Source organism: Rhodococcus sp. HNM0563 (assembly GCF_012726195.1).
Lineage (GTDB): Bacteria > Actinomycetota > Actinomycetes > Mycobacteriales > Mycobacteriaceae > Rhodococcus.
Window position 1 is genome coordinate 115343 of record NZ_JAASAF010000006.1, and the last position, 115343, is coordinate 230685.

Below are 115343 nucleotides of genomic sequence, written 5' to 3' on the forward strand. Positions count from 1 at the left end.
TACCTCTGATCGTCATGCACGACGGCAAGTCGTCACGTTCGAACATCACCTGCAAGTACAAGTGCGGCGACGCGTGCTCGCACAACGTGCCCAACACCTCCGGCGGCGCCTATTTCGGAGACCTCGTGCGTCACGCGGTGTCTCGGCGTGGAGTGCTGCGTGGCGGCGCGATGGCCGTACTCGCCGTGGGCGCCGGAGGCGCGCTCGTCGCATGCTCCGACGATTCCGCTGCCGCGCCCGCCGAGGGCGGCGCCCAGGGTGCCGCCGATCTCGGCCCCAGCCCCGCCGGCACCGACTTCGTCGCCGTCGCTCCCAACACCGACGATGCGGTCACCGTGCCCGAGGGCTACGAGCAGGAAGTCGTGATCCGCTGGGGCGACAAGGTCCTCCCGGACGCCCCCGACTTCGATATCGACAACCAGACTGCAGTAGCGCAGGAGAAACAGTTCGGATTCAACAACGATTTTGCGGGCCTGCTGCCCGTCGACGGTGTCCCGAACACGTACCTGCTCGTCGTCAACCACGAATACAGCACCGAACCGTTCATGTTCGCCGGGTACGACGAGGAGAACCCGACCGAGGAGCAGGTCCGCATCGGCATCGCGAACCACGGGATGTCGGTCGTCCAGGTCAAGGGCGAGTCCGGATCCGGGCGTCTCACACCGGAGTTCGGAGAGTACAACCGGCGCATCACCGGCACCACCGAGTTCCTGGTCACAGGCCCGGCAGCGGGCAGCGACCTGCTGAAGACCACCGCCGACCCCACCGGTACGCGGGTGGCCGGAACATTCAACAACTGTGCGGGCGGCGTCACCCCGTGGGGGACCGTGCTTTCCGGCGAAGAGAACTTCAACCAGTACTTCGCGAACGCCGAGACGGTCACCGACGCTGCCGGCGCCGAACGCCTCGCCCGGTACGGCCTCGAAGGTGGTGCATCCGACCGCAAATGGGAGCGCTTCGACCGCCGCTTCGATGTTGCAGCAGAACCCAACGAGGTCAACCGGTTCGGCTGGGTTGTCGAAATCGATCCCTTCGACGCCACGTCGACGCCCGTCAAGCACACAGCGCTCGGCCGCTTCAAGCACGAAGCAGCCAACATCCACGTCACCGGTGACGGAACGGTCGTCGCGTACAGCGGCGACGACGAGCGCTTCGACTACATGTACAAGTTCGTCTCGTCCCGCAAGATGCAGGATGGAAACTCCCGCGCCGCGACGGCTCACAACATGACACTGCTCGACGCGGGCACGCTGTACGTCGCGGTGCTCGAGGGCGACAACCCGGATGCCGTCGACGGCTCGGGAGATCTACCCGAGAGCGGAGCATTCACAGGTACCGGAACGTGGATTCCCCTGCTGCGCGCCAACGAGGACGGTACGAGCGAATCCCTCGTCGACGGGATGAGTGCCGAAGAAGTCGCGGTGTTCACCCGCTTGGCGGGCGACAGGGTCGGTGCCACCAAGATGGACCGGCCCGAGGACTTCGAGGCCAACCCCGTCACCGGCAAGGTCTACGTCGCGCTGACCAACAACACCAAGCGCGGTGTCGACGGTGGCGCTGCCGCCGACGAAGCCAACCCGCGCAACAACAACAAGAACGGACAGGTCCTCGAGATCGACGACGACCACGCCGGTACGTCGTTCACGTGGAACCTCCTGTTGGTGTGCGGTGACCCGGCCGCCGCCGACACCTACTTCGGCGGATTCGACAAGTCCCAGGTCAGTCCGATTTCGTGTCCCGACAACCTCGCGTTCGATCCACACGGCAACCTGTGGATCTCCACCGACGGAAACGCGCTCGGTTCCAACGACGGCCTGTTCGCCGTGGTCCTCGATGGGCCGCGCCGCGGTGAGACGAAGCAGTTCCTCACTGTGCCGGTCGGCGCCGAGACATGCGGGCCGATCATTCAGGACGGCCGCGTCGTCGTGTGCGTCCAGCATCCGGGCGAGACCGACGACGCATCGTGGGACAGCCCGGGGTCGCACTGGCCCGACGGCGGTGACTCGCAGCCGCGCCCGTCGGTGGTCGCGGCATGGAAGAGTGGGGGCGGCCGGATCGGCATCTGACCACCTATCACCCCTATGACCGAATGTCACCTTCGTACATTCCAACTTGCCGAAGGTGACATTCGGCCATCTCGCGGCGAAGCCGCTAACCCAACCAATCCAGAACCGCTGCGGCAGTCCAGGATTGCTGCATGCTTCCCAGAGGCTCGCCGGTGAACGGCTCGTAGTACTCGGCGAACGAGCCGCCGGCGGCCTGCCGCAGCCCTTCTGCTCGCAGGGTGTTCGCGCGCTCGATCCAGCCGCGGCGCGCGAACACCCACGAGAACAACCACGTCATGACGGGCCACACCGGGCCCCGCCAGTACTCCCGCGACCGGAAGTCCAGCGACACCGGCGACGTGGACGGTGGCACCGCGTAACGCAGGTCGGGGTGGCCGCAGAACTTCGGGCCTTCGAAGGTGCGCAGCAACGACCGCTCGACGGGCCGATCCAGCCCTCCGCTGAGCAGCGGCGCGAACATCGCGAGGGTGTCTGTGGCCACCCACTTCCCGGTTCTGAGGTCGAAGTCCTTCGCTGCGCCCGTCCGCGCATCGGCCGAGTCGACGATGCCGCGGCGGAACCGGTCGGCCCACTCGCGCAGTTCCCGTACGTCGGCGTGGGGGCGCGACTCTTCCTCGCCGATCTCGGCGAGTACCTCGCACGACAACGCGAACACAGCACTGACGAAGACGTCCTCCACTGCGAAACCCATTGTCTCGGCAAGCACGTCGTCCTCGTACCGCGCAGCCTTCATCTCCTCGAGTAGGTACAGGTAGCGGGCGTACTCCACATCACTGGGGCGCTCTCCCGGATCGGCGACATGAGCGAGGTCCTCGCGACGGAATTCGGGGACGGCATCGACGACGACGTTCGCGTAGGCGGCGTCCCACCGGGGCGAATTGTCCATACCGGACTCCCATCCGTGGAAGATCGCAATACGCCCGTTGCCGGCGATGTCCCGGGCCTCCGCGAGCCAGCGATGCCAGCGCATCAGATCGGGCCAGCGTCGATCGAGGAACGCATCGGCGACCGCGCGGGTGCTGCGACCGTGCCGGCGAGCGTGGTCGAGGATGCGCTGGACAGCGATCGCGTGTACCGGCGGCTGAGTGATCCCGGAGGTCTGTACCCCTTTCGGTGCGTGGGCCGCGAGCCGGTTGCATTCCCACCGCGACGGCCCGGGAAAGTATCCGTCGACACCGCCCGCGAACACGATGTGCGGGATCATCCCGTTCGACCATTGCGCAGACAGCAGAGTGTCGAGCTCGACCACGGCGCGCTCCACACTCAGCGGAGCCAGTCCGATCGACACGAACGCCGCGTCCCAGCTCCACATGTGCGGGTACAGCTTGGGCGCAGCGCTGGTCATGGTGCCCAGGTCGTTGCCGCGAAGTAGATATGCAGCGCGTGCGGCGAGCTGGGTGGGGGTGAATCCGCGGTCCGGCATCGTCCCATTCTCCGGCTTTCGGTCGAATACGCACCTCGGGCGTCTCGTACTAGGCTCGTCACATGGGCAGACGCAGGGCTGGCCGGGCCAAGCCGACTGTGTCGAGCCATGTACCGGTCGCAGGGTTGTACGACACCGATACGGGTACGTGTGAGCTGATCAAGGACCCGTACCGCGATTCGGGATGGATTCTCGAGGTCAACGGCGTGCCGAGTTCCCACATCGACCCGGACGATCCGACGCTTCTCGAGTTCGAGTACATGCGCTGGATCACGATGCTGGTGCACAGTCACTTCTCACGCGACACGCGGTTGCGTGTCCTGCACCTCGGCGGCGGTGCGTGCACCATGGCGCGGTACCTCGCCGCGACGTATCCCGAGGCCCGGCAGGTCGTCGTCGAGATCGACGGGCGTCTCGCCGAGCTGGTGCGCGAGTGGTTCGATCTACCTCGCGCACCGCTGCTTCGGATCCGGGTGGGCGAGGCCCGGTCAGTTCTCACCTCACTCACCGACGCAACGCGGGATGTCATCGTCCGCGATGTATTCGCGATCGACCGGACACCGGTGGCGCTGACGACCGTCGAGTTCACGCGACAGGCGAGACGCGTCCTGGCGCCCGGTGGTCTCTACGTCGTGAACTGCGGCGATACCCGCGACCTGACCACCGCCCGACGCGAGGCCGCGACCATCGGCTCGGTGTTCGAGCACACCGTGATGATCGCGGATCCGGCAATGTTCAAAGGCCGGCGCTACGGCAATCTCATCATCGCGGGCAGCGACCGGCCGCTCGGAGAGTCCGACGCCCTGATTCGCGACCTGCTCGGTGGTGCCGTGCCCGCACAGATCAAACACACGGAGCAAACACGCATGTTCGCGGCCGGCTCGAAGGTCCTCGACGACAGCGAGGCACCCCGGCGGCCCGGGCCGGGAACACCCCGGCCCTCCTAGTTGTTGAAGCCTGCATGACTTCGACACATTCGCCCGTACTGCAGGTTTTCGAACTGGGTTCGCCTTGGCAGACGATCGACCCGTTCCTGTTCGTCGCCCACCACGTCGATGCGTATCCCGCGGGCAATGCGGATCTCGGACCGGATGCATCGCTCGACGGGCGGCCGCTCGGGCAGGATTTCGGCAACCCTTCGGGGTGGAACATGTATCACGGCACCACCGTCCCCGGTTTCCCCGGCCATCCGCACCGCGGGTTCGAAACAGTCACGTTCGTGCGCTCGGGTTTCATCGACCACTCCGACTCCGTCGGTGCATCCGCCCGATTCGGCGGCGGCGACACCCAATGGCTCACCGCAGGACACGGCGTCGTGCACAGCGAGATGTTTCCGCTGTTGAATCAAGAGGACGAGAATCCGCTCGAGCTGTTCCAGATCTGGCTCAATCTGCCCGCCGAGTCGAAGACCGCCGACCCGCACTTCGCGATGCTGTGGAACGAGGACACACCGACGGTGACATTCACCGACGACACCGATCGGACCGTCGCCGTCCGAGTCCTTGCAGGAAAGCTGGACGACGCGACCGCTCCGGCGCCCCCGCCGCACTCGTGGGCGTCACGCCCCGACACCGACGTGGCGATCTGGAACATCGACCTGTCTACCGGCGCACAGTGGGCTCTGCCCCCTGCTGCCGGATCAGAAACTCAGCGTGTTCTCTACGTCTACAACGGTTCTCCGGTGACGATCGGAGACCGGCAAGTGAATTCAGGGCACGGTGTCGTCGTCGACGCCTCCGTACCCATCACGCTCCGCTGTGGCGACGACACCACCCAAATCCTGATGCTGCAGGGACGCCCGATCGGCGAGCCCGTCGCACAGTACGGTCCGTTCGTACTCAACGACGAGGCCGGCATCCAGCAGGCGTTCGACGACTACCGCCGCACCGGATTCGGTGGCTGGCCCTGGGAGAGCAACGATCCCGTTCATCCGGCGGACGCCGGACGTTTCGCGCGGTATCCCGACCGACGGGTCGAACGCCCCTGACCGTTTCGCGGGTGCATCTCAGCGTGCCGACGACACGCCGTCCACGCCGTGTCTCGCCAGCAATGCCTTCGTCGATCGGCGGTACGACGAGGGTCGCGCCGGCAGAATCCACTGCGAGAATCTGATCAGGGGACTCACGTTGGCGTCGATCTCGTCGAGGATCTCATCGACGTGCCTCAGCGAGAACGGGATGATGTTGGTGCCGCGGGCGGGTTTACCCTCGGTACGTTCGACCATCCAGTCCAGGCGCGCCCGAACAAACTCGCGGCGTTGCTCGAGCGGCGGCAGCACGGCACCACCGAGCATGTGGTTCGCGGTCCAGAGCGCGGCGGCCTCTGCGGCGAGCGGACTGAACAGCGACGACCCGTAGCCGACGAAATACAGATGGGACACATCCAGGGGCAGGATCTGACGGTAGAGCTGGAAATTGCCGTCCTCATCGAGGAGGCTCCGCTGGACCTCGTCGTCCAGGAACGGTACCCGCTGCTCGTATCCTGTTGCGCACACAATGACGTCGGCCGACACTATGCTGCCGTCGGACAGTTCTGCGACTGCGCGACTGTCCTTCTCATGCAGGGCGGTAATGACGGTGCCGCGACGCACCTCGATCATGCCGGACTCCACCTTGTCGTAGAATCCCTCGGTCACCAGACTCACCGCGTGGCGCACGAGACGCTCGAAGGGCCCCTCGGGCAGCAAGCCGACCCGATCGAGCGGCAGCTGCCGCCGCACGATCTGCTGGATAGTTCCCAACATTCCGTTGCGCAGGAACTTGCCGGGGCCGGTGAGGAACCGTGCGAATCCGCGTTGTTCGATGTGCTCGAACAAGCCCTCGCTGAGCCGTGTCAGGAGAATGTACTTGTAATTGAGTATATTTCCGAGTTTGCGCGGCATCTTCCAGGTCACCTCGCGGGCAACGACCGTCATCGTCGCGGTGACCTCGCTCAGAGCCTCTGCGACATCGCACGCGGACTTTCCGTAACCGACCACCAGTACGTGCTTGCCTGCCGCGTCGGCAAGATCATGGAAGTCCGATGCCGGACACAGTCGACCGCCTGCGTTCTCGAATTCGTCGACGCCCGGATATGCCGGCACGAACGGGTCGCAGAAGATGCCGTTGGCGATCACAAGGTCGTCGTACCAGCGGTCCTCGACCTCTCCGGTGTCGATGTCACGGGTCGAGACCGACCAACGTCCGGTGTTCTCATCCTGGCACGCGGAGGTCACTTCGGTACCGAGCTTCAGGTGCCGGTCCACTCCGAAGTGCTCGGCGTAGCCGGCCAGATAGCTCTGCACCTGGGCACCCGACGGCCATTCCGGATAGGACCGCGGCATCGGAAAATCCGAGAATGCGTAGGTGCCCTTGTTGTTCTGGGTCATCACACCCGGATAACGACGGGTCTCGCTCCACACTCCGCCCACATCGGGAGTCCGGTCGTACACGACGACGTCGAAGCCGAACTGCTTCAGCACCTTTGCGGTGCACAGTCCAGAGATACCGGCGCCGATGATCGCGACCTTCTTCGAGCCCGGGCCGCGGCTCTCCCGAATCGACGCCCCTGACTCGTTCACTGGACTGTCTCCGGTACCCGGGCTTCACCGAGGAAACTGTCGACCAACTGCTGGAATCGGGCCGCATGCTCGATCTGTGTCCAGTGCCCGCACTTGCCGAACACATGCAGCTGGCAGTTCGGGATGACGTCGAACAGGTGCTGTGAGGCCTCGAGCGGCACGACACGATCTTCTCGGCCGTGCAGGATCAGCACCTCGTGTTCGATCTTCGCAAGATCCTCGTCCGCCACGATCTGCGCATCGAGCCAACGCTGCCGCGGCTCCGGGAACACCTGCTCGAAGGCTTCCTGAGCACCCGGCCTGATGGTGGCGCGGTAGCGCAGTTCGGCCAGTTCATCGGTGACGAGCGACCTGTCGTACGCCATGATGTCCATGATGGTCTTCATGTTCTCCACCGAAGGCGTGTATCCCCACAGTGCGTCGAGTTCGGGGGTAAAATCGATCTTGACGCCGCCCGAGCCCATGAGCACAATGCGGTCGAGCCGCTCAGGGAATCGGGTTGCGAGGTGAAGCGCGAGCCCACCGCCGAACGAGTTCCCGACGACATGCACCTTCTCTATGCCCAATTCGTCGAGCACAGCGAGGATCTGGTCGATCCAGGTATCGAAGATCTCGAATCGGACAGGGTCGGGTAGCGTGGTGTATCCGAATCCCACCAGGTCCGGCGCGATCACCCGGAAGTTCTCCGCCAGAACAGGAATCAACCCACGCCAGTTCGCCCACGCGGACACACCGGCGCCCGAACCATGCAGCAGCAGCACGGGGGATCCCGGTCCGCTGCCCACATCGTGGTAGTTGGTTTCGAACCCTGCTGTGCGGAGGGTTTTCCCGATTTCAGGATTGGTTGCGTGTGTCATGTTGGATTCCTAGCTCTGGAAGACCGAGGCGACCGACAACAGGAGGTCGTCCTGGGGGTGCTCGGGCGAAGGGTATGCGCGTTTGCTGTGCGACAATCCGGTCTGCACGAGCGTTTCGCACATCTTGTAGGCGACCACTCCGGGGTTGAGAACGGGTACATCGAGCACCGACGACAGATGCGCGTGACTCTGGTGCATGGTGGTGGATCCGAGCACGATGACATCGGCCCCGTCCTCATCCACGGCCGCACGCGCCTGACGCTCGAGTTCGGCGAACACGAACTCCTCCTTCCCTGCGAGGAGTTCGGCCGTATCGGGGCGGACTCCGATGTCCCGCACCGATGCGAGGCGTCCGCTGATCCCGTTCTCCCGAGCCGCCTTGTGATACAACTCGTGCCACTGGGGCCACATAGTGACGACCGAGAAGCGTTTCCCCAGCAGGCATGCGAGCAACATGGTTGCCTGACTCGGCGCGACCACCGGAATCGTCAATCGTGAACGGAGCGCAGCGAGTGCGGAGTCGCTCATCGAATTGACACAGACGCCCACATAACCTTCCTCCTCCGCCCGACACCCCGCATCGAGCACAAAGGCGTCGGCCAGGGTGGTCTCGTAGGCGCTGTCGAGCGTCGCGCCGCCGGCCTTGGCCGAGACGAACACGTTCTCGAAGGTCGGGTGGACGAAATCGCCACCGAGTTGAGCAGCAAAGGCATCCAATGCTTCCGGAGGTACGGGGACGGGGACGATGTTGAGTACACGGTTCACAGCTCGAGGTCCTCTCTGGTGCGGGTGAGGGTGTCGACGACGGCATAGGCTATCGCCTTGGTCGCCATCATCACGTCGCTCACCGAGGCGACGCCCATCCCTCCCAATCCGTCTTTCAGCTCGTCGGGGGTTGTGGCCGGTGGCCATGGGTATCCGATACGCGCGCAGGGAATTCCGAGACGTCGGATGAGGGTGCCGTCGGTCTGCCCACCGAGGAGCGGTGTCGTGGAGTACGGACGGCCCTCGACTTCCTCCCATCCACGCCGGCACGACTGGATGATCCAATTGTTCGGATCGGTCATGCCACCGGGTAGCGAGCCGTACATTTCCCAATCCAGATCGAGATCGGGATGGCGTTTGCACATGCCGTCGATCATCTGCGCGAACTGGTGTCGAACATCGCCCGGGGTCACGCGGGGGTTGACCCGGACGTCGAGACAGATCTCCGTGGTCGCGGACGGGAAGGCGGGTTTGTCCGGGCTTCCCGACCGAACGGCCGAGATCCAACCCTCAGGGATGGTCGAACCGGAGGTGTTGCGCGCGGTGTACTCGGGGAGCCACTCCTCGATCGCTTGGATCACCGTCGCCGCCGGCACGATCGAAGATCGGAATCCTTCTGTGCCCCTTGAAATTCCAGCGTATCCGAAGGTGCCACGTACCGACACCTTGAACCAGCACATACCCGGCTCTTCCGGATATACCGCCCACCACGGCTTGAGTACGACGGCATGGTCCGGTGCCATCCCGTGGGTGAGCAGGTGGAAGACACCGCTGCTCATTCCGACGTTGTCGCGTTTGCTCATCGTCACAGGCATTCCGCCACCTGCGAATCCGATTGCGAGATCGCCGATCAGCGGTATCTCGGCGTCGACGACAGCGTGCATGACCTCGGTGAGCCCGGCCACCATGCATTTCGGGTTCGAGGCACCCAGGCCGACGACGAGATCTCCGTGCACACTCGCCTCGGGAAGCATGTCGGGCCGCAGGTCTTTTCCGACCCAGGGAACATCCGATTCCGGGTCGATGTGCGTGTCGATGGGGGCGTAGAGCAACAGCCTGCTTCCACCACCAGATCCGCGCAACTCTCCGATCGCGTTGCCGGTGTTCTCGGAGATCGGCTGGTATCGGGCATCGATACCGACCCGATCACGCAGGTGGGTCGCCATGAACTCGGACGCGGCGCGTTCCTGGCCGGTAGGGCTGTGAATGCCGATCAGGTCGACTAGCAGGTCCCGGAATCGATCCGCGTCGAGCCGGGCGCATACGGCCTCGTACAGCTCACGGCGATGACCGTCGAGCAGGAGCACTTCGGTCGGCGAGCTATCGGTCATCTTTGTCTCCTTCCTGGACGCCGAGCTTCGCCGTCAGACCGGCACGATCCGTCAGACAGGTCGCTATGCGTACGAGTGACTGGTCGGCGTGTGGCGGTGCCACCAGTTGGATTCCGAGCGGCATACCGTGTTCTCCTCGTCCGGCCGGAAGGCCCACGGCGGGGCATCCGCTTACGCTTGCGAACTTGTTGAACACAGGATCCCCTGTCCCGGAGCCGATCTCGGGTGCTTCGCCGGACGCAGCGAGCGTCACCAACAGGTCCACATCGTCGAACGCGCGATCAGTGACGCTGCGCGATCGCCTGAGTACTGTCCTGGCGTGCTGGATCGAGCTTGCAGGCGCTTCCCGTCCGGACTCCAGGAAGCTCGTCAGTTGGGCGCTGGGGCTTCCCTCAGGCCGTCCGCGGAGGCGTCCAGCGAGCGCGGCGGATGCCTCGGCCGCCATGAGCAGGGTGTGTGCATCGTCGAGATCGGCGAGGTCGGCCGGGACGTGCACATCGATCGTGTCGGATACGAACCCTGCAAGGCCGGCGACGAACTCTTCCAACAGGGCAGCAGCCGCCGGGGTCGCACGGTCGGCCCACGGAGGCCTCAGCACCCCGACACGCAACGTGTTCAGTGCGGGAAGCACGGTTGTCACAGGTGGGAAGTCTCCTGCGGTGGAGAGCGATTCGTCGATCGCGCCGAGCCAGGCCGGATGCCGCGCGAAGGCTCCGACCGTGTCGAAGGTCAGTGCGACGGGGAGTACACCGTCGAACGGCCAGCGCCCGTATGTCGGCTTGAGAGTGAACACACCGCAGAAGGAACCCGGCCGCAGCACTGATCCCGCGGTCTGGGTTCCCAGCGCCAAGGGAACCTGTCCGTCGGCCACCGCGGCGGCGGATCCACTCGAGGAACCGCCGGGCGTGTGATCGGTGTTGTGCGGATTGCGGGTCTCGGCAGGCCGGTAGGTGGCGAACTCGGTGGTGGTGGTCTTACCCATGATTACCGCACCGTCCCGCCGCAGCCGCCGAACCACCTCGGCGTCCGCGGCCGGCCGGTGGCCTTCCCACAGGTCGGATCCGTAGGCGGTGGGCTGGTCTCCGGTTTCGATTATGTCCTTGAGACCGAAGGGAATTCCATGCAGAGGCGAACGGCGTCGCTCCGAGTCACGGGCCGCCGCCTGGGCCAGCGCGAGCTCGGGGTCGAGGTACGCCCAAGCCTTGATCGTATCGTCGCGCTCGTCGATCCTCGCCAGACAATGTTCGACCGCGTCGACACTGCGGCTCTCGTCGGCGAGGATATCTGCCATGGGGGACGTGGACGTCGCAGCGCCGCGCATCGAGGTCACCCGGCCTTCTGGGGTTCATGCCCCCACCGCGAGGGCGATCGGAAGGTCTTGACCTCCCACTCGTCCTGATCGATGATCTCCCCGCCGTAGCCGATCTCGATCGCGAATCCCGACGGAGTGCGCATGTAAAAGGACGTCACGCCGTCGTTCGTGTGACGACCGAAAGTCATCTGGAGATCGATACCTGCTGCAGTGACGATGTCGTATGCGCGGCCCACATCGTCCAGCGACGCCGTCTCGATCATCAGGTGATTGAAATCGCCGCCTGTGAAGGAGAAGCATTCGTTCATCAAGGCGAGGCTGTGATGTCGCGGATTGCAGCGCAGGAACGTCGCGTCGGCACCATCCCACACGATGTAGTCGGTGAGCGCGAAGCCGAGGACTCGGGTGTAGAAGTCGACGGCGGCCGGGTAGTCCCGGCACATCAGTACCACATGCCCGAGCCCGAGGCCGCCGGTGACGAATCCACTGATCACATCGCCGTGGGCGAGCGGAGTGTGATCGATGGTGGGTCCGAAGCAGATCTCGTTGGGGAAACCCTCGGAATCGACGAAACGGAAGGCCTCGACGGCAAGCCGTTCTTCCGCGGGCCCGGCCGGAACCCACTCGATCTCGATACCCTCGGCCGCGACCCGGTCTGCGAGAGTCCGCAGCATGTCGGGGTTGTCGACCTCCCAGGTGATCGACCGGATACGGTCCCGCTCCGCGGGATACAGCGCGATGCGGTGGTGGTGGTCGTCGATTCGGATCAGCAACGGATCCTGGTCGGTTTCGCGGGGGCGGGCGTGCAGCCCCAGCAGATCCACCAGCACGTGACGCCAGGCATCGAGGTCGGCGACCTCGACACTCAAGGCGCCCAGACGGGAAACGCTCATTCGCTTGCCTTTGTTCGGAAGTTGAGAGTCAGCTGGGTAGGAATTGTTCGGCGTGGATCCGCTCGGCGGGCATCCCGAGTTCGAGCAGCCGCTCCTCCGCGGCTTTCAACATGGCGGGCGGACCGCACAGGTAGGCGGAGGTCAGAGGATCGTCGACGTCCTCCACGCTCAGGGCGCTGACCGGATTACCCTCCAGCACCCCGGCGACCGCGGTCGGCTCATCGACAACCACGCGCACATCCAGCGTGCGCATGAACTCCGTACGGGCCTCCAACTCATCGAGATAGAACAGGTCGGCCTCACGGCTACAACCGAAAACCAGTCGGATCGGATGCTCGCCGCGTGCGGTCTGCAGGTTCTCGAGCATCGACAGCATCGGCGCCAGTCCTGTGCCGCCAGCGATCATCAGTGCCGGACCCAGATCGTCAGAGAGACCGAATCTGCCGGTGGGGCCCTCGATCTCGATCCGGTCTCCTACCGTCGCATGGTTGCGGAGATAGTCCGACATGGCACCTGTGGGGAGCACCCGGATTATGAAGGTGAGTTTCTTACGGTCTCGTTCGCCGGAGGCCATCGAGTAGGAGCGCCACTCGTCGGTTCCGGGTACCTTCATGCGTACGTACTGTCCCGCTCGAAATGCGAAGCGCACCGACTTGGGCAGTTTGAGTTGCAGTTCCACCGCGGTGTCACCGATCCAGGTGACCACCCCGACCTTCGCGGTCGTCGTGATCACGGGGTATTCGTCGAGCATCGATGCCGGGTAGTCGAGATCGATCTCCGAGTCACCGAATACGTGTGATTGACAAAGCAATCGCTCACCGGACTCGATCTCGTCCTGCTTGATCGAGTACACACGACCCTCCGGCATCACAACGTCACCTCGGGTGACCCGTCCCACGCAGGTTCCACAGGTACCGACCGTGCATTGGCTGACCAGCCGGACGCCGGCATCGTTTGCGGCCTCGAGCACGGTTTTACCTGCCGGCACCGTTACCGTCTTGGTTCCGTCCGTGAAGTTGAGACTGACATTGCTTTGTGCGGCCATTGCACGCTCCGCAAGTACATCGGTCGGGGCGATCGACACGGTCCTAGTCCTCGTCCTCGTAGGGCGACTCGAAGAAGCCGCGCGGGTGGCGGGACGCCATCTTGCGCCAGGCGACGATGGAATAGTCCATATCGCAGAGCATTTCGTTGTTCCACCCGTCGAATCGGGTGTAATGCTCCTCGGTGGCTTCGCGTGCGAAGACGTCACTGTTGTTGAAGCCCTCGAGTGCGAGCGGGAGCATGAAGTTGTCGTACTTGAAGTTGAATTCTGCGATGTCCTCGTCCGTGCTCGCACGGGTGGCGATGATCTCCCAGTATTCGTGGTGGTGATCGTCGATCGGGACGTAGAACTCGTACTGCACGTGATCGGTGATCGGCCAGTGCTCGACCATCAGCACACCCGGAACCCACAGTGACGTGCGGAAATAGTGCGGGACCGTACCGCGGGCCTTCATGTTGACCTTGGGGTTGTCCAGTACCGGCTCGTAGAGGTCGGGACGGTCGTAGCGGTTCATCACGCCTTTGGGACCGTCGGGAATATCGATCTCTTCGGTTGCGGTGTCGGTCAGGGCGTTGACGCCGAGCGGAAGTGCCCGATCCAGCGCCACCAGGATCTGGTTGTCCCAGTGCACGAGCAGATGGCCGGGGTCGAGGCCGTTCTCCGCGGCAAGTCGCCAGTTACCCACCAGTTTGCGGTGGATGCCACGGATGACGATTCCCTCGTCGAGCAGGTGCGGAACAGGGGAATCGTTGGGGTCGTTGGTGACCGGAGCTGGTAGATCGGCGCTGAGCGGAGGCGGAGTGCCGTAATCCTCGTCTCCGACGAACACGTAGATGATCCCGTTGACCTCCTCGACGGGGTAGGTGCGGATGCCCGCCTTCCCGATCAGAGAATCGTTGGGGTTACCCACAATCGTGGTGAGGGTGCCGTCCTCGAGTCCATAAGTGAACCCGTGATACCAGCAGGTGATGGTGCCTTCCGACAAGCACATCGGCTTGGCCGAGAGCTTGACGCCCCGGTGAATGCAGCGGTCGGACACCGCATAGGACTTGCCTGCGGAACGACGTATGGCGATGTCATGCCCACCGATGGTGACACCTTTGGCGGTGCCGTCTTCGAGTTCGTGGGTCAGCAAGGCGGGGTACCAGTGATTGGCGTAGCCCCAGTCGGCCTTGACGTACGGCGCGTACTGGCGAGTGGCTCCGGCGGACGAGCCGCTGTGAGAGGTAGCAGTCATCGAAGTGACCTCCGGATGATGTGGTCGCAATGGGGTTTTCCGTCCGCATCGATGTGCGGAGCGGAGTCGAAGGGCCCGGGCTGATGAGCCCATCGACTCGGAGTCTGAACACTTTGGAGTGTTGCAGACCACAATATCCAGGTTTCATGGAAAGTCAATCAATTTTTTATTGAATATCGGACAACGGCCCGGCGGGGACCTCCGGTAGCATCTGCCTTCAGCACGCCACGCACACAGCGCAGCCCCTCGACGATCAGCCAGCGGAAGAGACGATGAGCAGCACCGAACCCCGGCCATCCGGCAAACCCGAACCACTGGCACCGGGGCGGCGCTGGCACCTCGCCGAAACCGCATACGAGGAAGGGCTGACCGCCTTCGAGTTCGCGCTTCTGCAGGTGGAGGGCGGATTCCAACGGTTCGCGGTCCAGGCAATCCGAGTCGCCGCCGACATCGATCTGGCGTTCAACGAGGTCGTTGCCCTCCACGTCGTTCGCATGCAGGAACGGTCGAAGGACACGGCGACGATCGCCCAGTTGACCAATCGAGACGATCTGCCGAATCTGCAGTACAACCTCCGGAAACTTGTGAGTCTCGGGCTGCTGGAGCGCACCAAATCAGGAACGTCGTCGGTCTTCACCGTGACTCCGACCGGCCGGGAGATCTCGGATCGGTACGCCCAGCTACGCAGGCAAACCCTCGGGGCCAACCTCGAAGAACTCAACGACATCGTCACGAAGATGCAGCACGCGGTTCGCTCGATGCAGATCCTCACCGGCCTGTACGAAGCGGCGAGCCGCGACCTTGCAACGATCAACACGGCCGCATTCTTCGATCCCCTCCCCAGCGAAGCCGACACCGAGCCCCCCACGAAACCGACCGGTCGAGTCCGCTCACGAACCAAGCGCGCACAGTCCTGACCGCCCGTGTGACCATCACACCGACACCGGTCGGTAACGAACGTCCCCTCGCTTCGAAAGCAGCGTTGATGCAATCTATTTCGATGTCGATGGTTGACGGGATGTGCAGGCCCTCATAAGCTGGGCCGGCCCACAGGTAGCACCCCGCTCCGATTGTGTACGGCCACCCCCTCTGCCTCCCGAAAGGGATCCCATGTCAGCTCTCGCACCACTGCCACTACTGACCGCGCTCCAAGACACCGGCCGCGGAGACGACGGCCGCGACGCAGTCCGCGTCGGCAACCGCACTCTCACCCGGACCGAACTGATCGACGCAGCAACGGCCGTGGCCGACAGGATCGCCGGCGCGTCCAGCGCGGCGATCGACGCCACCGCGAGCATCGAGACCGTCATCGCAGTCACCGGGTGCCTCATCGCCGGTGTCCCAGCCGTTCCCGTGCCTCCGGACTCCGGTCCGGCCGAACGCGGTCACATCCTGAAGGACTCCGCCGCACAGATCTGGCTCGGATCCGCGCGCGAGGATGTTGCACTTCCCACCGTCCCGGTCGATGCACAGGCCAGGTCGTCCGCGACATATCACGAGCCCGACCCGGCCACCACTGCGATGATCATGTACACCTCCGGCACCACCGGCGCCCCGAAGGGTGTCGTGCTCTCGCGCTCCGCGATTGCAGCCGGATTGGATGGGCTGGCCGAGGCGTGGCAATGGACTTCGAAGGACACTCTCGTACACGGACTTCCCCTGTTCCACGTGCACGGTCTCATCCTCGGTGCCGTGGGAGCCCTGCGGCAGGGCTCACCGCTCGTGCACACCGTCCGACCCACTCCCGACGCATATGCCGCCGCTTCGGGTTCGCTGTACTTCGGTGTTCCCACCGTGTGGTCGCGGATATGCGCGAACCCCGCGGCTGCCCGGGCACTCGCATCCGCACGGCTCCTCGTCTCCGGCAGTGCCCCGCTCCCGGTACCCTTGTTCGAACGCATCGTCGAGCTCACCGGCCACGCGCCGATCGAGCGATACGGGATGAGCGAAACCCTCATCACTGTCAGCACCCGGTCCGACGGCGAACGCAGGCCCGGATGGGTGGGCGGGGCCATCGCCGGGGTACGGACGCGCCTGGTCGATCAGGCGGGCGAGCCGATCCCCCACGACGGGGAGACCGTGGGCCGACTCGAAGTCACGGGCGACACCTTGTTCGACGGGTATCTCGGAAACCCTGCCAAGACCGCAGAGTCCATGACCGAGGACGGCTGGTTCAAGACCGGTGACATCGCCGTGATCGACGAGCACGGATTCCACCGGATCGTCGGACGCGAATCGGTCGACATGATCAAGTCCGGTGGATACCGGATCGGGGCAGGAGAAGTGGAGCAGGCTCTACTGAACCATCCCGATGTTCGCGAAGCCGCAGTGATCGGTGTTCCCGATGACGATCTGGGTCAGCGGATCGTCGCTTACGTGGTGGGCGACTGCCACGACAACGGTGCGTTGCCCGATTTCGTCGCGAACACCCTCTCGATCCACAAACGTCCACGCGAGATCCGGTTCGTCGACACCCTCCCGCGCAACGCGATGGGTAAGGTCCAGAAGAAGATCCTGATCGACGAGCACTCGGCGCAGCGATGAGTACCGAGCGTGCAGAAATACGTACGGACCTCCAGCGCGACATCGCTGTACTCACCATCGATCACCCGCGCCGCCACAATTCGCTCACCGGTGAGATGATCGACGAGTTCATCTCTGTACTGGGCGAACTCGCGGACGATCCCACCGTGTCGGTGGTCGTGCTCACCGGCGCGGGAGCCCACTTCTGTGCCGGTATGGACATTCGTGAACTCAGTTCGGCACGCGCAGAAGGTATCCGCATGGAGGAGCGGGTCACCGACGCGGAGGAAGCACTCGCGGACTTCCCCAAACCCACCATCGCGGCCATCCGCGGATACTGCATCGGTGGAGGAGCACAGCTCGCTTTGGCATGCGATTTGCGGGTCGCGGCGAGGAGTTCCGAGTTCGCTTTTACCCCAGCAAAACTCGGTGTGATCTATCCGGCGCGGACGATCCGTCGAATGGTGCGCATCCTGGGCCCGGCCACGACGAAGCGCCTGGTGATCACGGGCAACCACATAGACAGTTCCCTTGCCGAACGACTCGGTGTCGTCACGGAGGTCGTCCCGGAAGATACACTCGTCTCCCATATCACGGCCTTGACGGACTCCATCGTCGCGCGCTCCTCGATCACACAGCGCGCCGCCAAGGAGATGATCGACGCTGCCGCCTGTGGACAACTGAACGAGGAGGTGGAGCGCCGGTGGATCGACACCCACAACCCAGATCTCGAGATCGGACTCGAGGCATTCCTCTCCGGCCGGTCGCCCCAGTTCCGCCGACCGCACGGTGGTGACCTCGACGAATGGAACTCGGTCTTGTGAGCTGACTCAGGCGAAGTCCATCGACTCGTCGATCCGGCCGAATCGCATCGCGGGGAGATCGAGCAGATAGTTCTGTCGCATCAACCACGGGCTACGTGAACCCTGTTTCGGCAGAATACTTTCCGAACGGGTGACGTAGCCCGACGTCAAACCGAGCAGCGGCCGAGGCGAGGCGTCGTGATGCGATTCGGGGCGCGCAACGCGATACCCGCCCGCCCGCATGTGATTGAGCAGACGGCACACGTACAGCGATGCGAGGTCAGCGCGCAGCGTCCACGACGCGTTCGTGTAACCCAGACACAGCGCGAGATTGGGTACGCCGCTGAGCATCATCCCGCGATAGGTGTAGTGGTCGGCGAGATCCACCTTCTGGTCGTCGATCGTGAAGTCGAGACCGCCGGCCGGGACGAGGCGCAGCCCGGTCGCGGTCACGAGAATGTCGGCATCGAGATGGTCGCCCGACCTCAGCTGCACACCCTTCTCGGTGACCGTGTCGATGTCGTCTGTCACGATGTCCGCAGCACCCGAGTTGAGGGCCTTGAACAGATCGGCATCGGGTACAAGGCACATGCGCTGATCCCACGGCCGGTAACTCGGGGTGAAGTGCGGTTCCACCGCCGAACCGTCGCGCAGATGACGCTGCGCAAGCCGGCGCAGCACCGGTTTCGCCACTCCGGGAAGACGCTGGCACAGTTGGTAGAAACCGAGATTGGTCGCCGTGTTCTTCGCGCGAATGATCCGATGGGATATCTTGTCGGGCAGGTATTTCCGAATGCGTCTCGCGATCGGATCGCGCGACGGCAACGACATCACGTACGACGGCGAGCGCTGCAGCATTGTCACGTGCTCGGCTCTGTCCGCGAGCGACGGCACAAGCGTCATCGCGGTGGCGCCGCTGCCGATCACCACGACCCTCTTGCCCTCGTAGTCGAGATCATCAGGCCAGAACTGGGGATGCACGAGGGTTCCGGCGAAATCACCGAGGCCGCGAATGTCGGGCAGATAGCCGGATTCGTAGCTGTAGTACCCACTGCACAAATACAGGAAAGCGCAGCTCAGTTCGATCTCCGTACCCGCCGACTCCACTCGAACCGTCCAGCGCGCGGCGGCGGTCGACCATGACGCCGAGACGACGCGATGCCCGAATCGGATCTTGTCGTCGATGCCGTACTCGGCGGCGGTGTCGCGCACGTACTGCAGAATGCTCGCGCCGTCGGCGATCGACTTCTCTCCGCGCCACGGACGGAACGGGAATCCGAGCGTGTACATATCGCTGTCGGACCGAATCCCCGGGTACCGAAACAGATCCCAGGTGCCACCGATACTCTCGCGCGCCTCGAGGATCGCGTAGGTGCGGTCGGGACACTGCGTCTGCAGCCGGTATCCGGCACCGATGCCGGACAGCCCTGCGCCGACGACAAGCACATCGAGATGTTCCACGCCGCTCCTACCGCCTCGTCCACGTCAACAGATCATCCATCGGCCACGCATTGATCACGACGTCGGGTTCGACACCACGCTCGGCCGCTCGTTCGCAGCCGAAACCGAGCCAATCGAGCTGCCCAGGAGCGTGCGCATCGGTGTCGATCGAGAATAGGCACCCGATATCCAGGGCAAGATCGATCAGCCTCGACGGTGGATCACGACGCTCGGGGCGCGAATTGATCTCCACCGCCGTGTCGTAGTCACGGCACGCCGTGAACACCGCTTCCGCGTCGAACGTCGACTCCGGGCGCTGCCCGCGACCACCCGTGACGAGCCGGCCGGTGCAGTGCCCGAGGACATCCACATTCGGATTCTGCACGGCCCGCAGCATCCGCTTGGTCATCGTCGCCCGGTCGTCTCGCAGCTTCGAGTGCACGCTCGCGACGACGATGTCGAGCTCGGCGAGGAGTCCTTCATCCTGGTCCAGCGACCCGTCGTCGAGGATATCCACCTCGATGCCCGTGAGGATCCTGGTGCCCTCGGCGCTCTCGTTCAGTTTCGCGACGACGGCCAGCTGTGTGTGCAGTCGTTCGGCACTGAGCCCGTTCGCGACCGTCAGACGCGGGGAGTGGTCGGTCAGGGCCATGTACTCGTGGCCGATCATCGTCGTTGCGGTCCGCTGCATCTCGTCGATGGGGCTACCGCCGTCGGACCAGTCGGAATGCGTATGCAGATCGCCCTTCAACGCGTCGTGGAGTTCTCGCCCGCCGACGCCGATCGGTTCGGCGTCGGCGCGCACACTTCGCAGGTATTCGGGTACGCCGTCGAACGCCTCCCGAATCACGGTGGCCGTCTTCGGACCGATGCCGGCGAGTTCGGTCCAATCGTCGGCGCGGCGATGTTTCTGCCGTGCGACGTCGGACAGTCCCGCAACCACGTCGGCCGCGTTCCGATATGCCTGCACACGGTAGGTCGACGCGTGCTGACGCTCGAGCCAGAACGCGACCTCGCGAAGAGCGGCCACCGGGTCCATCACCCCATTGTGGACGTGTCCGCGCAGGTTGCGCTCCGTAATGTGGGTTGCATGTCGAGACGTCGCACAGTGCTGCTTTCCGGATGCGTCGCGACCGTGTCGGCATTGCTGTGGGTGTCGTCGCAGGTCGCGTCCTCTGCTCGCGGCAGGATGTACAGCCTCGCCGACGCACCACCGGCCGCCGTGGTCATCGTGCCCGGCGCGCGGGTACGAGACGGAAAACCTGGCGGATTCCTGCGCGGACGTCTCGATGTCGCGGTGTCGCTCGTCCGGGACGGACGCGCTCGGGCAGTTCTTGTCTCCGGTGACGCCGCGGGACGCTCCGGCGACGAGATCACCGCAATGATCGACTACCTCACCTCACGCGGCGTGGATCGCGACCGCATCGTCGCCGACCCGTACGGCCTCGACACCTTCGACACTGCGCAGCGGGCCGTGCGCACATTCGGGGTACGAGAGGCGAACATCGCTTCGCAACGGTTCCATGTGGCGCGCGCTGTCGCATTGTGCCTGCGCGCAGGCATCGACGCGACCGGCGTCGTAGCGGACGGGCAGGTGCGGTACCGGTCGCAGGTGCGTAGTCACCTGCGTGAATGGGTTCTGTCGCGCCCGAAGGCGTTCCTGGAGCTCCGCTTTCCCCGCGATCCGGCGATATCGACACCTCCCGACGACACACTCGCCGAGATTCTCGCTGCCCACTGAAGTCGCCCGTCCTAGTGTGATCGGATGCGACCTTCAGCTCTCATCACCGGAGCGAGCCGCGGCCTCGGCGCCGCGATCGCCCGCGAACTCGCTCCCACCCACGACCTCCTCCTCGGCGGCCGCAGGCCCGATTCACTCACCGCGATCACCGACGAACTCCCCGGCGCCACTCCGTGGCCCGTCGACCTGCTCGATCACGACGCACTGACTGCTGCGACGGCCGGGATCGAGCGGCTCGACGTCCTCGTCCACAATGCGGGCGCGGCCGAACTCGGAACCATCGCCGACAGTTCGGTCGAACAGTGGCGACACATGATGGACGCGAACCTTCTCTCCGTGGTTGCACTGACTCGACTGCTGCTCCCGGCATTGCGGTCCGCACACGGGCATGTCGTACTGATCAATTCGGGAGCCGGTATCCGTGCGAACCCCGGGTGGGGCGCCTATGCCGCGAGCAAGTTCGCGCTGCGTGCCTTCGGTGACGCGCTTCGTCTCGAAGAACCTGCGTTGCGGGTGACGTCGGTGCACCCAGGTCGCATCGACACCGACATGCAACGTGCCATCGTCGCGAGCGAGGGGAACGACTACGAGCCTTCGCGGTTTCTGAAGGCATCGACGGTGGCGCGTGCCGTCCGAAACGCCATCGATACTCCCGCCGATGCGCATCCGGCCGAAATCATACTGCGGCCGTGGTCGCCGCCCGAGTCCTGAGCACGCACTGTCCTGGTCACATACTCAGAACGGTAGGGGAATGACCACCGGAGGTGCGCCCGGAACATTGATCCGGATCTGCGGCGGCGGCGGTGGAGCTGGCGCGGGTGCGGGTGCGGGTGGCGGCGGGATCTGCGGCGCAGGTTCGGGTGCCGGGGGCGGGGGAGGTGGCGGCTCGGGCGCCGGAGGCGGCGGTGGCGGTGGCGCTTGCGGCGAAGGTGCTGCCTCTGCCTGAGGTCTCGGCACCGGGACCGGTGCAGGGGCCGGGTTCTGCTCGACGGCATCGGGGGTCTGCGGAGACTCCGGTGTCTCGGAAGGGGCCGGTGGCGGCGCACTCGGAGCGAGCGGGCCCGCACCGATCGGCACCGCAAGCAGGTCACCGGTCGTGATGTCGACGACCTTCAACTCATTCACCGCATCCGCTGCCGCCTGGACGACGAGCAGTCGTTCGGGATCGAACCCCGTCCACTGGGTGCCTTCGATGTCGGTGTCACTTGCTAGTACGGGTGGAGAAAGTGGGTTTCCGCGTGCGCATCGCACGCGCGGCATTCCGTGGTCGTCGACGAGCACGACGGTCCCCGTTTCCAAAACCGCTTGGACGGGGCGTGCCGTGCCGTCCATGTAGTCGTAGCGGGTGACGCGGGTATCCGCGCGGAGCAGCACCGGGGTCAGGGCGCTCGTGTACTCGAGGATGTCGTCGGCGCCGACCTTGGCCTTCCAGGCGGCAGCCTTGGCCGAATCGCTGGTAAGGGTCGCGACCAGTTCGTTCCGGTCGCACAGTTCCCGGTCGAGGCTTCCCCCGTAGAGCGCGACACGGTCACCTGCGACCGCGGGCGTTCCGTCCTGCGACACCGGATCTCCGGACTCTGCGAGCGCGTCGTCCGGCGGTGGCGGGACCGCCACAGGAACCTGGGCCGGAAGCAGAAGTCCGGTCCAGGGGTAGTCGCTCTGCGCGGTCGCGATGTCGAGTCGCACGGGATCCGGAGAGCCGGAACCGCCGGACGAACACGCACCTGCCACGAGCGCGGTCAGGGCGAGCACCAGTCCGCATCCGCGTACTGCGGTGTCGGGGGCCACGTTCGTCAGCCTAGGTCGACGAGACCGGCCGCGCCGGGTTATTCGGTTCGTTCGCGCAGATACAAGTTCGCAAGGAAACCGAGCAACAGGTCGTCCACCTCGCGGCGGCGCTCCATTTGCACGAAATGTCCGGCACCGTCGAGCAGATGGATCCCGCGAAGGTCTGGCACGGTCTGCCGCATGCGGTCGAGCGCGCGCGGTCCCGACATCGCGATCACGGGATCCGATGCCCCGGCGACGAACAATGTCGGCACCGTGAGGTGCGCACCGTCGTATTGTGCGGATGCTTCCCAGTTCGCGTCGTAGGCGCGGTACCACGAGAGTCCACCGCCGAATCCGCTACGGGAGAACTCGCTCGCGTAATACTCGAGTTCCGCTGCGCTGAGCCAGTCCCATGGAAGTTCCGGCGCGGCGGGCAGCACGTCGAGGTATCCGCGCCCCTCCGAGGGATGGTCCCAGACGTCGAGGTACCGATATCCACCCGAGAGCGCGAAGAACAGTCGCTGAAGAAACTCTGCAGCGCGCGGATCCAGTTCGGCTTCGGCGACCCCATGCTGCTGGAAGTAGTGCAGGTGCAGAAAGTGCTTGCGCGCCATCGCCGCGTACAACTCCGTGGGGCGCGAAGGCAGGCGATCCGGCGCGTACGGCACCGAGAGCAGAACGAGCCCGGCTACCCGCCCCGGGTGCCGCAGTGCTGTCGTCCACGCGGCGGGCGCACCGAAGTCGTGTCCGACGAACACGGCTCGTTCGATGCCGAGTGCGTCGAGGAGCCTCGTCAACCGATCCGCGACCGCGACGTTGGTGTAGTCCCCGACGGACTCCGGACGGTCGGTGCCTCCGTAACCCGGCATGTCGGGAGCAACCGCGCGGTAGCCCGCCGCGGAAAGTGTCTCCACCTGATGCCGGTAGCTGTAGCCGAGGCCGGGGAATCCGTGGCACAGCACGACCGTGGGTCCTCTGCCCTCGTCGTGGATGTTCCACGTGAAACCATCGATTTCGACCGAGCGGACAGGCATCAGGTCGCCGGCACCGTCTGCATGTCGTCCTGGCTCCAATACGCCCTCATGCCGGTGATCTTCGCGTCGTCGTCGAAGGTCATGACGTCAACGACCTCCATCACCATGTCCTGCTCGCCCAGGTGCGTGACCAGGCGGAAAAGGAAAGCGGCATTGTTCTCGGCGATCTTGAGGGTGAGCACTTCACCGGTTTGGTCCAGCGGTTCGATCACGCCGTAGAACTCGCGGATCTCCGTTTCCGTGGTGCGGGCGGGAGTGCCGACGGGATCTTCGACGGTCGCACCCGGTGCGTAGAGCGCGAGGACATCGTCGACGGTGCCCTTCGCCACTGCGCGGACGTAGTTCTCGACGGTGTCGCGGATTGCTTCACGAGTCGGTGCCATGATGCCCCTTCAATGTTAGAACGTGTTCTATTTTGCAGAGTAGTGCACGATCGCATACTCGGCCAGGGGCCGAACATGCAATCCTGTGCGCAACATTCATTCCCACCGACAGGAATGCCATCGATGAGCGCAGACACCGCCTTTACCCTCACCGGGCACACGACCACGCTCGCCGCACGACGCTGGGAACCTGAGTCACGCCGCTACATCGCGCTGCTGTGCCACGGGTACGGAGAACACTCGGGCCGATACCACTACGTCGCGACGCGCTTGATTGCCGACGGCGCCGCCGTGTACGCGGTCGACCACATCGGGCACGGCCTCAGCGACGGCGAACGGGTACTCGTCGAGAACTTCGAGGACGTCGTCCATGACCTCCGACTTCTCGATCTCACCGCACGACGCGAACATCCAGACCTCCCCGTCGTTCTCATCGGCCATTCGATGGGCGGGATGATCGCCGCGCGCTACACCCAACTCCACGGCGACGAACTCGCCGCGGTCGTCCTCTCCGGCCCGGTGCTCGGCACGTGGGCAGTCGTCGACACACTTCTCGCCGCAGACGAGATCCCCGACGCTCCTGTCGATCCGTCGACCCTGTCGCGCGACCCGGAGGTGGGTCGCGCCTATGTCGACGATCCGCTCGTGTGGCACGGCCCGTTCAAACGACTCACTCTCGAAGCGCTGAAGGACTGTCTCGGCACCATCACTGCGGCAGGTGCCGTCGACACCGTGCCGGTGCTCTGGCTGCACGGCAGCGACGACGCACTGGTCCCGGTGGACGGCACCGCCACCGGCTGGGCGACATTCGCCGGCCGCGGTTCGTCATCGAAGCAGTACCCCGGGGCACGACACGAAATCTTCAACGAGACGAACCGCGACGAGGTGCTCGACGACGTCCTGGATTTCGTGCACGAGCAGCTTCGATAGTGCGCTATCCGACCGAACCGTATGGCCGGGTGATGATTTCGAGATAGTGACCTGACGGATCGAGAAAGTAGGTTCCGCGTCCGCCGTCGTTGTGGTTGATCCCGTGCGCGGATTGCTGGGGATCGGCCCAGTGTTCGAGCTTCTGTTCGAGGATGCGCCCGTAGATCCGGTCGAAATCCTCCTCCGACACCAGGAACGCGTAGTGCTGGGGCGAGAACTCGACGTGAGGCGGCGGCTCGGCGAAGTCGAGGGTGACGCCGTTGGCGAGCTGGACGGCCAGGAATCGCCCGGCCGGGACCGGATCGGGGAGACCGAACAGAGTCGTCAGGAAATACGCCGAGTGCTGTTTGTCCTTGGCAGCGATAATTGTGTGATCGAGAGAGATGGTCAAGAGGAATCCCTTGGGGTTCGACGCCTCCATGCCTGACGCAGTCCGTCATCGACACGCGACGCTGTTTCCAGAATTACCATCTCCGGGTGGGAGTTGTCGATACCGATCGTCGCGCCCGTTCCGCACTGCTCAAGCTCCGGCGATCTTACCGATCTGCCTTTCCGCCAGGTCGACGACCAGCTGATCGCCGACGGGCCCGGTCGCGTTGATCTGGAAGTAGACACCGTCGACGGTTCCCGCGACGACGGTGGTGGACTCTGCTGCCCCGCCCTGGTCCGCCTCCGCGCGAGCCGCCGTGAGACTGTCGGCACCTTCCACATCCAGTTCCAGTGGGGAGACCCGGTAGGTGACGGACGCTTCGGCGTCACCGGATGAGCTCGTCCGGGTGAAACTTGCGCACTCGTCGAGGTTCTCGGCCACCCGGCTCCCGCTGTCACCGGTGGTGACCATGACGGTGAGAGAACTGTCGGTTCCCTGGCTGCCGTCGGACGCGTATTCCGAAACAGCCGTGCCTGCACGATCCCGGTTCAGTCTCAGCACGGTGTCCACCGCGGTGGGCACGAGCGCGCCGCACGATTCGGGATCGGTGACCGTGCTGCCGGCGATCTCCTCGAACATCGCGATCACCTCGTCGTTGCTCACCTCACCCATATCCGAATCGAGCGTGTCGGCCACATCCGTGTGGATGTACCCCGCCGGGGCATCGCCGTCGGAGAGAACCACCTCCGACGGAACGACTGCAGTCGCTGGAGTGGACACCGCGTCGGTCCCGGTACTGCTGGAATCGGTGCCGCAGGAGGTCAGGACACACATGGCGAGACATACGAAACCGGCGACCAGGGGCTTGTTCACAGCGCGAAAGTTACTTTCTCCTAAGGGGAACCGAGATACCCGGCTGTACAACTCCATCAGCCAAGCTACCAAACACAGAAAACATCCCTCGCTACTCCGATCGGAAACCAGAACATACATTCGTACGTTACTCGATAATCGAACATTCGTTCTGAAGCATCCGAGTCTCCTGCGCCAGACTCTCTGGCAGGGTCCCGGAGATTTCGATCAAGGCACGGTCAGGAGGCGCGGACGGCGAGGTGTCGGCGGACGACGATCCCGGTTGAAGTGAAGGCGCGGGTCGTGCTGGCGGCGTTGGCCGAGGAGATGTCCGGCGCGTCGGCACGGGGTGTCGGATTCGACAGCACCATCCGCCCTCACCAGGCGATCGCGAACCGGGTACCGCGCGACGCATATCGGGGACGGAGGGGATGAGTGAATCGGGTTGGAGTGTACGGCTATTCGTGCGGAGGCTCGCCGGTGACGACGTGGTCGGCGTGGTTCATGCCTTCCCTCACGAGGCGGGTGAGGTGGCCGTCGCGGATACTGTAGATGATGCGGCGGCCCTCTCGTCGCGTGTCGACGTGTCCGGTGAAGCGGAGTTTGGCCAGGTGCTGGCTGACCGCCGTGCGGGAGGCGCCGCAGGCTTCGGTCAGCGCCGTCACGTCCGCTTCGCCGTGGGTGAGGATCCACAGGATGTGCAGGCGGGTCGGGTCGGCGAGCATGCGGAAGGTGTTGGTGGCGGCATCGAGGCGCGGCTGATCGGGTGCGACGGGATGGAGGAGGCTGGCAGGTGCGGATGCCGGTGCGGTGCCGGTGGACGTGCGATCCGCGGCCATCGTCGGTCACCTCCCGGTTGCCACCATCTCGGTATCAGCGGACCTGATGCTTTTCGGCCAGGCCCGGACAGCGGTTGTGGTAGCGAGTGTAGCGAGTGCGGCCAGAATCGCTGCCGCGGCGACCTGACCGACCGCGGCACCCACCCAGCCCGCAATCGGATAGGTGAGCAGGAAACACGCGTGTGACAGCGAGAACTGGGCCGTGAACACGTAAGCCCGGTTCTCGGCGGTCGATTCGGCTCGCAGCAACCGCGAAGACGGGGTGTTGATCATCGACGTCCCGGCGCCGAGCGCGACCCAGAGCGCCGCGAACGCCGCCCACCCGACCGCGGCGGAAGGGCCGGCCGCGAGGACGGCGGTGACCACGGCGAGACCGATCGGGAGGACGGTGGCGCCGGTCAGCATCACCGCGCGGTCGTTGTTGTGGGTGAGCAGGCGGGGGATGAGGAGTGCGACGAGCATCGACCCGCCCCCATAGCATCCGAGTGCGAGCGCGACGCCGGGGTCGGCGCCGCCGAGGAGATCTCGAACGTAGACGACGGTGTTGACGAGCACGAGTGCGGTTGCTGCCGCGACCGCGAGGTTCATCGCCAGCAGACCGCGCAGGACCGGCCGGCCCAGCATCACTCGCGCGCCGCTGGTGATGCGCCGCACAAGTGGGACGGACCGGTCGGCAGGCATCAGCTTCGGCAGCTGCGTCGAGGCGACCAGCGCGGCAGAGGCGACGAATCCGGCGACGGTCCCGACGAACAGCAGGTTGTATGAGATCACCATCAGCAGCGCCGCCGCCAGCACCGGACTCAGCAGCGCCTCGAGGTCGTACGCGAGACGCGAGAGGGACAGGCCACGGGTGTAGTCGTCCTCGTCCTCGAGGACCGAGGGGATCATCGACTGGAAGGTCGGGGTGAACGTCGCCGATGCTGCCTGCAACAGGAAGATCAGCACGTAGATCTGCCACTCCTGCCCGACGAACGGCAGGAGCAGGGCGATCACTGCGCGCACCGCGTCCGCGGACACGAGGAGAACCTTCCGTGGCACCCGGTCGGTGACCGCGGTGATCACCGGCGCCACCGCCACGTAGGCGACCATCTTGATCGCCAGCGCCGTCCCGAGCACCGCACCAGCCCGGGCGCCGGCGAGGTCGTAGGCCAGTAGGCCGAGCGCAACCGTCAGCAGGCCGGTGCCCACCAATGCCACCACCTGCGCAATGAACAAGCGCCTGAAGGTGGGGTTGTGCAGGATGTCGAGCATTGGCTGAGCCTTCTGAATCGCGTGGGGTTCATCGCCACCATATCAATATGAGTGCGCACTCGCGCACATGATGACGGATCAGCGACAGGAGCGACAATGACGTCATGGCGGTTCTCGCTCGGTTCCCGACCGACTCAGTGTGGGCTTGGGCAGGCGTGCGAGACCACCCCGCCACGCCACGGTGCCCTACCAGGACAAACCGCCAGACCCTGTCAGGTTCTCGACGCAAGGCACAAGCATGGTGGGGACCTCTGGAAACTCGGCCGCAGTTCATTCCGCCCGCGAGTGCGGGCTTGTTCTGCACACCGATACCCGGGAACCACCCCGATCCGGTCGCATATTTCCACCCCAGAACACAAGCCAGCCACCGTCACCAGGGCACCGATGTGCCCCGGCGACGGTGGCTGCGCTGTCCCTGCGCCCTACTTGACGATGTTGACCATCTTCCCGGGCACCACGATCACCTTGCGCGGCGCAGCGCCGGCGAGCAACTCAACGATCTTCGCATCGGCCAGCGCCGCAGCCTCGATCGCATCCGGCGTCGCATCGGCCGGGACGGTGATACGGCTGCGGACCTTGCCGTTGACCTGGAGCGGGTACTCCACGGTGTCCTCGACCAGCCACTTCTCATCAGCGGTCGGGAAAGGCCCGTGCGCAAGCGGTTCGGAGTGGCCGAGCCGCGACCACAGCTCCTCGGCAAGGTGCGGAGCGACCGGAGCCGTCATCAGTACCAGCGGCTCGACCGCGGTGCGCGGCGCACCCGACGGGTACTGCTTGGTCAGGTGATTCGTGTACTCGATCAGCTTCGCGATCGCGGTGTTGTCGCGCAGATGAGCGTAATCGTCGGTCACACCGGCGACGGCCCTGTTCAGTGCGCGCAGGGTGTCCTCGCCCGGCTCGTCCTCAGTGACGCGGACAGCGCCGGTCTCCTCGTCGACCACCAGACGCCACGCGCGTTGCAGGAACCGCGACGCACCCACGACATCCTTCGTCGCCCACGGACGCGACTGGTCGAGGGGGCCCATCGACATCTCGTACACGCGCAGGGTGTCGGCACCGTAATCGTTGCAGATCTCGTCGGGCGCAACGGAATTCTTGAGCGACTTGCCCATCTTTCCGTATTCGCGGGCGACTTCCTGCTCACCTTCGGGACCAGTCCAGAAGAACTTGCCGTCACGCTCGACCACCTCGTCGGCGGGAACGTACACGCCACGCGCATCCGTGTAGGCGTAGGCCTGGATGTAGCCCTGGTTGAACAGGCGGCGGTACGGCTCGGACGACGTGACGTAGCCGAGGTCGAAGAGCACCTTGTGCCAGAAGCGCGCGTAGAGCAGGTGCAGCACCGCATGCTCGACACCGCCCACGTACAGATCGACGCCACCCGGATCGTTCGGACCGTGCAGTTCGGGACGCGGACCCGTCCAGTACGCCTCGTTCTCCTTGGCACAGAATTCTTCCGAATTCGTCGGGTCGATGTACCGCAGCTGGTACCACGAACTGCCCGCCCACTGCGGCATCACGTTGGTGTCGCGGGTATAGCGCTGCAGCCCGTCGCCCAGATCGAGTTCGACGTTCACCCAGTCGGTGGCCTTCGCGAGCGGAGGCGACGGCTCGGAGTCGGCGTCGTCCGGATCGAACGATACCGGAGCGTAGTCCTCGACCTCCGGAAGTTCCACGGGCAGCATCGAATCGGGCAATGCATGAGCTTCACCCTGATCGTCGTACACGATCGGGAAAGGCTCGCCCCAATAGCGCTGCCGGGCGAAGAGCCAGTCGCGCAGCTTGTACTGCACAGTGCCGGTTCCGGTGCCGTCTTCCTCGAGCTTCGCGATGATGGTTTTCTTCGCGTCGGCGATGCTCAATCCGTCGAGCAACCCGGAGTTCACGAGTGCGCCCTCGCCGGTGTAGGCCTCGGCTCCGATGTCGCCTCCCGAGATGACCTCCCGGATGGGCAGTCCGAATGCGGTCGCGAATTCCCAGTCGCGCTGGTCGTGACCAGGAACCGCCATGATCGCGCCGGTGCCGTAGCCGGTGAGTACGTAGTCGGCGATGAAGATCGGGAGCTTCTCGCCATTGACGGGGTTCACGGCGTACGCGCCGAGGAACACACCGGTCTTCTCCTTCGACTCCTGCCGCTCCAGATCGGATTTCGCGGCGATCGCGGCGCGGTAGGCGGCAACGGCGTCGGCCGGGGAGGCAGCGCCACCCGTCCACCGCACGTCGACGCCGGCCGGCCACGCCGATCCGACGATCGCGTCGACGAGTTCATGCTCGGGAGCAAGGGTGACGTAGCTGGCGCCGAAGAGCGTGTCGGGTCGGGTTGTGAAGACCTCGACCACGGAGTCCGTACCGTCGACCGCGAACGCCACCTGGGCGCCGTGCGAGCGGCCGATCCAGTTGCGCTGCATGGACTTGACCTTGTCGGGCCAGTCCAGGTGCTCGAGGTCGTCGATGAGGCGGTCGGAGTATGCGGTGATTCGCATCATCCACTGGCGCAAGTTCTTCCGGAAGACGGGGAAGTTACCGCGCTCCGAACGACCGTCGGCCGTGACCTCTTCGTTGGCCAGGACGGTACCCAGTCCGGGGCACCAGTTGACGAGCGAATTCGACTGGTAGACGAGACGGTACGAGTCGAGGACCGCGCCACGCTCACCCGACGACAACGATGCCCAGTCACGTCCGTCGTCGAGGGTGCGCGTGCCATCGGCGAATTCGTCCTCGAGCTCGCTGATCCGACGCGCCTTTCCGGCTGCGGCGTCGTACCACGCGTTGTAGATCGTCAAGAAGATCCACTGGGTCCAGTGGTAGAAGTCGACGTCGGTGGTCGCGACCGAGCGTCGGTCGTCGTGACCGAGACCCAGACGGCCGAGCTGCCGCTTCATGTTGACGATGTTGGCGTCGGTCGTGGTGCGGGGGTGGGTGCCCGTCTGCACCGCGTACTGCTCGGCGGGCAGGCCGAAAGCGTCGTAGCCGAGCGTGTGCAGCACGTTGCGTCCCTGCATCCGGTGGAACCGGGCGTAGACGTCGGTCGCGATGTAGCCGAGGGGGTGCCCGACGTGCAGGCCCGAGCCCGATGGGTACGGGAACATGTCCTGCACGAACAACTTGTCGGCGGGCACGTCACCGGCGAGATCACCCACCGGGTTCGGTGCGTGGAAGGTGCCGCGCTCGCGCCACAGCTCCTGCCAGCGCTGCTCGATCTGCCCCGCGAGTTCGGCGGTGTACCGGTGCTGGGGGGTGGCGTCGGACGACGGTGGAGAGGACTGAGGGGGACGGGTCACGGTGATCGCTATCTACTCGGCCGGCGTTTGTGGGCTGCAACCAGGGTAGAACGTGCCCCGACCCGAGGAGTGGGGCGGCCACACGCGGCGGTATCCTGGTCCGGTGCTGATCGTCGCCATTCTGCTTTTTCTTATCGCCCTCGCCATCGGCGCGGTCGGTGTCGCGGCGCTGACCGGCAAGCTTCCGCGCAACCGCTGGGCGGGTGTGCGCACGCCGGAGTCCCTCCGCGATGAAGAAACCTTCGCCATGGCCAACAAGGTCGCTGCGCCCAGCATGGTCGGCGCAGGTGCGTTGTGCGTCTTCGGTGGTGTCGCGGCGCTTACCCTGCCCACGATCGGCGGTGTGATCGCGGTCGTCGTCACGGTTGTCGCAGCGCTGCTCACGGCGGGTGCCGGTGGTTCGATCGCGGCCCGGGTCGCGGAGGCGACGAAGCCCGCGGACGAAGGTTGCGGAACGTCGTGTGGTGCGTGCAGCCTGCGCGGAATGTGCGAGCCGACCACCTGATCTTCACTCCTGCGGCTGTCCATACCATGTGGCCATGACCAGTCGCCGCATCATCGACCCCGCCGGCGCCGTGTTCGGGCTGGCGATCCCACTGCTGTGTGCTCTCGCCGTTCTGATTCTCACCGCCGCATGGGAGCCGAGGCTGCCCGCTGAGGTCGCATCCCATTGGTCGGGCTCGACTCCCGACTCGTTCACCGCTCCGATGACCGGCGCGTGGACGATGGCGCTGCTGATCGCACTGGTCGGGGGCGGATGCTGCGCGATCGCGGTACTCGCCCAGGCACAGCTGATGATGCGGCGGTACATGCTGGTGATCGGGCTTGCGGTGACCTTCCTGATGGCGACGCTGTACGTCGCGACTCTGGCCGCACAGCTGGATGTGTCCGACCCGTCGGACACGCCGTTCCCCGCGTGGTCACTCGGACTGGGCATATGTATCGGTGTCGTGGTCGGATGGCTCGGCGCGAGCCTGCTCCGCGATTACCGGGAGCGGCCGATCGCGACGACAAAGCCCGACCCGTCGCTGCCGCGCGGCCCCGTCGAGTTGCCCATCGTCGATCAGGTCGGTACCGGCAGGCTCACCACCGTCGTGCTCGCACTTCTGGTACTGGTCCCCGTGATCATCGTGTGCCTGGTGATAGGGAGCTGGTGGCCCATGGCCATCGCGATCCCGGCGGGCTTCCTGGTCCTGAGCCTGCTCCGGTTCACGGTGCGCGTCGACGAGCGCGGTGTCTCGGTGCGCAACCTCGGCTCCTCCGCGCTCGACTACGACCTCGACGAGATCATCGGCGCGAAGGTCATCGAGACACGCCCGTTCCAGGACTGGGGCGGATGGGGGATGCGGATCAAGCGACCCCACCGGTACGGGCTTGTCACGAACACCGGCCCCGCGCTGGTGATCACCACCGAATCGGGTCACGAACTCACGATTACGACCGACCGTGCCGAGGAGATGGCGGGCGCGATCAACACCCTCGCCGACCGGCGGAACACCGTGTGATCTGTCAGTTCCGCTCGATCTCGATGGGGTGGGTTGCCAGGAGCGCCATCGGGAGCGGCTGGCGGCGCAGCACACTGGCCCACATGTCGGTGCCGGCCGGGGCCAGGATGTCGCGGGGGTGGGCGGAAACGACCATCCAGTCGTCGTTGTTGAGCTCACCGTCGAGCTGACCGGCACTCCACCCTGCATATCCTGCGAAGATCCGTACTCCCTCGATGTGTGGGGCGAGGGTTTGGGGGTCGGTGTCGAGGTCGACCAGCACGACCCGGCCCGCGAGCCTGCGGACACCCTTGATGCCGTCGACCGAAGCGCCCTGCCGCGCGACGCCGAGGCACAGCGCGGAGTTTCGGTGGACCGGCCCGCCGACGTACAGGGCACCCGGCGAGGCCGACAGGGGAGCCCAGTGGGGGAGCATCGCGCCCACGGCGGTGTCGCTGATTCGATTGAGTACGACACCGAAACTGCCCGAGGCGTTGTGCTCGATGACGTAGATCACGGTGCGCCGGAACGTGGCTTCGGTAAGCGCGGTGCCTGCGATGAGCAGATTCCCCGCACGGACCTTGGGGGTCGACGGTGCGGTGCGGTCCTCGGGGTCGTCCTGGTGCTGCGCCACGTCGTCATTGTCTCACCGCGGCTGTGCGTTTGTGGTTACGAATCCTGCAGTGTCGGCCAGAACCCCGAGATGGTGTTCGAACAGCGCCGACACGTCGGTGAAGGTGTCGCGGCCGTATTGACCGAAGACCTCGAAGCCGACCGCGCCGAACAGTCCGGTCCACACCAGGATCCCGCGGGCGAGAACCGTGTCGGGTAGCTCTGCGTCGAACTCACTCCTGATCCGCGAGAGATCCGACGAGAGCGAGTCGGGGACCGGAACGGTCTCGATCGCCCGCAACCCGCCCACGGCATACGCGTCCGCCAGAATCCCGACGAGACGGACCACGACCCGGATTCCGGGCTGTGTCGTGCGTTCGGCAGGCGCCTGGTAGCCGGGGACCGGGCTTCCGAACAGCAGCGCGTATCGCGCCGGTTCGCGCAGGCCCCATTCGCGCACGGCACGGCCGAGCGCGCGGAACCGGTCGTGCGGGTCGTCCACCCCGGTTACTGCGGCGTCGACCGTGTCGCCGAGTTCGTCGTACGCATCGACCACCAGAAGAGTGAGCAGTTCGTCGCGACTCGCAACATAGCGGTACACCGCGGACGAGACCACGCCGAGATCACGTGCGACGGCTCGCAATGAGAGTGCGGCGGCGCCTTCTGTCGCCAGGTGGTCTCGACCGATACGGAGGATGTCGGCCATCGTGCGGGCGCGCGCCCGTGCGCGGGGGGTGGTCATGTTCCCAGCCTGACCACAACAGCGAGCACTGTCAACAAATGTGAGCACTGCTCTTGACATGGGACCACTCGCGGTGCAGTCTGAGTTCAGAAACAGAGAGCAGTGCTCACATTTGTTGGACAAGGTCTCGAGAAAAGGACGGACACCATGTCGAAACTCCACGTAGTCGCCGGCGCCGGGCCTGTAGGCGCCACTGTCGCGGAACGACTCGCAGCGCAGGGCCACCGAGTCCGCGTCCTCACCCGCTCGGGAAGCGGACCGGAGGGCCCCGGAATCGAACGCCTGCGCATCGACGTCAACGACCCCCGCGCTCTCGACCAGGCACTGATCGGCCCCGACGGCGACAGCGCCGTTGCCTTCTACATGTGCATCCACGGCTCGGCCTACTCCGCGGAAGTCTGGGAAAAGGAACTCCCCAGCGCCGAGCAGGTCGTGCTCGACGCTGCCGGCCGCATCGGCGCGGTCGTCGTGTTCCCCGAGAGCCTCTACTCCTACAGCTCACCGCATGAGGTCATGACCGAGAACTCGCCCCGCAAGGCGACCCGCGGCAAACTCGGTGTGCGCACTCGACTGCTCGCAGCCCGTGACGCACATTCCACACCGACCGTAAGCGTTGTGGCATCGGACTTCTTCGGCCCCCACGTCCTCGAAGCCCATGCAGGTGAACGCATGGTCCCCACCGTCCTCGCCGGAAAGACCTCCCGGGTCCTCGGATCAGCGGACACACCGCACTCGTTCACCTATGTGCCCGATCTCGCAGCCGCGATGATCGCCGCCGCGGGCAACGAGGAAGTGTGGAACCGCGTCCTGCACGCTCCCACGGCGCCCGCGGTGACACAACGCGAGATGGCCACTGCTTTCGCGGCCGCCGCGGGAATGCCCGCACCGAAGGTAGGGACCGTCCCCGCATGGGTACTCCACGCAGGCGGGCTCATGAACCGCGATCTTCGCGAACTCGCGGAAACCGTCTACATGTTCACCGATCCGTTCGTGATGGACTCGAGCCGCACCGAGGCAGATCTCGGGTTGGCGCCCACACCGCTCACCGAAGCAGCGGCAGCAACCGTGCGCTGGTGGCAGGACCGCGACCGGTAGACCGCACCGACGGCGGATAGTCTCGAAACTTGTGCAGGACTCGAAGCGGCAGGCGTGGCAGTCGACGGTTTCCGCTCTCCGCGGATCACCGGGACTCCCGCGCCTGACGCTCGTGCGCTTCGCGAGCCAGTTCGGCGACGGCATGTTCCAGGCCGCACTCGGCGGAGCGATCCTGTTCAATCCCGAACGGCACGCAGACCCCGTGGCGATCGCTGCGGGGTTCACGGTTCTGCTGCTTCCGTACTCCGTGATCGGCCCCTTCGCAGGCGCGCTTCTCGATCGCTGGGACCGCCGTTCGGTTCTGCTGTGGGCCAATGTGCTGCGCGGAGTCTTCATTCTCGCTGCCGCCACCGTGCTCATCACCGGCGGAGCGCAGACACCATTGATGGTGCTCGCCCTCGCCGCCGTAGGGGTGAGCCGCTTCGTTCTCGCGGGGGTGTCGGCATCCCTTCCCCATGTGGTGAACCAATCCTGGCTCGTCCCTGTCAATTCCGTTCTCGCCACGGCAGGCTCGGCCGTATCGGCTGCCGGCGCCGGCGCCGCTGTCACCACGATCGCGCTCGTCGGTGCAGGCGACCTCGGTTCCGGTATCGCTGTCGCACTGGGGGCGTCCGGTTCGGTGATCGGCGCGGTCGCCGCGGGCGGCTTCGCACGTCACGCACTGGGACCGGACGGCGCGCGGCCCCGGGCGGTGGTGCACACCATCGTCTCCGGTCTGCGAACCGGAGCAACAGCGGTCTGGGAAGCTCCCGGTGTCGCCGCCGCCATGATCGGAATCGGCGCGCACCGCATCGTCTTCGGTATCGACACGCTGATCATGGTGCTCGTGCTCCGCAACACCGAACAGGAGACGTCACTGCCCGGCGGGCTTGCAGGATTCGGTGTGGCGGTCGCCGCCACCGCAGTCGGCATGCTCGTGGCCGCGATCGTCGCACCGTTCCTCATCCCACGACTCGGCCGGCCGCGCACGGTCACCCTCGGGTTGATCGTCGCGGCGGTGGTTCAGCTCTTGTTCGTCACAGCGGTGGCCCAGGGACCTCTGCTCATCGCGGCCTTCCTTCTCGGACTCGCAGGACAGACGATCAAGCTCACCGGTGACGCCGCAATGCAGATGGACATCGACGATGCCCGCCGTGGCCAGGTATTCGCGTTGCAGGACACCGTGTTCAACATCGCGTTCCTCGCAGCACTCGCAATCGCTGCATTCGTCATCGCGCCGGACGGCCGTTCACCCGCACTTGCTGTCGCCGGTGCGGCGATCTACGTGCTCGGTGTGATCGGGGTGCTTGCGATCAGGCGCTATCGGATCGACAGCGGGAGTTGATCACACAACGCGGTGGATCCGGATCTCAGTGGCCTTGACCACGAACCACACGGTTACTCCGGGTTCGAGTGTCAGGTCGACGGCCGCGGCCGTCGTGATTTCGGCCGACAATCCGCTCGACGCACGCACCAGCACCGTCGCACCCCTCGCCTCGATTTCACCGACCGTGACACGCAGCGTATTCCGCGGGCTTCCATGCGGTGGTTCGGTGTAGACGGCCACCGCGGACGGTGGAAACACTGCTGCCGCCGCAGCGCCGGAGGGGCAGTCGTCGTCGACGAGGCCGTGCACGAGGCCCACTTCCGTGGCAAGACCGTCGGCTTCGAGGGCCCCGCCCAGCAGGTTCGTTCCAGCGATGCGCGCGGCAAATGCACTGCGCGGGCGCGTCAGGACCCGTTGCACAGTGTCGTCTTCGACGATCCGCCCACCGTCGACGACTACCACCCGATCCGCCAGTGCCAGGACATCGAGGGGATCATGGGTCACGATCAGCGCTGTACGACGGTCTTCACGCAGCACCCTGCGCAACAGCGAGCGCACGGCAGGGGCCGTTGCGACATCGAGTGCAGCCATCGGCTCGTCGAGTAGGAGCAGTTCCGGATCTGCCGCCAATGCCCTCGCGACCGCGATACGCTGAGACTGCCCACCTGAAAGCTGATGCGGTGTGCGATCAGCGAATTCGACGGCGTCGACATCCTTCAACCAGCGCATGGCGACCTCGCGTGCAGCACTGCGCCCCCGGCCCGCACTGCGGGGTGCGAACGCCACGTTGTCGAGTGCGGTCAAGTGCGGAAACAGCAGTGCCTGCTGGGCGAGCAGAGCGACCGAACGTTTATGAGGTGGCACCGCTGCACGCGCCTCTGTATCGGTGAGAACGCGATCGCCCAATTCCACTCGGCCCCGGTCCGGTCGGATCAATCCGGCGATCACCCCGAGAAGCGTGGATTTGCCGGCTCCGTTCGGCCCGAGCACCGCGACAGTGCTGCCCGCGTCCACGTCGAGCTCGACCTCGAAATCGCGCTCGTCGACACTCGCGTGCACGCGCAGCCGGCTCATTCCGGTCCTCCCTTCGAGTGTCGCGAGTGCACGGCGACGACGATCACGAGTGCAACGACGATGAGCAGCAGCGACAGGGCCACCGCTGCGTCCGGATCTGTCTCACGTCGCAGATAGATCTCGAGTGGCAGCGTCCGGGTAGTGCCCTGGAGACTGCCCGCGAAGGTGAGGGTCGCGCCGAATTCTCCGAGTGCACGGGCGAATGCGAGCACCGCACCCGATGCGAGCCCCGGTAGCACGAGCGGAAGTGTGACGCGACGGAAGACGGTGGTGGGCCTCGCACCGAGTGTGGCAGCGACGTTTTCGTACCTGTTGCCCGCTGTGCGCAGAGCACCTTCGAGGCTCATCACGAGGAACGGTAGTGCCACGAACGTCTGCGCCACTACCACTGCGGTGGTGGAGAAGGCGATGCTGATCCCGAACACTTCGAGTTGCTCACCGATCAGCCCCCGTCGCCCGTAGGTGTAGAGAAGCGCGATACCCCCGACGACGGGGGGCAGGACCAGCGGCAGCAATACCAGCGCGCGGAGCACCCGCAGACCGGGAATACTGCTGCGCGCCAATACAAGCGCCATGGGTATTCCCAGGATCATGCACAGCACAGTGCTCGACGTTGCGGTCACGAGACTGAGTTCGAGCGCCTCGAGTGACGCCTCCGATGTGATCAGCTCTGGGTAGTTCGCCCAGTCGACCGTGAGGAGCATCGCGGCCAGCGGCACCGCGATGAAGAGCAATCCCACCGCGGCAGGCGCGTACATCCACGAAGGTATCCCCGTGGACGCGCGCGGGGGGCTCACGGTGCGCCGAATCCTGCGTTTCCGAGAACGGCACGCCCTTGTTCACCGGTGACGAAGTCGACGAATTCCGCTGCCAATTCGGCATTGTCGGCTGCCGCGAGCTCGGCAATCGGATAGGTGTTGACGGCTCCGGACGACTCCGGGAACGCAACCGCGGTCACCGATTCGCCTGCGCCGGTCGCATCGGTGACGTACACGAGACCCGCGTCCGCCTGACCGGAAGTGACCTTACCGAGGACATCGGTCACCGAGGATTCCTCCGAAACCGGAGTGAGAGTCACTCCCGAGGCCTCCTCGACCCGCTCGGTCGCGGCCCCGCACGGCACCTGCGGTGCACACACGACGACCGAGAGCCCTTCCCGGGAGAGATCGGCGAACGAGGCAATGTTCTCCGGGTTTCCCGGCTCGGTGACGATGGTCAGGACGTTGGTCGCGAACTCTACGGGCTCACCCGCAACCAGTCCGGCGTCGACGGCATCACCCATGGTCTTCGTGTCGGCCGATGCAAACACGTCGGCAGGTGCGCCCTCTTCGAGCTGCGTGACGAGAGACGACGATCCGGCGAAGGAGAACTCCACGGTCACCCCGGGGTTTGCGTCTTCGAAGAGATCGCCGAGCTCGGTGAATGTCGACTGCAGTGATGCTGCTGCAAACACCGTCAGGGTCTCGGACTCCTCTTTGCCGGCATCACTGTTCGCACAGGACGTCAGGACGAGAGCGGCGGCGATTCCCGCCGACGCTGCGACGACAGCGCGGATCTTCATCAGTTCTCCCCGGGGGTTTCGACGATGACGTTGGTGGATTTGACGACGGCGACCGAGATGCTGCCCGGTACGAGACCGAGTTCTTCCACGGCCTCGGTACTCATGAGCGAGACGATCCGGTGCGGGCCGCATTGCATCTCCACCTGCGACATCACCGTGTCGGACACGACGCGCGTGACGAGTCCGACCAGCCGGTTGCGCGCGGAGCTTCCGACACCCAGCAGGTCGGGTGCCTCGGTGGCCTGTGCCCGGGCAAAGGCTGCGAGTTCACCACCTTCGACGACCTTGCGTCCCGAGTCGTCCTTGGTCGCCGAGAGCAGACCTTGATCGACCCAGCGACGCACGGTGTCGTCGCTGACTCCAAGGAGAGCCGCGGCGTCTCTTATCCGCACATTCGTCATGAACTGGACGATACTTCCGCGTTTGCGTATGAACAAGCGCGGATTACTTTACAACGCGTGGCCGCAGCCGCGGCCGCTATTCGGGGCTCGGGTCGGGGATCTCGTCCGGCTTGTATGCGGGAAGACGCGAAGCCGGGAGGATAGCGATAACGCTGATCCCCGCGAGGATCAGCAATCCGGTCTTCAGGGCCCTCAGTCTGGCATCGGTGTTGATCTGCACGGCCGCATCGACCACCTCCGGCGAGGCACTCGTCTCGCTGAGCACTTCGCGAAGCTGGTCGTTGCTCACGAAGTTGATGTCGTCGAGGTCGATCTCCGCAACGATGGACTCCGGGATCTCGACATCGTTGGCCACCGACTGAGCGACGTTCAGTCCGAGAAGCGTCACGAGCATCGCCCCCGCCACTGCGGTCCCGACAGCGGAGGCGAGATTCTGGGTCGTGCCTCGAACCGATCCCACATCCCCGGCCAGCTCTTTCGGCGCCGAGGTCACGAGCACGTTGAACACCAATGTGACCAACGCGCCCTGGCCCATGCCGAAGACGATCAGACCCACGATCGTCGGCAGGGTTTCCCAGTCGTTCGTCACGACGAAGGCAAGCCATACCAGCGCAACCGTGGTCAGGACGAACGAGAACATCCCGATGGCCCTTGGGCTGAACCGCTTGTAGAAGCGGATGATCAAGGTGGCCGTGACGAACACCGTCAGATTGAACGGCATCATTGCCAGTGAGGTGTCGAACGGCGAGCGTCCCTGAACGATCTGGATGTACAGCGGAACAGTGAAGTTCAACGCAGCTTCGAGCGCGACAACCACGAACATTGCGTAGAGGGCCGCTCGCTCACGCGACGAGCCGAGCACCGACAGACTGACCAGCGGGACCTTGCCGACCCGCACCCTGCGCCTGGTCCACAACAAGAATGCCTGGCCGAGAACGACACCGAGGACGATGAGGATCGGCGCCGGCGACAATCCGACGACATCGAACGGCGCTCCCTCACGGGCAATGAGCAGGCCCCAACCGTTGAGATTGTTGAATCCCAAGGTCAATACCACGATCGCGACACCGATCAGAGTCGCAGCGACGACATCGATCTCGACCGACGAGTTACCCCGATCCGAGCGGAGAGTGAAACTGAAGACGAACACCGCGACCGCAATGGCCAGCACGATCGCGAACACCGGCCGCCACCCCACGGTCGCGCCGAGCGCGCCGCCGATCAGGAACGCGCTCATCCCGGAGAACGCGCGGGCCGAGCCGAGTGAGCCGATGGCGGTCGCCTGCTGGGTGCCGTGATAGTTCTCCGCGATCAACGCGACGAGCGCAGGCACGATGATGGCTGCAGAAACCCCCGCGAGCGTCTGCGCGGCAATGACGAACTCCACCGTCGGCGCGAGGATCATCATCAACGACGAACCGCCGAATACGACAACCACGATGCGGAACACCAGGACCCACCCGAAACGCTGACCGAGTTTCGCGCCGAGCATCACCAGCGCGGCCACGCCGATCCCGTACATGACGATGGCGGTGCTCACCGCGGTCGGCGGCGCGCCGAATTCGTCGACCATGCCTCCGATCGACACAGGTAGCGCAGCGACGTTGAACGACATCAGGATCTGGCCGAGGAACAAACCGATCATCGGCAGCCACGAGTTGCGCTCTTCGACGCTCACGGTGTCCTGTCCGGTACTCATCACAAGAGCCCCTTCCGTGGAGAATGTGCGGCGGAAGCAAAGATGTTCAATCCCAGTACCCTCGACAGATAGCCGGTAGCCCGCTGCCCTCGAACACTGTTGCCCGCGGAGTCCAGGCGCGGTGAGAACACCCCGATTCCGCACTTGCCGGGCGCAATCGACACGATGCCGCCCGCGACGCCGGACTTGGCAGGCAATCCGATCTCGAAAAGCCACTCGCCGGAACGCTCGTACAGGCCCGTTGCAGACAGAACCGCGAGCGTGTCACGACACACGCCGGGCGGCACCACTCGTCTACCGGTAAGAGGATTGACGCCCCCGTCCGCGAGGGTTGCGCCCATGACAGCGAGGTCGCGAGCATCAACGTTCAATGAACACTGCTTCGTGTACACATCGACCACCTCGTCGGGATCGAGCTCGACACGTCCGTAGCTCGCGAGCAACTGCGCAATGGCGCGGTTGCGCTGATTCGACTCGGCTTCGGACCTGTAGACGACCTCGTCCAGTTCCAATCGGCGCCCCGCGAACTCGGACAACCCCGTCAGGACGGCTTCCCATCGTTCATCCGCGCAAGCACCGGGCACGAGCGCTGTCGTTGCTATGGCCCCCGCATTGACCATGGGGTTCATCGGGTGCCCGTCGTTGAGCTCGATCGCGATAACCGAGTTGAAGGCGGCCCCGGAGTTGTTCACCCCGACGCGTTCGCGAACGAGCTCGTGACCGAGCTCCTGGCATACCAGGGCGTAGACGAATGCCTTGGAAATCGACTGGATCGAGAACTCGATACGCGTATCGCCCGACGAATGAACAACACCGTCCGTGCCCACCACGCACACACCGAATCGATCCGGGTCCGCCTCGGCAAGCGCCGGAATGTAGTCGGCCACCGCACCGTCTCGGAGGGTCCGGTAGCGTCGATGGGCAGCCTCGACGAGCGAGTCCACTTCGTTCCATTCGGGTAGCAACCCCGTGGAAACTTCCTGTGAGACGTCCGAGAGCCCGAGCTCCACTGCAATCCCTCCCCGGACCACCGTGTGTGACAAGCATTCTGTGGCACAAACAATCCTGGGTGGACTGTAGACGGAACGTACGCCGCTCGCGGGAAGCGCGCCGATCTTGGTCAGGAAATGGGGATTCGTTCAGTACACGTCGCGCACATAACGCTTCTGCGCGATGAGCCCGTCGATATACGCAGTCGCCTGGTCCTGGTCGAGCCGGCCGTGGGCCTGCACCACGTCACGCAGAGCGGTGTCCACGTCTTTCGCCATCCGGGCGGCATCACCACAGACGTAGAAGTGGGCACCGTCCTCCAGCCAGCGCCACAGACGCGCACCGTGTTCACGCATGCGGTCCTGCACGTAGATCTTCTGTCGCTGATCACGGGAGAAGGCGAGGTCGAGCCCGGTGAGGAATCCGTCCGAATGCATTGCCTCGATCTCATCGCGGTACAGGTAATCGGTCTCGATTCGCTGGTCGCCGAAGAACAGCCAGTTACGTCCCGTGTGGCCGGACTCTCGACGGTCGTGGAGAAAGGCACGAAACGGCGCGATCCCCGTCCCCGGACCCACCATGATCATCGGTGTATCCGGCGACGACGGCGGTCGGAAGTGGTTGCTGCGCTGCACGAAAATCGGGATGTCCGCGCCCTTGCTGTGGTCGGCGAGGAAACTGGAGCACACCCCTGCGCGGCCACGACCCGCGTTGTCGTACCGCACCACCGACACGGTCAACTGCACTTCACGAGAATTCACCTTGGGGCTCGACGAGATCGAATACATGCGGGGCTGGAGACGTTCGAGTAACGGCAACCATTCGTCCAGGGGTGCTTTGAAAGGATATTCGGCGATGATGTCCATCGCCTGCTTGCCCCACAGCCAACGCTGCAGTTCGAGCTTGTTGCCGGGGCGGAGAAGTTTCGCGAGTTCGGCGCTTCCGGTCTGGTGTTGCACGAACTTCAGCAGGTCCGGTGTCACCCGGGTGATATCGAGGTGCCGTGTCGCGGCCTCGCGCAGCGGGATCGTCGGGAGTCCCGGGATCTCGGTGGGTGCCTCCGCGTCGAGAACGGTGACCTGAAGCCATTCGTCCACGGTGTCCGGACGATTGGTGGGTACCACACCGAGTGCATCGCCCGCGCTGTATTCGAACGCAGGATCGAACAGTTCGAATCCGAATTGACGCACTTCCTTCGACGAACCCGCACCACTGAGGCAGGTATTGCGAGTGAGCCGCGTGATCAGCGGCGACTTCCGCGAGTAGGACGGTGCTGCCGGTACCGGTGCGACAGCAGGCCCTGCACGTCCCGGAGCGCCATCGAAGTGCAGCTCGATCTCGCTGAGCCACTGCGCCGACCGCTCCTCGAAGTCGGGCTCGCAGTCGACGCGGGAAACGAGAGCGGTTGCGCCGAGCTCGGCCAGCCGCTCGTCGAGCTTTCTGCCGAATCCGCAGAAGTCGTCGAAACTCGAATCGCCGTACGCAAGAATCGCATACCGCATTCCCGCGAGATCGGGAGCGTCGTCGCGGGTCAACGCCGCGAAGAAGGTGCTGCCGTTGTCGGGAGCGTCGCCGTCGCCGAACGTGCTCGCGACGACAAGCAGATTCGGGACATCGATCAGGCCTGCAACACCCAAATCGTTCAACGACATCGACCGCACTGCGCAGCCTGCAACTCGGAGCCGTGTGGCGCACGTTCCGGCGAACTCCTCGGCGTTGCCGGTCTGCGACGCCCACGCGACGACGACGGGTGTCCCTTCGCTTTCGCAGCCAGGATCGGTGGACTCGGGCCCTCGCGACCAGGCTCCTGCCAGCAGACCCTCGATCCATGTGCGCGTCGACGCAGAGAACGGCGCCGACGCAGGAAGCACCGGGACACCGCCGAAATCACTCGAACGAATTCCTGCGAGCATGCCGGACAGGTAGATTCGTTCGATCTCATCGAGCGGGGGCGCCTCGATATCGAGACCGATCGCCGACGCGAGGAGACCCGCCGGGTCGTCGACGACGTGTTCCGGTGGGTCGACCTTCGCCAACGCGACAGCGCACACCTTGAATTCGGGCTGGTGAGATACGGGATCGGTTGCGTCGTTGGTCACGGCGTTGATCGCGAGGTCCTCGCCGAACTTGTCGTTCCAATGGAACGGTGCGAAGCAGTTGCCCGGGCCCACACGGTCGGTGACCACCGCGGGAAGCACCGCACGGCCACGACGCGAGGTGATCTCGACGCGATCGCCGGCGGTGATAGCCAGTCGCTGCGCGTCGTACGGGTTGACCTCGACGAACGGACCGGGCTCCAGCTTGTTGAGCTTGGCGACCCGGCCGGTCTTCGTCAGGGTGTGCCATTGATGCTGGACCCGTCCGGTATTGAGGATCAGTGGGTAATCGTCGTCGGGCAGTTCGGCGGCCGGGGCGTACGGACGCGGAAAGAAGCGGGCCCGGCCGTCCGGGGTGGCAAACACGTATCGGGGTGCGGTGCCGTCCTCGCGGACGAGCTGCGGCCGGACGGTGCCGTCGTTGAGATAACGGATGGGATTACGCGCGGCTCCTCCGGGCGGGCACGGCCACTGCACCGGCGTCCGGCGCAACCGATCGTAGGTCACTCCGCGCAGGTCGTATCCGGTGTCCGGGTTCGCGAACCCGACGATCTCCTCGAAGATCTCGTCGGCACTCGAGTAGTCGAAGGCACTGCCGAATCCCATCGCGGTGGCGACCCGGGCAATGATCTCCCAGTCGGGAACAGCGTCGCCGATCGGATCGACGGCCTGACCGACGAGATTGAGTGTTCGGTCAGAACCTATTGTCACGTAGTCCGATTCGGACCACAGCGCTCCGGGAAGCAGGACATCTGCGTGATCGGCGGTTTCCGTCTCGGCGAAACTGTCCTGCAGAATCACGAGTTCCGCTTTCTCGAGACCCTCGAGAACGGTCTTGCGGTTGGCGACGGTCGCTACGGGGTTGGTACAGATGATCCAGCAGGCCTTGATCCCCCCGGCAGCCATCTTCTCGAACATGTCGATCGTGCCGGTCCCCACCTCGGTCCGCAACGTGCCGCGGGGGAGGCCCCACCGTTCTTCGACGAACACACGATCCGCCTCCGAGAGCACACTGCGCTGACCGGGCAGACCCGGTCCCATGTAACCCATTTCGCGTCCGCCCATGGCATTGGGCTGGCCGGTAAGGGAGAACGGGCCGCTGCCGGTCCGGCAGATCGCACCGGTCGCGAGATGGAGATTGCATATCGCGTTGGTGTTCCACGTGCCGTGGATGCTCTGGTTGAGCCCCATGGTCCAGCAGCTCATCCAATTGCCTGCCTCACCGATCCACTGCGCCGCGGTCCGGATGTCGCCTTCGTCGATTCCCGTGATCCGGGCGACTGCCTCCGGCGGATAGTCGGCGAGGAATTCTTCCATCGCGACCCAGCCATCGGTGTGATCGTCGATGAATCTCCGATCCACGTGACCGTTTTCGACGATGAGGTGCAGCAGACCGTTGAGTAGGGCGAGATCGGTGCCGGGGGAGATCCGCAGGAACAGGTCGGCCTTGTCGGCAGTCGCTGTGCGGCGAGGGTCGACGACGATCAACTTCGCCCCGGCCTTGACACGATCCATCATCCGCAGAAACAGGATCGGATGGCAATCGGCCATGTTGGAGCCGATCACGAAGAACACGTCGGCGTGGTCGAAATCCTCGTACGAGCCGGGTGGTCCGTCCGATCCCAGCGACTGCTTGTAACCGGTGCCTGCACCTGCCATGCACAATCGCGAGTTCGATTCGATCCCGTTGGTGCCGATGAAGCCCTTCGCCAGTTTGTTGGCCAGGTACTGCGACTCGAGAGACATCTGCCCCGACACGTAGATCGCGACGGCGTCGGGACCGTGTTCGTCGATGATGGCGTTCAAGCGACGCGCGGTGTCCGAAATCGCGGTCTCCAACGCAACCGGGACGTGATCGGCACCGCGTTCCGGGCGTACACGTGCGGTCTCGAGTCGGCCACCTCCTGCGAGCATCGCGGCGCTCGTCGCGCCTTTCGTGCACAGCCGGCCCCGGTTGGTGGGGTGTTCCTTGTCTCCGTATGCGTCGAGCACACGGCGAGTCCCGGTGCTCGGGTCGACGCCGACCTCGAGGACCATCCCGCATCCCACACCGCAATACGAGCAGGCAGTTCTCACCAAGGCGCTCGTATCCTGCATTCCCAGCTCCTGCCCGGACCGTCTCGTGAATGGCCCGGTGTCCATGCTGCGGACACGGTGTTGCGGGAGGATCAAACGCGGTGAGCACACTGTGACATCTGGCTCACGAGTGCGTACAACCCGTGTGAGGAGCCGGAAACACTCACGCCTTCGGTTGCTGATCCCACCACTTCAGGAGCTCGGCCTCGGCCTCGTCCCGATCGAGCGGCCCGCGATCGAGGCGCAGGTTCTTGAGGAACTTCCACGCCTTACCGACCTGGGGTCCTGCGGGGATCCCGAGCAGTTCCATGATCGCGTTGCCGTCGAGATCCGGACGGACCCGTGCCAGGTCCTCCTGCTCCGCGATCACGGCGATGCGATGCTCGAGATCGTCGTAGGTGGCCTGCAACGATGCGGCACGGCGCTTGTTGCGGGTGGTGCAGTCGGCGCGCACGAGTTTGTGCAGCTTCGGGAGAAGGTGCCCGGCATCGTGCACGTAGCGACGCACCGCCGAGTCCGTCCACTGTCCCTTGCCGTATCCGTGGAACCGCAGGTGCAAGAACACGAGCTGACCCACGTCCTCGACCATCTGCTTGGAATACTTCAGGGCTCGCATCCTTTTGCGGACGAGTTTCGCGCCGACCACTTCGTGGTGGTGGAAGCTCACACCGCCACCCGGCTCATTGCGTTTGGTGCCCGGCTTGCCGATGTCATGCAGGAGCGCTGCCCAGCGCAGCACCAGATCCGGGTCACCGTCTTCGAGGTCGATCGCCTGCTTCAGAACGGTGAGTGAATGCCAGTACACGTCCTTGTGCTGGTGATGCTCGTCGATCTCGAGTTTCATCGCCGGGATCTCGGGAAGCACACGCTGCGCAAGTCCCGTTTCGACCATCACATCGATGCCCTCGAGGGGGTAGGTACCGAGAATGAGTTTGTCGAGTTCGGCCTGGACGCGTTCGGCGCTGATCCGCAGGATCTCGTCGGCCATCTCGACGATCGCCGTGTGCACCCGCTCGGTGAGGGTGAATCCGAGCTGCGACACGAAACGCGCGCCGCGCAGCATCCGCAGTGGATCGTCGTGGAAGGAGTCCTCCGGTCGCGCCGGCGTGTCGAGCACTCCCGCGACCAGCGCATCCATCCCGCCGAGTGGGTCGACGAACTCGCCGGCACCGTCGCTGCCGATCCGGACTGCCATCGCGTTGACGGTGAAGTCACGGCGCACCAGATCGTCCTCGAGCCGGGTGCCGTACTCGACGATCGGATGGCGGGTCACGCGGTCGTACGCATCGCTGCGGAACGTGGTGATCTCGATCTGTTCGGGGCCCTTCGACGCGCTCACCGTTCCGAAGTCGATTCCGGTGTCCCACTGATGGTCGGCCCAACCGCGAAGAAGTTCCTGTACGAGTTCGGGGCGGGCGTCGGTGGTGAAGTCGAGGTCGGTGCCCAATCTCCCCAGCACGGCGTCGCGAACACTGCCTCCCACCAGGTACAGCTCGTGCCCCGCCTCGGCGAAACGTGCCCCGAGAGGAGCCAGGACATCCGAGAGTGCCCGCAGCGTCGAGTCGGCGCTTGCGAGCAGTCGGGCGCGGCGATCGGCGTCCGCGGTGGGAGAGTTCACGCCTCCGGACTTTACCGAGCTGCCCGTGCTCCCGGTCGGACAGGCACCGACGTGTGGCCGAACCGGGCCCGAGGTTGAAACAGCACGGTGGCCGTTACAACTACTATCGATCAGGTGTCGCCCGCAGAACGTGCCAACCGCAACCGCCGCAATCCGCGGCGGCGCGGCTCGGGCGGCAAATCACCTGTGCGCGGAGGTGTGGCGAACCCGGCTTCGACGCCGCACTCGCGGATGCGCACCGTACGGGAGACATCCGCCGGTGGTCTCGTCGTCGACGGACTCGGCGGCCCACCCGATCAATTGTGTGCCGCGCTGATCGGTCGCACCGACCGCCGTGGCCGCCTGCTGTGGTCGCTGCCGAAGGGCCACATCGAGAAGGGTGAGACAGCGGAAGAGACCGCGATGCGCGAAGTCCACGAGGAGACCGGCGTGCGCAGCAAGGTCCTCACCGAACTCGGCAGCATCGACTACTGGTTCGTGACGGAAGGACGACGAGTCCACAAGACCGTCCATCACTATCTCCTCCGTTATCTCGGGGGTGAGCTCTCCGACGCCGACATCGAGGTCACCGAGGTGGCCTGGGTGCCACTGACGGAATTGCGGACGCGGCTCGCGTACGCGGACGAGCGGAAACTCGCCGATGTCGCCGATCAGCTCATCGCCGACATCGACCCTGCCTGGCTGAAGGACGCCGACGATCCGGGGGCCGCGCTCGGATGACGGTGGTGTTCTCCCGGGCCAGCGCCGCGGTCCTCGCTGCGATGGCGCTGGCCCTCGTAGCTCTGGTCGGGCCGGTCCCCGGCTCCGCAGTCGCCCAGACGACCGACGAACCACAGTTCCTCCGCCTCGACATCGACCAGGTCACCCCGTCGGCGGTGTCCCTGACCAGCGGTCCGGTCGTGTCGGTGACCGGCACTGTCACCAACATCGGCGATCGCGATGTCGAAGACGTCTGGGTGCGCCTGCAGCGTGCACAGGCCGTCGCGGATTCAGCGACCCTACGCAGCGCATTGACCCTTGATCAGGCCGGATACGACACGGTCGGGGAGTTCGAGGTGGTCAGCGATCGTATCGGGCAGGGAGACACCGAGGAATTCACTCTCGAACTGCCGCTTCGCTCCGATCTCGTCCCCTCCCTCGACATCGCCGAGCCGGGTGTGTACCCGCTGCTCGTCAACGTCAACGGTGTCCCCGAATACGGTGGCCAGGCGCGCCTCGACGACGCCCGGTTCCTGCTTCCGGTCCTGGGGGTGCCCGCCGCGGACGAGGTCGGTACCGGTACCGATGAGAGCACCGACACGAGCGGCGCCACCTCGCTCGGGGAAACGTCCGCCGAAGCCAGGGAGAAGGCATTCCCCGCGGTAGCACCCGAGGGGTCGACGCCCGTCCCGACCACCGTGCTCTGGCCACTCGCCGATCGACCCCGGATAGCAGCGGGAGTACCCGGATCGGCAACCGATCCGGTCCGTCTCGTCGACGACGATCTTGCAACCTCGCTGGCCGAAGGCGGCCGTCTCGACGGGTTGCTCCGTGTCGCGGAAGAGGTCGTGCAGAACGAGCAGCAGGTCGGCGACGCAATGTGCCTCGCGATCGACCCGGACCTGCTGGTCACGGTCGCGAACATGACACGCGACTATCTGGTGGTTGCCGATCCCGCCGACCCGATCGGCGACGCAGAGCCCGGCACGGGCACCGACGCGGCGATCTCATGGCTGGAGCGGTTGCGGGCGCTGTCGGCGCGGATGTGCACGACCGCCGTGCCGTACGCCCAGACAGATCTCACGGCGCTCGCCGAGACCGGCGAGCCGTCACTGATCGAATCCGCGCTCACCTCGCCCACCGAGATCATCGACACGACCCTGGGTATCTCTTCCGTGAGTTCGGTGGTCTGGCCCGACTCCGGCGTACTCACCGAGAAAGCGGGCACGATGATCGCGGCGAACGGTCCGGTGACCGCGTTGCTCGCCGACGATGCCGTGCAGAACACCGATGCCGGCGCTGCGGGTGTCCGCATCAGCGGCGTGGACGGACTCACAGCGAGTCTGTTCGACAGTGCCGCGGGTGCTGCACTCGCTGCCATGGGCGACGATCCGCAGACACCCTCGTACGTGCCCGAATCGTCGCGCTACACACTCACCGACGATTCGACGACTGCCCGACTCCAGGACGCGCTCGGCGCCATCGCCTGGCCTGCCCTGAATTCGTCGTCGGAGTCGGCATCGTCGGCCGGACCGGATTCGCTGGTGCTCGCGCCGCCGCAGGTGTGGTCCGTATCCGCCGACGATGCTGCCCGGGCCCTGTCCATGGTGTCGACCCTGATGAAATCAGGGCTCGCAACGGCGCAGCCGTTCCAGTCGATGCTCTCTGCCGCCGCTGCGACCGGCAGCGACCCGGTCGCGTCACTGCTGACGTATCCGGAACAGGCGATCACCGACGGTGCGCCTGCGCCGGTGGTTCACGAGGCCTCCGCACAGATGCCGCGTCTCGACGGGCTCGAGGACGCCTTCGTCGAAGACCCGCAGGCCCAGCTCACCCCGAGTGCGTTCACCGCGCCGCTGCGGAACGACATGCTGCGCTCGATGACGCTGGCCGGGCGGCGCGGCACCGATCCGGATGCGGCCGCTGCAGTTGCCGAGCAGCGAGCGACGGAGGTGCGCGAGGCCGTCGATCGGATGTTCGACTCGGTCACGGTGCTCGCGCCGGGCGGCGTCTTCACTCTCACGTCGGAGCAGAGCCCGCTGCTGCTCGTGGCCCGTAACGATCTCCCCGTGGGCATCAACGTCCGGTTGCACGTCGACGTGCCCGCAGCAATGGACATCACCGACATCGGCCCCACCCAGCTTCCGCCGAGAGGGAGTCGCACCCTCACGGTGCCTGCCGAGATCAGCGACTCGAGAAAGATCGAGGTCGAGTTCGCGCTCACGACCGAGTCCGGTCTGTCACTCGGCAGCCCCACGCAGGTCACGGTACGTTCCAATGCGTACGGCCAGATCCTCGCCATCGTCACAGGCTGTGCGGGAGCACTCCTGTTGTTCCTGGCGGGGCGGAGACTTCTGCACAGGTTCCGGGGGGAGCCGGATCCGGCCGATGAACGATTGGGAGAGAAATGACCGGGAACCCCACCCGTACCGGTGCCGGGGAGCATCAGGGGCCGACGAGTTCCCCGGATGTCACGGGTCCGACGACGTCTCCCGACCTCACCGGGGCGCCTCGATCCGGCAGGGCGCAGAGCCTGCTCGCCGCGACCGGGTCGATCGCGATCGCCACCCTGATCAGTCGCATCACGGGCTTCCTCAAGCAACTCCTCATTCTCACGTTGCTCGGCGCCGGGGTCGCGAGCTCGTTCACGGTCGCTCACCAGATCCCGAACATGATCTCCGAGCTCGTGCTCGGGGCCGTGCTCACCTCGATCGTGGTGCCGGTTCTCGTCCGCGCCGAACGGGAGGACCCCGACGGCGGTGAGGCCTTCATCCGGCGGTTGTTCACTGCCGCGCTGGTGCTCCTCGGCACCGCGACGGTGCTTGCCGTCGCAGCGGCCCCGCTCCTGACGACGCACGTCTTCCTCGACGATTCGGGGGAGGTCTCGACGTCGCTGACCACGGCGCTGTCGTATCTACTGTTGCCCGCGATCGTGTTCTACGGCATGTCGGGCCTGTTCACAGGCATCCTCAACACCCGGCAAGTGTTCAAGCCCGGCGCGTGGGCACCGGTGCTGAACAACATCGTCGTGCTGTCCGTGCTCGTTCTCTACTACCTGATGCCCGGCGAGATCACTCTCGACCCGGTACGAATGAGCGATCCGAAACTGCTGGTCCTCGGGATCGGGGTGCTGCTCGGTGTCGTCACTCAGGCCATGAGTCTGGTCCCCGCGTTGCGCAGGGAAGGCATCAACCTCAAGCCCCTGTGGGGGCTCGACGACCGGCTCCGCCAGTTCGGTGGCATGGCCGCGGCGATCATCATGTACGTACTGATCAGCCAGGCCGGCATGGTCTTCGCGACACGGGTGTCGTCGGGCGCCGACGAAGCAGGCCCCGCCATCTACAACAATGCGTGGCTGCTCCTGCAGTTGCCCTACGGCGTGCTGGGCGTCACCGTGCTCACCGCGATCATGCCGAGACTGAGCCGAAACGCCGCCGACGGCGACACACCCGCCGTCGTCGACGATCTCTCCGTCGCGACACGCCTGACGATGATCTCGCTCATCCCCATCGTCACCTTCCTCACGATCGCCGGACCCCAGATCGGCGAAGCACTGTACGGCTACGGAAACTTCGGTAGCGGCAATGCCGAGCTGCTCGGTCGCGCAGTGAGCTGGTCTGCGTTCACGCTCATCCCGTATTCGCTCGTGCTGATCCACCTCCGCGTGTTCTATGCGAGAGAGCAGGCGTGGACACCCACGTGGATCATTCTGGGCATCACCGCTGTCAAGATCGGGTTGTCGGCGCTGGCACCGGTCATCGCGAGCGACGGCAGTCAGGTCGTCGTCTTCCTCGGGGTCGCAACGGGTATTGCCTTCACGGTCGGCGCGTTCATCGGTGGATTCCTGCTGCATCGCACACTCGGCAACCTGCAGATGGCGAATGTCGGGCGGACTGTTTGGCACGTGGTGTTCGCGTCGGCTGCCGCTGCCGCTGTGGTGTTGCTCGCCGACACGCTGCTCCAGCTCGACGCACTGAGTGAGCGGTTCGGCGGTGTCGGTTCCTTTGTGCGGGTCGGCATCACCGGGGTCCTTATGGTCCTGGTCGCCCTCGTAGGCATGTGGTTGCTGAAGGTTCCGGAGATCCTCTCGATCGAAGCCATGATCCGGCGCAAGGTGGGTGCGCGGCGCGGCGACGCACCGGACGACACGCCGGGATCTGCCGACGCTCTTCCGACGTCACCGCCGCCGACCGGGCCACTCCCCGCCCCTCGCCGCTACGACTACCCCGAAACCGATGTGGAGCGCACCGTCGTGCTCCCACGTATCGACTACGGGGAGTACGGAGTCGGGCCGTACGACGCGATCACAGAGGTCATTCCCGCGGTTCGGGACTTGCCCCGTCCCGTCGATCGCCGGGCGCAACTCCCGTACCCTGGTCAACAGATTCGACCCGGGCGGCGTGAACCTCGATACTTCGTGGCTCCCGGCGATCCCCGCCTCCGTACGGATAGCGGACGAGTCGACAACGAAGGAGTAAGGGTGAGCGACGACCACGCTGCCGGCAAGTCCGCGCTCGATTCAGCGAACCGGAACAACACCGGCTCCGCTGCCGAAGGCTCGAAGGCCGCCGCCGGTTCGACGGGCGCCGCAAACCGTACCTCCGCGTCCGGGGCCCGGAACCCGGATGCCGGACGGCCGCGCGATCCCCACACCGACACGGGTGTCATCCCGATCGGTTCGCCGCAGCTGCCGCCGGTTCGGGTGTCGGGCAGCGCACCTCGTCGCACGATGCGCGGACCCGAGCTCATCGCGGGCGCATCGGTCGCGGGAGGACGCTATCGGCTGCTTGCTCCACACGGGGGAGCACGGGGACTGCGATTCTGGCAGGCGCTCGACGTCAAGCTCGACCGCGAAGTGGCTCTGACCTTCGTCGACGCCGACCAGCGCGCCGCCGATGCGAGCGGCCCCGATTCTCCTCAGGCCGTGCTGTCCCGCTCGCTCCGGCTCGGACGCATCAACTCGCCGGGTCTCGCACGAGTGCTCGACGTCGTCCGTGGCAGCTCGGGGGGCATCGTTGTCGCCGAGTGGACCCCGGGTCGGTCGCTGAAGGAAATGTCGACCACCGAGCCGTCACCGATCGGCGCGGCTCGTGCCGTGCGCGCGCTTGCCGCGGCAGCCGAGGCCACCCACCGCGGTGGCAGCGCATTGTCGATCGATCACCCCGACCGGATCCGCATCAGTGTCGCGGGCGACGCGGTTCTCGCGTTCCCGGCCACGTTCTCCGACGCCGACGCGATCTCCGACGTCCACGGCCTCGGCGCGACCCTGTACGGGCTGATCACCGGCCGGTGGCCGATCGACGAACCCGGTAACCCGGGTGCCCCCAAGGCAGCTCCGGCACGCGGTGGCGGCACGGTCGGCGGGATGCCGATCGCCGAGCGCGGTCCCGACGGTGTTCCCGTCGAACCTCGCGCGATCCGTCCGGATGTCCCCTTCGAGATCTCCGCGGTCGCGGTGCGTGCGCTGTCCACCGACGGTGGTATTCGGACGGCCGCGACGGTGCAGCACATCCTCGACCAGGCGTCGGTGGTCGACCAGAAGACCGACATGATCCCCGCGCTGCGGCTCGGGCAGCGAACCGCAGCCGCCGAGAGCCATGCCCTCGCCGACCCGGAAGCGCTCGCGCAGAAGAAGAAGCACTCCGAGCGGATGCTCATGGCGCTCGTCGGACTCGGCATCGTCACCGTGATCATCCTCGCGTTGATCGGCTGGTGGATCACCAATCTTCTTGCCGGCGATTCCAACGATGCCCCGTTGACCAGCCAGGAATTCGGGCTCACCCCGACGTCCGAGGCTCCGGTGGCCGCGGGCGCGGGTGAAGGCACAGAATCCGCGGCGCCGGTTGCTCCGGTGGCCGCCGGGCCGGTCGCCGCGACGTCGGTGGCGGTGTTCTCTCCGCAGGGCACCCCTGATTCTCCGGCGACCGCATCGCAGGCCATCGACGGCGATCCGAGTACCAAGTGGAGCACCGACGCCTACTTCGATCCGTTCCCGTCGCTCAAGAACGGTGTGGGCCTGCTGGTCACGCTTGCCGACACTTCCACGCTGTCGTCGGTGACCGTCACGACGGATTCGCCGGGAACGGTGCTCGAAGTGCGCAGTGCACCGTCGGCTCAGACGTCTCTTGATCAGACCCAGGTGATCGGTTCTGCCACACTCGATTCGGGCGAGACCGAGATTCCGGTCGAGGCCGACGGCGGCACATCGCATGTGTTGTTGTGGATCACCGATCTGAGCACGAGCAGCGGCGGTCACAAGAGCACGATCTCCGAGGTCACCTTCACCGCGGCGAAGTAGGCCCCGCACAGCGGGAATCATCCGGCAAATCGGATACCATCCGCGCGTGCGAATTTTCGGGGGGATCGCAAAAGTCGCTGTGCCCGACATCGGAGAGATGTCGGATGCAGAGTTGTTGTCGGCTCATGTCGGAGGGGACAGGGCCGCGTTCGAGGCGTTGATATCACGGCACCGCGACCGTCTGTGGCAGGTCGCCAAGCGCACGAGTTACTCGGACGAGGACGCAGCCGATGCAATGCAGGATGCGATGCTCTCGGCGCACCGGATGGCCGCCACGTACCGCAATGATGCCGCCGTGCGAAGCTGGCTGCACTCCATCGTCGTCAACGCGTGCCTGGACCGCATTCGCCGCAATCGGGTACGTCCGAGCGCGGCACGCTATCCCGATGGTGTCGAGCAGATCCGCGATGAGCACGATCGGATTTCCGATCTCGAGACCACCCTCGACGTGCGAGCCGCGTTGTTCGCGCTCCCACCCGAGCAACGCGCCGCGGTGGTGGCCGTGGACGTCGAAGGCTATTCGGTGAGAGAGGCAGCTCGCAGGCTCGGTGTCCCCGAGGGCACGATCAAGAGCCGATGCGCACGCGGCCGAAAGAAACTTGCCTTCGTTCTCGACGACCTTCGATTCAGAGGGAACCGATCGTGAACCGCGTACGTCCTACTCTGGTGAGGGCACCCGAGCCGCCGAGGAGGAATGCGTATGAACGAGGACGAGTTTCCACGTCCGCCGTACTCCGACGACCTACTCGCTGATCTCCACGCCGGGGCATTGGACGACGAACTGGCCGATCGGCTGTGGCCGCTGGTACGGCAGGATCACCACGCCATGGCCGTGATCGACCGGCTCGATGCCGTGCAGGCACGACTACGCGCGTGGGGTGATGAACCCGCTGCCGAACCCATACCGCACGATGTCGCACTGCGTCTCGACGCGACGCTGCACAGCCTCGGACGGCATCACGGAGAGAGGCGGCTCGACCGACGGGCCCTCGCGGTGGCGGGTATCGGTGCCGCGGCGGTCCTCGCGGTCGTGTTCGCTCTCGTCTTCCGCGGAATCGGTGCTGCCGAGGACGCCGTTGGGCCACCGCTCGCATCCGGTACCTCACCGTCGCAGGATGATTCCCCTCTCGGGGAGAACGCACTGACCCCGGCGTCCTTGAGAGAGATCGTCGGCTCCACCGGCCTCGGGCCGCTGTCCGAGAGGAATCGCCTGGGAGACTGTCTGTCGGCGAACGGATTCCATCCGGGCAGCCGGATTCTCGGTTCGCGCGAGATCCGGGTGGGCAATTCCGATGCCATCGCAATTCTGCTCGGCGGACCGCAGTCACCGCAGATCACGGCACTCGTGGTGGGCACGGGGTGCGGAGCCACCGATCCCGCGACGATCCAGGTCGAAGTTCTGGGGTGATTCCGATAGGTCAGCCTTCGGCCGCGGGCAGCAGCAACTCGAGGATCCTCGCTCGTAATTCCGGGGTGTCGTCTTCAGCGGCGATGAGCCCTGCAAAGAGCGCCGAGCCCGCCGCCATGACCAGGATCGCGCGGGCATCGATCTCGGAGTCGTGACCCGTCTCGCCGGCGAACAGGGCCGTACTCGGCCCACTGAATGTGCGCCACAGCGCGTTCCGGAGGTCGTCGTGATCACGTAGTGCGGCAAGTAGCCCGGGCAGGGCAGCACGCACATCGGGCCGGGAGAAGAGTTCCACACTGCCGGTGACGACCCATTCGATCCAGCCCCGGCGATCGATCCCCGTGTACGGCTCGAGATCAGGTGCTGCTCCGAGCAGCGCGTGGAGAACCAGGTGTGCCTTGGTGGGCCAGCGCCGCGTCAAGGTCGCGCGGCCGACACCGGCGCGTGCGGCGAGTGCACGCATACTCAGTCCGTCCCAGCCGACCTCGACGAGCATCTCTCGGGCAGTGGCCAGCACTTCGGCGTCGATTCGAGGGTCGCGGGGACGCCCGGGAGCAGCATCGGACATACAGTCTGCATTTCTCTTCGGACGGATCGTGGCGTCAGCGGCGCCGCGCGCGTTATAGTCGGATTCTAATTACGGTACCACTGGCATCGAAAGTAGGGGCATGACTTCGCCGCGACCCACCGTCTTCGAGCCCGCCCGGCTCGGACCTCTCACCCTCCGCAACCGAATCATCAAAGCCGCCACGTTCGAAGGCGTCATGCCTCGTGGAGCAGTCAGCGATGAACTCATCGAGTTCCACGCCGAAGTCGCGCGAGGCGGAACAGCGCTGACCACCGTCGCCTACTGCTCGGTGTCCGCAAGCGGTCGCGTCCACCGCGACACGCTCGTTCTCGACAGCGCATCCGTTCCCGGCCTTCGGCGCCTCACCGATGCCGTCCACGCCGAGGGGGCACTCGCGTCCGCGCAGATCGGTCACGCCGGACTCGTCGCCAACCAGATCTCGAACGGCATGAGCACCCTCGCCCCGTCGACGCGGATCAGCGCACCCGCAATGGGTCTCGTCCGCGGCGCATCGCTCGCGCAACTCGACGAGATCGTCGAATGCTACGCATCAGCGGCCCGCAATGCGGTCGAGGCGGGCTTCGACGCCGTCGAGGTCCATCTCGGCCACAACTACCTCCTGAGCTCTTTCATGAGCCCGAACCTCAACAAGCGCAAGGATTGCTACGGCGGCAGCATCGCCAACCGCACGGCATATCCGCGCCGGGTGCTCGAAGCGGTACGACGCGCGGTGGGGGACAAGATTGCCGTCATCGCGAAGTTCAACATGACAGACGGAGTCCCCAAGGGATTGTGGCTCGACGAGTCGCTGCCCATGGCACGACTCATCGAATCCGACGGCCACATCGACGCAATGCAACTCACGGGCGGCAGCTCCCTCCTGAACGGCATGTACTTCTTCCGCGGCGACGTCCCGATGAAGGAATTCGTCGCGTCGCAGGCCAAGGTTGTCGGGTGGGGCCTGAAGGTCTACGGGCCGAAGATCTTCCCGAAACTTCCGTTCGAAGAAGCCTTCTTCCTGCCGATGGCCCGCCAGTTCCGGTCGGAGCTGTCGCTGCCCCTCATCCTGCTCGGCGGCATCAACCGCCTCGACACGATCGAGACCGCTCTGGACGAGGGGTTCGAGTTCGTCGCGATGGGCCGAGCTCTACTGCGAGACCCGGATGTGGTCGACAAGTTCCGCAATGCGACCGCGCACGAGGGGCTGTGCATCCACTGCAACAAGTGCATGCCGACCATCTACACCGGCACCCACTGCGTCATCCGCAGAACGTTGGAGGACGTCCCCACGACTGCTTGAGGGTCCGTCACACACCGTCCTGATCGGGTACTTCGGGGGACGACGCGGGATCGTCCGCACCAACTGTGGCGTGAGGCACGGCGAGCAGGGAACAACACCGTTTACCCTGGTGTTGATACTTGAAGCTCGGCCGTGGCCTCACCTGCACGGACGACTGTGGCCGCTGACTGCGTCCCACCCACAGCACCCCACCCAGGAAGGTTCGCATGACGACTTCGCCCACGATCCACGACCTCATCATCGTCGGCTCGGGACCGGCGGGATACACCGCGTCGATCTACGCGGCTCGTGCCGAACTCTCGCCGCTCGTGTTCGAAGGAACCCAGTTCGGTGGCGAACTCATGACCACCACCGAGGTCGAGAACTTCCCGGGCTTCCGCGAAGGGATCATGGGCCCAGAGCTGATGGATCAGATGCGGGAACAAGCTCTGCGATTCGGCGCCGATATCCGCACCGAGGACGTCGAAGAGATGGATCTGCGGGGCCCGATCAAGACCGTCGTCGCGAACGGCGAGACCTACAGCGCCCGCGCGGTCATCCTCGCGATGGGCGCCGAGCCGCGCTACCTGGGAGTGCCGGGGGAGGAGAAACTCCTCGGCCGCGGCGTTTCCGCGTGTGCCACATGCGACGGCTTCTTCTTCCGCGATCAGGACATCGCCGTCGTCGGTGGCGGCGACTCCGCGATGGAAGAGGCCACGTTCCTCACCCGCTTCGCACGAAGCGTCACCCTCATCCACCGGCGCGAAGAGTTCCGCGCTTCGAAGATCATGCTCGAGCGTGCACGCGCGAACGAGAAGATCCGATTCCTCACCAATGCCACCGTCGCCGAGGTCCAGGGTGAGAACGGTGTCACCAACCTCGTCGTCGAAGACACTGTGACGGGCGAGCGCAGCGATCTCGCCGTGACCGGTCTGTTCGTCGCCGTCGGCCACGATCCGCGGAGTTCGCTGGTCGCGGGCCAGGTCGATCTCGACGACGAAGGCTATGTGCTGGTTTCCGCACCCGGCACGGCGACATCCGTGCCCGGTGTCTTCGCGGCCGGCGATCTCGTCGACCACACGTACCGCCAGGCGATCACTGCCGCGGGCACGGGCTGCTCCGCTTCCATCGACGCCGAACGCTGGCTCGTCGCCAATCGCGAAGCGGCCGAGCCGGTCGCTGCCCAGGCATAGAGCGCTCTTCTCGATCCCAACAATCACTGCGCAGGAGAACAACATGGCAAACACCGTCAACATCACCGACTCGTCCTTCGTCGAAGACGTCCTGCAGGCCGACAAGCCTGTGCTCGTCGACTTCTGGGCGACGTGGTGCGGTCCCTGCAAGATGGTCGCCCCGGTCCTCGAGGAAATCGCGGGGGAGCACGGCGAGAAGCTGACCGTCGCCAAGCTCGACATCGATGCCAACCCGTCGTCCGCACGCGACTACCAGGTGATGTCCATTCCCACGATGATCCTGTTCTCCGGCGGCAAGCCCGTGAAGACGATCGTGGGGGCGAAGGGGAAAGCGGCGTTGCTCCGGGAGCTCGACGAGGTCCTGTAGTAACGTCCCAGGATCGAGCGCCCGTGGACATGGTCTCGGGCGTATCTGAGACAATTCCGTTCGATGCTGCCCCGCGCGTGCTGGGCACTCCGGTCAGCACGGAAAGGCCCCCACACATGCGCCCTCTTCGTCACGGCGATCACGGCCCTGCTGTAGCCGAGATCAGGAACACCCTGGCCGGATTGGGGTTTCTTCACGGCGGAGCCGAGGTCGCCGACGAATGGGTCGGCTGCGACGTCACCTTCGATCATGAGCTCGACGGTGCCGTGCGCGCCTTCCAGCAACAGCGTGGCCTGCTCGTCGACGGCATCGTCGGCCCCGCAACGTATCGGTCGCTGAAGGAAGCGTCGTACCGTCTCGGTGCACGCACACTGATCTATCAGCTTTCGGCGCCCCTCTACGGGGACGACGTCGCAGCACTGCAGACGCGCCTTCAGGATCTCGGGTTCTACGTCGACCGGGTCGATGGATACTTCGGCCCCCGCACGCACGCCGGTCTCAGCTCGTTCCAGAAGGAGATCGGCCTCGCACCCGATGGCATCTGCGGACCCGAGACCCTGCGAGCACTCGAGCTACTCGGCACGCGAGTGTCGGGGGGGTCGCCGCACGCCATCAGTGAGGAGGAGATCGTCCGGCGGTCCGGTCCGCAGCTCAGCGGCAAACGGATCGTCATCGATCCGGGTCTCGGTGGTAACCACCACGGGATCGTTCTCCGCAGCCCGCACGGCACCATCTCGGAAGCGGACATCCTGTGGGATCTCGCTCGCAGGCTCGAAGGGCGCATGGCGGCCACCGGCATGGAGACTTTCCTGTCGCGGCCCTATCATGCGAACCCGACAGACATCGAGCGCGCCGGTACCTCCAACGCGTTCGGCGCCGACCTGATGATCTCGCTGCGCTGCGATGCGAGTTCGAATCCGGTGGCGAGCGGAATCGCCAGTTTCCACTACGGCAATTCGCACGGCTCCGAATCGATGATCGGGCAGGTCCTCACCGGGTACATCCAGCGTGAGATCGTCGCGCGCACCCCTCTCCAGGATTGCCGCAGTCACGGACGAACCTGGGATCTGCTGCGGCTGACGAACATGCCGACCATCCAGATCGATCTCGGCTACCTCACCAACGCACACGACGCGATGGTGCTCGCCGACCCGCGCCACCGCGACACGATCGCCGAGGCGGTACTCATCGCTGTCAAGCGCCTGTACCTGCTCGGTCAGGACGACCAGCCGACCGGGACGTACACCTTCGCCGAGTTGCTCGCAGAAGAGCTGTCGATCACCGAGACGCGGTAAGTCTCACTCGCAACATGGAGAGGCCCCCTCAGCTGAGGGGGCCTCTCCATTTGTATGAGGAAGCTACTGCACACCCACCGTCGCCCTGCCGGCAAAATCCTCGACAGTGATCGAGGCGGCTTCGATCAGCCGATCCAAGGCAGCTTCGACCTCTTCCTTCCAGCCGTGGTCGCGGTCGAGCTCGAGTCGCAGGCGCGGATACCGGTGATGAGGCGCGACCACATCGAACCCCATGTCCTCGAGGAAATCAGCGGAGATCATGCACTCGTGCGGCGAGCAGGTGTTCGCCACCGTTGCCGACGGAGTATCACCGAACGAATCCGCAACAGGATCCGGTCTTATGCCGAACGCTTCGAGCGCACGCACGTTCCGGCGTACGAGGTCGTCCACGACGGCGCGAATCAGATCGGCTCCCACTGCGAGTCCCCGGGCATGCGGTTCGATTCGCATGGTTGTCAGGAGGATCGCGTCGGCGCTCACCGGCGAAGTGGGAAACAATTGCGCACGCGGAACCATATTGGGCGGCGCGTAGAACGCGCACGCGGCCACCTTGTCGCCGACGGTCGCGATCTGCGCGCAGGAACCCCACTGCAGCATGACCGTCGACAGCCACGCCTCCTTCTCGAACTCGGGGTCCGAGAATCCGCGCGCCTCAGCGACAGTGTCGGGGTCCATCTCCCAGAACACACACCGACGGGAGTGCCGCGGCAACCGATCGATACCGCTCAAGGAGAGCGGTGTGACTCGTGTCGACACGCGATTCCTTCGCCTCCACCTCTGGTCTAGACAGTCGTCCTGCTCCGGTGGGGAGTCAAGAAGGGTTCTGCTGCGATTCCATCAGGGTCACGATGCGTTCGAGATCGTCGACCGACCCGAACTCCACCACGATCTTGCCCTTCCGCTTGCCGAGACTGACCGTGACGCGGGTGTCGAACGACGACGACAGCCGTTCAGCGACGTCCTGCAATCCGGGCATCTGGATCGGCTTCCGCCGCACAGGAGCCGCCACGTCGGGTGTGCCTGCCCGATTCGCGAGGACGACGGCTTCCTCGGTGGCACGGACCGACATACCTTCGGCCACGATGCGCGCGGCGAGCACCTCCTGGGCGTCCGCTCCGGCCTCGAGGGAGAGCAGCGCGCGAGCGTGACCCGCGGAGAGCACCCCCGCCGCGACGCGACGTTGGACGGCAATGGGAAGTTTGAGGAGCCGGATCATGTTGGTGACCACGGGACGGGAGCGGCCGATACGCGCTGCGAGTTCCTCGTGGGTGACTTCGAACTCTTCGAGCAGCTGTTGGTACGCGGCGGCCTCTTCGAGCGGATTGAGCTGCACACGATGGATGTTCTCGAGGAGCGCATCTCGGAGGAGGGCGTGGTCCTCGGTGTCGCGAACGATCGCGGAGATGGTTTCGAGCTCGGCCTGCTGCGCCGCGCGCCAACGCCGCTCGCCCATGATGAGCTGGAACCGGTCGTCGTCGATCCGGCGCACGACGATCGGCTGCATGAGCCCGAACTCGCGGATCGAGTGTACGAGCTCACCCAGCGCCTCCTCGTCGAATACCTGACGCGGCTGCTTCGGGTTCCGCTCGATGCGGTCGATCGGGATCTCGAGGTATACCGCCCCGGTGGGGGAGGGGAGGGGTTCGGCGGTATCGGGCAGCTCCGACGCGTTCGTTTCCGTGTCGGGGTCGACAGGTTCGGACGCTGCCGGCTCGGTCTTCCCGCTGGCGGCCGGCGTCCCGTCACCGATGATCACATCGGCCGCTGCGGTCCCGAGACCCGACGGGGAGATGGTGAAGCCGGAGCTACTTCCCGGACGCCGTGCCTGCGTCTTGATGACCGGCGACTTCTTCGCGGATGCGGGAGCGGCTGTATCCGCCTTGGTGGTGGTGCCTGTGGCGGGTGCAGGATCGTCGGGGCTCTCGACGGGAGGGCCCGTCGGAATCAATGCCGCCAAACCGCGCCCAAGCCCACCCTTGCGTGTCGCACTCATCGGTTCCCCTGGTTGTCCTGAATCCCACGTGCCGCCAGTTCGCGCCCTGCGTCGAGGTAACTCATTGCACCGCGCGAACCTGGATCGTAGTCGAGAACCGTCGTCCCGTATCCGGGAGCTTCGGAGACTTTCACACTGCGCGGGATCACCGATCGGAGCACTGCGCCGCCGAAGTGCTGACGGACCTCCGCTGCGACCTGATCCGCGAGCTTGGTCCGACCGTCGTACATGGTCAGGAGAACGGTCGACACGTGCAGCGCAGGATTGAGATGTGACTGTACGAGTTCGATGTTGCGGAGCAACTGGCCGACACCTTCGAGTGCGTAGTACTCGCACTGAATGGGAATCAAGACTTCCTTCGCAGCGACCAATGCGTTCACTGTGAGCAGTCCGAGCGACGGCGGACAATCGATGATGACGTAGTCGTATTCGCGGTCGCCGAGGGCTTCCTTCGTGATCGCGTTGCGGAGTCTGTTCTCGCGCGCGACCATCGAGACGAGTTCGATCTCGGCGCCCGCCAGATCGATCGTCGCCGGAATGCAGAAAAGTCGTTCACTGTGAGGACTCTGTTGCACGGCCTCCGCGGCGGTCACCTCACCGAGCAGAATCTCGTAACTCGACGGAATGCCGGAGTGATGGGGCACTCCCAATGCTGTGCTCGCGTTGCCTTGAGGGTCGAGGTCGATGACGAGGACGGTGAGCCCTTGGACCGCGAGGGCGGCGGCAAGGTTGACGGCCGTTGTCGTCTTACCGACGCCACCCTTCTGATTTGCGATGGTGAGGACGCGACGTTCGGGTGGTCTGGGGAGTGCGCTCGCTTCACTCGGGTGCAGAACCTGACTCGCGCGATGCGCAGCCGCGCCGATCGGGGTGTCCATCGACGAGAATGTGTCGACGGGGACCGGAAAGAAGTCGTCGTCGTTTGCGACCTCGGTTTCACGTGAAACAGCGGATTCAGATCCACCCGACATAGAACGCTCCTTAAACATAGATCCGCTCGGTTCGCACGCTACATCCTTCACGCTTCCGACACTTGCTATGCGCGGCGGTTGCAGACGAAGACGAGGCCTCGCAAGGATCACCTGGACGGAGTTCTGCACAGCGCATCACCGACACTTGGCGCACATCCACTTCTTCGCTCGCGCTCAAGTATGTCAAAAGAATTCCCGGAGGTGTCGTCGACACCTCGTCGTCGTTGTTTCACGTGAAACGTACGTCAGGAGGTTTCACGTGAAACCAGGCCGGGGGCGCCGCGCTGTTTCACGTGAAACATCACCTTGGGAGGTCTCCACCAAATCTCGGGAGTCCGTACCCATTTCGAAAAGTGTTACGAAACAAGGTAATTCGAACATTGATATCGAAACTTACTGCACAGCAATATCTTTCATGTACGCGGCACATTCATTGCCGCGAATCGACCTGGACCGTCACAGTGACGAAAGTGAGGATGGGTATCCGGATGTCCTCCCGCAACACCTTCTTGCGCGATCAGACCCCCGAAAGGGACGTCCGGGTTCGAGATCTACACCGCCTCGAATCGAAGAACCCCTCCGACTACCGCGGGGGAGGGGAGGGGTTCTGTTTCACGTGAAACCGCTCAGCGCTTCCGGCGTCGCTGAGGCTTGGCGATCCGCTCGGCTTTCACCACAAGCGTAGGAACCTCGAGGAGATCAGCACCGCACTCGAGTACCTCGAGGTTTCCCGCTCCGAGCTTGGCGAGTTCGTCGCGATCCCGTTCGATCTCTTCGGCCGCTGAACTTCCCTTGAGCGCGAGCATTCGACCACCCTCATGAATGAGGGGAATAGACCACTTGGCGAGTTTGGCGAGCGGTGCCACAGCCCGAGACGTGACTACATCGGCACCGCCCGCTTCGTGAATCACACCCGGTTGCTCGGCGCGGCCGCGCACCACGAGCACATTCTCCAGATCGTGTGTCTCGACGAACTCCGCGAGATATACCGAACGACGCAACAACGGCTCGACGAGCGTCACCCGCAGATCGGGCCTGGCGATTGCCAGCGGAATACCGGGGAGGCCGGCCCCACTTCCGACATCCACAACTCTCTCGTCCGCTTCGATCAATTCACCGAGAACCGCGCAGTTGAGGATGTGCCGCTCCCACAGCCGTGGAACTTCGCGAGGGCCGATGAGTCCGCGTTCGACACCGTCTGTCGACAACGACTCGTGGTAGCGCTGCGCAAGGTCGAATCGGTCACCGAAGACGCGGTGAGCGATTGCGAGAAAGTCGGAGTCTTCGTGTTCCACGTGAAACATCCTCTCCCGGAAACGGGTAGTGCAACAAGCAGTAGTGCAACAAGCAATGGACCGACCTGTCGCGTCCACCGATGAAAAGAGGAGCCCGGGCCGGCCGGGCTCCTCTTCGAATCAACTGTCGATCAATCTCGGATGATCACGACTCGCCGGTTGGGCTCAGCGCCCTCGCTCTCGCTGGACACGCCGTCGATCTGAGCAACGGCGTCGTGCACGATCTTGCGCTCGAACGGCGTCATCGGGGTCAATTCCTCGCGCTCACCCGACTCCAGAACCCGCTTGGCGGCCGATGTACCGAGAGCGCTCAGTTCGGACCGTTTGCCCGCGCGCCAGCCGGCAACATCGAGCATCAGCTTGCTTCGTTCACCGGTGGCCTGCTGAACTGCCAGTCGCGTGAGTTCCTGGAGCGCGTCCAGAACCTCGCCGCTCCGTCCCACGAGCTTGGACAGATCCTTGCCCCCGTCGATGCTGACCACCGCACGGTCGCCCTCGACATCCAGATCGATGTCGCCGTCGAAGTCGAGTACGTCGAGCAACTGTTCGAGGTAGTCGCCGGCGATCTCGCCCTCTTCGATCAGATCATCGTCATCATCCACGTCGAGTTCTGCATCCCGCGGCTCGGTGGTCACCTCGAGGTCCTCCTGTGCCTTGTCCAGGTCACTGGCCATATTCAGCTCTCTTCTACTTCGATCAGCGCCGCTTGCGCTTGGAGTTCTTGGGACGGCTGCCAGGCTTCGGCGCACTCCCGCCGGAAGTCTTTCCGCTCTGGGGATCGGTCTTCTTCAGCGACACATCCGGGGCCTGTGCAGTGTCATCGTTGCTCGATGAATCCTCGGACGGAGATTCGGCAGCCACCGGTGCGGCAGCTCCGCCGCCCTTCTTCTTGTTCTTGGTCGGCCGTGCCCCCGGCTTGGGTGCATTCTCGTTCCGGCGCGCAAGCGCCGCCTCACGCTTCGCTTCTTCCTCGCTGTCGATCCGCCGGAAGACGATGTGCTGCTGACCGTAGGTCCAGACGTTGTTGCTCACCCAGTAGAGAAGGATCGCGATGGGCAGGAACGGGCCACCGACGAGCACACCCAGGGGGAACACGTACAGGGCCAGCTTGTTCATGATGGCAGCCTGAGGTGCGGCTGCGGCTTGAGCGCTCTGCCTGGCCACCGAAGCACGCGAGTTGAAGTGCGTGGCAATACCCGCGATCACCATGAGCGGGACCGCCACCATCGCGATGTCCCAGCGGGACGGAAGGTCTCCACCGTCGACGGTGAAGGCCTGAAGTGACGCCACCGGCTGAGTGATCCACGAGGAGATCGGCGCGTTGAAGATACGTGCGCTGAGGAAGGACTGCACGTCCTCAGGGCTGAAGGCGTAGTTGCCGAGCTGTGCGTTCTCCTCGGGTGACAGTCCGAGCTGACCGAGCCCCGTCCCTGTGCGGTTGAACGAGCGGAGCACGTGGAACAGACCGATGAACACGGGCACCTGCAGCAACATCGGCAGGCAACCCATCAGGGGGTTGAAGCCGTGTTCCTTCTGCAGCTTCTGCATCTCGAGCGCTTGACGCTGGCGGTCGTTCGAATACTTCTTCTGCAACGCCTTGATCTGCGGCTGCAGTTCCTGCATCTGGCGCGTCGTGCGGACCTGCTTCACGAAGGGCTTGTACAGGATGACGCGCAGCGTGAAGACGAGGAACACCACGGAGAGCGCCCAGGTCAGTCCGCTGTCGGGCGCCAACACGAAGGAGAAGGCTTTGTGCCAGACCCACAGGATCCAGGACACGGGATAGTAGATGAAGTCGAGCACGGCTCTTGGTACTCCTCTGGTCGTCCATGATCGCCACGCAACGGCGTCGGTCTCAGGTCTTCAGGCGCCGCTCAGGTTCCCGCTGGGGAAGGTCGGTGTCGGCGCTCCGGCACCGGATCCCAACCGCCAGGGTGCCAGGGTCCACACTTGAGCAGTCTCACAGCCGTCAGTGCAGAACCCACGACGACACCCCGCATCCGTAGCGCGTCGACGGCATATTCGCTGCAGGTAGGAAAGAATCGGCAGGTCGGCATCCGAGTCGGCGACACATAGACGCGATAGAGCTCGATGCAGAAGATCAACGCCCGAGCCGGCGCAGTGCGGACCGACCGCAGCGCAGCACTCCACCCGGGCGCGTTCACCGGCATTCCTCGAGAATCCCGAGACGTATCAGTCCCGAGCGGACTTGCCGCTCGAGATCGCGGGATTCGGCGGTAGCCGCGCCCGGCAAGGCGCGCAACACCACATCGGTGCCTTCGGGAATCGACTCGACCAGCTCCACGCAGATATGACGAAGCCGGCGCGCGACTCGATGTCGAATCACCGCCGGCCCGACAGCCTTACTCACGACGAGTCCGAAACGAGGACCGCCGACACCACTCACGACGAAATCCGGCTGCTCCCGCGAAAGCGCGTGCACAACGAGATCTCGACGCCCCTGACGACGACCACGGCGCACAGCTTCGGAGAAATCCGAACGGCGCCGCAGTCGATACGGCTCAGGTAACACCCCGAGCTCCCGGTTACAGGATCAGGCGGTGAGGGAAGCGCGGCCCTTACGGCGACGCGCCGTCACGATGGCGCGGCCCGCACGGGTCCGCATCCGGAGACGGAAGCCGTGAACGCGCGCGCGGCGTCGGTTGTTCGGCTGGAACGTCCGCTTGCCCTTGGCCACGGTCAACACTCCTCGATAATCTGCGGCACCAGGAGGCGCCATTGGTCCAACGTTTACGGAATTTCGCATGGCCCGCGCGTAGTGACACAGCACAGACCAGCCACTGCAGTACGAGTGACTGTTCGAGGCTACTCGGGTCCGGGCGCGAAATCAAACCGCGAGCCGTCGGCTCACGCAACTCGACACGCCGATCCGAATTCCGCAGAACCTTCCCCGAGACGACCTGTGACTGCAGTCACTGTGAGGTAGGGTGTCGACCATGGCGTCGAGGGGGATCACTGTCGCCCTGCGGGCCGTGTGCCACACTGGGTTCACGACAGGCCACCGCAGCCGGCGTCGCCGATGACAATTGCGGTTGCACCCTGTACACAACTGGCGCTGATACACAGCTTGCACATCGAATCCCCACCCGGACCGGGCCGTTCCCCCTGGTTGTCCACACCTGTGGATAATCATGTGGAAATCCGGTCGACTCTGTGGGAGGAAGCTTCGTGAACGACGAGCCTAACGCGCTTGCCGATGTGTGGGCGGACGTCGTTTCCGAGCTCACCGTGGACAACGGTGGATTGTCGAAGAGCCAGAAGGCATGGCTCAACCTCGTCAAACCCATCACCCTGGCCCAGGGTTTCGCGCTGCTGTCGGTACCGTCCACGCTGGCGCAGCAATCGATCGAGCGTGATCTGCGCGAGCCCATCCTGCGGGTACTCAACCGCAATCTCGGACAGGGAGTAGAAGGACTCGGCGTCCGAGTCGAACCTCGCGAACGGGTCGACGACCCCGCAGAGGATCCCTACGCCGAACCTCGCGACACATTGCCTCTCGAGGGACTTCCGACCGAACCCACTTCGCGTGAGGTCAGATCCCGCGAAACGGCACGTCGCGACACCGAAACCCGCGAACGGCGCACTCCCCGCGACGCAATGCCTGCGGTCGACGGCAGGAGCCTCCACCCTCGCCGTTTCGGACCCGGCTACGACCACGAGCCCTTCGAACCCGATCACGGAGACGTCGACGAGGTCGACGACGATCACGAAGCGCTCACCGCGGTACGTGAGTCCTGGCCGTCCTACTTCACTCAGCCGCCGCCTCCGGAAACGCCGGCGATCGGGAGCAGCAGTCTCAACGCGAAATACACCTTCGACACTTTCGTCATCGGTGCGTCGAACCGATTTGCGCACGCCGCAGCCGTGGCGATCGCCGAAGCTCCCGCCCGCGCGTACAACCCGCTGTTCATCTGGGGTGCGTCCGGCCTGGGCAAGACGCATCTCCTGCACGCCGCGGGGCATTATGCACAGCGACTCTTTCCCGGAATGCGGGTGAAGTACGTCTCCACGGAAGAGTTCACGAACGACTTCATCAACAGCCTGCGCGACGACCGGAAGGTCGCGTTCAAACGCCGCTACCGCGAGACAGACATCCTCCTCGTCGACGACATCCAGTTCATCGAAGGCAAGGAAGGAATCCAGGAGGAGTTCTTCCACACGTTCAACACCCTCCACAATGCGAACAAGCAGATCGTGGTCTCCTCGGACCGACCGCCCAAGCAGTTGGCCACGCTCGAGGAGCGGCTGCGCACCCGGTTCGAGTGGGGTCTGATCACCGATGTTCAGCCACCCGAACTCGAGACGCGCATCGCCATCCTCAGCAAGAAGGCGCGGATGGACGGGCTCGATGTGCCGCACGATGTGCTCGAGCTCATCGCGAGCCGGATCGAACGCAACATCCGTGAACTCGAGGGGGCACTCATCCGGGTCACGGCGTTCGCGTCCCTCAACAGGCAGCCGCTGGACCTGACCCTCGCCGAAGTGGTGCTTCGCGATCTGATGCCCGATTCGACGGCACTCGAGATCAACGCCTCGACGATCATGGCGGTCTGCGCCGAGTACTTCGGCATCTCGATCGACGATCTGTGCGGGCCGGGTAAAGCACGTCCGTTGGCCCAGGCCAGGCAGATCGCGATGTACCTGTGCCGTGAACTCACCGATCTGTCGCTGCCGAAGATCGGCCAGACCTTCGGGCGCGACCACACCACAGTGATGTACGCGGACAAGAAGATTCGCAAGGAGATGGCCGAGCGACGCAAGATCTACGACCAGGTCCAGGAGCTCACAGCCCGCATCAAGCAGCGCTCGAAGCGGTAGCCGAGACCCACTGCAGGACCATCCGAGAATCGGAAGCGCCACACCGGGCGCTTCCGATTTTTTCTGTCCACAGCCTGTGGGCAACCCTCGATTCCATCCCGGATCTCGAGAAAACAGACCCACTCACACTTGTGGACAAGGGTGTGCAGAACGTGGGATCTTTGTGGACGAACGGTGGACAGAAGTAGAACAGTCTCGAGGTGTCCACATTCATCCTCGAGAATTCCTCGAGTTCATCCTCGAGTCGAGCGCCTCGAGAAGGCCTCGCCACCAGCGTAGACGGTGGTTCGTCCACAGATTCCACAGGACCTATTACTACTTCTGTGAGTTCTTCTCAGAAATACTCTTTCAAAACAGGTGTGTGGATCCCTCGAGTCCACAGGCCCTCGAGAGTCGTGTCCTCGCAACGAGGTCCGGCTTTCCAAGCAGCGCTCGAGGGCCTACCGTGGAGCCGCATCCCCGACGCCGAGCGAAGGAGTCGGGGCCGTGTGTCAGACTCGTAAGACTTGTCGATGACCACGATCGAGAGAGGATCCCCCGGGCGATGGAGCTTGGAAGCATGAAGTTTCGTGTTGCTCGCGAGGACTTCGCCGACTCTGTCGCATGGGTGGCACGAAGCCTCCCGTCGCGCCCACCGGTTCCGGTGCTCGGTGGAGTACTTCTCGGAGCCGAAGAGCAGGGCCTGACCGTCTCGGGCTTCGACTACGAGGTCTCCGCGCAGGTTCACGTCCCGGCCGAGGTCATCACACCGGGCCAGGTGCTCGTCTCAGGCAAGTTGCTCGCCGACATCACCCGTGCGCTCCCCAACAAGCCTGTGGATGTCGTCCTCGACGGCACCCGCGTGCTCATCACCTGCGGTAGCGCCAAGTTCTCCCTGCCGACGATGCCCGTCGAGGACTACCCGCAGCTTCCCGAGCTCCCCCAGCAGACGGGTGCCCTGTCCGGAGATCTGTTCGCCGAGGCCATCGGCCAGGTCGCGGTTGCGGCCGGCAAGGACGACACCCTTCCGATGCTCACCGGCATCCGAGTCGAGATCGAGGGCACCGACATGGTGCTCGCGGCCACCGACCGTTTCCGGCTCGCGGTGCGCAAGCTCGAGTGGATGCCCACCGGCGAAAGCACCAGCTCGGCAGTGCTGGTGCCCGCGAAGACTCTGTCCGAAGCCGCGAAAACAGTTGGTGGAGCATCGAGTCCGGTGGTCCAGCTGGCACTGGGCAGTGGCTCCTCGGTTGGGGCTGACGGTCTGCTCGGCATCGTCGCCGACGGCCGCCGCACCACAACGCGGCTTCTCGACGCCGAGTTCCCCAAGTTCCGTCAGCTGCTCCCGAGCGAACACACCGCGATGGCCACGGTCGAGATCGCACCGCTGGTCGAGGCGATCAAGCGTGTTGCGCTCGTCGCCGAACGCGGAGCGCAGGTCCGCCTCGAGTTCAGCGAGGGCAGCGTGTTGCTCTCGGCCGGTGGCGACGATGCAGGGCGCGCCGAGGAATCGCACCCGGCCGAGTTCCACGGCGAGCCGATGGTCATCGCATTCAACCCGGGATATCTGCTCGACGGTCTGACGTCGTTGCACACCGACAAGGTGTCCTTCGGCTTCACCACGTCGAGCCGTCCGGCCGTGCTGCGCCCCGCTACCGATGAGGAGCCGGTGCCCGACGAGTCGGGCACGTTCGCTGCCCCCGACAGCGCCTACACCTACCTCCTGATGCCGGTGCGCCTGCCGGGCTGACCGGCGAGCAGAAAGTGAACGGACCGTGTACGTTCGCACGTTCGCGCTGCGCGATTTTCGTTCATGGAAGACCGCGGCGGCCGATTTGGCCCCCGGCCCAACCGTTTTCGTCGGGCCCAACGGACACGGTAAGACCAATCTGATCGAAGCGCTCGGGTACCTGTCGGGTCTGTCATCGCATCGTGTGTCCTCCGATTCCCCTCTGTTGCGCGCTGGGACCGCACGAGCGTTCGTGGGTGCCGTGGTCGTCAACGGTGGCCGTGAACTCGGAATCGACATCGAGATCAACGACGGCAAGGTCAATCGGGCCCGAATCAACCAGTCGCCGGCCAGGCGACCGAGAGAGATCGTCGGGATCCTCAGGACGGTGTTGTTCGCACCTGAGGATCTGTCGCTGGTCCGTGGCGACCCGGGCGACCGTCGGCGGTTTCTCGACGAGTTGCTCACCACGCGGTTTCCGCGTCTCGGTGGGGTGCGCGCCGACTACGACAAAGTTCTGCGTCAGCGTTCCGCGTTGCTCAAGACGGCCGGCGGGGCACTTCGAAAGGGCGCGCGCTCGAGCGATGGCGCGAGCGCGCTGGCGACGCTCGACGTATGGGACGGGCACCTGGCGGCACACGGGGCGGAGTTGCTGGCGGCGCGAATCGCGCTGCTGCACGACCTCGAGCCCCATGTGGTCGAGTCCTACCGGTCCATCGCACCGGAATCACGTCCGGCGGCCTTGCGGTACCGGAGCAGTCTCGGCGACGCACTGCCCGCAGAGTTTGCTGATCCCGCGCGAGTACCCGAGCACGACGACCTGGGACTGATCGAAGGCGCGTTTCTGCAGAGGCTGTCGGCGATGCGTTCCAAGGAGATCGAACGGGGCGTGTGCCTGGTCGGTCCTCATCGGGACGACCTCGAGTTGGCGCTCGGTGATCAGCCGGCGAAAGGGTATGCGAGCCATGGCGAATCCTGGTCGTTCGCTCTGTCGCTGCGGCTGGGCGCATTCGCTCTGCTCCGGTCGGAGGGTACGGATCCGGTCCTGATGCTCGATGACGTGTTCGCCGAGCTCGACCGTCGTCGCCGAGCTGCGCTCGCGGCGGTCGCGGCAACGGCGGAACAGGTCCTCATCACCGCGGCCGTACCCGAGGACGTACCGTCCGAGCTGGCGGGTGCACGGTTCCCGGTGCACGCGGAGGACACCGAGCACGGCCGTATCTCGGTGCTGGGTGCCGTGCAACGAGGAGAATCGGTGGGGGAGGTAACCGATGACGGATGACGAGGCTGCCGGATCGAAGGACAACGGACCCGAACCTGAACTGCGTGGTGTGGATCTGGCACGGCGCGCCCTCGAGGAAGCTCGAGCAGCTGCGAAGGCCAGTGGCAAATCGGTCGGGCAAGGGCGTGCCTCGAGTGGAAGGGTGCGTCCGCGACGTCGCAAGCGGGGATGGTCGGGTCCTGGCCCCGACGACCGGGATCCTCAGCGACTGGGTGCGTTGACCGGGGCGATCGCGAAGCAGCGTGGCTGGTCGGCGCATGTATCCGAGGGCACGGTGCTGGGCAGTTGGGCGCGGGTCGTGGGCGAGGACATCGCCGCGCATGCGAAGCCTACGACGTTGCGCGACGGGATCCTCCATGTCTCGGCAGAGTCGACCGCTTGGGCGACGCAGCTGCGGATGATCCAATCGCAGATACTCGCGAAGGTTGCGGCGTCCGTGGGGCACGGTGTGGTCAAGGAACTGCGGATCACCGGTCCTACCGCGCCGAGCTGGCGCAAGGGTGAACGGCACATCCACGGCCGCGGCCCCCGCGACACCTACGGTTAGCCGGGGCTCCGCGCGAGCGCCGAAATAGCGGCGATGTAGGAATTCACTTTCACCGGTCTGCGCCGTGCCGACTGTGTGGACGTCAGCGGTGCGGCAAGCGCGCTCTGTGTCGCCGGGGGCATATGGGCCAACGCCAAGTAGAATGGACAAGAATGCGCCGCGCGCATGTGCGCGAGGCCGAGGCGGAAAAGGAGAGCTACCCACCCGTGGCTGCCGAGAAGTCGAACAAGAACAAAAGTGACTACGGTGCGTCTTCCATCACCGTCCTCGAGGGCCTCGAGGCGGTTCGTAAGCGTCCCGGCATGTACATCGGCTCCACGGGCGAGCGTGGTCTTCACCACCTCATCTGGGAGGTCGTCGACAACTCGGTCGACGAGGCGATGGCGGGTTATGCCTCCAAGGTGGAGGTGACCCTTCTCGAGGACGGTGGTGTCGAGGTCGTCGACGACGGCCGTGGCATCCCGGTCGGTATGCACGCGTCGGGTGCGCCCACAGTCGAGGTCGTGCTCACCCAGCTCCACGCAGGTGGCAAGTTCGACTCCGATGCATACGCGGTGTCGGGTGGTCTGCACGGCGTCGGTATCTCTGTCGTCAACGCCCTGTCCACCAAGCTCGAGGTGGAGATCGATGTCGATGGATACCACTGGGAACAGACCTACACGAACTCGAAGCCCGGGGAGCTGATCAGGGGCGAAGCGACCAAGCGCACCGGAACCACTGTGCGGTTCTTCGCTGACGACGACATCTTCGAGACCACGCAGTACAACTTCGAGACCGTTTCGCGGCGCCTGCAGGAGATGGCGTTCCTCAACAAGGGCCTGACGATCACGCTCACCGACGAGCGGGTTCTCCCCGAAGAGATCACCGACGAGGTCGTCGCCGAGACTGCCGAAGCCCCGAAGAGTGCCGAGGACGAGGCAGCGGAGGCTTCCGAGCCTGTCGTGCAGAAGACCAAGACGCGGGTCTACCACTACCCGGGTGGTCTAGAGGACTACGTCCGCCACATCAACCGCACCAAGACGCCGATCCACAACTCGGTGGTGGGCTTCACCGCAAAGGGCACCGGTCACGAGCTCGAGCTCGCGATGCAGTGGAACTCGGGTTACTCCGAATCCGTCCACACCTTTGCCAACACCATCAACACCCACGAGGGTGGTACGCACGAGGAAGGGTTCCGTGCGGCGCTCACGAGCGTGGTCAATCGGTATGCGAAAGAGAAGAAGCTCCTCAAGGACAAGGACCCGAACCTCACCGGTGACGACATCCGCGAGGGCCTGGCCGCGATCATCTCGGTGAAGGTCGCTGAGCCGCAGTTCGAGGGCCAGACGAAGACGAAACTCGGCAATACCGAGGTCAAGTCGTTCGTGCAGAAGGCGTGCAACGAAAACATTTCGCACTGGCTCGAGGCCAATCCGGCCGATGCGAAGACGATCGTGACCAAGGCCGTGTCGTCGGCTCAGGCCCGTGTGGCCGCGCGCAAGGCACGTGAGCTGGTGCGTCGTAAGAGCGCCACCGATATCGGCGGCCTGCCCGGCAAGCTTGCTGATTGCCGCTCGAAGGACCCGAGCAAGTGTGAGATCTACATCGTGGAGGGTGACTCCGCAGGTGGTTCGGCGAAGTCGGGCCGCGACTCGATGTACCAGGCGATCCTTCCGCTGCGCGGAAAGATCATCAACGTCGAGAAGGCACGTATCGACCGTGTGCTGAAGAACGCCGAAGTGCAGTCCATCATCACGGCGTTCGGCACGGGCATTCACGAAGAGTTCGACATCGCGAAACTGCGCTACCACAAGATCGTGCTGATGGCCGACGCCGACGTCGACGGGCAGCACATCGCGACGTTGCTGCTCACGTTGCTGTTCCGCTTCATGCGCCCGCTCGTCGAGCACGGTCACGTCTACCTGGCGCAGCCGCCGCTGTACAAGCTCAAGTGGCAGCGCGCCGACGCCGAGTTCGCCTATTCGGACCGTGAGCGCGACGGACTTCTCGAAGCGGGCCTCGCCGCAGGCAAGAAGATCAACAAGGACGACGGCATTCAGCGCTACAAGGGTCTCGGCGAAATGAACGCCAAGGAACTGTGGGAGACCACGATGGATCCGACCGTGCGCATCCTGCGTCAGGTCACCCTCGACGACGCGGCTGCAGCCGACGAGTTGTTCAGCGTGCTCATGGGTGAGGACGTGGAGGCTCGGCGCAGTTTCATCACTCGCAATGCGAAGGATGTGCGCTTCCTCGACGTCTGATCCTTGCGGATGTGGAGGCGGCGTGGTTTGCCTCACGTTCCGGTGTGTCACCCCCGGTAGGGCCTGCGATGTGTGATAACTCATGTCGCAGGCCCTACTGATACTCTCATTTCGGACGAAAGCCGCTTACATTCAGCGGTTACTCATGAGTACACTCCTAACGGCCATTCGTATGCGTGGTCGCCGAACAGGGCCATGAAGGGAATCATCGGGCGTATGTGGAATCCCGTCTTCCATATCCCTTGTATGTCCCGATATGGTGCCCTCACCCAGAAACGTCTCGTTCGACTGCATTCCAGGGAAAATCACGCTCACCGGTCGAGTGGGTTGGTTGCGAATGCTCGTCGCCCGGCGCGAACGGGTTGGAAGGAGAGCTGTAATCCATGAGTGACGAGTCACCGCGCCGGCAGCGGTGGTGGAGCATCGAGGGGTGGGGTCTTCGCAGGAAGGTCACCGCTGTCCTCGCCGTTCCTGTAATAGTGGCGATGGTCCTCGGCGGACTTCGCGTCCAAGCGGAACTCAGCAACGCGATCCATTTCTCGTCCGCTGCGGACCAGGTCGTGGCAGTGCCCGATATCGTCGACTTCTCGACTGCGTTCGCAACCTCTACCGCTATCAATGCGTCCGGCACGGCGACACCGGAGGACCTCGATGCCCTCCGGGAATCATTCGAAAAAATCAAGCCTCTTGCCGAAAACCCCGATTTCGATCCTGCCATCACTGCAGACCTCACCCAGACGATCGCCGCCGCAGAGACCCTCTACGGGCAGATGCAGGCCGGCCCCGTCCCCGTCGCACAGATGGCCAAGACTTACAACGAGGTTCGCGACAGCCTCAACCGGATCGTCGAGGCGATTCTCGACCAGATCGACGACCCGGAGGTCCTCGGCCACGGGACTCGCCTGATCAATGCGTGGTACTCGCAGCGTTACCTGTTCGGTCAGGTCCTCGGCATCATCGAGATTCTCGAGAACCCGGAAACCTCGGGCACTGCGCTGGTCACCGCGTCCGGCGGCGAGCTCGCGATGCTCGATCTGCTTGCTCGCTCGTACCCCCTCGCCGACTCACAGATCGCCGACCTGCGCAGCGGTATCGAAGAACGAACCGCAATGGTGGAGGCCGCAGGCCAGGGCCCGCTGCCGTTGTTGGACCTGCGCGCATCGATGCTTCACAGCGTCGATGTCTACTCCAACATCATCAACGAAGCTTCCCACGCGATCAGTGAGACTGTGATCGACCGCGCGTCGGAAACTCGTTCTGCTGCACTCAGAGATACTGCATTCGTGCTCGCGGCGCTGCTCGTCGCTCTCGTTCTCGCGTTGCTCGTGTCGCGGTCGCTGGTGGGACCGATCCGTCGTCTGCGGTACGGCACCCTCAAGGTTGCACGGCAGGAACTTCCCGAAGCCATCGACCGGATCAAGGTCGGCGACAGCATCGAGGACATCGAGTTCACACGGGTTCCGGTCGAGACGACCGAGGAGATCGGTCAGCTCGCCCGCGCCGTCGACGACATGCACGGTCAGGCGCTGCGCCTCGCCGGTGAGCAGGCCCACCTCCGCTTGCAGATCAGCGACATGTTCGAGACGCTCGCACGTCGAAGCAAGTCGCTCGTCGAACAGCAGCTCGGGCTCATCGAGCGACTCGAGTTCGAAGAGAAGGACCCGTCCCGTCTCGAGAGCTTGTTCAAGCTCGATCACCTTGCGGCACGTATGCGCCGTAACGGCGACAACCTCCTGATTCTCTCCGGGACACGCATGCGCCGCGGGCAGTCCGCCCCGGTTCAGCTCGGCGACATCCTGCGTGCGGCGATGTCCGAGGTAGAGGACTACCAGCGAGTCGAGATCGGTTCCACGCCGGACGGTGCGCTCAGTGGTGCCGTCGCGACGGACATCGTTCATCTGCTCGCCGAACTGGTCGACAACGCCCTGCGCGCTTCCCCGCCCGACAGCACTGTCACGTTCAGCTTTGCACGTGCCGTCGACGGTGGTCTGCTCGTCGAGATCGCCGACCGCGGTATCGGTATCCCGTCCGATGAACTCGAGTTGATCAACGATCGTCTCCGTCAGGGTGGCGAGGTAGGCCCGGACACTGCTCGTCACATGGGTCTGTTCGTGACCTCGCGTCTTGCAGATCGCCACGGCCTGACCGTGCGCCTGCGGCCGACATTCGACACCGCTCGTAATCCCGGTATCACCGCGAGTGTCCACATTCCGGACGTTCTGCTCATGTCGCCGCTGGCACTGGCCCAGCCGGCGCCCGTCATCGACGGGGAGGCGGAGGAGATCTCCGTCGAACAGAAGCAGGAAGCTCCTCTGACCTCGACGGACCGCGAACACTCGCAGCCGATTCCGGAGTATCTTCCGGTGCGCGCCGATGCTCGTCAGGACCCACGTGTCGACGATCAGCTCACGGAGATCCGTCGACCGGACACCGCTCCGGCCGGGTTCGCGCAGTCGGAACCCGGATACCGGGAGCAGCCGCAGCAGTCTCAGCCCCAGGCGTTCCCCCCTGCTCCGGCAGCCCACGCCGCTCCGACAGCTCCGCCTCGTCAGCAGCCGCCGCGCGAGCAGACACCGACCGGTCTGCCGCAGCGTCAGCCGGGCTCGACTCCAGGACTGCCGCAGCGTCAGCCGGGCTCGACACCGGGGCTTCCGCAGCGCAGTCCCGGTTCGACTCCAGGACTTCCGCAGCCGGACGGACAGCAGGCTCCGCGCCGGGTCCAGCCCGATGCGGCGGCGGCATTCGCTTCGGCGCTCCCGTCACGTGCCAACCGCACACCCGTGGATCCGAATACCGAGAGCGGACGTCGCGAGAGTCCGGAGCGCGAGCAGGATCCGCCGGTTCAGGAATCGCTGAACCAGGCCGAGGAGACTCGGGATTCGTCGAGTCACGCCGTTCCCGCGGCCCCGCCGATCCGCGAATCCGGTCTGCCTCAGCGTCGTCCGGCCCAAGGGAACCCCCCGGCCTCGGGCTCAGGTCTGCCTCAGCGTCACCCTGGTGCAACTCCCGGCGTTCCCGTGCGCGCGGTGCGCCCTCCGCAGGACGCACCCGAATCGGGTCTGCCGCAGCGAAATCCCGGCGCTACACCGGGTCTGCCGCAGCGTCGGCCGGGGTCCACGCCGGGTCTGCCTCTGCAGAGTCAGGACGGATCGGCAACGTCGAACGGTCATACCGCACAGCCGACCCGAAGTGAGCCGGATGCGCGACCGGCAGCGGTCACGTCGTCGGGTCTGCCGCAGCGTCGGCCCGGTGCGACTCCGTCGGTAGCGCCTCTGCAGGCAGGTCCGCCGCCCAGCGCGGAGAATCGTCGTGGTGGAGCGTTCGGGCTGCCGCGTCGGCAGCCGGGCACGTCGCCGCGAATCCCGCAGTCCGCAGCCCGCCCGGCGAGTATTGCCGACGGTGGTTCGGTATCGGAGCAGAGCGATGCGCAGAATGCGGCCCGGCATCGTTACCGCACCAATTCCGCGAAGACCGCGTCGTTCTTCCAGCCGCGGCCGGATGTGGGTTCGCCGAAACCTCACTCCGCGGCCGGTAACCCGATTTTCTCCGACATGATGTCGGACTGGCTCGTCGATCCGACGAACCTTCCCGAGGATCGGCGGAAGCGCGAATGGCATTCGGCGGCCGACTCCGGATGGCAGGCCGCGCAACGTGCAGCGGAGGTTCCTGTGGAGGAACACACCACCTCCGGCCTGCCTCGCCGTGCGCCGGGCGAACGCCTCGTCCCGGGTGCCGTGCGCGAACCTGCGACCGCAGAACAGCGCGCGCTTCGACGTCGTGACCCGGAATCCATTCGGGCCAATCTCAGTCGCCACCAGCAGGGTGTCCGCAATGGGCGCGCCTCGGCGACGACAAGTAATCGCGAGAACAATGAACAGGGAGTTCGATGAACATTGATCATGGATCCGATGTAGCTCGTCCATTGGACTGGTTGGTTTCCAACTTTGCGCGCGAAGTCCCTGGTGTCTCGCATGCGGTCCTCGTGTCGGCCGACGGTCTCCTCATGGCTGCCAGTGCCCATCTTCCGGTCGACCGTGCCGAGCAGCTCGCTGCGGTGACGTCCGGACTCGCGAGCCTCTCCAATGGGGTTTCGCAGTTGTTCGACGGTGGCGGAGTATTGCAGTCCGTCGTCGAGATGCAGCACGGCTACTTGCTGCTCATGAGTGTCGGCGACGGTTCGCACCTCGCTGCGCTCACAGCTTCGGAATGCGATATCGGACAGGTCGGCTACGAAATGGCGCTCCTGGTCGACCGGGTGGGTGCGTCGGTCGAGGCGACGCCTCGGGTCGGCCTGGGGTCCTGACGTCGAGGTGGCCATGGAACCGCGCAAGCCGGAGTCGGTGCCGGACCAGCCGAGTCTGGTCCGGCCGTACTCGCTGACTTCGGGACGCACAAGTCCTGCGGTCGAACTCGCGTTGGAAGCCTTGATCCAGGCAATTCCGGGAACAGACAGCCGGGCTCGGGATCTGGACAACATCAACGCCACGATCTTGGAACTGTGCAAGGAGTCCCCGTCGGTCGCCGAGATCGCGGCGAGGGTGGGTGTGCCGCTCGGCGTTGCACGCGTGCTCGTCGCCGACCTCGTCGAAGCCGGGCATGTACAGATCCTGGCCACGCTGAAAGACGATTCGAGCGACGCGGAGCGTCGTGAGCTGATTGAAAGGGTCCTCAGTGGACTTCGCGAACTCTAACGCTACGAAGCGCGTGACCTCGACCAAGATCGTGATCGCCGGCGGATTCGGTGTCGGTAAGACCACGCTGGTGGGGGCTGTGTCGGAGATCGTTCCGCTCCGCACAGAAGCGCTCGTCACCAACGCCAGCGATGGCGTCGACAACCTTGCCGCAACGCCGCAGAAGTCGACCACAACCGTGGCCATGGACTTCGGTCGAATCAGTTTGGCCGAGGATCTCGTGCTGTACCTCTTCGGTACGCCCGGTCAGCATCGGTTCTGGTTCATGTGGGACGACCTCATCCGCGGTGCCATCGGTGCGATCGTGCTGATCGATACCCGTCGATTGGACGAGAGCTTCGCCGCTGTCGACTTCTTCGAAGCGCGCAATCTTCCGTTCATCGTCGCGATCAACGAGTTCGACGATGCACCGCGCTACCCTCTCGAAGACATTCGCCAGGCCATGGCCATCTCGCCCGAGGTGCCGATCGTCTCGATCGACGCTCGGTCGCGTGAATCGGCCAAGCAGGCACTTGTCACCGTCACCGAATACGCACTCCGGAAGTTGCATCAGCCGGTGGCGCAGTAGGAGATTCGGGCCCGCGGCCAATCATCATTCGGTACGGATGATGGCGCGGGCCACCATCACCTCGGCAATCGGGGTGTTCGTCGGAGTGACGGGTGCGCGCGACGCGCGCACTGCGTCAGCCGACGGGTCCGTGTGTGGTGGTTGATCATCACGAAATGTCTTGTCGGTCGGGCTGTTGCGGATGCCGCGGTGATCTGCGTGCCCGATCGATGGGTGTCAGGTCACATTCGTGAGAACGGTGTCGCCTGCACCGCTCGACTGCTCGGACTGCCGACTGTGTCTCCTTCAAGCTTCTCGCACAACAGTTTTCGATGAACGCAGGGTAATGTCCCCGACGGCTGTCAGGGACACTGTTGCATCGAAATCACGTGTGCAGCATGCCTCCTCGTGCTGGTGGGGTCGTGTGCTGTTCAGCTTGGAGAACATATGTCGCACGAACTTCACCACTTCTCGATGGGAATGTGGGTCTTCGTTCTGGCCTGGCTCACATCGGTGATCGGGTCGTATGTCGGCCTGTCCTGCGCGCACCGTGCAAACCACGCTCCTACCCGGGCACTCCGGATGCGCTGGACGGTGCTGGCGAGCATCTCGATCGGCAGCGTCGGGATCTGGTTGATGCACTTCATCGGAATGATGGGGTTCACCGTGCCCGGTTCCTCTGTGCGTTACGGCTTGGCCGAGACACTGGTATCGGTCGTACTCGCCGGTGGTGCGACATGGTTCGGCCTGAGCATCGTCGGTAACGATGCGCCCTGGATGGCGAATGCCCCGCAGTGGATCCGTCTGGTGGTCGGCGGTGGTGTCATGGGGTGCGCTGCTGCCGCGATGCACTACACCGGAATGGCCGCCGTACGTGTACAAGGAGAACTCGTCCAGGACACGACCTTCGTTGCTGCCTCGGTCGCGATCGGCGTCGCGGCCTCCCTCGTAGCGCTGGCATTGTCGCAGCGTGTCGCGAGCTCGCTCATGCGTGTACCTGCAGCGTTGTTGATGGCCTGTGCGGTGGTGGCATTGCACTACACCGGTATGGCAGGCGTGTCGGTGATCATCGATCCGGCGGCGCCGGCTCCAAGCGGCATGACCGTGATGTCCCTGATGTTTCCCGGCTTCATCGTAGGGCTCGGTGTGCTCGTGGTTCTGGTGATCTTGCTGCTGGCTGCTCCCAGCGACGACGACATGCTTCGTGAGTTCCAGATCGCGGACTGGTCGGAATCGGTGGATTCGCGCGGGGTGAAGTCCGAGATGTCGTGATGCGTGGCCCGAAAGTGGATGTCCTTCGCGGCGGTTGCTGACCTGCACCTATAGACTCGGGTGGTTGCGAGAGGTTCGCCGGGCGTGAGCCCGTACCGGACGTTCGAGCCGAGTAGAAGAAGGAGCTCATGACCGACATCACGTTGCCGCCGGAGGGTGCGGGGCACGACCGTATCGAGCCCGTCGACATCCAGCAGGAGATGCAGAACAGCTACATCGATTACGCGATGAGCGTGATCGTGGGCCGCGCACTCCCCGATGTGCGTGACGGTTTGAAGCCCGTGCACCGCCGCGTGCTGTATGCGATGTTCGACAACGGCTTCCGTCCCGACCGGGGCTATGTGAAATCTGCGCGTGCAGTCGCGGAGACGATGGGCAACTATCACCCGCACGGCGACTCGTCGATCTACGACACGCTCGTCCGTCTCGCGCAGCCGTGGTCGTTGCGGTACCCCCTCGTCGACGGGCAGGGCAACTTCGGCTCCCGAGGAAACGACGGGGCCGCGGCCATGCGATACACCGAGTGCCGCCTGACGCCGCTCGCAATGGAGATGTTGCGCGAAATCGACCACGAGACGGTCGATTTCCAGCCGAACTACGACGGTCGAACGCAAGAACCGACGGTTCTCCCCAGCCGTATCCCCAACCTGTTGATCAACGGTTCGGGCGGTATCGCGGTCGGTATGGCGACCAACATTCCGCCTCACAACCTGGGCGAGGTCGCCGAAGCGATCTACTGGGCACTCGAGAACTTCGAAGCCGATGAGGAAGCCACACTCGCGGCGGTCATGGAGCGCATCAAGGGCCCCGACTTCCCGACTGCAGGCCTGATTACGGGCTCGCAGGGCATCCATGATGCCTACACCACCGGGCGCGGTTCGGTGAAGATGCGCGGCGTCGTGGAGATCGAAGAGGATTCCAAGGGCCGTTCGTTCATCGTCATCACCGAACTGCCGTACATGGTGAACCCGGACAACCTGATCACCTCCATCGCGGAGCAGGTGCGCGACGCGAAGATTGCGGGTATCTCCGATATCCATGACGAGTCGTCCGACCGCATCGGCATGCGCATCGTCGTCACGGTCCGCCGCGACGCCGTCGCCAAGGTCGTGCTGAACAACCTGTACAAGCACACGCAGTTGCAGACGAGCTTCGGGTGCAACATGTTGTCGATTGTCGACGGGGTGCCGCGCACGTTGCGTCTCGATCAGATGATCCGGTTGTACGTCAACCACCAGATCGAGGTCATCATCCGCCGGACGCGGTATCTGCTGCGTAAGGCCGAGGAACGCGCTCATATCCTGCGCGGCCTGGTCAAGGCCCTCGATGCGCTCGACGAGGTCATCAAGCTGATCCGCGCGTCACAGACCGTCGACATCGCTCGCGCCGGCCTGATGAATCTGCTCGACGTCGATGAGATCCAGGCCGATGCGATCCTGGCGATGCAGTTGCGTCGGCTCGCTGCTCTCGAACGTCAGAAGATCGTCGACGACCTCGCCGAGATCGAACGCGAGATCGACGATTACAAGGACATCCTCGCCAAGCCCGAGCGGCAGCGTGCGATCGTCCGCGACGAATTGAAGGAGGTCGTCGAGAAGTACGGCGACGAGCGTCGCACCCGCATCGTCCCCGCCGACGGCGACGTGACCGACGAGGACCTGATCGCCCGCGAGGACGTGGTCGTCACGATCACCGAAACCGGCTACGCCAAGCGCACCCGCACCGACCTGTACCGGTCGCAGAAGCGCGGTGGCAAGGGTGTCAAGGGTGCCGACCTCAAGCAGGACGACATCGTCAAACACTTCTTCGTGACGTCGACGCACGACTGGTTGCTGTTCTTCACCACCAAGGGCCGCGTCTACCGCGCGAAGGCATACGAGCTTCCCGAAGCGAACCGCACGGCCCGTGGCCAGCATGTCGCGAACCTGCTGGCATTCCAGCCGGACGAGCGCATCCAGGGTGTGATCCGGCTCAAGACGTACGAGGATGCGCCGTACCTGGTCCTCGCGACCCGCAACGGACTGGTGAAGAAGTCGCGCCTCTCGGATTTCGACTCCAACCGCTCGGGCGGCATCGTTGCGATCAACCTGCGCGACGAGGACGAGATGGTGGGCGCCGTGCTGTGCTCGTCCGAGGACGATCTGCTGCTCGTGTCCGAGCTGGGTCAGTCTATCCGCTTCTCGGCGACCGACGAAGCCTTGCGTCCGATGGGTCGCGCGACTTCCGGTGTGCAGGGCATGCGGTTCAACGGCGAGGACAAGCTGTTGTCGCTGAACGTGGTGAAGGAAGGTACGTACCTGCTGGTTGCAACTTCCGGTGGCTACGCGAAGCGCACGCCGATGGAGGACTACCCCGTCCAGGGGCGCGGTGGTAAGGGTGTTCTGACCATCCAGTACGACAAGCGACGTGGCACCCTGGTCGGTGCACGAATCGTCGAGGACGATGACGAGTTGTACGCCATCACGTCCGGCGGCGGTGTCATTCGTACTGCTGCCAAGCAGGTACGCAAGGCAGGCCGACAGACCAAGGGTGTGCGTTTGATGAACCTGGGCGAGGGCGACACGTTGCTTGCGATCGCACGCAACGCCGACGAGCCCGAGGAGATCGACGCATCCGAATCGAAGGAGTCGTAAGTGAGCACTCCCCAGGGGCCGAACGGATCCGACCAGGGAAAATCCGCCCGGAAGCCCGAGGACCGGAACGGACGCGAGGTGGAGACCGACCCGAGCGGGCGAGCTGCTGAGAAGCAGGCGTCCGGGCAGGCGAAGTCTGCCGGTGACGACGTGACGCCGGAGGCCGCTCAGTCGGGGAAGCCCGGTGACAAGCCTGCGGCAGAATCCACGAGCGGGCCGGCACCGAAGTCCGCCAAGTCATCGGAGCCCGCCTCGACCCCCGGCAAGGGGGAATCGGCTCCCGCCGAGGAGCAGGCGACGCGACAGGCACAGCGTTCGGGCCCGACGCCGCGTCCGGCGGGTCAGAAACCGCCTTGGCAGCGTGGACAGCAGCCTGTGGCCGACAAGCAGGGTGCTGCGGCGCCGCAGCAGAACACTCCGCAGACGAATCTCCCTGGGGTCGGGCCCGGCCTGGGAAAGACTGCAAATCGCCCGTCAGGAGCCGCTCAGCGTCCCGCGACGGGCTCCCAGCCGGCCGTGGGTAAACCTGCCGCCAAGAACAATCCCCCCGCCAAGAGCAATCCCGCAGCGAAGGGCAGCGCCGCGCCTACTCGTCCGGTCGTCACCGGTACGGCAGCCGCCTCCATGACCGGTGGCGCGCAGGGATCCGATCGGGGCGCCGCGGCAGCCAAGTCGGCGGTCATCGACGGCCCGACCCGGCACATCGAGCGCAAGGATCTGGCGAAGGACCTGCCGGATCTGTCGAGCGTCAAGCACCCGACGCCGGCGGCGCCCGCCGCGGCGGAAACTCCGCACGCGAGCCCCGTCGTCGTGGCACCTGCCGCGGGTGAGGCGCTCAGGGCGACTGTCCAGCTGCGCCGCATCGATCCGTGGTCGATGCTGAAGGTATCCGCTCTGATCTCCCTGTCGCTGTTCTTCGTGTGGATGATCGCGGTCGGTCTGTTGTACGGCGTGCTCGCGGGCATGGGCGTGTGGGATCGGTTGAACAGTGCCTTCACCGACCTCGTCTCGGAGTCGGGAAGTGACGGACTTATCACCGTCGGTCAGGTGTTCGGCTACGCGACGGTGATCGGTCTCGCGAACATGATTCTGATGACCGCTCTTGCCACGCTCGGTGCGTTCATCTACAACCTCTGCAGCGACCTCGTCGGCGGGGTGCAGGTCACTCTGGCAGACCCGGACTGACCTGCAGGAATGCTGCCCCATCGAAGCAATTTTGTTCTTCGACTGTCGGTGGGGTAGTGTTCCATCTCGGTTCGAGGGCCTATAGCTCAGGCGGTTAGAGCGCTTCGCTGATAACGAAGAGGTCGGAGGTTCAAGTCCTCCTAGGCCCACTCCCCGTGCCGAAAGGGGCAGCAGAATGAAAGTTCTCATCGCGGTGGGAACGGCAGTTCTGGTGGTCTTCGGAATCGTCCGGATGCTCCGGAGCGAGGATGAGTGGCACGAGGTACCCAGCCGGTGACCCGGCGTACGGGGCCTTAGCTCAGTTGGTAGAGCGCTGCCTTTGCAAGGCAGATGTCAGGAGTTCGAATCTCCTAGGCTCCACAGTCGAAGGGCGCTTCCGAGAAATCGGGAGCGCCCTTCGGTCATTTACGAGAACCTTCCTCCTGCTCCTCGGGTTTCCGTTGGTTGTGTACCTGCGGAAACCCGAGGAACAGGAGGAAAGTGTCCGGTCAGGATCGCAGTAACCGAGCGATGGCGTCGGTCGCTTCCTTGATCTTCGCGTCCGCTTCGGGCCCGCCCGCGACCGCGGCGTCGACCACACAATGACTGATGTGGTCTTCGAGCAGACCCATCGCGACGGCCTGTAGCGCCTTGGTCATCGCCGAGACCTGGGTGAGGATGTCGATGCAGTACTTCTCGTCTTCGACCATTCGCTGTAGTCCTCGGGCCTGGCCTTCGATGCGCTTGAGTCGTTTGAGGTAGGCATCCTTCTCGGTGATGTATCCGTGTCCGGCGTGTTCATGGCAGTCGGCTGCGGGAACATCGGATGGGGTGGCCGCTGGGGTGGGTGTGGCCATTGTGTCCTCCTGGGATCCGGCCGGCATGTGGCGCATCGTCGATTATGCCTATCGTGCGGTGGAGCGGAATCGGCGAAGTCGCAGACTGTTGCTGACCACGAACACCGACGAAAAGGCCATTGCGGCGCCCGCGATCATCGGGTTGAGCAGGCCCATCGCGGCCAGTGGCAGCGCGGCCACGTTGTAGGCGAACGCCCAGAACAAGTTGCCCTTGATCGTGCCGAGGGTACGGCGGGAGAGACGGATCGCATCGGCTGCGGCGCGTAGGTCGCCTCGGACGAGCGTCAGATCGCTCGCTTCGATTGCGACGTCGGTGCCGGTGCCCATCGCGAGCCCGAGGTCGGCCTGGGCGAGCGCGGCGGCGTCGTTGATCCCGTCACCGACCATCGCGACCACCTTGCCCTGCTCCTGCAGGCGTTTGACGACGTCGACCTTTTCGGACGGCAGGACCTCCGCGATGACCTCGCCGATTCCCACTTGACCTGCGATGGTCGTGGCTGCGGCGGTGTTGTCGCCGGTCAGCATGATCGGTGTCAGACCGAGGTCGCGCAGTTGGGTGATCGCTTCGGCAGAGGTGGGCTTGATGACATCGGCGACCACCAGCACTCCGCGCGCAGCGCCGTCCCAGCCGATTGCGACGGCGGTTCTGCCGTCGGCTTCTGCGGCCTTCATGGCGGCGTCGAGTTCGGCGGGCAGGTGTTGGGCGAAGTCGTCGAGCAGCCGCGTGCGTCCGATGAGCACTGCACGATCGCCCACGGTGCCTTGCACGCCGAGTCCCGCAAGGTTCGCGAACTGTTCCACCGGCGGCAGGCTGCCCACCTTGTCGCGGGCGCCCTTGGCGATGGCCTGTGCGATGGGGTGTTCGGAGGAATCCTCCAGGGCTCCCGCCAGACGCAGAACCTCATCGGTGTCCTCACCGGGCGCGGCGATCACGTCGACCAGGGTCATCTTGCCTGCGGTGATGGTGCCGGTCTTGTCGAGGACGACGGTGTCGACCCGGCGGGTCGATTCGAGGACTTCCGGGCCCTCGATCAGGATGCCGAGTTGAGCTCCGCGACCGGTGCCCACCATCAGAGCGGTCGGTGTCGCCAGACCGAGCGCGCACGGGCAGGCGATGATCAGTACGGCGACGGCTGCAGTGAACGCTGCCGCGACCGAGCCTCCGGTACCGAGCCAGAACCCGAGGGTTCCCACCGACAGTGCGATCACGATGGGGACGAAGACTCCCGAGATCCTGTCCGCGAGCCGTTGTGCCTGGGCCTTGCCGGTCTGAGCGTCTTCGACGAGTGCGGCCATCTGCGCGAGTTGGGTATCGGATCCGACGCGATTGGCGCGCACGATGATTCGGCCGCCCACGTTGACGGTGGCGCCGATGACCTGGTCGTCCGGTCCGATTTCTGCCGGTACCGATTCGCCGGTGACCATCGAGGCATCGACTGCGGAGGAGCCGTCGACGACGATGCCGTCGGTGGCGATCTTCTCGCCGGGCCGGACCACGAACTCGTCGCCGACGGACAATTGCTCGACGGGTACCCGTTGCTCTTCACCGTTGCGGAGTACCGAAACTTCTTTGGCGCCGAGTTCGAGGAGCGCACGTAGCGCTGCACCGGCATTGCGCTTGGATCGGGCCTCGAAGTATCGGCCTGCGAGGATGAAGGTCGTGACCCCGGCGGCAGCCTCGAGGTAGATGTTGCCAGTGCCGTCGGTGCGGGCGATGGTGAACTCGAACGGGTGGGTCATACCGGTGATGCCGGCGGTGCCCCAGAACAGGGCATAGACAGACCAGCCGAGCGCTGCGAGGGTGCCGACGGAGACGAGGGTGTCCATCGTGGCGGCGCCGTGCCGGAGGTTGGTGAGGGCGGCCTTGTGGAACGGCCAGGCCCCCCACACGACAACGGGCGCGGCGAGGGTCAGGGACAGCCACTGCCAGTTCGGGAACTGGAGAGCCGGAACCATCGCCATCGCGATCACCGGGATGCTGAGGGTCAGTGAGACCAGCAGTCGCTGCCGCAACGCGGCGGTCGGATCCGGCTCCGCGGTGGGATCGGATCCAGCGGCAGTGGGCGGCGAGGGTAGCGCGGCGGTGTATCCGGCCGCCTCGACGGTGGCGACGAGGTCGGCGGGCGACACATCGCCGATGTAGTCGACGCGCGCTTTCTCCGTGGCGTAGTTGACGGTGGCTGTGACGCCGTCGAGTTTGTTGAGTTTGCGCTCGATTCGGTTGGCGCACGACGCGCAGGTCATGCCACCGATCTCGAGTTCGACGCGACCATCTGCCGGACGGGCGACGGAGTTCATTCGGTACTCCTCTCGGATGCGGTGGTCAGTGTCCGTGCTCGTCGACGGTGGTGGTCGTCGGGGGGAGTGACGGGGAATCGATGTGGCTCGTGTTCTCGGGGCCGGTCAGCGTGCCGGCCCCGAACGCGAGGGCGAAGACTGCGACCAAGGAGAGGATGAATCCGGCGACCTTCGTCGGTGTTTTCATCGGAGGACTTCCTGTCGGAGTCGGTGTGGGTGGCTCAGTCGGCGATCTTGTAGCCGGCCTCATCGACGGCTGCTGCTATGGCTGCACTGTCGAGTGCGGTGTTCGACTCGATGTCTACGCGTCCGCTTGCGAGGTCGACTTCGACACCGGTGACGCCGGGGATCTCACTGATTTCTTCACGGACCGATGAGACGCAGTGTCCGCAGGTCATTCCGGACACGGTGACTGTGGTGGTGTTCATGAGTTCCTCTTTCTCGCTCGCTGCACGGAGGTGTTCCGTCGACCAATATACCTATACCCCCCATGGGTATCAACCCTTGCCGGGGTGGACCCTTCGGAAACCAGGTGGGATCTTGTAATCCGGATGATGTCGAGAACTGCCGAATCGCTCCGTCCCAGGTGTGGATGCAGCCACACGGGCTGTGCAGAACCGAGGAGATCACGATGGCGAAGTACCTACTGCTCAAGCATTACCGCGGCGCCCCCGAGTCGGTGAACAGTGTCCCCATGGATCAGTGGACCCCCGAAGAGGTCGACGATCACATCAAGTACATGCAGGAGTTCGCTGCGAAACTCGAGAAGACCGGTGAATTCGTCGACGGGCAGGCACTCGCTCCCGAGGGCGCATTCGTCCGATACGACGGGGAGGGGCGTCCGCCGGTCACCGACGGACCCTTCGCGGAGACGAAGGATCTCATCGCCGGTTGGATGGTGATCGACGTCGACTCCTACGAGCGCGCCGTCGTCCTCGCCGGTGAATTGTCGGCAGCGCCGGGCGCCGGCGGCAAGCCGATCCACGAGTGGCTCGAAGTGCGGCCGTTCCTCACCGCACCTCCGACGATCACCGAGTGAGATGGACGAACTGCTGCTGAGGACGCTGACTCCCGCAGTCATCGGCGTCCTCGTGCACCGCGGAGTCGACTTCGCGACTGCCGAGGACGCCGTGCAGGAGGCGCTCATCGAGGCCACCCGGACATGGCCGGAACGACCACCCGTGGATCCGAAAGCGTGGCTGGTCGCGGTGTCCTGGCGCAAATTTCTCGACGTATACCGCTCCGATACGGCGAGGAGAGAACGCGAGCAGCGAATGGTCGTCGAACCACCGCCCGGGCCGACGGAGACCGCCGACGACACACTGCACCTGTTCCTGCTGTGTGCTCATCCGTCGTTGACCTCGACTTCGGCTGTGGCGCTCACGCTCCGCGCCATCGGAGGGCTGACGACCAAGCAGATCGCGTCGGCCTACCTCGTCCCGGAGGCGACGATGGCGCAGCGGATCAGCCGTGCCAAGAAAACCGTGAGTGGTGTGCGGTTCGCAGAGGTAGGCGATCTCGCAACTGTGCGACGCGTGCTCTACCTGGTCTTCAACGAGGGCTACACGGGGGACGTCGACCTGGCACCCGAAGCGATCCGGCTCACTCGGCAGTTGGCGGAGATCGATGATGACGAAGAGACCATCGGGTTGCTGGCGTTGATGTTGCTGCACCACGCCCGACGTTCCGCGCGCATGCGTGAGGACGGGAGTCTTGTCGCGCTTGCAGACCAGGATCGTTCCCGCTGGGACACCTCACTCATCGCAGAGGGCGTGGCCATGCTTCAGGCCGCGCTGGCTCGGGACCGGCTCGGCGAGTTCCAGGCCCAGGCCGCCATCGCGGCCCTGCACGCCGACGCGGTGCGTGTCGAAGAAACCGATTGGGTGCAGATCGTCGGCTGGTACGACGAACTCCTCAGCTTCACCGGATCTCCGGTCGTGGCGCTCAACCGTGCCGTCGCGGTCGGTGAGGCCGACGGACCCGGGGCAGGTCTCGCGGCCTTGGCTGCGGTGGATTCCGGCCTTCCGCGATACAGCGCGGCGGCGGCGTACCTCCACGAGAAGGCCGGTGATCTCGAGGACGCCGTTCGGCTGTATGCCGAAGCGGCTCTGACTGCGTCCAACCTGGCCGAACGGCACCATCTTGCACGGCAAGCGGCAAGGGTGAGTCAGCTGCTCCACGGGTAGCCGGATGTTTCACGTGAAACGACACCCGTGTACGACAGTTCGTAGTATCGACGTACCCTGGGCTCATGTTCACCGAACGACGGCTCGTGGCGCATCTGCGCGGCGGCTTCGCCGGGGGCACTTCCGGTGCGGTGAGCATCGCCGCACACGCGGCGGCCGGGGGAGCGACACCCGGCCAGAGTTCGGCGGTACTCCTGCTGCTGGCGGCGGTCGCTGTCGGAATGCTCGCGGTGGGAAGCCGTCTTCCCGTGATGGCGGTCCTCGCGGTGGGCCAGGTCCTCGGTCACGTCGCACTTGCTCTGGGGTCCGAGCACATGCATATGCCGAGTCCCACCATGGTCGCGGCGCACGTCGCGGCGGTGGGGGCCGGAGCCTTCTTGATCACCGCTGCCGAGCGGGGCTGCCGCATCGCCCTGGCGGCGGTGCATCGTCTCGTCCCTCGGCGCTACCACGCGCCACCCGTACGTTCTCGCGTCGTCCCGTGCGTCGCGCATCGCCCGCACGCGCGTCGTGTGCTTCTTCCCGCTGCCGGGCTCGGCACGCGAGGTCCGCCGGTCGTGGCCTGAACTCGACCTCGTTCACGAGTCCCCACCGGGATCGCCGCCGCGCGGCGATCGGCGCTGCCGCATGCCCGGACAACAGCATGGAGAACCCAAGTGATCAAGATCTTCAGAACATCTCTGCTCCTCACCGCCGCCGGCGTTCTCGTCGCGGGATGCGGCGCCGACAGCAACCACACCACCGCAGCAGACTCGCTCGTCGTCTCGTCGTCCTGGGCGAAAGCTGCCGACTCAGGCATGACCGCTGCGTTTGCGGAACTCGAGAACACCGGCGATGAAGACCTGACCATCGTCTCTGCAGCGAGTCCCGGCGCGGGCAGCACAGAACTACACGAGATGGTCGCGGGTGACGGTGGCGCGATGGTGATGCGCGAGTCCGAATCCGGGTTCGTCGTCGAGGCCGGCAGTGTGCACAGCCTCGAGCCGGGAGGCGACCACCTGATGCTCATGGATCTGACCGGTCCGATCGTGCCGGGAGCGGACGTGTCCTTCACCCTCACCTTCGACGACGGTTCCACGAAGGACTTCACAGCTCAGGTCCGCGACTTCGCGGGTGCACAGGAGGACTATGCACCGGGTCACGCGGAAGGGGTCGACCACAGTGGCTGACGTCAGTCGTCGTCGCCTGCTGGGCGGTAGCGCTGCGATGCTCGGGGTGGTGGGGCTCGGAGTGGGAGGCGCGGGAGTCGCCGCCGCAACGCGGGAGCCTGAGCACAGGGGCGCAGACACCGTCGAGTGCCACGGTGTGCACCAGGCGGGAATCGATACCGAGCCGCAGGCGTTTGCCGCGTTCGTGGCGCTCGACCTGAAACCGGATGTCGATCGGGTCGGCTTGATCGGTGTGATGAAAGTGTGGGCGGAGGACACGCGCCGACTCACCCGTGGAGTGCCTGCGCTCGGCGATACCGAACCCGAGCTGGCAGTCGACCCCGCACGCCTGACCGTCACTGTCGGATACGGAAGCGCGGTGTTCGATGCGGCAGCATCGGTCGCTGCGCGGCCGGCGTGGCTTCGGCCGCTGCCGTCGTTCGGCATCGACGAACTCGAGGACCGATTTTCTGGAGGCGACCTGCTGCTGCAGGTGTGCGGCGACGACCCGATGACGGTGTCTCATGCGGTGCGCGCACTCACCAAGAGCGTGAGATCGCGTGCGTCGATCAGATGGGTGCAGCGGGGTTTCCGTCATGCCGCGGGTACCCGGTCCGAGGGGCTGACGATGCGCAATCTCATGGGCCAGGTCGACGGCACCGTCAATCCGCAGCCTGCGACCCCGGATTTCGATCGCCAGGTCTGGAATGCGGGCGAGCCTCGGTGGCTGGCAGGTGGGACGTCACTCGTGTTGCGCCGCATCCGCATGGAGCTCGACACGTGGGACGAACTCGACCGTCCCGCGAAGGACCTCGTGATGGGGCGCAGGCAATCGGACGGCTCACCGCTGACCGGTGCCGACGAGCACGACGACGCCGATTTCGAGGCGCTCGACGACCACGGGATTCCGGTGATCCCGCCGGAGGCGCACATTGCTCGGGCCCGGCCGCGCAGCGCCGACGAACAGTTCCTCCGCCGCGCCTACAACTACGACGACGACGGAGCAGGTCTGCTGTTCGCCGCCTACCAGGGCGATGTGGATCGGCAGTTCCTTCCCGTGCAGGAGCGGCTCGCGGAGCACGACGCGCTCAACACCTGGACCACTCCCGTCGGATCGGCCGTCTTCGTCATACCACCTGGATATGGACCTGATGGGTACCCGGGGGATGTGCTGTTGGAGAACTGACCGAATATGTGACGCAGGCCCGGTTCGGGGCTAGCCTGGTTACTGTGACGTGGATAACACAGGAACGTCAGGGGTTTGCGTCGCTGCGGGAAGGCGGCCTCAATTGGGACGCCTTCCCGCTTCGGCTCTTCTCGAAGGGCAACGCCAAGTTCTGGGATCCTCACGACCTCGACTTCTCGCGTGACGCGTCGGACTGGTCGGAGCTGAATTCGGAGCAACAGCGCAGTTCGACCTTTCTGGTTGCGCAGTTCGCCGCGGGTGAAGAAGCCGTCACCCAGGACATCCAGCCGTTCCTGCGTGCGATGGCGGCCGAGGGCCGGATCGGCGACGAAATGTACTTGACGCAGTTCTGTTTCGAGGAAGCGAAACACATGCAGGTGTTCCGGCTGTGGATGGACGAAGTGGGCCTCACATCGGATCTGCATCCGTACGTGGCGGACAACCCGTACTACCGACAGTTGTTCTACGAGGAACTACCGCACTCGCTCAAGGTGCTCGATTCGGATCCGTCACCTGCGAACCAGGTGCGCGCGAGCGTCACCTACAACCACGTGATCGAAGGAAGTCTGGCCCTCACCGGCTATTACGCCTGGCAGAAGGTGTGCACTACACGGGGAATCCTGCCGGGCATGCAAGAACTGGTGCAGCGCATCGGCGACGACGAGCGCCGCCACATGGCGTGGGGAACGTTTACGTGCCGTCGGCACGTCGCGGCGGACGATTCGAACTGGAACGTCGTGCAGGAGCGCATGAACGAACTGCTCCCGATGGCCCTCGGGATGATCGGATGGGTCAACGACCAGTTCGACGAACAACCCTACGGACTCGATCCCGACGAGTTCGTCGCCTACGCGGCAGACCGGGCACAACGCCGACTCGGGGCGATCGAATCGGCTCGGGGCCGGGCCGTCGAGGAAATCGACCTCGACTACACACCGGAGGTTCTCGAGGACAAGTTCGGTGCCGAGGACGCAGCGGAACTCGCCTCGATCACCGAGACGGAGACTGCCGACTAGGCGGAAACCAGGTGGTCAGAGCATCAAGGCGAGCACGAGGCACACGACGATCACCGCGCCGATCCCGGCCAGCGCGTAGGTGCGCGCCGACAATTTCGGCTCAGCGGGTGGTTCGGCGGCGTGCGCGACGGTCAATGCTTTCTGATCTTCATCCACCACTTCGGACGCTGAGGAGCCTCTGGACGAGGGCTCTCGGGCCGGACCCGAATCGGTGGTGGTGGCAACAGCCACCGGTGGGTCGTCCTCCGAGTCGGTTTCGGCTTCGCGCAGCCGCGCGAAGCCGCCGGTGAGGACGTCTGTTCTGTCGTAGGACGGCGGCAGGCCGATGCGTGCCTTCTTCTCTCGCGCAGGCGTGAAGCCTGTTGCCAGGATCGCCGCTCCGAGCGCAGCAGTCTGCTCGGGTCCGGGGCCGACAAGGCTCCGAACCATCAATTTGGTCGCGAGGCTGTTCGCGATGTCCTGGATGTGCGACCGGTCGCGGGCGATGAGCCCATCGCCCATGACCACGACGGCATCGAGGTTGTCGGGCATCCACCCGAACGCCCCGAGCGCTGTCGCGAGTTGCGCCGCCGGAGAGGGTGCGCCCTTGGCCGTGACACGGAAGGCTTTCCCTGCCGGCACGCCGGAGCGAACCAGTGTGACTGTGGATCCCGCATCGTCCACGTGGTAGACGCCGATGAGCAGACCGGGGGTCTCGGAGATCTCCGAGGCGTACCACGTTGCGGCGCCCTGAGCGTCGGAAACGAGGTCGACGTGCCTCAATTCGGCGTAGTCGAGCGCGGCGCGGAGCACCGAGACCCGGGTCGGATCCCAATGCGATGGGTACGTGGCCGTGTAACCGGGATCGGTGTCGCGGTCCATGCCCCCGAAGGTCGGAAGTGGGTGACATTCGTTGAGGAGGCAGTGAACTGCTGTTGCCATTGCGTCCTCGGCGCGATAGACGCGGCCGTCGCTTGCAGCGATGCCCCCCGGGTCTCCCACACGTGACAGGAATCCGGAGAGCGTACGTGCCTCGTCGACCGTGCGGGTGGAACCGCCGAGTTGTGAGTTGCCGTCGTGGTCGATGTGCAGGACCGTGTCGCGGGCGATGACAACGGGATCCGGGGTGCCGGGTTCGTTGGATGCCACCACTGCTGTGGAGACGATCCTGCCTATCCGAAGCCCTACCCCGATCGCCATCTCGAACCCTCCCTGTAACGATTTGCTTACATCATGCCCCCTTACTCTTCCGGGAGGGCGTGTACGCCGTATGGCTACCGTAGACCGCGCCTGTCGTGAATATCCCATTTAGACTCCAGCGATGGCACAGCAGGAGGAGCGCTCGGAGCCCGGATCGTTTTCGGAGATCGTCTATCGGCGCACAGCGCACCCGGTCGGTCTCGCTGTCGCGCTGTTCTTCTTCGCGCAATCGATGACGCCGTCGCTGCTGCCGCGTGTGTGGTATCTGCAGGGTGTTGCCACGGGAATCTCGGTGGCCACGGGTTACGGACTCGGCTGCTTCGTGGCCTGGGTTCTGTGCAGATGCGGAGTGCGCCCCCGGTGGTCTGCAGTCACTCGTCGTCGTGGATGGTGGTTGCTGGCCGTCGTCGCTGTCGCGGTGATTCCGACCTTCCTCGTACTCGGCTCGTGGTGGCAGCAGATCGTCCGTGAGCTGGTCGGCCTCGAACGACTCGAACGCCTCCTGTACCTGCCGGTCCTTCTCGTTGCGGTGATCGTGGCGCTCGTGCTGATCGCGGTGGCTCGCCTGCTGAGATTCGGGGTGATGCGGTTGTCCGTGTTCTCTGCGCGATTCCTGCCCGATGGAGTTGCGAACGTCGCTGCGATCGTCGTCGTCGTGGTGGTGCTCGTGGTGGTTCTCGACCACGGGGTGTATCGGGGAATCCTCTCGGTGGCAGAGCGTTCCGCGGCCGTATCGGATCACGGTACGGCGGACGGCGTCGATCGTCCGGCCGCACCGGAGAGGTCGGGTTCACCGGACTCGTTCGAAAGCTGGGAGACACTGGGCCGGGAGGGGAGAACCTTCGTCGCGGGCGGTCCTACTGCCGCCGAGATCGCCGATGTCACCGGTGAACCCGCGCTGACACCGATCCGCGCATACGTGGGTAAGGAATCCGCCGGCACTGTCGCCGAGGGGGCAGGCAAAGTGGTTGCGGAGCTGGAACGCACGGGCGCATTCGACCGGTCGGTCCTCGCGGTGGTGACCACCACCGGGCGCGGTTGGGTCAACGAGAACGTCGCAGGAGCACTCGAATTCGTGAGCGGCGGTGATTCGGCGATTGCGGCGATGCAGTATTCGTTCCTGCCGAGTCCGTTGGCATTTCTTGCCGATCGTGAAACCCCGCAGGATGCCGGACGCGCGTTGTTCGACGCGGTGTACGAGCGGTGGGCCGAATTACCCGGCGATGCCCGTCCGAAGCTCGTGGTCTTCGGGGAGAGTCTCGGATCATACGGTGGTCAAGCCGCTTTCGCGTCCGGCGATGCGCTCGTCGCCATGACCGACGGTGCATTGCTTGTGGGCACACCGAACTTCGCGGAGCCGTGGGGGAGGATCACCGAGATGCGCGACGAAGGTTCGTTCGAGCGTCTTCCTGCCGTGGACGGCGGGCGGAACATCAGGTTTGCGTCGGATCCGGGTGATGCAGATCTTCCCACCGAGTGGGAGTTTCCACGTGTGGTGTTCTGGCAGCACGCGAGTGACCCCATCACGTGGTGGTCGTTCGATCTGATACTGCATCGGCCCGACTGGCTGCGCGAACCTCTGGGCCCCGACGTGGACCCGGGGATGCGGTGGATTCCGTTCGTGACGTTCTGGCAGGTGACTCTGGACATGGTTTTCTCGGCGGACGTGCCCGACGGACACGGTCATTCGTATGGGGTGGATGCAGCCGAATTGTGGGCGGACATTCTTAGCCCGCCGGGGTGGGGCGGTGACGAAACCATACGGGTGCAGGAAGCGCTTTCCGGCATGTCACAGAACGCAGAGCTGGAACTTACTGCCGAGTAAATGCATGTTACATTGCGTATCGCCGTGATGGGCGGCACACATTTCGAGGCACGGAGGAATCAATGGCGGGTCGTACCCGGCGATGGGGGATGACGGCGGGATTGGCGTCTGCGGCACTGATGGCCGGATTGATGGTCACCCCGGCGACAGCGAATGCAGAAGGCGACTTCTATCAGCCGCCGGAGGTGCTCGGGGGAGCACCGGGTGACCTCATTCGCACCGAATCTTCCGACCTCGCGATCCGCGTGCCCACGCCCGACGGTGTGTTCCCCGCTCAGGGAACACGGCTGCTCTACCGCAGTAACGACGCCAACGGCGAAGCAAACGCCGTGAGCGGCACCTATCTCGAACCGTCCATGGCATGGAACGGGCCGGGCGAGCGACCCCTGGTGGTGCTGGCCCCCGGAACGCAGGGCCAGGGCGATCAGTGCGCACCGTCGAAGGCCCTCAACCACGTCGTGCAGTACACACCGCCGCTCGATCTCTTCACCGAATACGAACTCCTCTCGATCAACGCGATGCTGCTGCAGGGTATTGCAGTGGCGGTCACCGACTACGACGGATTGGGAACCCCCGGCCACCACACGTACGTCAACCGTGAGGCCGAGGCCCACGCGGTCCTCGACGCGGCACGAGCAGCGCAGAACCTGCCCGGGGCTTCCATCTCGGAAAACGGACCTGTCGGCCTCTTCGGCTACTCGCAGGGCGGTGGCGCCACAGCCGCCGCGGCGGAACTCGCTCCCTCCTACGCTCCGGAACTCGACATCAAGGGCGCCTATGCCGGCGCACCTCCGGCCGATCTGGTCGAGACCCTGAAGCAGATCGACGGAACCGCGCTCACCGGTGCCGTCGGCTACACGATCAACGGTCTCATCGAGGCATACCCGGAACTGACGGATGTCCTCGACGCAGAGATCAACGAACGAGGGCGCGAGATGCTCGCCGCGGTGGCGAACCAGTGCTTGCCCGAGACGCTGTTCACCTTCGGTTTCCAGCAGACCAGTGACTACACGCGCACCGGCGAGCCCCTTGACGTCGTGACCTCTCGGATCCCCGAGGTTCAGGAAGTGATCGCGGAGCAGCGTATCGGCCGACTGTCCCCGCAGATCCCGGTTCTTGTCCAGCACGGCACCCAGGACGATACGGTGCCGTACGGCCAGGGCCGCCAGATGGCGCTCGACTGGTGCGCCCAGGGTGCCGCGGTGCAGTTCTCCCCGAACAACACGCCGCCGATCCTCCCCGGCTTCATCGTCAATCACGCGTTGCCCATGATCGGTGGCCTGCCCGAGGCGGTGGCGTACATGAACGATCGCTTCGCGGACAAGCCCGCGCCGTCCAACTGCGGCGCATTCTGATCCTGCCACGACAGTAGAATTCGGCCCCCGCTCCGCGAGTGGGGGCCGAATTCTTTTGCGATCAAGCAGGATTCTGTGTCAGCCGGAAGCGGCGGGCCAGGTTCTCGTCCTGTGACGGTCCGGGCGCCCACTCGGAGATCCACGGACCTGTGCCCTCACTCTGATCGAGCACCCCGTTCTCGAGCCACGTGTAGCGCCCCTCGAGCACACCGTGAGTGAGCGCGACGTCGGCGTCGTCGGTGTTGGTCCACAATCCGTCGAAGAGCCCCTCGACTCGTATGCGCGCCTGCTCGCAGAAGGTGTCGGCCAGCACGAAGGCATCCTCGGCGCCGGCATGCCGGTCGGCGCGCTGTCGTTCGGCACGCACGCAGCACGCTGCCATCGCGAACAGCTCGGCCCCGATGTCGACTACGCGTCCCAGAAAGTTCTGTCGCTTCTCGAGCCCGGCCTGCCAGCGGGCCATCCCGTAGAACGTCGACCGTGCGAGCTTCCGAGAGGCTCGTTCCACATACCTGAGATGGACAGCCAGAGAACCGAATTCATTGTAGGAGTTCGGAAGTTGACCCTTGCCCGCCACCAGTTTGGGGAGCCACTTGGCGTAGAAACCGCTGGCCCTCGCTGCGGCTTTCGCTTTTGCCTCGGCGGAGGCCTTGGGATCGGCGAGATCACCTGCGGCCTTCAGGTGTGCGTCGACTGCCTCTCGCGCGACGAGCAGTCGCATGATCTCGCTCGACCCTTCGAAGATCCTGTTGATGCGCAGATCACGCACCAATTGCTCGGCCGGCACGGCCCGTTCGCCGCGCGCTGCAAGCGATTGCGCGGTCTCGTATCCGCGACCCCCGCGGATCTGTACGAGTTCGTCGGCGATGATGCACGCCATCTCGCTGCACCACAGTTTCGCGAGGGCGGCCTCGATGCGGATGTCGTTGCGTTTCTCGTCGGACATCTGCCCGGAGAGCTCGACGACGGACTCCAGCGCGTAGGTGGTGGCAGCGATGAACGAGATCTTCGACGCCACTGCGGCGTGCTCGCCGACGGGTCTGCCCCACTGAACCCTCGCGGACGACCACTCGCGCGCGATCTTCAGCGACCACTTTCCCGCCCCCGCACACATCGCTGGAATCGCAAGGCGCCCGGCATTGAGGGTGGTCAGCGCGATTTTGAGGCCGTCGCCTTCGCGTCCGATGAGGTTCTGCGCGGGAACACGCACCTTGTGCATGCGCGTGACACCGTTCTCGATGCCCTTCAATCCCATGAACGTGTTGCGGTGCTCCACCGTGATGCCCGGTGAATCTGCTTCGACGACGAAAGCCGAGATCCCGCCTCGATGTGCGTCGTCACTGTGGCCGTCTCTGCGGGGCACACGTGCCATGACGACGAGCAGTTCGGCGACAACACCGTTGGTGGTCCACAGTTTGACTCCGTCGAGTTCGTACGCCTCGCCGTCTTCGATCGGGGTTGCCGTGGAGGCGAGGCGAGCGGGGTCGGAGCCGACGTCGGGTTCGGTGAGCAGGAACGCGGAGATGGCACCCTTCGCGCAGCGTGGGAGATATTCCTGCTTCTGCTCGTCGGTGCCCGCGAGCGCGAGTGGCTCTGGCACGCCGATCGACTGGTGGGCCGACAACAGCGCACCGATGCTCGGATGCACGCTCGCCACCAGTGTCAATGCGCGGTTGTAGGCCACTTGGGAAAGGCCGAGCCCGCCGTAGCGGGGTGCGATCTTCATGCCGAAGCATCCGAGGTCGGCGAGAGCTGCAACGTAGTCGTCGGGGATCTCCGCGTCGCGTTCGATGACGGCGCCGTCCATCGTGCGGCACAGGTTCCGCAGTTTCGTCAGGAACTCTTCGGTGCGGGCGTCCTCGTCGGGGGTGGGTCGTGGGAACGGGTGGACGAGGCCGAGTGTGAGCCGGCCGAGGAACAGCTCCTTGGCGAAGGAGGGTTTGTCCCAATCGGCTTCACGTGATTCTTCGGCGACTGCGCGTGCTTGTTCTTCGGTGACGTGCGCGGATCCGGTCATGATGCGCCTCCATCGGAGAGTGTCTACCCGCGAGTATCCACCTTCGTGTGGTATGCGTCATACGGTTGAGCGGATTCGATACCGACCGGTAACTCAGGCGCCGGTGGTCCCGTCGTCAGGCACCGCCTGCACGCGCGGAGGTTCGGCCGCCACGGGCGGGAACGACGGACGACGCGTGCGATAGAAGACGACGCCACCGAGGACGACGGCGCCGAGTACACCGGTGACGAGCAGTGCCTTGCGTCCGCCACGCGACTGCGTATCGGTCTTCTTCGCGATGCCCTTGTCGGTCAGGGCCTTCTCGGTGGCCGCCTTGATCAGCGGAGACGCCTCTTGGCGTGCGCGACGTGCGTGAGCAGCGAGCTCCCTCGACACCTCGACACCCTTGCGGGCGACGACGAGGCCGGCTGCCGCCGACCCCTGAGCCAACGCCACAGCACCGTCCCCGGCGACACGAAGCGCGCCAACGAGATTGGTGGTGTCGTCGATCGGAGGTACGAGGTCGCGGACGGACTCGGAGAAAGCACTACCGGAAGGGGACTCGCTCACACTCGACATGGCTCCACACTGCCACACCGGTTCATCCTTCCGTCAGGAGCGCGGGAGGATCATCACAGTAGGAGGAGTGCCGCGCCGAACAACACAAGGATGGCAACATGGGGGTGTGACTTCACCCAACCAGACAGCAACCGCCACCCTCCATACCAACCGCGGGGACATCGTCATCTCCCTGTTCGGCAACCATGCGCCGAAGACGGTCGAGAACTTCGTCGGCCTCGCCAACGGCTCGAAGGAATACAAGACGCAGAACGCAAAGGGCGAGACCACCGGCCCGTTCTACGACGGCGCGATCTTCCACCGCGTCATCGACGGCTTCATGATCCAGGGCGGCGACCCCACCGGCACCGGCCGCGGCGGCCCGGGCTACCAGTTCGGTGACGAATTCCACCCCGAGCTGCAGTTCGACCGTCCCTACCTCCTCGCGATGGCGAACGCGGGCCCGGGCACCAACGGCTCACAGTTCTTCATCACGGTCGGTGCCACCCCGCACCTGAACCGTCGCCACACCATCTTCGGTGAGGTCGTCGACGCAGAGTCGAAGAAGGTCGTCGACGCCATCGCGACCACCGCAACCGATCGCGGCGACCGCCCGACCGACGACGTCGTGATCAACAGCATCACGGTCGCCTGAAAGAGAAACCCATGACGAACCCCGGCTGGGGCCCTTCGGCCGAGGGGGGCGGCCCCGCGTCCCAGCCGCGGTGCGTCCGTCACCCCGACCGCACCACGCTGCTTGCCTGCACGCGGTGCGGCCGACCCTTCTGCCCGGAGTGCCTGCGTCCCGCGTCGGTGGGGCATCAGTGCGTCGAGTGTGTCGCCACCGCGCAACGCTCCGCACCGCAGGCCCGAACGGTCGCCGGTGCGCCGGTGCGCACCGATCGGCCGACTCCGCTGGTCACCTACATCCTCATCGCGCTCAACGTCGTGATCTTCGGGATCACCGCCGCGCAGTCCGGCAGCGTGATGAACAACGAGCAGGCCTCGCGCCTGTTCCTGGATTGGGCGCTGTGGCCGCCCATGATCGCCGCCGATGGCGACTACATCCGGGTGCTCGGCAGCGGCTTCCTGCACTACGGCCTGCTACACCTCGCGGTCAACATGTTCGCGTTGTGGATCATCGGCCGCGATACCGAGTTGGTTCTCGGTCGTGCCCGCTATCTCGCCGTGTATGTGGTGTCCATCGTCGGTGGTTCCGCTGCGGTGATGTTCCTTCAACCCGACGCTGTCACTGTGGGGGCGTCGGGTGCCGTGTTCGGTCTGCTCGGAGCCCAGGCCGTCATCCTGCTGCGGTTGCGTCGTAGCCCAGCACCGGTGCTTGCGGTGGTGGCACTCAACGTCTTCATCAGCATCACGATTCCCGGCATCTCCCTGTGGGGACATCTCGGCGGCCTGGTCGCGGGTGCTGCCGCGACGGCAGCTCTGCTCTACGCCCCGCAGTACACGGGCGCCGGAACCGACCGAATCAAGATCGTCCGCACGGGGTGGATCGCGCTCGCTGCGGTGGCGTTGGTCTCGCTCGTACTCGTGGTGCTCGCAGTGCTGCGTCTGCGCTCTCAGCTGGGAGTGTGATCGGGCGCCAGTCCGTGCACCGCAAGCGCGTCGTACACGTCGCGTGGGTCCGTGCCCAGATCCCAGCGGCCGAAGATCATCAGCCGCTCGTCGCCGGTTCCGGGTTCGAGCGTGTCGATTTCGAGCATCGGGACCCGCCGACCGAGTCGCGGGTATTCCACGATGCGTACCCGGTGCAGTGTCGCGCGCGGGAATTCACGACGACCGGACAGGCGCGTGGTCGCAATTCCCGACGCCTGCCCGTCGGTGTCGCCGAGGACCTCGAGGCGGGGCCGCTGGCGGGCAGCCGAGAACGCCATCGAAAGAACGAGTAGCGCAGCGAATCCGATGAGAATCCGGCCTACTGCGTCGGGAACGGCGAACACCGCCGCCACCGCGAGGACCACTCCGCCGGCTGCGAGGGCTGCGACAGCGACCGGGGGAGTGGACCATTCGAGTGGAGCTCGATCGGTCATGCCACTACGTCCGCACAGTTGTGCACAGGGTTCTCCACAGGTGGGGATGAATTACAGCGGTGTAATCCAGCGTCATCGGCGGTCGTCAACGCCACTTCATCGTCATGATCAGGCCCGCCACCATGAAGCCGAATCCGATGAGGAAGTTGTACGCACCGAGGCTGTTCATGAAGGAAATGTGCTCTGCGGCGAGGTAGTACACGATCAGCCACAGCAATCCGATGATCATCAGGCCGAGCATCACCGAGACGTAGATGGAGCTCGACGGCGCGGCCTTGACCTTCACCGGAGTACGGCTGACCGACCTCTCGACCGCGTCGTCCTTCTTCTTCCTGACCTTCGACTTGGGCATGGTGTCCTCGCTGGTACGACTCCGCCTCCTGCAGGCCGGCAGAGTAGGTTGGGCATCTACCTGTGCTGTACACGCTAACGCAGTAGCCGAAAGGGAGGTTCGACGTGTCGAACGGTCGGCTGCGCACTCTGGCCTGGGCGTCCGCGACACTGGTCGTGTGCCTCGTTGCGGGGCTGCTGCTCGGCACCACCCGCGGTGTTTCCGACGGTAGTGAATTGCGCGCGAGTGACTCGCCCCGCCTGTCCGACCTCGTTCGTGTCGCGCAGGCCGAATCGGATGATCTCGCTGCCACCCGTGACGCACTGGCCACGCAGGTCGCACAGCTTCAGAGCAGTGCGGCCACCGACGACGACGAAGTCGCTGCCGTGCTCGACCGGATCGCCGCACTCGAGGAACCTGCGGGACTGACCGAACGGCAGGGCGCCGGTGTCACCGTCACCTTGACCGATGCGCCGCGCGACGCCGACGGCCGGTATCCGGCAGGCGCCTCGCCCGACGATCTCGTGGTGCACCAGCAGGACGTGCAGAGTGTGCTCAACGCGATGTGGGCCGGTGGAGCGGAAGCCATCTCCATGCAGGATCAGCGGATCGTCGAGACCTCGGCCCCCCGCTGCATCGGCAACACCCTCCTACTGCACGGTCGCACCTACTCGCCCCCGTATGTCATCACGGCGCTGGGGGATCCCGCCGCGATTGCGGCGTCGCTCGATGCCGAACCCGGAGTGCGCTTGTACAAGCAGTACTCCACGCGCTACGGATTGGGCTTCACACAGCAGGTCGGTTCCGAACTCACTGTCCCCGCCTACACCGGCGGAGCCGCGGCACGATAACTCGGTGAGTACTCTGCTCACCATGCGCATTCTCGTCGTCGACAACTACGACAGCTTCGTGTTCAACCTCGTGCAGTACCTCGGTCAGCTCGGAACACGAGCAGAAGTGTGGCGCAACGACGACGAGAGGCTGACCGCGCCCGGTGCGCTCGAGAAGGTCGTCGACGAGTTCGACGGCATCCTGCTCAGCCCCGGCCCCGGCACCCCGGAACGCGCCGGAGTCAGCATCGACCTCGTCAAGGCCTGCGCCGCCGCACGCACCCCGCTGCTGGGCGTGTGCCTCGGCCACCAGTCGATCGGTGTTGCATTCGGCGGAACCGTCGATCGTGCCCCGGAGCTTCTGCACGGGAAGACCAGCCTCGTGCATCACGACGGTGCCGGTGTCCTGTCGGGCCTGCCCGACCCGTTCACCGCGACCCGTTATCACTCGCTGACGGTGCTCCCGGAAACGATGCCCGACGAACTCGTCGTCACCGGGCAGACCGACAGCGGTGTGATCATGGCGTTGCGGCACGCGGAACTGCCCATTCACGGCGTGCAGTTCCATCCGGAGTCGGTGCTCACCCAGGGTGGCCATCGCATGCTGGCGAACTGGCTTGCCGTGTGTGGTCGGGCGCCGCAAGAATCGCTCGTCGCGCAGCTCGAGGGTGAAATGGCCAGGGCGCTCGACGGTGGTGCCGCCTGACGGCCCCTATCGGATTCCGAGGACCCCGACTCCGACGCTCACGGTGTCGGACTTGGAGATCTCCGAACCGGGCGGCTGCTGCTGGGTGATGATCGTGCCCACGAGACCGGCATCGAGTGTGGCCTCCCGGGTCTGCACGAGCTGAGCAGCCGAGCCGGTCCAGCCTGCCGCGCGAAGCGCCGACAGTGCCTGCGACACCGAACGGTTGGTGAGCACGGGCATCTCGATCCGGTCGCCGTCGGAAACCTGGATCGTGACGGTGCCACCCGAATCGGTCGTGGCGCCGCCCGCCGGGCTGGTCGACACCACGGTGCCTGCCTTCTCGCTCGACTCGACCTGCTCGACGACGACCTCGAATCCGGCGCCCTCGATGTTGCCTCGGGCAACTTCCTGGGCCTGTCCCACGACATTCGGGACACGGACCTGCTCGGGCCCGGAACCGAGTGTGATGGTCACCGTGGCGCCACGGTCGATGTTCGCGCCCGCCGACGGCTTCTGCTCGACTACGGTGTCGACCTCGTCCTCGTCGGACGGCGCCCGCAACACATTCGGGTCGAGCCGCAGCCCGACCGAATCGAGTTGTTGCGCGGCCTTCTCCTGAGAGAGGCCGTCGAGCCGCGGAATCTGCACCTGCTCGGGTCCACTCGACACCTCGATGGTGACAGTCGAGCCCTCATCGGCCTGGCTGCCCGGTACCGGGCGTGTGTTGACCACGTTGCCTTCGGCGACCACCGTGTCGGGTTTCTCCTGCAGAGCCACCCTGAAGCCGCTGTCCTGCAGTTGGCTTTCAGCCTCGCTCGCCGCGAGATTACGGACGTCGGGAACGGCAACCTGCGCCGCGGTGGAGCCGGGGCCCAGCGACCACAGGAACACGCCGACGATGCCCACGACGATCACGGCCGCGACGCCGAGGAGGACCTTGCGCAACGTCGAACCGCCACCACCTCCGGACTCGTCGCCTGCAGCGACCCCGCCTGCAGCACCCGCTGCGGCAGCGGGACGGTAATGCCTGCCGGTGTTCTGATCGACCGAATCGATCAAAGTGGTGCGGTCTTCGTCGGTCATCACCATCGGCGCGCTGGGACGCTGGCCGCTGAGAACCCGGATCAGGTCGCTGCGCATCTCCGCCGCAGACTGGTAGCGGTTGGCGGGGTTCTTCGCCATCGCCTTGAGGATCACCGAATCCAGCTCGGGGGGAACCTGCCGATTCACCGACGACGGCAGCGGCGGATCTTCACGAACATGCTGGTAGGCGACCGCTACCGGTGAATCACCTTTGAAGGGGGGCTCGCCGGTCATGATCTCGAACAGCACGCAGCCCACCGAGTAGACGTCGGAGCGCGCATCGACCTGCTCGCCCCGCGCCTGCTCGGGAGACAGGTACTGAGCGGTGCCGATCACGGCGGCGGTCTGCGTCATCGGGCTCGACGCGTCAGAGATCGCGCGGGCGATGCCGAAGTCCATGACCTTGACCGCGCCTGCTTTGTTGATCATGACGTTGGCGGGCTTGACGTCACGGTGCACGATTCCGTTGCGGTGGCTGAAGTCGAGCGCCGCGCACACGTCGGCGATCACCTCCATCGCCCGCTTGGGCGCCATCGGCCCCTCGCCGCGCACGATGTCGCGCAACGTGTCGCCCTCGACGAACTCCATGACGATGTACGGGATCGGGCCGGCTTCCGTTTCGGCTTCACCGGTGTCGTACACGGCGACGATCGCCGGGTGATTCAGTGCCGCCGCGTTCTGTGCCTCGCGACGGAACCGCAGGTAGAACGTGGGGTCGCGGGCGAGGTCGGCGCGTAGAACCTTGATTGCCACGTCACGACCGAGTCGTAGATCCCGTGCCAGATGCACCTCGGACATGCCACCGAAGCCGAGGATCTCACCCAGCTCGTAGCGTGAGGAGAGCTTGCGCGGTGTGGTCATGACGTTCCTTGTGTGTCCGGCGGTGCGTTGTTCGTACCGTTGCTGGCTGCGGGCTCTTCGTCGCCTCCCGTACCTCCGTCGCCTTCTCCGCCACCGGAAGCGTCGCCCGGCGACTCTTCTCCTCCTTCGACGGGTTGCGTCGTGGTGGTGGCGGCGGTGGTTGTCGGTGTCGCGGTGGTCGTGGTCGGAGTTTGGGTGGTCGGAGTCGGAACCTCGACCGTGGTTGTCGGCTCTACTGTCGTCGGCACCTCGACCGTGGTCGTCGGCTCGAATGTCGGCGGCTGAGTCGGGACCGGGGGTGGGGCAGTCCATTCCGAGGTGGTCGTGGTCTGCGGTGCGCGTGTCGTCGTGGTGGGTTGCGGCTTCGTCGTGGTGATCTGCGTGGTCGGCGACTGCCCCGTGTCGGGTCCGTTCTCACCGTTGGTGAGCAGAACCACGCCCAGTGTGACCAGCGCAAGTACGATCGCCACGCCTGCGGCCCACGCGAGTGCGGTGGGGCTCGGCCCCTTCCGGTCGCCATCGCCGTCACCTCCGCCCGAAGCGGCGGCCGCAGCAGCATAGGGAGGTCGGCCGGTCGTCGGTGGCTGCGACGCCCCGGTGTACGGCCCCTGCGTGTACGCGGTCGGCGCATACTGCTGTGTCTGCTGAGACGACTGCATGGGCACCGTCGTGGTCGCCCCCGGAACACCCGGAGGCAACACTCGATTGGCGCTCGTCACCGGCGGCACATTGCCCGGCGGCGGCGCGGGCCGGCCGGACCGCACGGCCGACACGGCGTCGCCGAACTCGCCGCCGCTCGAGTAGCGGTACTTCGGGTCCTTCGTCATCGCGATGTCGATGAGGTCGTGGACCTCGGGCGGGAGATCGGCGGGCAGCGGCGCGGGAGTTTCCTGCACGTGCTTCATCGCGACGGTGACGACACTCTCGCCCAGGAAGGGGCGCCGTCCCGACAGCACCTCGTAGCCGACGGCCCCGAGCGAATACACATCGCTCGCCGAGGTCGCTTCCTGCCCGAGAGCCTGCTCCGGCGCGATGTACTGCGCGGTGCCCATGACCATCCCGGTACGCGTGACGGGCGATGCGTCGACGGCCTTCGCGATACCGAAGTCGGTGATCTTCACCTGGCCGGTCGGGGTGATCATGATGTTCCCGGGCTTGACGTCGCGATGCACGACACCCGCATTGTGCGCGGCCTGAAGGGCCCGGCCGGTCTGTTCGAGCATGTCGAGGGCCTGCGGCAACGACAGCCTGCCCACACGCGACAGGACCGCGTTGAGCGGCTCGCCGTGTACGAGCTCCATCACCAGATAGGCGACGGACTGTCCTTCCTCGTCGGTCGTCTCGCCGTAATCGAACACCCCGGCGATACCCGGGTGGTTGAGTTGCGCCGTGGTGCGCGCTTCGAACCTGAATCGGGTCAGGAAGTCCTGGTCGTGCGACAACTCGGCCTTGAGAACCTTCACCGCGACACGACGGTCGAGCCGTGTGTCCAGGCCTTCCCAGACCTGCCCCATACCGCCCGTGGCGATCAGTCGCGTGAGGCGATAGCGGTCGGCGACCATGGCGCCGCTGTACAAAGCCATGTCAGCCTCCCTGTATTCCGGCCGAAATCACGGCCCGTCCGATAGGCGCAGCCACCGAGCCACCGGTAGCGGCGAGAGCGCGATCACCACCGTCCTCGACGATCACGGCCACCGCCACTGTGGGCTGCTGAGCGGGTGCGAACCCGATATACAGCGTGTGAGGTGGGGTGTTGCGCGGGTCGCTGCCGTGCTCGGCGGTGCCGGTCTTCGACGCGATCTGAACACCGGGAATCGCACCCTGTCCACCCGACCATTCTTCGGAGCCGATCATCAAATCGGTCAGTGTTGCCGCGACCGAGGGGTCGATGGCCTGCCCGAGGGATTCGGGCTTGGTTTCCGCGAGGAGTGCGAGATCGGGCCCCTCCAGACGTTCGACGAGATACGGCTTCATGCGCACACCGCCGTTGGCGACGGTCGCGGCGATGACCGCGTTCTGCAGGGGAGTCAGTGCGACGTCGCGCTGACCGATGGTGGACTGCCCGAGCGCAGCCCCGTCGGCGATCTGCCCGACCGTGCTCTCCGCGACAGGCAACGGAATGTCCATGGTCTCCCCGATGCCCAGAGCTTCCGCCTGGTCGACCAGAGCCTCACGACCGGTGTTGATGCCCATCTCTACGAACGCGGTGTTGCACGAGCGTGCGAACGCTTCGCGAAGCGACACCGTCGGAGCGCCGCCGCAGGCAGCGCCGCCGTAGTTCTCGAGGGTGGTCGTGCTGTCGGGAAGGGTGATGTTCGGGGCGGCCGTGAACTGATCGTCCGGGGTGACGCCCGACTCGAGGGCTGCCGCCGTCGTCACCACTTTGAACGTTGAACCCGGCGGGTAGGTCTGAGAGATTGCGCGGTTGAGCATCGGCTTGTCCGGGTCTGCGTTCAGTTCGTCCCACGCCGCCGACGTTGCGGCACCGTCGTGTCCGGACAACCGGTTCGGGTCGTAGCTCGGCGTGCTCACCATCGCGAGGATCTTGCCGGTCGCAGGCTCGATGGCCACGACCGACCCGGTGTATCCCTTGGAGGTGAGTTCGTCGTACGCGACCTGCTGCATGGCCGGATCGATTGTCGAGACCACATTGCCGCCGCGCGGGTTGCGTCCCGACACCAGATCGAACAGCCGGCGTCCGAACAGCAGGTTGTCGGAGCCGTTGAGCAGTTCGTCCTCACTGCGTTCGAGGCCCGTGCTGCCGTACTGCATCGAGTAGAACCCGGTGACCGGCGCGTAGGCGAGCGGACTCATGGGCTGTGCGGGTGTCGACGGATATTCACGCAGGTACTTGTAGCGACTGTCGGTGGGGATCGACACGGCCAGCGCCTGCCCGGCAGCCGAGATCTGACCGCGCTGACGGGAGTACTCGTCGATCAACACCCGTGAGTTGCGCGGGTCGGTGCGCAGATCGTCTGCCTTGATGACCTGCACGTAGGTGGCGTTTGCGAGCAGGGCGACAACCATGAACATCACGGCCATCGCGACCTTGCGGAGCGGAGTGTTCATTCGCGCCCCATCATTTCCGTCTGCGCTTCCGCGATGGGCGTCATCGGCTTCTTACGCGGCTGCACGGGTTCGCGTGCGGCGTGCGAGATCTTCATCAGCAGAGCGAGCAGCAAGTAGTTCGCGAGCAGCGACGACCCGCCGTACGAAACGAACGGCGTGGTCAGGCCCGTGAGGGGAATCAGTTTGGTGACACCGCCGACCACGACGAACAACTGGACGGCGAGGGTGAACGACAGACCGGCGGCGAGGAGTTTGCCGAAACTGTCGCGCACGGCGAGAGCGGTGCGCAAGCCGCGGATGACGAGGATGAGGAACAGCAGCAGGATCGCGGCGAGCCCGATCAGGCCGAGTTCCTCACCGATCGCGGCGATGATGAAGTCGGTCTTCGCGAACGGCACCTGGGCGGGCCGCCCGCTGCCGAGACCCGTGCCTGCGACACCGCCGGTGGCCAGACCGAACAGCGACTGCGAAATCTGATATCCGGTGTTGCTGTAGTCGGCGAGTGGGTCGGCCCACGTCTGGACGCGGACGCGGACGTGACCGAACATCTGGTACGCGAAGACGAAGCCGACCGCGAGCAGCGAAAATCCGATGATCAGCCAGCCCACGCGTTCCGTCGCGATGTAGAGCATCACCAGAACGGTGGTGAACAGCAACAGCGAGGTGCCCAGGTCTTTTTCGAAGACCATGACGCCGATGGAAATGATCCACGCGGCGAGGATCGGGCCGAGGTCTCGCGCACGGGGAAAATCCATGCCGAGGAAGTGTTTGCCTGCCGTGGTGAACAGATCACGTTTCGCCACGAGCACGGAGGCGAAGAAGATGATCAGCAGAATCTTGGCGAATTCACCCGGCTGGATACTGAAGCCGGGAAGCCTGATCCAGATCTTGGCGCCGTTGACCTCGGAGAACTGCGACGGCAGCAACGCGGGGATCGCGAGGGCGATCAGCCCGATCAACCCGAGGGTGTAGCTGAAGCGGGCAAGCAGCCGGTAGTCGTGGAGGAACACGAGGACAGCGATGAACAGGGCTATGCCGATCGCGGTCCACAGCACCTGCTGGTTCGCGTCGGGCGACGGCATCGGCAGACCCATGTAGCGCGCGTTTTCCTGGTCGGCCAGGTCGAGCCGGTGGATCAGCACGAGGCCGAGACCGTTGAGCAACGCGACGATCGGCAACAGCAGTGGATCGGCGTACTTGGCGTACCGCCTCACCGCCAGGTGCGCGACGAGGAACAACCCGGCGTACGCGAGTCCGTACTTTGCGAGATCGAGCGTGAGCGCCTGCTCGAGAGAGGCCTCGACGAGCATCATCGACACCGTCGTGATGCCGATCGCGACGAGCAGTAGTCCCAGTTCGGTGTTGCGCTTCGTGGATTGAGCAGGGGCCGGAGCGAAACCACCGGGGGGGCTGGGAAAAGCCCCCGCACCATGGGTCACCGACATCAGGCGCCCACCCTGCAGTTCTGGCCGGGGACCTGGGGTACGGGCGCCGGTTCCGGCGCCGCCGTCGTTTCGATTCCGCCGTTTTCGGGCGCTTGTTCACCGGGTGCGGGTGCTGCCTCATTCGGGACGGGCTCGGCAGGCGGGGCAGGTGTCTCACCGGGCACGGGTGCTCCCGGTGTGGGTTCGCCGGTCGCAGGTGGTGTGGGTTCCGGGGCCGGGGCAGGAGCCGGCTCCTCGACCTTGCACACCGGAAGCAGATCCTGCTGCGCGAGGCGGGCCATCTGCACGCTCGCCTCGTCGAGCGTCCCGGACGGAAGGCCGGCACGAACCTGCTCTCGCGCGGCGGGCTGAAGGTCGTCGACCATCATCACGCGACACTGCGCGTCGGCCGGATCCACAAGGGTCAGCTCGCCCTCGTCGGTCACGCACCCGATACGTGCCGGCTCCTGCAGCGAGTAACCGAAGATGTTGCCGGGGAGACCGCGCAGCACGGTGACGCGCGCGTCATCGGCGCTGACGTAGTAGTTGTTCTGGATCATCTGCCGACCGAAGTACCCACCTGTGGCGACCAGACCGAGCACCACGAGCGCGATGAGCGGGGCCCACCACCGGCTACGACGCTTCTTCGGCTCTTCGGGCGCTTTGTTGATGACGCGCTTGGGTGTGGCGCGGGGCGGCCGCATGGCGGCGGCGCGACCGGCGGCGGTGTTCGGCCGGGGAGCTTCGTCCTCGTCCTCACCCGATGCTGCTCCGGCGACGATGGGGTTGCTCTGCCCGTAGTCGAGATCGATGACGTCGGCGACCACCACGGTGATGTTGTCGGGGCCGCCGCTGCGCAATGCAAGTTCGATGAGCCGGTCGGCGCATTCGTCGTGGCCGCCCTCGCCCAGGGTGTTCGCGATCGTCTCGTCGCTCACCACATCGGACAGGCCGTCGGAGCAGATCAGGTAACGATCCCCGGCGCGCGCTTCGCGCACCGTCAGGGTCGGCTCCACTTCTGCACCGGTGAGCGCGCGCATGATCAGCGAACGCTGCGGATGCGTGTGCGCCTGTTCCGCGGTGATGCGGCCTTCGTCGACCAGTGACTGCACGAACGTGTCGTCGCGGGTGATCTGGGTGAGCTGGTTGTCGCGCAGCAGGTAAGCGCGGGAGTCGCCGATATGCGCCAGGCCCAGCTTGCTTCCTGCGAACAGGATGGCGGTGAGCGTGGTGCCCATGCCGTCGAGTTCGGGTTCTTCCTCGACCTGATCGGCGATCGCGGCATTGCCCTCTCGAACCGCGTCGTCGAGTTTGCCGAGGAGATCTCCTCCCGGCTCGTCGTCGTCGAGATGTGCGAGCGCGGCGATCATCAGTTGCGAGGCGACCTCGCCGGCGGCGTGACCACCCATTCCGTCGGCCAAGGCCAGCAGGCGCGCACCGGCGTAGACGGAGTCCTCGTTGTTGGAGCGAACGAGGCCGCGGTCGCTGCGTGCGGCGTAGCGCAGTACAAGTGTCACGGGCGGAGCTCGATCACGGTCTTACCCACGCGCACAGGAGTGCCGAGGGGTACGCGGACAGCCGTGGTGACTTTTGCTCGGTCCAAGTACGTTCCGTTCGTCGAGCCGAGGTCTTCGACGTACCAATCGGACCCGCGCGGCGATAGTCGCGCATGCCGGGTGGACGCGTAGTCATCGGTGAGCACGAGTGTCGAATCGTCGGCGCGACCGATCATCACCGGTTGCGTGCTGAGCGTGATCCTGGTGCCCGCGAGGGCACCCTGCGTCACGACCAGGTACTTGGCGGTCTTGTTACGGCCGAGCGACGGCAATACCGACTGCTTGGGGGAGTAGCGCGGTAGTGGTCGCGCAGAACCGGCATAGATGTCCGAGCGCAATGCTCGTAGCACTGCCCAAACGAACAGCCACAGCAGGAGAAGGAAACCTGCCCGGCTCAGCTGCAGAATCAGCCCCTGCACGGCATGTCCTCCTTCGGCATGTGCGACCGGCGCGCGGTCGTCCGGTTCGGTGCGGTCACTCACAATACGGACATCGACCGACTCCATGCAGAATCAGATCCGCAGCTCGTGCTGCGGATGAGATCTGTGGATCCGGTGAGCCGGTTTTTCCGCTGGTCAGAGGATACGAACGAGGATTTCCGAGTGGCCTGCGCGGATCACATCGCCATCGGCGAGCTGCCAGTCCTGAACCGAAGCACTGTTGACGGTGGTGCCGTTGGTCGAACCGAGATCGGAAAGCATCGCGACCTGCCCGTCCCAGCGGATGTCGATGTGGCGGCGGGACACACCCGTGTCGGGAAGGCGGAACTGGGCGTCCTGCCCGCGTCCGATGATGTTGCTGCCTTCGCGGAGCTGGTAGTAGCGGCCGCTGCCGTCCTCGAGCTGCAGGGTCGCGGTCAGGACACGTCCGGCCGCTGCGGGAGGCTGCTGGTAGCCGCCGCCCGCATATGCCTGCTGCTGGTATCCCTGGTCGGGCTGCTGGTAGCCGGGATCGGCGTAACCCTGATCGGCGTAGCCCTGCTGGCCGTACGCCTGCTGCTGGTAACCCGGGTCTGCGTAGCCCTGGTCGTACCCCGCGCCCGCTGCGTACCCCTGCTGCTGGTATCCCTGGTCGGGCTGCTGGTAGCCGGGGTCTGCG

The 115343-nt window shown here is 65.1% G+C and carries 101 protein-coding genes and 2 tRNA genes (2 of these 103 running past the window's edge); 48 read left to right on the plus strand and 55 right to left on the minus strand.

Annotation, left to right across the window (positions count from 1 at the left end; all coding sequences use genetic code 11):
- Positions 1-2066: the 3' portion of a PhoX family phosphatase gene (locus tag HCA61_RS15205; protein ID WP_169689027.1), read on the plus strand. 16 nt of this gene lie to the left of the window's left edge; the window shows 2066 of its 2082 coding nt (coding positions 17-2082); its start codon lies beyond the left edge, outside the window; its stop codon occupies positions 2064-2066.
- An 85-nt stretch (positions 2067-2151) separates the two neighbouring features.
- Here the strand turns inward: HCA61_RS15205 and HCA61_RS15210 are convergent, their stop codons facing one another.
- Complete coding sequence (locus HCA61_RS15210; protein WP_169689028.1) at positions 2152-3489, minus strand: glycogen debranching protein; 1338 nt, start codon at positions 3487-3489, stop codon at positions 2152-2154.
- A 62-nt stretch (positions 3490-3551) separates the two neighbouring features.
- Here HCA61_RS15210 and HCA61_RS15215 point away from each other — a divergent pair, with 62 nt between their 5' ends.
- Both HCA61_RS15215 and HCA61_RS15220 read left to right on the plus strand, forming a co-directional pair.
- The gene (locus HCA61_RS15215) at positions 3552-4436 is read left to right on the plus strand and encodes a fused MFS/spermidine synthase (RefSeq protein WP_169689029.1); all 885 of its coding nucleotides are present in this window, start codon (positions 3552-3554) and stop codon (positions 4434-4436) included.
- Positions 4437-4450: 14 nt separating this feature from the next.
- Positions 4451-5476, plus strand: coding sequence for a pirin family protein (locus tag HCA61_RS15220; RefSeq protein ID WP_169689030.1), 1026 nt, complete (start codon positions 4451-4453; stop codon positions 5474-5476).
- Between the two features lie 18 nt (positions 5477-5494).
- Here HCA61_RS15220 and HCA61_RS15225 read toward each other — a convergent pair whose 3' ends face one another.
- Genes HCA61_RS15225 through HCA61_RS15260 form a run of 8 tightly spaced genes read right to left on the minus strand, consistent with a single transcriptional unit; the run spans position 5495 to position 14488 of the window.
- Positions 5495-7048, minus strand: a complete 1554-nt coding sequence (locus tag HCA61_RS15225) for an NAD(P)/FAD-dependent oxidoreductase (protein ID WP_247273796.1) — start codon at positions 7046-7048, stop codon at positions 5495-5497.
- Positions 7045-7905, minus strand: coding sequence for an alpha/beta fold hydrolase (locus HCA61_RS15230; RefSeq protein ID WP_169689031.1), 861 nt, complete (start codon positions 7903-7905; stop codon positions 7045-7047). The genes HCA61_RS15225 and HCA61_RS15230 overlap by 4 nt, the downstream gene beginning before the upstream one ends.
- A 9-nt stretch (positions 7906-7914) precedes the next feature.
- A complete protein-coding gene (locus tag HCA61_RS15235) occupies positions 7915-8670 on the minus strand; it encodes an aspartate/glutamate racemase family protein (protein ID WP_169689032.1) in 756 nt (251 codons plus the stop codon).
- Positions 8667-10001 (minus strand): acetylornithine deacetylase, encoded by a 1335-nt coding sequence (locus HCA61_RS15240; RefSeq protein WP_169689033.1) that lies wholly within the window; start codon positions 9999-10001, stop codon positions 8667-8669. The genes HCA61_RS15235 and HCA61_RS15240 overlap by 4 nt, the downstream gene beginning before the upstream one ends.
- A complete protein-coding gene (locus tag HCA61_RS15245; RefSeq protein WP_169689333.1) occupies positions 9991-11322 on the minus strand; it encodes an amidase in 1332 nt (443 codons plus the stop codon). The genes HCA61_RS15240 and HCA61_RS15245 overlap by 11 nt, the downstream gene beginning before the upstream one ends.
- A gap of 5 nt (positions 11323-11327) precedes the next feature.
- Positions 11328-12206, minus strand: a complete 879-nt coding sequence (locus tag HCA61_RS15250) for a VOC family protein (protein WP_169689034.1) — start codon at positions 12204-12206, stop codon at positions 11328-11330.
- 28 nt (positions 12207-12234) lie between these two features.
- The gene (locus tag HCA61_RS15255; RefSeq protein ID WP_247273794.1) at positions 12235-13290 is read right to left on the minus strand and encodes a 2Fe-2S iron-sulfur cluster binding domain-containing protein; all 1056 of its coding nucleotides are present in this window, start codon (positions 13288-13290) and stop codon (positions 12235-12237) included.
- 4 nt (positions 13291-13294) lie between these two features.
- Positions 13295-14488, minus strand: a complete 1194-nt coding sequence (locus HCA61_RS15260; protein WP_169689035.1) for a Rieske 2Fe-2S domain-containing protein — start codon at positions 14486-14488, stop codon at positions 13295-13297.
- A 272-nt stretch (positions 14489-14760) separates the two neighbouring features.
- Between HCA61_RS15260 and HCA61_RS15265 the strand changes: the two genes are divergently transcribed.
- From HCA61_RS15265 to HCA61_RS15275, 3 genes are all read left to right on the plus strand, one after another.
- Positions 14761-15405 (plus strand): winged helix DNA-binding protein, encoded by a 645-nt coding sequence (locus HCA61_RS15265; RefSeq protein WP_169689036.1) that lies wholly within the window; start codon positions 14761-14763, stop codon positions 15403-15405.
- A gap of 193 nt (positions 15406-15598) precedes the next feature.
- Positions 15599-17032, plus strand: coding sequence for an acyl-CoA synthetase (locus HCA61_RS15270; RefSeq protein ID WP_169689037.1), 1434 nt, complete (start codon positions 15599-15601; stop codon positions 17030-17032).
- The gene (locus HCA61_RS15275; RefSeq protein WP_169689038.1) at positions 17029-17835 is read left to right on the plus strand and encodes an enoyl-CoA hydratase/isomerase family protein; all 807 of its coding nucleotides are present in this window, start codon (positions 17029-17031) and stop codon (positions 17833-17835) included. The genes HCA61_RS15270 and HCA61_RS15275 overlap by 4 nt, the downstream gene beginning before the upstream one ends.
- 6 nt (positions 17836-17841) lie before the next feature.
- On the opposite strand, the gene HCA61_RS15280 is transcribed toward HCA61_RS15275, so the two are convergent.
- Entirely contained in the window at positions 17842-19275 is a 1434-nt protein-coding gene (locus HCA61_RS15280) for an NAD(P)/FAD-dependent oxidoreductase (RefSeq protein WP_169689039.1), read from the minus strand.
- A 7-nt stretch (positions 19276-19282) separates the two neighbouring features.
- Positions 19283-20293 (minus strand): PHP domain-containing protein, encoded by a 1011-nt coding sequence (locus tag HCA61_RS15285; RefSeq protein ID WP_169689040.1) that lies wholly within the window; start codon positions 20291-20293, stop codon positions 19283-19285.
- Positions 20294-20344: 51 nt separating this feature from the next.
- Here HCA61_RS15285 and HCA61_RS15290 point away from each other — a divergent pair, with 51 nt between their 5' ends.
- Both HCA61_RS15290 and HCA61_RS15295 read left to right on the plus strand, forming a co-directional pair.
- Entirely contained in the window at positions 20345-20995 is a 651-nt protein-coding gene (locus HCA61_RS15290; RefSeq protein ID WP_169689041.1) for an ElyC/SanA/YdcF family protein, read from the plus strand.
- 24 nt (positions 20996-21019) lie between these two features.
- The gene (locus tag HCA61_RS15295; protein ID WP_169689042.1) at positions 21020-21706 is read left to right on the plus strand and encodes an SDR family oxidoreductase; all 687 of its coding nucleotides are present in this window, start codon (positions 21020-21022) and stop codon (positions 21704-21706) included.
- 24 nt (positions 21707-21730) lie between these two features.
- On the opposite strand, the gene HCA61_RS26625 is transcribed toward HCA61_RS15295, so the two are convergent.
- From HCA61_RS26625 to HCA61_RS15310, 3 genes are read right to left on the minus strand one after another with little or no spacing between them, the layout of a single operon-like run.
- Positions 21731-22783: a DUF6777 domain-containing protein gene (locus HCA61_RS26625; RefSeq protein WP_169689043.1), complete on the minus strand. Its 1053-nt coding sequence runs from the start codon at positions 22781-22783 to the stop codon at positions 21731-21733.
- A gap of 38 nt (positions 22784-22821) precedes the next feature.
- Entirely contained in the window at positions 22822-23799 is a 978-nt protein-coding gene (locus HCA61_RS15305) for an alpha/beta hydrolase (protein ID WP_169689044.1), read from the minus strand.
- Positions 23799-24182: a nuclear transport factor 2 family protein gene (locus HCA61_RS15310; RefSeq protein ID WP_169689045.1), complete on the minus strand. Its 384-nt coding sequence runs from the start codon at positions 24180-24182 to the stop codon at positions 23799-23801. Before HCA61_RS15310 ends, HCA61_RS15305 begins: the two co-directional genes overlap by 1 nt.
- A 123-nt stretch (positions 24183-24305) precedes the next feature.
- On the opposite strand from HCA61_RS15310, the gene HCA61_RS15315 reads away from it, so the two are divergent.
- Entirely contained in the window at positions 24306-25112 is an 807-nt protein-coding gene (locus HCA61_RS15315) for an alpha/beta hydrolase (protein ID WP_169689046.1), read from the plus strand.
- A gap of 4 nt (positions 25113-25116) precedes the next feature.
- On the opposite strand, the gene HCA61_RS15320 is transcribed toward HCA61_RS15315, so the two are convergent.
- The 5 genes from HCA61_RS15320 to leuS form a co-directional block, all read right to left on the minus strand.
- Complete coding sequence (locus HCA61_RS15320) at positions 25117-25533, minus strand: VOC family protein (protein ID WP_169689047.1); 417 nt, start codon at positions 25531-25533, stop codon at positions 25117-25119.
- A 99-nt stretch (positions 25534-25632) separates the two neighbouring features.
- Entirely contained in the window at positions 25633-26355 is a 723-nt protein-coding gene (locus tag HCA61_RS15325) for a hypothetical protein (RefSeq protein ID WP_169689048.1), read from the minus strand.
- A 437-nt stretch (positions 26356-26792) separates the two neighbouring features.
- Positions 26793-27173 (minus strand): metalloregulator ArsR/SmtB family transcription factor, encoded by a 381-nt coding sequence (locus tag HCA61_RS15330; protein ID WP_169689049.1) that lies wholly within the window; start codon positions 27171-27173, stop codon positions 26793-26795.
- Positions 27174-27179: 6 nt separating this feature from the next.
- On the minus strand, positions 27180-28424 hold the full coding sequence (locus HCA61_RS15335) for an MFS transporter (protein ID WP_169689050.1): 1245 nt from the start codon (positions 28422-28424) through the stop codon (positions 27180-27182).
- Between the two features lie 422 nt (positions 28425-28846).
- The gene (leuS, locus tag HCA61_RS15340; RefSeq protein WP_169689051.1) at positions 28847-31705 is read right to left on the minus strand and encodes a leucine--tRNA ligase; all 2859 of its coding nucleotides are present in this window, start codon (positions 31703-31705) and stop codon (positions 28847-28849) included.
- 103 nt (positions 31706-31808) lie between these two features.
- On the opposite strand from leuS, the gene HCA61_RS15345 reads away from it, so the two are divergent.
- Positions 31809-32210, plus strand: coding sequence for an SdpI family protein (locus HCA61_RS15345; protein WP_169689052.1), 402 nt, complete (start codon positions 31809-31811; stop codon positions 32208-32210).
- Between the two features lie 34 nt (positions 32211-32244).
- Positions 32245-33210: a DUF1648 domain-containing protein gene (locus tag HCA61_RS15350; RefSeq protein WP_169689053.1), complete on the plus strand. Its 966-nt coding sequence runs from the start codon at positions 32245-32247 to the stop codon at positions 33208-33210.
- Between the two features lie 4 nt (positions 33211-33214).
- On the opposite strand, the gene HCA61_RS15355 is transcribed toward HCA61_RS15350, so the two are convergent.
- Both HCA61_RS15355 and HCA61_RS15360 read right to left on the minus strand, forming a co-directional pair.
- A complete protein-coding gene (locus HCA61_RS15355; RefSeq protein WP_169689054.1) occupies positions 33215-33823 on the minus strand; it encodes a YqgE/AlgH family protein in 609 nt (202 codons plus the stop codon).
- Between the two features lie 12 nt (positions 33824-33835).
- Positions 33836-34543 (minus strand): TetR/AcrR family transcriptional regulator, encoded by a 708-nt coding sequence (locus tag HCA61_RS15360; protein WP_169689055.1) that lies wholly within the window; start codon positions 34541-34543, stop codon positions 33836-33838.
- A 147-nt stretch (positions 34544-34690) separates the two neighbouring features.
- Here HCA61_RS15360 and HCA61_RS15365 point away from each other — a divergent pair, with 147 nt between their 5' ends.
- Complete coding sequence (locus HCA61_RS15365; RefSeq protein WP_169689056.1) at positions 34691-35638, plus strand: NAD-dependent epimerase/dehydratase family protein; 948 nt, start codon at positions 34691-34693, stop codon at positions 35636-35638.
- A 31-nt stretch (positions 35639-35669) separates the two neighbouring features.
- Complete coding sequence (locus tag HCA61_RS15370; protein WP_169689057.1) at positions 35670-36962, plus strand: MFS transporter; 1293 nt, start codon at positions 35670-35672, stop codon at positions 36960-36962.
- Here the strand turns inward: HCA61_RS15370 and HCA61_RS15375 are convergent, their stop codons facing one another.
- The 8 genes from HCA61_RS15375 to HCA61_RS15410 form a co-directional block, all read right to left on the minus strand.
- Positions 36963-38018, minus strand: coding sequence for an ATP-binding cassette domain-containing protein (locus HCA61_RS15375; RefSeq protein WP_169689058.1), 1056 nt, complete (start codon positions 38016-38018; stop codon positions 36963-36965).
- Positions 38015-38776 carry an ABC transporter permease gene (locus HCA61_RS15380; protein WP_169689335.1) on the minus strand — a complete coding sequence of 254 codons (762 nt, stop codon included), beginning with the start codon at positions 38774-38776 and terminating at the stop codon, positions 38015-38017. The genes HCA61_RS15375 and HCA61_RS15380 overlap by 4 nt, the downstream gene beginning before the upstream one ends.
- Positions 38777-38811: 35 nt before the next feature.
- On the minus strand, positions 38812-39579 hold the full coding sequence (gene modA, locus HCA61_RS15385) for a molybdate ABC transporter substrate-binding protein (RefSeq protein WP_169689059.1): 768 nt from the start codon (positions 39577-39579) through the stop codon (positions 38812-38814).
- A complete protein-coding gene (locus tag HCA61_RS15390; protein WP_169689060.1) occupies positions 39579-39980 on the minus strand; it encodes a helix-turn-helix transcriptional regulator in 402 nt (133 codons plus the stop codon). Before HCA61_RS15390 ends, modA begins: the two co-directional genes overlap by 1 nt.
- Before the next feature lie 76 nt (positions 39981-40056).
- The gene (locus HCA61_RS15395; RefSeq protein ID WP_206040152.1) at positions 40057-41679 is read right to left on the minus strand and encodes an MFS transporter; all 1623 of its coding nucleotides are present in this window, start codon (positions 41677-41679) and stop codon (positions 40057-40059) included.
- A complete protein-coding gene (glsA, locus tag HCA61_RS15400; protein ID WP_169689061.1) occupies positions 41679-42689 on the minus strand; it encodes a glutaminase A in 1011 nt (336 codons plus the stop codon). The genes HCA61_RS15395 and glsA overlap by 1 nt, the downstream gene beginning before the upstream one ends.
- A 129-nt stretch (positions 42690-42818) precedes the next feature.
- Positions 42819-46862 carry a bifunctional nitrate reductase/sulfite reductase flavoprotein subunit alpha gene (locus tag HCA61_RS15405; protein ID WP_169689062.1) on the minus strand — a complete coding sequence of 1348 codons (4044 nt, stop codon included), beginning with the start codon at positions 46860-46862 and terminating at the stop codon, positions 42819-42821.
- A gap of 142 nt (positions 46863-47004) precedes the next feature.
- Positions 47005-48459 carry a CCA tRNA nucleotidyltransferase gene (locus HCA61_RS15410; protein WP_169689063.1) on the minus strand — a complete coding sequence of 485 codons (1455 nt, stop codon included), beginning with the start codon at positions 48457-48459 and terminating at the stop codon, positions 47005-47007.
- A gap of 114 nt (positions 48460-48573) precedes the next feature.
- On the opposite strand from HCA61_RS15410, the gene HCA61_RS15415 reads away from it, so the two are divergent.
- The 5 genes from HCA61_RS15415 to HCA61_RS15435 all read left to right on the plus strand — a co-directional run bounded on the left by HCA61_RS15415 (position 48574) and on the right by HCA61_RS15435 (position 56864).
- Positions 48574-49179 carry an NUDIX hydrolase gene (locus tag HCA61_RS15415; protein ID WP_169689064.1) on the plus strand — a complete coding sequence of 202 codons (606 nt, stop codon included), beginning with the start codon at positions 48574-48576 and terminating at the stop codon, positions 49177-49179.
- A complete protein-coding gene (locus HCA61_RS15420) occupies positions 49176-51569 on the plus strand; it encodes a glycoprotein (RefSeq protein WP_169689065.1) in 2394 nt (797 codons plus the stop codon). Before HCA61_RS15415 ends, HCA61_RS15420 begins: the two co-directional genes overlap by 4 nt.
- Positions 51566-55456, plus strand: coding sequence for a murein biosynthesis integral membrane protein MurJ (gene murJ, locus HCA61_RS15425; RefSeq protein ID WP_169689066.1), 3891 nt, complete (start codon positions 51566-51568; stop codon positions 55454-55456). Before HCA61_RS15420 ends, murJ begins: the two co-directional genes overlap by 4 nt.
- 97 nt (positions 55457-55553) lie before the next feature.
- On the plus strand, positions 55554-56102 hold the full coding sequence (gene sigM, locus HCA61_RS15430; RefSeq protein ID WP_169689337.1) for an RNA polymerase sigma factor SigM: 549 nt from the start codon (positions 55554-55556) through the stop codon (positions 56100-56102).
- Between the two features lie 54 nt (positions 56103-56156).
- Complete coding sequence (locus HCA61_RS15435) at positions 56157-56864, plus strand: hypothetical protein (protein WP_169689067.1); 708 nt, start codon at positions 56157-56159, stop codon at positions 56862-56864.
- Positions 56865-56874: 10 nt separating this feature from the next.
- Here the strand turns inward: HCA61_RS15435 and HCA61_RS15440 are convergent, their stop codons facing one another.
- Positions 56875-57432, minus strand: a complete 558-nt coding sequence (locus HCA61_RS15440; protein ID WP_169689068.1) for a helix-turn-helix domain-containing protein — start codon at positions 57430-57432, stop codon at positions 56875-56877.
- A gap of 100 nt (positions 57433-57532) precedes the next feature.
- Here HCA61_RS15440 and HCA61_RS15445 point away from each other — a divergent pair, with 100 nt between their 5' ends.
- The 4 genes from HCA61_RS15445 to HCA61_RS15460 all read left to right on the plus strand — a co-directional run bounded on the left by HCA61_RS15445 (position 57533) and on the right by HCA61_RS15460 (position 61566).
- The gene (locus HCA61_RS15445; RefSeq protein WP_169689069.1) at positions 57533-58732 is read left to right on the plus strand and encodes an NADH:flavin oxidoreductase; all 1200 of its coding nucleotides are present in this window, start codon (positions 57533-57535) and stop codon (positions 58730-58732) included.
- Between the two features lie 206 nt (positions 58733-58938).
- Positions 58939-59904: a thioredoxin-disulfide reductase gene (gene trxB, locus HCA61_RS15450; protein WP_169689070.1), complete on the plus strand. Its 966-nt coding sequence runs from the start codon at positions 58939-58941 to the stop codon at positions 59902-59904.
- A gap of 43 nt (positions 59905-59947) precedes the next feature.
- Entirely contained in the window at positions 59948-60271 is a 324-nt protein-coding gene (gene trxA, locus HCA61_RS15455; protein WP_169689071.1) for a thioredoxin, read from the plus strand.
- A gap of 116 nt (positions 60272-60387) precedes the next feature.
- On the plus strand, positions 60388-61566 hold the full coding sequence (locus HCA61_RS15460) for an N-acetylmuramoyl-L-alanine amidase (protein WP_169689072.1): 1179 nt from the start codon (positions 60388-60390) through the stop codon (positions 61564-61566).
- 63 nt (positions 61567-61629) lie between these two features.
- Here HCA61_RS15460 and HCA61_RS15465 read toward each other — a convergent pair whose 3' ends face one another.
- The 9 genes from HCA61_RS15465 to rpmH all read right to left on the minus strand — a co-directional run bounded on the left by HCA61_RS15465 (position 61630) and on the right by rpmH (position 68523).
- Positions 61630-62322: a GNAT family N-acetyltransferase gene (locus tag HCA61_RS15465; protein WP_169689073.1), complete on the minus strand. Its 693-nt coding sequence runs from the start codon at positions 62320-62322 to the stop codon at positions 61630-61632.
- Between the two features lie 55 nt (positions 62323-62377).
- Positions 62378-63559 (minus strand): ParB/RepB/Spo0J family partition protein, encoded by a 1182-nt coding sequence (locus HCA61_RS15470; protein WP_169689074.1) that lies wholly within the window; start codon positions 63557-63559, stop codon positions 62378-62380.
- A complete protein-coding gene (locus tag HCA61_RS15475; RefSeq protein WP_169689075.1) occupies positions 63556-64530 on the minus strand; it encodes a ParA family protein in 975 nt (324 codons plus the stop codon). The genes HCA61_RS15470 and HCA61_RS15475 overlap by 4 nt, the downstream gene beginning before the upstream one ends.
- 626 nt (positions 64531-65156) lie before the next feature.
- The gene (rsmG, locus tag HCA61_RS15480) at positions 65157-65834 is read right to left on the minus strand and encodes a 16S rRNA (guanine(527)-N(7))-methyltransferase RsmG (protein ID WP_169689076.1); all 678 of its coding nucleotides are present in this window, start codon (positions 65832-65834) and stop codon (positions 65157-65159) included.
- A 122-nt stretch (positions 65835-65956) separates the two neighbouring features.
- Positions 65957-66499, minus strand: coding sequence for a protein jag (locus HCA61_RS15485; RefSeq protein WP_169689077.1), 543 nt, complete (start codon positions 66497-66499; stop codon positions 65957-65959).
- A 22-nt stretch (positions 66500-66521) separates the two neighbouring features.
- A complete protein-coding gene (gene yidC, locus HCA61_RS15490; protein ID WP_169689078.1) occupies positions 66522-67628 on the minus strand; it encodes a membrane protein insertase YidC in 1107 nt (368 codons plus the stop codon).
- Positions 67629-67699: 71 nt separating this feature from the next.
- A complete protein-coding gene (yidD, locus tag HCA61_RS26845) occupies positions 67700-67996 on the minus strand; it encodes a membrane protein insertion efficiency factor YidD (protein ID WP_169689079.1) in 297 nt (98 codons plus the stop codon).
- On the minus strand, positions 67987-68358 hold the full coding sequence (rnpA, locus tag HCA61_RS15500) for a ribonuclease P protein component (RefSeq protein WP_169689080.1): 372 nt from the start codon (positions 68356-68358) through the stop codon (positions 67987-67989). Before rnpA ends, yidD begins: the two co-directional genes overlap by 10 nt.
- A 21-nt stretch (positions 68359-68379) precedes the next feature.
- Entirely contained in the window at positions 68380-68523 is a 144-nt protein-coding gene (gene rpmH / locus HCA61_RS15505) for a 50S ribosomal protein L34 (protein WP_040744549.1), read from the minus strand.
- 491 nt (positions 68524-69014) lie between these two features.
- Between rpmH and dnaA the strand changes: the two genes are divergently transcribed.
- The 14 genes from dnaA (at position 69015) to HCA61_RS15575 (ending at position 87132) form a co-directional block, all read left to right on the plus strand.
- The gene (dnaA, locus tag HCA61_RS15510) at positions 69015-70664 is read left to right on the plus strand and encodes a chromosomal replication initiator protein DnaA (protein ID WP_169689081.1); all 1650 of its coding nucleotides are present in this window, start codon (positions 69015-69017) and stop codon (positions 70662-70664) included.
- A 544-nt stretch (positions 70665-71208) separates the two neighbouring features.
- Positions 71209-72393 carry a DNA polymerase III subunit beta gene (gene dnaN, locus HCA61_RS15515; protein ID WP_169689082.1) on the plus strand — a complete coding sequence of 395 codons (1185 nt, stop codon included), beginning with the start codon at positions 71209-71211 and terminating at the stop codon, positions 72391-72393.
- Positions 72394-72418: 25 nt separating this feature from the next.
- A complete protein-coding gene (recF, locus tag HCA61_RS15520) occupies positions 72419-73654 on the plus strand; it encodes a DNA replication/repair protein RecF (protein ID WP_169689083.1) in 1236 nt (411 codons plus the stop codon).
- On the plus strand, positions 73644-74201 hold the full coding sequence (locus tag HCA61_RS15525) for a DUF721 family protein (RefSeq protein ID WP_169689084.1): 558 nt from the start codon (positions 73644-73646) through the stop codon (positions 74199-74201). Before recF ends, HCA61_RS15525 begins: the two co-directional genes overlap by 11 nt.
- A gap of 206 nt (positions 74202-74407) precedes the next feature.
- Positions 74408-76444 (plus strand): DNA topoisomerase (ATP-hydrolyzing) subunit B, encoded by a 2037-nt coding sequence (gene gyrB / locus HCA61_RS15530; protein WP_169689338.1) that lies wholly within the window; start codon positions 74408-74410, stop codon positions 76442-76444.
- A gap of 383 nt (positions 76445-76827) precedes the next feature.
- Positions 76828-80334: an ATP-binding protein gene (locus tag HCA61_RS15535; RefSeq protein WP_169689085.1), complete on the plus strand. Its 3507-nt coding sequence runs from the start codon at positions 76828-76830 to the stop codon at positions 80332-80334.
- Entirely contained in the window at positions 80331-80747 is a 417-nt protein-coding gene (locus HCA61_RS15540; protein WP_054805599.1) for a roadblock/LC7 domain-containing protein, read from the plus strand. The genes HCA61_RS15535 and HCA61_RS15540 overlap by 4 nt, the downstream gene beginning before the upstream one ends.
- A 13-nt stretch (positions 80748-80760) precedes the next feature.
- A complete protein-coding gene (locus tag HCA61_RS15545; protein WP_054805600.1) occupies positions 80761-81135 on the plus strand; it encodes a DUF742 domain-containing protein in 375 nt (124 codons plus the stop codon).
- Between the two features lie 13 nt (positions 81136-81148).
- Positions 81149-81703 carry an ATP/GTP-binding protein gene (locus HCA61_RS15550; RefSeq protein WP_054715879.1) on the plus strand — a complete coding sequence of 185 codons (555 nt, stop codon included), beginning with the start codon at positions 81149-81151 and terminating at the stop codon, positions 81701-81703.
- 426 nt (positions 81704-82129) lie between these two features.
- A complete protein-coding gene (locus HCA61_RS15555; protein ID WP_169689086.1) occupies positions 82130-82954 on the plus strand; it encodes an MHYT domain-containing protein in 825 nt (274 codons plus the stop codon).
- A gap of 128 nt (positions 82955-83082) precedes the next feature.
- Positions 83083-85587, plus strand: a complete 2505-nt coding sequence (gene gyrA / locus HCA61_RS15560) for a DNA gyrase subunit A (RefSeq protein ID WP_169689087.1) — start codon at positions 83083-83085, stop codon at positions 85585-85587.
- Positions 85588-86772 (plus strand): DUF3566 domain-containing protein, encoded by a 1185-nt coding sequence (locus HCA61_RS26370; protein WP_169689088.1) that lies wholly within the window; start codon positions 85588-85590, stop codon positions 86770-86772.
- A gap of 75 nt (positions 86773-86847) precedes the next feature.
- Positions 86848-86921, plus strand: a tRNA-Ile gene (locus tag HCA61_RS15570).
- Positions 86922-87059: 138 nt separating this feature from the next.
- Positions 87060-87132: transfer RNA gene (locus HCA61_RS15575), tRNA-Ala, on the plus strand.
- 128 nt (positions 87133-87260) lie between these two features.
- On the opposite strand, the gene HCA61_RS15580 is transcribed toward HCA61_RS15575, so the two are convergent.
- The 4 genes from HCA61_RS15580 to HCA61_RS15595 are packed head-to-tail and all read right to left on the minus strand — an operon-like array spanning position 87261 to position 90334.
- Positions 87261-87608: a metal-sensitive transcriptional regulator gene (locus HCA61_RS15580; RefSeq protein ID WP_169689089.1), complete on the minus strand. Its 348-nt coding sequence runs from the start codon at positions 87606-87608 to the stop codon at positions 87261-87263.
- Between the two features lie 48 nt (positions 87609-87656).
- A complete protein-coding gene (locus tag HCA61_RS15585; protein WP_169689090.1) occupies positions 87657-89906 on the minus strand; it encodes a heavy metal translocating P-type ATPase in 2250 nt (749 codons plus the stop codon).
- A 25-nt stretch (positions 89907-89931) separates the two neighbouring features.
- The gene (locus HCA61_RS15590; RefSeq protein ID WP_169689091.1) at positions 89932-90093 is read right to left on the minus strand and encodes a hypothetical protein; all 162 of its coding nucleotides are present in this window, start codon (positions 90091-90093) and stop codon (positions 89932-89934) included.
- 34 nt (positions 90094-90127) lie between these two features.
- A complete protein-coding gene (locus tag HCA61_RS15595) occupies positions 90128-90334 on the minus strand; it encodes a heavy metal-associated domain-containing protein (protein WP_169689092.1) in 207 nt (68 codons plus the stop codon).
- Between the two features lie 203 nt (positions 90335-90537).
- Here HCA61_RS15595 and HCA61_RS15600 point away from each other — a divergent pair, with 203 nt between their 5' ends.
- From HCA61_RS15600 to HCA61_RS15625, 6 genes are all read left to right on the plus strand, one after another.
- Positions 90538-90945, plus strand: coding sequence for a YciI family protein (locus tag HCA61_RS15600; RefSeq protein WP_169689093.1), 408 nt, complete (start codon positions 90538-90540; stop codon positions 90943-90945).
- Between the two features lies 1 nt (position 90946).
- Positions 90947-92092: a DUF6596 domain-containing protein gene (locus tag HCA61_RS15605; RefSeq protein WP_169689094.1), complete on the plus strand. Its 1146-nt coding sequence runs from the start codon at positions 90947-90949 to the stop codon at positions 92090-92092.
- Between the two features lie 65 nt (positions 92093-92157).
- The gene (locus tag HCA61_RS15610; protein ID WP_169689095.1) at positions 92158-92658 is read left to right on the plus strand and encodes a hypothetical protein; all 501 of its coding nucleotides are present in this window, start codon (positions 92158-92160) and stop codon (positions 92656-92658) included.
- 93 nt (positions 92659-92751) lie between these two features.
- A complete protein-coding gene (locus HCA61_RS15615; protein WP_169689339.1) occupies positions 92752-93261 on the plus strand; it encodes a copper chaperone PCu(A)C in 510 nt (169 codons plus the stop codon).
- Positions 93254-94426 (plus strand): Dyp-type peroxidase, encoded by a 1173-nt coding sequence (locus tag HCA61_RS15620; protein ID WP_169689096.1) that lies wholly within the window; start codon positions 93254-93256, stop codon positions 94424-94426. The genes HCA61_RS15615 and HCA61_RS15620 overlap by 8 nt, the downstream gene beginning before the upstream one ends.
- A 44-nt stretch (positions 94427-94470) precedes the next feature.
- On the plus strand, positions 94471-95442 hold the full coding sequence (locus HCA61_RS15625) for a R2-like ligand-binding oxidase (protein WP_169689097.1): 972 nt from the start codon (positions 94471-94473) through the stop codon (positions 95440-95442).
- A gap of 15 nt (positions 95443-95457) precedes the next feature.
- Here the strand turns inward: HCA61_RS15625 and HCA61_RS15630 are convergent, their stop codons facing one another.
- Complete coding sequence (locus tag HCA61_RS15630) at positions 95458-96621, minus strand: hypothetical protein (RefSeq protein ID WP_169689098.1); 1164 nt, start codon at positions 96619-96621, stop codon at positions 95458-95460.
- 121 nt (positions 96622-96742) lie between these two features.
- Between HCA61_RS15630 and HCA61_RS15635 the strand changes: the two genes are divergently transcribed.
- Both HCA61_RS15635 and HCA61_RS15640 read left to right on the plus strand, forming a co-directional pair.
- Complete coding sequence (locus tag HCA61_RS15635) at positions 96743-98446, plus strand: alpha/beta-hydrolase family protein (RefSeq protein ID WP_206040158.1); 1704 nt, start codon at positions 96743-96745, stop codon at positions 98444-98446.
- Between the two features lie 62 nt (positions 98447-98508).
- Entirely contained in the window at positions 98509-99801 is a 1293-nt protein-coding gene (locus tag HCA61_RS15640; protein ID WP_169689099.1) for a lipase family protein, read from the plus strand.
- Between the two features lie 61 nt (positions 99802-99862).
- Here the strand turns inward: HCA61_RS15640 and HCA61_RS15645 are convergent, their stop codons facing one another.
- Positions 99863-101818 (minus strand): acyl-CoA dehydrogenase family protein, encoded by a 1956-nt coding sequence (locus HCA61_RS15645; RefSeq protein ID WP_169689100.1) that lies wholly within the window; start codon positions 101816-101818, stop codon positions 99863-99865.
- 93 nt (positions 101819-101911) lie between these two features.
- Positions 101912-102367 carry a hypothetical protein gene (locus HCA61_RS15650; protein WP_169689101.1) on the minus strand — a complete coding sequence of 152 codons (456 nt, stop codon included), beginning with the start codon at positions 102365-102367 and terminating at the stop codon, positions 101912-101914.
- Positions 102368-102482: 115 nt separating this feature from the next.
- Here HCA61_RS15650 and HCA61_RS15655 point away from each other — a divergent pair, with 115 nt between their 5' ends.
- Both HCA61_RS15655 and HCA61_RS15660 read left to right on the plus strand, forming a co-directional pair.
- On the plus strand, positions 102483-103010 hold the full coding sequence (locus HCA61_RS15655) for a peptidylprolyl isomerase (protein ID WP_169689102.1): 528 nt from the start codon (positions 102483-102485) through the stop codon (positions 103008-103010).
- An 11-nt stretch (positions 103011-103021) separates the two neighbouring features.
- On the plus strand, positions 103022-103948 hold the full coding sequence (locus tag HCA61_RS15660) for a rhomboid family intramembrane serine protease (protein WP_169689103.1): 927 nt from the start codon (positions 103022-103024) through the stop codon (positions 103946-103948).
- Here the strand turns inward: HCA61_RS15660 and HCA61_RS15665 are convergent.
- Positions 103933-104403 (minus strand): PH domain-containing protein, encoded by a 471-nt coding sequence (locus tag HCA61_RS15665; protein WP_169689104.1) that lies wholly within the window; start codon positions 104401-104403, stop codon positions 103933-103935. The two genes, HCA61_RS15660 and HCA61_RS15665, sit on opposite strands and share 16 nt — an antisense overlap.
- A gap of 85 nt (positions 104404-104488) precedes the next feature.
- Complete coding sequence (gene crgA, locus HCA61_RS15670) at positions 104489-104755, minus strand: cell division protein CrgA (protein WP_169689105.1); 267 nt, start codon at positions 104753-104755, stop codon at positions 104489-104491.
- A 104-nt stretch (positions 104756-104859) separates the two neighbouring features.
- On the opposite strand from crgA, the gene HCA61_RS15675 reads away from it, so the two are divergent.
- Together HCA61_RS15675 and HCA61_RS15680 are read left to right on the plus strand one after the other, a co-directional pair.
- A complete protein-coding gene (locus HCA61_RS15675; RefSeq protein ID WP_169689106.1) occupies positions 104860-105585 on the plus strand; it encodes a DUF881 domain-containing protein in 726 nt (241 codons plus the stop codon).
- A gap of 22 nt (positions 105586-105607) precedes the next feature.
- Positions 105608-106270, plus strand: a complete 663-nt coding sequence (locus HCA61_RS15680) for an aminodeoxychorismate/anthranilate synthase component II (RefSeq protein ID WP_169689341.1) — start codon at positions 105608-105610, stop codon at positions 106268-106270.
- 6 nt (positions 106271-106276) lie between these two features.
- Here the strand turns inward: HCA61_RS15680 and pknB are convergent, their stop codons facing one another.
- The 7 genes from pknB to HCA61_RS15715 all read right to left on the minus strand — a co-directional run.
- Complete coding sequence (pknB, locus tag HCA61_RS15685; protein WP_169689107.1) at positions 106277-108196, minus strand: Stk1 family PASTA domain-containing Ser/Thr kinase; 1920 nt, start codon at positions 108194-108196, stop codon at positions 106277-106279.
- Positions 108193-109779, minus strand: coding sequence for a serine/threonine-protein kinase (locus HCA61_RS15690; RefSeq protein ID WP_169689108.1), 1587 nt, complete (start codon positions 109777-109779; stop codon positions 108193-108195). Before HCA61_RS15690 ends, pknB begins: the two co-directional genes overlap by 4 nt.
- Position 109780: 1 nt before the next feature.
- Entirely contained in the window at positions 109781-111265 is a 1485-nt protein-coding gene (locus tag HCA61_RS15695; protein WP_169689109.1) for a penicillin-binding protein 2, read from the minus strand.
- A complete protein-coding gene (locus HCA61_RS15700; RefSeq protein WP_169689110.1) occupies positions 111262-112710 on the minus strand; it encodes an FtsW/RodA/SpoVE family cell cycle protein in 1449 nt (482 codons plus the stop codon). The genes HCA61_RS15695 and HCA61_RS15700 overlap by 4 nt, the downstream gene beginning before the upstream one ends.
- Positions 112710-114206, minus strand: coding sequence for a PP2C family serine/threonine-protein phosphatase (locus HCA61_RS15705; RefSeq protein WP_169689111.1), 1497 nt, complete (start codon positions 114204-114206; stop codon positions 112710-112712). Before HCA61_RS15705 ends, HCA61_RS15700 begins: the two co-directional genes overlap by 1 nt.
- Positions 114203-114664, minus strand: coding sequence for an FHA domain-containing protein (locus tag HCA61_RS15710; RefSeq protein ID WP_054713680.1), 462 nt, complete (start codon positions 114662-114664; stop codon positions 114203-114205). Before HCA61_RS15710 ends, HCA61_RS15705 begins: the two co-directional genes overlap by 4 nt.
- A gap of 156 nt (positions 114665-114820) precedes the next feature.
- A protein-coding gene (locus tag HCA61_RS15715) for a DUF3662 and FHA domain-containing protein (protein ID WP_169689112.1) crosses the window boundary here: on the minus strand, positions 114821-115343 show its end. It continues 830 nt past the right edge of the window; the window shows 523 of its 1353 coding nt (coding positions 831-1353); the start codon falls outside the window, past its right edge — the gene reads right to left on this strand; it ends in the stop codon at positions 114821-114823.

Coding starts and splice junctions, on each gene's coding strand:
- HCA61_RS15260 (WP_169689035.1), bottom strand. CDS start 14,488: ATGACTGCTACCTCTCACAGCGGCTCGTCCGCCGGAGCCACTCGCCAG.
- HCA61_RS15680 (WP_169689341.1), top strand. CDS start 105,608: ATGCGCATTCTCGTCGTCGACAACTACGACAGCTTCGTGTTCAACCTC.
- HCA61_RS15635 (WP_206040158.1), top strand. CDS start 96,743: ATGGCACAGCAGGAGGAGCGCTCGGAGCCCGGATCGTTTTCGGAGATC.
- HCA61_RS15585 (WP_169689090.1), bottom strand. CDS start 89,906: ATGAACTCCGTCGCCCGTCCGGCAGATGGTCGCGTCGAACTCGAGATC.
- HCA61_RS15360 (WP_169689055.1), bottom strand. CDS start 34,543: ATGACCACCCCCCGCGCACGGGCGCGCGCCCGCACGATGGCCGACATC.
- HCA61_RS15230 (WP_169689031.1), bottom strand. CDS start 7,905: ATGACACACGCAACCAATCCTGAAATCGGGAAAACCCTCCGCACAGCA.
- HCA61_RS15645 (WP_169689100.1), bottom strand. CDS start 101,818: ATGACCGGATCCGCGCACGTCACCGAAGAACAAGCACGCGCAGTCGCC.
- HCA61_RS15525 (WP_169689084.1), top strand. CDS start 73,644: ATGACGGATGACGAGGCTGCCGGATCGAAGGACAACGGACCCGAACCT.
- HCA61_RS15580 (WP_169689089.1), bottom strand. CDS start 87,608: ATGGCCACACCCACCCCAGCGGCCACCCCATCCGATGTTCCCGCAGCC.
- HCA61_RS15250 (WP_169689034.1), bottom strand. CDS start 12,206: ATGAGCGTTTCCCGTCTGGGCGCCTTGAGTGTCGAGGTCGCCGACCTC.
- HCA61_RS15210 (WP_169689028.1), bottom strand. CDS start 3,489: ATGCCGGACCGCGGATTCACCCCCACCCAGCTCGCCGCACGCGCTGCA.
- HCA61_RS15270 (WP_169689037.1), top strand. CDS start 15,599: ATGTCAGCTCTCGCACCACTGCCACTACTGACCGCGCTCCAAGACACC.
- HCA61_RS15605 (WP_169689094.1), top strand. CDS start 90,947: ATGGACGAACTGCTGCTGAGGACGCTGACTCCCGCAGTCATCGGCGTC.
- HCA61_RS15290 (WP_169689041.1), top strand. CDS start 20,345: ATGTCGAGACGTCGCACAGTGCTGCTTTCCGGATGCGTCGCGACCGTG.
- HCA61_RS15420 (WP_169689065.1), top strand. CDS start 49,176: ATGACGGTGGTGTTCTCCCGGGCCAGCGCCGCGGTCCTCGCTGCGATG.
- HCA61_RS15350 (WP_169689053.1), top strand. CDS start 32,245: ATGACCAGTCGCCGCATCATCGACCCCGCCGGCGCCGTGTTCGGGCTG.
- HCA61_RS15660 (WP_169689103.1), top strand. CDS start 103,022: ATGACGAACCCCGGCTGGGGCCCTTCGGCCGAGGGGGGCGGCCCCGCG.
- HCA61_RS15665 (WP_169689104.1), bottom strand. CDS start 104,403: ATGACCGATCGAGCTCCACTCGAATGGTCCACTCCCCCGGTCGCTGTC.
- HCA61_RS15485 (WP_169689077.1), bottom strand. CDS start 66,499: ATGGCCAGTGACCTGGACAAGGCACAGGAGGACCTCGAGGTGACCACC.
- HCA61_RS15320 (WP_169689047.1), bottom strand. CDS start 25,533: ATGGAGGCGTCGAACCCCAAGGGATTCCTCTTGACCATCTCTCTCGAT.
- HCA61_RS15215 (WP_169689029.1), top strand. CDS start 3,552: ATGGGCAGACGCAGGGCTGGCCGGGCCAAGCCGACTGTGTCGAGCCAT.
- HCA61_RS15460 (WP_169689072.1), top strand. CDS start 60,388: ATGCGCCCTCTTCGTCACGGCGATCACGGCCCTGCTGTAGCCGAGATC.
- HCA61_RS15245 (WP_169689333.1), bottom strand. CDS start 11,322: ATGCGCGGCGCTGCGACGTCCACGTCCCCCATGGCAGATATCCTCGCC.
- HCA61_RS15600 (WP_169689093.1), top strand. CDS start 90,538: ATGGCGAAGTACCTACTGCTCAAGCATTACCGCGGCGCCCCCGAGTCG.
- yidD (WP_169689079.1), bottom strand. CDS start 67,996: ATGCCGGTGAACGCGCCCGGGTGGAGTGCTGCGCTGCGGTCGGTCCGC.
- HCA61_RS15220 (WP_169689030.1), top strand. CDS start 4,451: ATGACTTCGACACATTCGCCCGTACTGCAGGTTTTCGAACTGGGTTCG.
- HCA61_RS15630 (WP_169689098.1), bottom strand. CDS start 96,621: ATGGCGATCGGGGTAGGGCTTCGGATAGGCAGGATCGTCTCCACAGCA.
- HCA61_RS15310 (WP_169689045.1), bottom strand. CDS start 24,182: ATGGCACCGACTCGTGAAGCAATCCGCGACACCGTCGAGAACTACGTC.
- murJ (WP_169689066.1), top strand. CDS start 51,566: ATGACCGGGAACCCCACCCGTACCGGTGCCGGGGAGCATCAGGGGCCG.
- trxB (WP_169689070.1), top strand. CDS start 58,939: ATGACGACTTCGCCCACGATCCACGACCTCATCATCGTCGGCTCGGGA.
- HCA61_RS15540 (WP_054805599.1), top strand. CDS start 80,331: ATGAACATTGATCATGGATCCGATGTAGCTCGTCCATTGGACTGGTTG.
- HCA61_RS15295 (WP_169689042.1), top strand. CDS start 21,020: ATGCGACCTTCAGCTCTCATCACCGGAGCGAGCCGCGGCCTCGGCGCC.
- HCA61_RS15435 (WP_169689067.1), top strand. CDS start 56,157: ATGAACGAGGACGAGTTTCCACGTCCGCCGTACTCCGACGACCTACTC.
- HCA61_RS15285 (WP_169689040.1), bottom strand. CDS start 20,293: ATGGACCCGGTGGCCGCTCTTCGCGAGGTCGCGTTCTGGCTCGAGCGT.
- HCA61_RS15405 (WP_169689062.1), bottom strand. CDS start 46,862: ATGCAGGATACGAGCGCCTTGGTGAGAACTGCCTGCTCGTATTGCGGT.
- pknB (WP_169689107.1), bottom strand. CDS start 108,196: ATGACCACACCGCGCAAGCTCTCCTCACGCTACGAGCTGGGTGAGATC.
- HCA61_RS15305 (WP_169689044.1), bottom strand. CDS start 23,799: ATGCCTGTCCGCTCGGTCGAAATCGATGGTTTCACGTGGAACATCCAC.
- trxA (WP_169689071.1), top strand. CDS start 59,948: ATGGCAAACACCGTCAACATCACCGACTCGTCCTTCGTCGAAGACGTC.
- HCA61_RS15265 (WP_169689036.1), top strand. CDS start 14,761: ATGAGCAGCACCGAACCCCGGCCATCCGGCAAACCCGAACCACTGGCA.
- gyrA (WP_169689087.1), top strand. CDS start 83,083: ATGACCGACATCACGTTGCCGCCGGAGGGTGCGGGGCACGACCGTATC.
- HCA61_RS15395 (WP_206040152.1), bottom strand. CDS start 41,679: ATGAGTACCGGACAGGACACCGTGAGCGTCGAAGAGCGCAACTCGTGG.
- HCA61_RS15375 (WP_169689058.1), bottom strand. CDS start 38,018: ATGAGCCGGCTGCGCGTGCACGCGAGTGTCGACGAGCGCGATTTCGAG.
- HCA61_RS15545 (WP_054805600.1), top strand. CDS start 80,761: ATGGAACCGCGCAAGCCGGAGTCGGTGCCGGACCAGCCGAGTCTGGTC.
- HCA61_RS15595 (WP_169689092.1), bottom strand. CDS start 90,334: ATGAACACCACCACAGTCACCGTGTCCGGAATGACCTGCGGACACTGC.
- HCA61_RS15390 (WP_169689060.1), bottom strand. CDS start 39,980: ATGACGAATGTGCGGATAAGAGACGCCGCGGCTCTCCTTGGAGTCAGC.
- HCA61_RS15470 (WP_169689074.1), bottom strand. CDS start 63,559: ATGAGTGCGACACGCAAGGGTGGGCTTGGGCGCGGTTTGGCGGCATTG.
- HCA61_RS15640 (WP_169689099.1), top strand. CDS start 98,509: ATGGCGGGTCGTACCCGGCGATGGGGGATGACGGCGGGATTGGCGTCT.
- HCA61_RS15335 (WP_169689050.1), bottom strand. CDS start 28,424: ATGCTCGACATCCTGCACAACCCCACCTTCAGGCGCTTGTTCATTGCG.
- HCA61_RS15330 (WP_169689049.1), bottom strand. CDS start 27,173: ATGGCCGCGGATCGCACGTCCACCGGCACCGCACCGGCATCCGCACCT.
- HCA61_RS15610 (WP_169689095.1), top strand. CDS start 92,158: ATGTTCACCGAACGACGGCTCGTGGCGCATCTGCGCGGCGGCTTCGCC.
- HCA61_RS15475 (WP_169689075.1), bottom strand. CDS start 64,530: ATGTCGGGTGGATCTGAATCCGCTGTTTCACGTGAAACCGAGGTCGCA.
- modA (WP_169689059.1), bottom strand. CDS start 39,579: ATGAAGATCCGCGCTGTCGTCGCAGCGTCGGCGGGAATCGCCGCCGCT.
- dnaN (WP_169689082.1), top strand. CDS start 71,209: ATGGAGCTTGGAAGCATGAAGTTTCGTGTTGCTCGCGAGGACTTCGCC.
- HCA61_RS15555 (WP_169689086.1), top strand. CDS start 82,130: ATGTCGCACGAACTTCACCACTTCTCGATGGGAATGTGGGTCTTCGTT.
- HCA61_RS15380 (WP_169689335.1), bottom strand. CDS start 38,776: ATGTACGCGCCTGCCGCGGTGGGATTGCTCTTCATCGCGGTGCCGCTG.
- HCA61_RS15240 (WP_169689033.1), bottom strand. CDS start 10,001: ATGACCGATAGCTCGCCGACCGAAGTGCTCCTGCTCGACGGTCATCGC.
- HCA61_RS15535 (WP_169689085.1), top strand. CDS start 76,828: ATGAGTGACGAGTCACCGCGCCGGCAGCGGTGGTGGAGCATCGAGGGG.
- HCA61_RS15590 (WP_169689091.1), bottom strand. CDS start 90,093: ATGAAAACACCGACGAAGGTCGCCGGATTCATCCTCTCCTTGGTCGCA.
- HCA61_RS15695 (WP_169689109.1), bottom strand. CDS start 111,265: ATGAACACTCCGCTCCGCAAGGTCGCGATGGCCGTGATGTTCATGGTT.
- HCA61_RS15700 (WP_169689110.1), bottom strand. CDS start 112,710: ATGTCGGTGACCCATGGTGCGGGGGCTTTTCCCAGCCCCCCCGGTGGT.
- HCA61_RS15275 (WP_169689038.1), top strand. CDS start 17,029: ATGAGTACCGAGCGTGCAGAAATACGTACGGACCTCCAGCGCGACATC.
- sigM (WP_169689337.1), top strand. CDS start 55,554: ATGTCGGATGCAGAGTTGTTGTCGGCTCATGTCGGAGGGGACAGGGCC.
- HCA61_RS15445 (WP_169689069.1), top strand. CDS start 57,533: ATGACTTCGCCGCGACCCACCGTCTTCGAGCCCGCCCGGCTCGGACCT.
- rsmG (WP_169689076.1), bottom strand. CDS start 65,834: ATGTTTCACGTGGAACACGAAGACTCCGACTTTCTCGCAATCGCTCAC.
- HCA61_RS15440 (WP_169689068.1), bottom strand. CDS start 57,432: ATGTCCGATGCTGCTCCCGGGCGTCCCCGCGACCCTCGAATCGACGCC.
- HCA61_RS15315 (WP_169689046.1), top strand. CDS start 24,306: ATGAGCGCAGACACCGCCTTTACCCTCACCGGGCACACGACCACGCTC.
- crgA (WP_169689105.1), bottom strand. CDS start 104,755: ATGCCCAAGTCGAAGGTCAGGAAGAAGAAGGACGACGCGGTCGAGAGG.
- HCA61_RS15690 (WP_169689108.1), bottom strand. CDS start 109,779: ATGGCTTTGTACAGCGGCGCCATGGTCGCCGACCGCTATCGCCTCACG.
- HCA61_RS15365 (WP_169689056.1), top strand. CDS start 34,691: ATGTCGAAACTCCACGTAGTCGCCGGCGCCGGGCCTGTAGGCGCCACT.